The 110,445-nt window shown below is 66.6% G+C and carries 111 protein-coding genes and 4 tRNA genes (2 of these 115 cut by a window edge); 41 read left to right on the top strand and 74 right to left on the bottom strand.

The annotated features are described in order from the left end of the window. Positions 1–414: the beginning of an adenylosuccinate synthase gene (locus ACSLGO_RS04030; protein WP_091600721.1), read on the bottom strand. 876 nt of this gene lie to the left of the window's left edge; the window shows 414 of its 1,290 coding nt (coding positions 1–414); its start codon is at positions 412–414; the stop codon falls past the left edge of the window. A gap of 196 nt (positions 415–610) precedes the next feature. Here ACSLGO_RS04030 and ACSLGO_RS04025 point away from each other — a divergent pair, with 196 nt between their 5' ends. Further along, a complete protein-coding gene (locus tag ACSLGO_RS04025; RefSeq protein ID WP_325786122.1) occupies positions 611–1,336 on the top strand; it encodes a hypothetical protein in 726 nt (241 codons plus the stop codon). After that, positions 1,228–1,713: a DUF427 domain-containing protein gene (locus ACSLGO_RS04020; RefSeq protein WP_091600722.1), complete on the top strand. Its 486-nt coding sequence runs from the start codon at positions 1,228–1,230 to the stop codon at positions 1,711–1,713. The genes ACSLGO_RS04025 and ACSLGO_RS04020 overlap by 109 nt, the downstream gene beginning before the upstream one ends. Before the next feature lie 68 nt (positions 1,714–1,781). Here ACSLGO_RS04020 and ACSLGO_RS04015 read toward each other — a convergent pair whose 3' ends face one another. From ACSLGO_RS04015 to ACSLGO_RS04005, 3 genes are all read right to left on the bottom strand, one after another. Then, positions 1,782–2,201, bottom strand: a complete 420-nt coding sequence (locus tag ACSLGO_RS04015; protein ID WP_091600723.1) for a DUF3151 domain-containing protein — start codon at positions 2,199–2,201, stop codon at positions 1,782–1,784. After that, a complete protein-coding gene (gene fbaA, locus ACSLGO_RS04010) occupies positions 2,201–3,220 on the bottom strand; it encodes a class II fructose-bisphosphate aldolase (protein WP_091600724.1) in 1,020 nt (339 codons plus the stop codon). Before fbaA ends, ACSLGO_RS04015 begins: the two co-directional genes overlap by 1 nt. Before the next feature lie 137 nt (positions 3,221–3,357). Next, the gene (locus ACSLGO_RS04005) at positions 3,358–3,972 is read right to left on the bottom strand and encodes a TrmH family RNA methyltransferase (RefSeq protein ID WP_152274255.1); all 615 of its coding nucleotides are present in this window, start codon (positions 3,970–3,972) and stop codon (positions 3,358–3,360) included. A 207-nt stretch (positions 3,973–4,179) separates the two neighbouring features. Between ACSLGO_RS04005 and ACSLGO_RS04000 the strand changes: the two genes are divergently transcribed. Further along, positions 4,180–4,932: an HAD-IIA family hydrolase gene (locus tag ACSLGO_RS04000; protein WP_091600734.1), complete on the top strand. Its 753-nt coding sequence runs from the start codon at positions 4,180–4,182 to the stop codon at positions 4,930–4,932. A 9-nt stretch (positions 4,933–4,941) separates the two neighbouring features. Here ACSLGO_RS04000 and ACSLGO_RS03995 read toward each other — a convergent pair whose 3' ends face one another. Beyond that, positions 4,942–5,949 carry an alpha/beta fold hydrolase gene (locus tag ACSLGO_RS03995; RefSeq protein ID WP_263127993.1) on the bottom strand — a complete coding sequence of 336 codons (1,008 nt, stop codon included), beginning with the start codon at positions 5,947–5,949 and terminating at the stop codon, positions 4,942–4,944. 24 nt (positions 5,950–5,973) lie between these two features. Then, entirely contained in the window at positions 5,974–6,543 is a 570-nt protein-coding gene (gene pyrE, locus ACSLGO_RS03990) for an orotate phosphoribosyltransferase (RefSeq protein WP_091600726.1), read from the bottom strand. A 112-nt stretch (positions 6,544–6,655) separates the two neighbouring features. On the opposite strand from pyrE, the gene nadE reads away from it, so the two are divergent. Continuing rightward, a complete protein-coding gene (gene nadE / locus ACSLGO_RS03985) occupies positions 6,656–7,477 on the top strand; it encodes an ammonia-dependent NAD(+) synthetase (protein ID WP_436399983.1) in 822 nt (273 codons plus the stop codon). Between the two features lie 554 nt (positions 7,478–8,031). Here the strand turns inward: nadE and ACSLGO_RS03980 are convergent. Next, positions 8,032–8,682: a CoA transferase subunit B gene (locus ACSLGO_RS03980; RefSeq protein ID WP_152274164.1), complete on the bottom strand. Its 651-nt coding sequence runs from the start codon at positions 8,680–8,682 to the stop codon at positions 8,032–8,034. A gap of 4 nt (positions 8,683–8,686) precedes the next feature. Continuing rightward, complete coding sequence (locus ACSLGO_RS03975) at positions 8,687–9,394, bottom strand: CoA transferase subunit A (protein ID WP_436399981.1); 708 nt, start codon at positions 9,392–9,394, stop codon at positions 8,687–8,689. Between the two features lie 140 nt (positions 9,395–9,534). On the opposite strand from ACSLGO_RS03975, the gene ACSLGO_RS03970 reads away from it, so the two are divergent. From ACSLGO_RS03970 to ACSLGO_RS03960, 3 genes are all read left to right on the top strand, one after another. Then, positions 9,535–10,314, top strand: coding sequence for an IclR family transcriptional regulator (locus tag ACSLGO_RS03970; protein ID WP_436399979.1), 780 nt, complete (start codon positions 9,535–9,537; stop codon positions 10,312–10,314). Positions 10,315–11,052: 738 nt separating this feature from the next. Beyond that, the gene (locus ACSLGO_RS03965) at positions 11,053–11,856 is read left to right on the top strand and encodes an exodeoxyribonuclease III (RefSeq protein ID WP_152274161.1); all 804 of its coding nucleotides are present in this window, start codon (positions 11,053–11,055) and stop codon (positions 11,854–11,856) included. Between the two features lie 2 nt (positions 11,857–11,858). Beyond that, entirely contained in the window at positions 11,859–12,713 is an 855-nt protein-coding gene (locus ACSLGO_RS03960; RefSeq protein WP_091600736.1) for a hypothetical protein, read from the top strand. A 28-nt stretch (positions 12,714–12,741) separates the two neighbouring features. On the opposite strand, the gene ACSLGO_RS03955 is transcribed toward ACSLGO_RS03960, so the two are convergent. The 10 genes from ACSLGO_RS03955 to ACSLGO_RS03910 form a co-directional block, all read right to left on the bottom strand. Beyond that, positions 12,742–13,353 carry a hypothetical protein gene (locus tag ACSLGO_RS03955; RefSeq protein ID WP_152274159.1) on the bottom strand — a complete coding sequence of 204 codons (612 nt, stop codon included), beginning with the start codon at positions 13,351–13,353 and terminating at the stop codon, positions 12,742–12,744. Next, entirely contained in the window at positions 13,350–13,952 is a 603-nt protein-coding gene (locus ACSLGO_RS03950; protein ID WP_325786130.1) for a DUF6286 domain-containing protein, read from the bottom strand. The genes ACSLGO_RS03955 and ACSLGO_RS03950 overlap by 4 nt, the downstream gene beginning before the upstream one ends. Further along, positions 13,949–14,344 carry a hypothetical protein gene (locus ACSLGO_RS03945; RefSeq protein WP_091600739.1) on the bottom strand — a complete coding sequence of 132 codons (396 nt, stop codon included), beginning with the start codon at positions 14,342–14,344 and terminating at the stop codon, positions 13,949–13,951. Before ACSLGO_RS03945 ends, ACSLGO_RS03950 begins: the two co-directional genes overlap by 4 nt. Beyond that, a complete protein-coding gene (locus tag ACSLGO_RS03940) occupies positions 14,341–14,532 on the bottom strand; it encodes a DUF2273 domain-containing protein (protein WP_055242076.1) in 192 nt (63 codons plus the stop codon). Before ACSLGO_RS03940 ends, ACSLGO_RS03945 begins: the two co-directional genes overlap by 4 nt. Before the next feature lie 80 nt (positions 14,533–14,612). Beyond that, positions 14,613–15,077: an Asp23/Gls24 family envelope stress response protein gene (locus ACSLGO_RS03935; protein WP_091600740.1), complete on the bottom strand. Its 465-nt coding sequence runs from the start codon at positions 15,075–15,077 to the stop codon at positions 14,613–14,615. Positions 15,078–15,259: 182 nt separating this feature from the next. Continuing rightward, positions 15,260–15,703, bottom strand: coding sequence for a pyridoxamine 5'-phosphate oxidase family protein (locus tag ACSLGO_RS03930; RefSeq protein WP_091600741.1), 444 nt, complete (start codon positions 15,701–15,703; stop codon positions 15,260–15,262). Positions 15,704–15,794: 91 nt separating this feature from the next. After that, positions 15,795–17,387: an MFS transporter gene (locus ACSLGO_RS03925; RefSeq protein WP_433122649.1), complete on the bottom strand. Its 1,593-nt coding sequence runs from the start codon at positions 17,385–17,387 to the stop codon at positions 15,795–15,797. A gap of 201 nt (positions 17,388–17,588) precedes the next feature. Beyond that, positions 17,589–17,664 (bottom strand) — tRNA-Phe (locus ACSLGO_RS03920). Between the two features lie 57 nt (positions 17,665–17,721). After that, positions 17,722–17,795: transfer RNA gene (locus ACSLGO_RS03915), tRNA-Asp, on the bottom strand. A 61-nt stretch (positions 17,796–17,856) separates the two neighbouring features. Beyond that, positions 17,857–17,929, bottom strand: a tRNA-Glu gene (locus ACSLGO_RS03910). Between the two features lie 157 nt (positions 17,930–18,086). Here ACSLGO_RS03910 and ACSLGO_RS03905 point away from each other — a divergent pair. Both ACSLGO_RS03905 and ACSLGO_RS03900 read left to right on the top strand, forming a co-directional pair. Next, entirely contained in the window at positions 18,087–18,446 is a 360-nt protein-coding gene (locus ACSLGO_RS03905; RefSeq protein ID WP_325786341.1) for a metallopeptidase family protein, read from the top strand. A 13-nt stretch (positions 18,447–18,459) separates the two neighbouring features. Further along, positions 18,460–19,389, top strand: coding sequence for a cation diffusion facilitator family transporter (locus tag ACSLGO_RS03900; protein WP_436399975.1), 930 nt, complete (start codon positions 18,460–18,462; stop codon positions 19,387–19,389). A 9-nt stretch (positions 19,390–19,398) separates the two neighbouring features. Here ACSLGO_RS03900 and ACSLGO_RS03895 read toward each other — a convergent pair whose 3' ends face one another. Next, a complete protein-coding gene (locus ACSLGO_RS03895) occupies positions 19,399–20,394 on the bottom strand; it encodes a universal stress protein (protein WP_436399974.1) in 996 nt (331 codons plus the stop codon). 193 nt (positions 20,395–20,587) lie between these two features. Between ACSLGO_RS03895 and ACSLGO_RS03890 the strand changes: the two genes are divergently transcribed. After that, entirely contained in the window at positions 20,588–22,021 is a 1,434-nt protein-coding gene (locus ACSLGO_RS03890; protein WP_436399972.1) for an NCS2 family permease, read from the top strand. A gap of 89 nt (positions 22,022–22,110) precedes the next feature. Here ACSLGO_RS03890 and ACSLGO_RS03885 read toward each other — a convergent pair whose 3' ends face one another. The 3 genes from ACSLGO_RS03885 to ACSLGO_RS03875 form a co-directional block, all read right to left on the bottom strand. Then, the gene (locus tag ACSLGO_RS03885) at positions 22,111–23,004 is read right to left on the bottom strand and encodes a spermidine synthase (RefSeq protein WP_091600747.1); all 894 of its coding nucleotides are present in this window, start codon (positions 23,002–23,004) and stop codon (positions 22,111–22,113) included. A 121-nt stretch (positions 23,005–23,125) separates the two neighbouring features. Further along, positions 23,126–23,476 (bottom strand): thiamine-binding protein, encoded by a 351-nt coding sequence (locus ACSLGO_RS03880; protein WP_091600748.1) that lies wholly within the window; start codon positions 23,474–23,476, stop codon positions 23,126–23,128. A gap of 61 nt (positions 23,477–23,537) precedes the next feature. After that, the gene (locus ACSLGO_RS03875) at positions 23,538–25,070 is read right to left on the bottom strand and encodes an amino acid permease (protein ID WP_091600749.1); all 1,533 of its coding nucleotides are present in this window, start codon (positions 25,068–25,070) and stop codon (positions 23,538–23,540) included. Between the two features lie 154 nt (positions 25,071–25,224). Between ACSLGO_RS03875 and pta the strand changes: the two genes are divergently transcribed. The 4 genes from pta (at position 25,225) to ACSLGO_RS03855 (ending at position 30,295) form a co-directional block, all read left to right on the top strand. After that, positions 25,225–27,297, top strand: coding sequence for a phosphate acetyltransferase (pta, locus tag ACSLGO_RS03870; RefSeq protein WP_436399970.1), 2,073 nt, complete (start codon positions 25,225–25,227; stop codon positions 27,295–27,297). Next, complete coding sequence (locus ACSLGO_RS03865) at positions 27,298–28,431, top strand: acetate/propionate family kinase (RefSeq protein ID WP_263127983.1); 1,134 nt, start codon at positions 27,298–27,300, stop codon at positions 28,429–28,431. A gap of 157 nt (positions 28,432–28,588) precedes the next feature. Beyond that, positions 28,589–28,978, top strand: coding sequence for a hypothetical protein (locus ACSLGO_RS03860; RefSeq protein WP_263127982.1), 390 nt, complete (start codon positions 28,589–28,591; stop codon positions 28,976–28,978). Positions 28,979–29,110: 132 nt separating this feature from the next. Then, a complete protein-coding gene (locus tag ACSLGO_RS03855; protein WP_263127981.1) occupies positions 29,111–30,295 on the top strand; it encodes a zinc-dependent alcohol dehydrogenase in 1,185 nt (394 codons plus the stop codon). 70 nt (positions 30,296–30,365) lie between these two features. Here ACSLGO_RS03855 and ACSLGO_RS03850 read toward each other — a convergent pair whose 3' ends face one another. Genes ACSLGO_RS03850 through ACSLGO_RS03840 form a run of 3 tightly spaced genes read right to left on the bottom strand, consistent with a single transcriptional unit; the run spans position 30,366 to position 33,507 of the window. Then, the gene (locus ACSLGO_RS03850; RefSeq protein WP_091600754.1) at positions 30,366–30,761 is read right to left on the bottom strand and encodes a hypothetical protein; all 396 of its coding nucleotides are present in this window, start codon (positions 30,759–30,761) and stop codon (positions 30,366–30,368) included. Continuing rightward, the gene (locus ACSLGO_RS03845) at positions 30,758–32,611 is read right to left on the bottom strand and encodes a glycoside hydrolase family 15 protein (protein WP_325786343.1); all 1,854 of its coding nucleotides are present in this window, start codon (positions 32,609–32,611) and stop codon (positions 30,758–30,760) included. Before ACSLGO_RS03845 ends, ACSLGO_RS03850 begins: the two co-directional genes overlap by 4 nt. Positions 32,612–32,625: 14 nt before the next feature. Then, complete coding sequence (locus ACSLGO_RS03840; RefSeq protein WP_436399968.1) at positions 32,626–33,507, bottom strand: glycerophosphodiester phosphodiesterase; 882 nt, start codon at positions 33,505–33,507, stop codon at positions 32,626–32,628. A 241-nt stretch (positions 33,508–33,748) separates the two neighbouring features. Between ACSLGO_RS03840 and ACSLGO_RS03835 the strand changes: the two genes are divergently transcribed. Then, a complete protein-coding gene (locus ACSLGO_RS03835) occupies positions 33,749–34,954 on the top strand; it encodes a DUF445 domain-containing protein (protein WP_436400019.1) in 1,206 nt (401 codons plus the stop codon). Between the two features lie 12 nt (positions 34,955–34,966). On the opposite strand, the gene ACSLGO_RS03830 is transcribed toward ACSLGO_RS03835, so the two are convergent. The 3 genes from ACSLGO_RS03830 to ACSLGO_RS03820 form a co-directional block, all read right to left on the bottom strand. Then, on the bottom strand, positions 34,967–35,722 hold the full coding sequence (locus ACSLGO_RS03830; RefSeq protein WP_436399966.1) for a hypothetical protein: 756 nt from the start codon (positions 35,720–35,722) through the stop codon (positions 34,967–34,969). Between the two features lie 141 nt (positions 35,723–35,863). Next, positions 35,864–36,130, bottom strand: coding sequence for a GlsB/YeaQ/YmgE family stress response membrane protein (locus ACSLGO_RS03825; RefSeq protein WP_091600759.1), 267 nt, complete (start codon positions 36,128–36,130; stop codon positions 35,864–35,866). Positions 36,131–36,279: 149 nt separating this feature from the next. After that, on the bottom strand, positions 36,280–36,927 hold the full coding sequence (locus tag ACSLGO_RS03820) for an alpha/beta hydrolase (protein ID WP_436399964.1): 648 nt from the start codon (positions 36,925–36,927) through the stop codon (positions 36,280–36,282). Positions 36,928–37,076: 149 nt separating this feature from the next. Here ACSLGO_RS03820 and ACSLGO_RS03815 point away from each other — a divergent pair, with 149 nt between their 5' ends. The 4 genes from ACSLGO_RS03815 to ACSLGO_RS03800 are packed head-to-tail and all read left to right on the top strand — an operon-like array spanning position 37,077 to position 42,425. Then, complete coding sequence (locus ACSLGO_RS03815; RefSeq protein ID WP_436399962.1) at positions 37,077–38,138, top strand: 1-phosphofructokinase family hexose kinase; 1,062 nt, start codon at positions 37,077–37,079, stop codon at positions 38,136–38,138. After that, positions 38,138–40,381 (top strand): PTS fructose transporter subunit IIABC, encoded by a 2,244-nt coding sequence (locus ACSLGO_RS03810; RefSeq protein WP_436399960.1) that lies wholly within the window; start codon positions 38,138–38,140, stop codon positions 40,379–40,381. Before ACSLGO_RS03815 ends, ACSLGO_RS03810 begins: the two co-directional genes overlap by 1 nt. Positions 40,382–40,414: 33 nt before the next feature. Next, positions 40,415–42,109, top strand: a complete 1,695-nt coding sequence (gene ptsP / locus ACSLGO_RS03805; RefSeq protein ID WP_263127976.1) for a phosphoenolpyruvate--protein phosphotransferase — start codon at positions 40,415–40,417, stop codon at positions 42,107–42,109. 37 nt (positions 42,110–42,146) lie between these two features. After that, the gene (locus ACSLGO_RS03800; RefSeq protein ID WP_091600764.1) at positions 42,147–42,425 is read left to right on the top strand and encodes an HPr family phosphocarrier protein; all 279 of its coding nucleotides are present in this window, start codon (positions 42,147–42,149) and stop codon (positions 42,423–42,425) included. 176 nt (positions 42,426–42,601) lie between these two features. Here ACSLGO_RS03800 and ACSLGO_RS03795 read toward each other — a convergent pair whose 3' ends face one another. The 3 genes from ACSLGO_RS03795 to ACSLGO_RS03785 form a co-directional block, all read right to left on the bottom strand. Beyond that, positions 42,602–43,339 carry a hypothetical protein gene (locus ACSLGO_RS03795; protein WP_436399959.1) on the bottom strand — a complete coding sequence of 246 codons (738 nt, stop codon included), beginning with the start codon at positions 43,337–43,339 and terminating at the stop codon, positions 42,602–42,604. Further along, complete coding sequence (locus ACSLGO_RS03790) at positions 43,336–44,064, bottom strand: hypothetical protein (RefSeq protein WP_263127974.1); 729 nt, start codon at positions 44,062–44,064, stop codon at positions 43,336–43,338. Before ACSLGO_RS03790 ends, ACSLGO_RS03795 begins: the two co-directional genes overlap by 4 nt. A 155-nt stretch (positions 44,065–44,219) precedes the next feature. Next, on the bottom strand, positions 44,220–44,801 hold the full coding sequence (locus ACSLGO_RS03785) for a hypothetical protein (RefSeq protein ID WP_152274143.1): 582 nt from the start codon (positions 44,799–44,801) through the stop codon (positions 44,220–44,222). A gap of 143 nt (positions 44,802–44,944) precedes the next feature. Between ACSLGO_RS03785 and ACSLGO_RS03780 the strand changes: the two genes are divergently transcribed. Both ACSLGO_RS03780 and ACSLGO_RS03775 read left to right on the top strand, forming a co-directional pair. Next, positions 44,945–46,030, top strand: a complete 1,086-nt coding sequence (locus tag ACSLGO_RS03780) for an iron-containing redox enzyme family protein (RefSeq protein ID WP_436399957.1) — start codon at positions 44,945–44,947, stop codon at positions 46,028–46,030. After that, positions 46,027–46,308, top strand: a complete 282-nt coding sequence (locus ACSLGO_RS03775) for a CDGSH iron-sulfur domain-containing protein (protein ID WP_091600769.1) — start codon at positions 46,027–46,029, stop codon at positions 46,306–46,308. Before ACSLGO_RS03780 ends, ACSLGO_RS03775 begins: the two co-directional genes overlap by 4 nt. Before the next feature lie 80 nt (positions 46,309–46,388). Here the strand turns inward: ACSLGO_RS03775 and ACSLGO_RS03770 are convergent. After that, positions 46,389–46,461 (bottom strand) — tRNA-Lys (locus ACSLGO_RS03770). A 171-nt stretch (positions 46,462–46,632) separates the two neighbouring features. On the opposite strand from ACSLGO_RS03770, the gene ACSLGO_RS03765 reads away from it, so the two are divergent. The 3 genes from ACSLGO_RS03765 (at position 46,633) to ACSLGO_RS03755 (ending at position 49,127) form a co-directional block, all read left to right on the top strand. Further along, positions 46,633–47,277 (top strand): hypothetical protein, encoded by a 645-nt coding sequence (locus ACSLGO_RS03765; protein WP_091600770.1) that lies wholly within the window; start codon positions 46,633–46,635, stop codon positions 47,275–47,277. Positions 47,278–47,498: 221 nt separating this feature from the next. Next, a complete protein-coding gene (locus ACSLGO_RS03760; RefSeq protein ID WP_091600771.1) occupies positions 47,499–48,116 on the top strand; it encodes a DUF47 domain-containing protein in 618 nt (205 codons plus the stop codon). Further along, complete coding sequence (locus tag ACSLGO_RS03755) at positions 48,117–49,127, top strand: inorganic phosphate transporter (RefSeq protein ID WP_091600772.1); 1,011 nt, start codon at positions 48,117–48,119, stop codon at positions 49,125–49,127. Between the two features lie 140 nt (positions 49,128–49,267). Here ACSLGO_RS03755 and pstB read toward each other — a convergent pair whose 3' ends face one another. The 4 genes from pstB to pstS all read right to left on the bottom strand — a co-directional run bounded on the left by pstB (position 49,268) and on the right by pstS (position 53,440). Next, complete coding sequence (gene pstB / locus ACSLGO_RS03750; protein WP_091600773.1) at positions 49,268–50,047, bottom strand: phosphate ABC transporter ATP-binding protein PstB; 780 nt, start codon at positions 50,045–50,047, stop codon at positions 49,268–49,270. Between the two features lie 77 nt (positions 50,048–50,124). Beyond that, positions 50,125–51,225: a phosphate ABC transporter permease PstA gene (gene pstA, locus ACSLGO_RS03745; protein WP_176697487.1), complete on the bottom strand. Its 1,101-nt coding sequence runs from the start codon at positions 51,223–51,225 to the stop codon at positions 50,125–50,127. Next, positions 51,225–52,157, bottom strand: coding sequence for a phosphate ABC transporter permease subunit PstC (gene pstC, locus ACSLGO_RS03740; RefSeq protein WP_091600774.1), 933 nt, complete (start codon positions 52,155–52,157; stop codon positions 51,225–51,227). Before pstC ends, pstA begins: the two co-directional genes overlap by 1 nt. Before the next feature lie 167 nt (positions 52,158–52,324). Then, entirely contained in the window at positions 52,325–53,440 is a 1,116-nt protein-coding gene (gene pstS / locus ACSLGO_RS03735) for a phosphate ABC transporter substrate-binding protein PstS (protein WP_152274140.1), read from the bottom strand. Positions 53,441–53,648: 208 nt separating this feature from the next. Between pstS and ACSLGO_RS03730 the strand changes: the two genes are divergently transcribed. From ACSLGO_RS03730 to disA, 3 genes are all read left to right on the top strand, one after another. After that, on the top strand, positions 53,649–54,779 hold the full coding sequence (locus ACSLGO_RS03730; RefSeq protein WP_152274139.1) for an FUSC family protein: 1,131 nt from the start codon (positions 53,649–53,651) through the stop codon (positions 54,777–54,779). Positions 54,780–54,833: 54 nt separating this feature from the next. Beyond that, positions 54,834–56,201 carry a DNA repair protein RadA gene (radA, locus tag ACSLGO_RS03725; RefSeq protein ID WP_091600777.1) on the top strand — a complete coding sequence of 456 codons (1,368 nt, stop codon included), beginning with the start codon at positions 54,834–54,836 and terminating at the stop codon, positions 56,199–56,201. Positions 56,202–56,354: 153 nt separating this feature from the next. After that, entirely contained in the window at positions 56,355–57,431 is a 1,077-nt protein-coding gene (gene disA, locus ACSLGO_RS03720) for a DNA integrity scanning diadenylate cyclase DisA (RefSeq protein WP_091600778.1), read from the top strand. 11 nt (positions 57,432–57,442) lie between these two features. Here disA and ACSLGO_RS03715 read toward each other — a convergent pair whose 3' ends face one another. Further along, on the bottom strand, positions 57,443–58,153 hold the full coding sequence (locus tag ACSLGO_RS03715; protein WP_436399954.1) for a hypothetical protein: 711 nt from the start codon (positions 58,151–58,153) through the stop codon (positions 57,443–57,445). A gap of 86 nt (positions 58,154–58,239) precedes the next feature. Here ACSLGO_RS03715 and ACSLGO_RS03710 point away from each other — a divergent pair, with 86 nt between their 5' ends. After that, positions 58,240–59,184, top strand: coding sequence for an A/G-specific adenine glycosylase (locus tag ACSLGO_RS03710; protein WP_436399952.1), 945 nt, complete (start codon positions 58,240–58,242; stop codon positions 59,182–59,184). 18 nt (positions 59,185–59,202) lie between these two features. Here the strand turns inward: ACSLGO_RS03710 and dhaM are convergent, their stop codons facing one another. From dhaM to dacB, 23 genes are all read right to left on the bottom strand, one after another. Continuing rightward, positions 59,203–59,934 (bottom strand): dihydroxyacetone kinase phosphoryl donor subunit DhaM, encoded by a 732-nt coding sequence (dhaM, locus tag ACSLGO_RS03705; protein ID WP_325786143.1) that lies wholly within the window; start codon positions 59,932–59,934, stop codon positions 59,203–59,205. Beyond that, positions 59,931–60,572 carry a dihydroxyacetone kinase subunit DhaL gene (gene dhaL, locus ACSLGO_RS03700; protein WP_091600782.1) on the bottom strand — a complete coding sequence of 214 codons (642 nt, stop codon included), beginning with the start codon at positions 60,570–60,572 and terminating at the stop codon, positions 59,931–59,933. Before dhaL ends, dhaM begins: the two co-directional genes overlap by 4 nt. 2 nt (positions 60,573–60,574) lie before the next feature. Further along, the gene (gene dhaK, locus ACSLGO_RS03695) at positions 60,575–61,576 is read right to left on the bottom strand and encodes a dihydroxyacetone kinase subunit DhaK (RefSeq protein ID WP_436399950.1); all 1,002 of its coding nucleotides are present in this window, start codon (positions 61,574–61,576) and stop codon (positions 60,575–60,577) included. Between the two features lie 236 nt (positions 61,577–61,812). Continuing rightward, positions 61,813–61,989 (bottom strand): CsbD family protein, encoded by a 177-nt coding sequence (locus ACSLGO_RS03690; RefSeq protein ID WP_091600784.1) that lies wholly within the window; start codon positions 61,987–61,989, stop codon positions 61,813–61,815. Between the two features lie 144 nt (positions 61,990–62,133). After that, positions 62,134–62,664: an amino-acid N-acetyltransferase gene (locus ACSLGO_RS03685; RefSeq protein ID WP_091600785.1), complete on the bottom strand. Its 531-nt coding sequence runs from the start codon at positions 62,662–62,664 to the stop codon at positions 62,134–62,136. Between the two features lie 135 nt (positions 62,665–62,799). After that, positions 62,800–65,313 carry an ATP-dependent Clp protease ATP-binding subunit gene (locus ACSLGO_RS03680; RefSeq protein WP_091600786.1) on the bottom strand — a complete coding sequence of 838 codons (2,514 nt, stop codon included), beginning with the start codon at positions 65,311–65,313 and terminating at the stop codon, positions 62,800–62,802. A 94-nt stretch (positions 65,314–65,407) separates the two neighbouring features. Further along, the gene (locus ACSLGO_RS03675; protein WP_091600787.1) at positions 65,408–65,734 is read right to left on the bottom strand and encodes a histone-like nucleoid-structuring protein Lsr2; all 327 of its coding nucleotides are present in this window, start codon (positions 65,732–65,734) and stop codon (positions 65,408–65,410) included. 107 nt (positions 65,735–65,841) lie between these two features. Then, positions 65,842–66,033 (bottom strand): hypothetical protein, encoded by a 192-nt coding sequence (locus ACSLGO_RS03670; protein ID WP_091600788.1) that lies wholly within the window; start codon positions 66,031–66,033, stop codon positions 65,842–65,844. A gap of 3 nt (positions 66,034–66,036) precedes the next feature. After that, the gene (gene lysS, locus ACSLGO_RS03665; protein WP_091601485.1) at positions 66,037–67,491 is read right to left on the bottom strand and encodes a lysine--tRNA ligase; all 1,455 of its coding nucleotides are present in this window, start codon (positions 67,489–67,491) and stop codon (positions 66,037–66,039) included. A 121-nt stretch (positions 67,492–67,612) separates the two neighbouring features. After that, a complete protein-coding gene (gene panC / locus ACSLGO_RS03660; RefSeq protein WP_436399948.1) occupies positions 67,613–68,488 on the bottom strand; it encodes a pantoate--beta-alanine ligase in 876 nt (291 codons plus the stop codon). Between the two features lie 11 nt (positions 68,489–68,499). Further along, the gene (locus ACSLGO_RS03655) at positions 68,500–69,408 is read right to left on the bottom strand and encodes a Rossmann-like and DUF2520 domain-containing protein (RefSeq protein WP_263127967.1); all 909 of its coding nucleotides are present in this window, start codon (positions 69,406–69,408) and stop codon (positions 68,500–68,502) included. Then, positions 69,395–70,999, bottom strand: coding sequence for a PH domain-containing protein (locus tag ACSLGO_RS03650; RefSeq protein WP_263127966.1), 1,605 nt, complete (start codon positions 70,997–70,999; stop codon positions 69,395–69,397). The genes ACSLGO_RS03655 and ACSLGO_RS03650 overlap by 14 nt, the downstream gene beginning before the upstream one ends. Continuing rightward, entirely contained in the window at positions 70,996–71,508 is a 513-nt protein-coding gene (locus ACSLGO_RS03645; RefSeq protein ID WP_091600791.1) for a PH domain-containing protein, read from the bottom strand. Before ACSLGO_RS03645 ends, ACSLGO_RS03650 begins: the two co-directional genes overlap by 4 nt. Beyond that, positions 71,501–71,986 (bottom strand): DUF3180 domain-containing protein, encoded by a 486-nt coding sequence (locus tag ACSLGO_RS03640; protein WP_263127965.1) that lies wholly within the window; start codon positions 71,984–71,986, stop codon positions 71,501–71,503. The genes ACSLGO_RS03645 and ACSLGO_RS03640 overlap by 8 nt, the downstream gene beginning before the upstream one ends. Before the next feature lie 7 nt (positions 71,987–71,993). Further along, positions 71,994–72,488: a 2-amino-4-hydroxy-6-hydroxymethyldihydropteridine diphosphokinase gene (gene folK / locus ACSLGO_RS03635; RefSeq protein WP_325786147.1), complete on the bottom strand. Its 495-nt coding sequence runs from the start codon at positions 72,486–72,488 to the stop codon at positions 71,994–71,996. Then, positions 72,485–72,877 (bottom strand): dihydroneopterin aldolase, encoded by a 393-nt coding sequence (gene folB, locus ACSLGO_RS03630; protein ID WP_263127964.1) that lies wholly within the window; start codon positions 72,875–72,877, stop codon positions 72,485–72,487. The genes folK and folB overlap by 4 nt, the downstream gene beginning before the upstream one ends. A 1-nt stretch (position 72,878) precedes the next feature. After that, positions 72,879–73,784, bottom strand: a complete 906-nt coding sequence (gene folP, locus ACSLGO_RS03625) for a dihydropteroate synthase (RefSeq protein WP_091600794.1) — start codon at positions 73,782–73,784, stop codon at positions 72,879–72,881. Positions 73,785–73,793: 9 nt separating this feature from the next. Next, complete coding sequence (folE, locus tag ACSLGO_RS03620) at positions 73,794–74,411, bottom strand: GTP cyclohydrolase I FolE (RefSeq protein ID WP_091600795.1); 618 nt, start codon at positions 74,409–74,411, stop codon at positions 73,794–73,796. A 73-nt stretch (positions 74,412–74,484) separates the two neighbouring features. Beyond that, a complete protein-coding gene (ftsH, locus tag ACSLGO_RS03615; RefSeq protein WP_091600796.1) occupies positions 74,485–76,551 on the bottom strand; it encodes an ATP-dependent zinc metalloprotease FtsH in 2,067 nt (688 codons plus the stop codon). Positions 76,552–76,815: 264 nt separating this feature from the next. Then, entirely contained in the window at positions 76,816–77,367 is a 552-nt protein-coding gene (gene hpt / locus ACSLGO_RS03610) for a hypoxanthine phosphoribosyltransferase (protein ID WP_091600797.1), read from the bottom strand. Between the two features lie 35 nt (positions 77,368–77,402). After that, the gene (tilS, locus tag ACSLGO_RS03605; protein ID WP_436400017.1) at positions 77,403–78,431 is read right to left on the bottom strand and encodes a tRNA lysidine(34) synthetase TilS; all 1,029 of its coding nucleotides are present in this window, start codon (positions 78,429–78,431) and stop codon (positions 77,403–77,405) included. Between the two features lie 91 nt (positions 78,432–78,522). Continuing rightward, a complete protein-coding gene (locus ACSLGO_RS03600; RefSeq protein WP_091600798.1) occupies positions 78,523–79,665 on the bottom strand; it encodes a zinc-dependent metalloprotease in 1,143 nt (380 codons plus the stop codon). A gap of 154 nt (positions 79,666–79,819) precedes the next feature. After that, a complete protein-coding gene (gene dacB / locus ACSLGO_RS03595; protein WP_436400015.1) occupies positions 79,820–81,229 on the bottom strand; it encodes a D-alanyl-D-alanine carboxypeptidase/D-alanyl-D-alanine endopeptidase in 1,410 nt (469 codons plus the stop codon). 278 nt (positions 81,230–81,507) lie between these two features. On the opposite strand from dacB, the gene ACSLGO_RS03590 reads away from it, so the two are divergent. Together ACSLGO_RS03590 and ACSLGO_RS03585 are read left to right on the top strand one after the other, a co-directional pair. Continuing rightward, the gene (locus ACSLGO_RS03590) at positions 81,508–82,053 is read left to right on the top strand and encodes an inorganic diphosphatase (protein WP_091600800.1); all 546 of its coding nucleotides are present in this window, start codon (positions 81,508–81,510) and stop codon (positions 82,051–82,053) included. A 140-nt stretch (positions 82,054–82,193) separates the two neighbouring features. Then, on the top strand, positions 82,194–82,832 hold the full coding sequence (locus tag ACSLGO_RS03585) for a hypothetical protein (protein WP_152274129.1): 639 nt from the start codon (positions 82,194–82,196) through the stop codon (positions 82,830–82,832). A gap of 3 nt (positions 82,833–82,835) precedes the next feature. Here ACSLGO_RS03585 and ACSLGO_RS03580 read toward each other — a convergent pair whose 3' ends face one another. Beyond that, positions 82,836–83,681: an HAD family hydrolase gene (locus tag ACSLGO_RS03580; protein ID WP_277665212.1), complete on the bottom strand. Its 846-nt coding sequence runs from the start codon at positions 83,679–83,681 to the stop codon at positions 82,836–82,838. A 128-nt stretch (positions 83,682–83,809) separates the two neighbouring features. Further along, positions 83,810–85,078, bottom strand: coding sequence for a serine--tRNA ligase (serS, locus tag ACSLGO_RS03575; RefSeq protein ID WP_152274127.1), 1,269 nt, complete (start codon positions 85,076–85,078; stop codon positions 83,810–83,812). 66 nt (positions 85,079–85,144) lie between these two features. Between serS and ACSLGO_RS03570 the strand changes: the two genes are divergently transcribed. Then, a complete protein-coding gene (locus tag ACSLGO_RS03570) occupies positions 85,145–86,260 on the top strand; it encodes a diacylglycerol/lipid kinase family protein (RefSeq protein ID WP_091600804.1) in 1,116 nt (371 codons plus the stop codon). Positions 86,261–86,264: 4 nt separating this feature from the next. Here ACSLGO_RS03570 and ACSLGO_RS03565 read toward each other — a convergent pair whose 3' ends face one another. The 4 genes from ACSLGO_RS03565 to ACSLGO_RS03550 all read right to left on the bottom strand — a co-directional run bounded on the left by ACSLGO_RS03565 (position 86,265) and on the right by ACSLGO_RS03550 (position 88,893). After that, positions 86,265–86,546: a hypothetical protein gene (locus ACSLGO_RS03565; protein ID WP_091600805.1), complete on the bottom strand. Its 282-nt coding sequence runs from the start codon at positions 86,544–86,546 to the stop codon at positions 86,265–86,267. A 94-nt stretch (positions 86,547–86,640) separates the two neighbouring features. Then, positions 86,641–87,615 (bottom strand): DNA topoisomerase IB, encoded by a 975-nt coding sequence (locus tag ACSLGO_RS03560; protein ID WP_263127958.1) that lies wholly within the window; start codon positions 87,613–87,615, stop codon positions 86,641–86,643. A gap of 1 nt (position 87,616) precedes the next feature. Next, positions 87,617–88,579, bottom strand: coding sequence for a prephenate dehydratase (gene pheA / locus ACSLGO_RS03555; protein WP_436399941.1), 963 nt, complete (start codon positions 88,577–88,579; stop codon positions 87,617–87,619). Next, the gene (locus ACSLGO_RS03550; RefSeq protein ID WP_377955361.1) at positions 88,576–88,893 is read right to left on the bottom strand and encodes a rhodanese-like domain-containing protein; all 318 of its coding nucleotides are present in this window, start codon (positions 88,891–88,893) and stop codon (positions 88,576–88,578) included. Before ACSLGO_RS03550 ends, pheA begins: the two co-directional genes overlap by 4 nt. Positions 88,894–89,037: 144 nt before the next feature. On the opposite strand from ACSLGO_RS03550, the gene ACSLGO_RS03545 reads away from it, so the two are divergent. The 6 genes from ACSLGO_RS03545 (at position 89,038) to pgm (ending at position 97,003) form a co-directional block, all read left to right on the top strand. After that, positions 89,038–90,465 carry an amidase gene (locus tag ACSLGO_RS03545; protein WP_436399939.1) on the top strand — a complete coding sequence of 476 codons (1,428 nt, stop codon included), beginning with the start codon at positions 89,038–89,040 and terminating at the stop codon, positions 90,463–90,465. A 163-nt stretch (positions 90,466–90,628) separates the two neighbouring features. Next, positions 90,629–92,101, top strand: a complete 1,473-nt coding sequence (locus ACSLGO_RS03540) for a peptide MFS transporter (protein ID WP_377955015.1) — start codon at positions 90,629–90,631, stop codon at positions 92,099–92,101. A gap of 367 nt (positions 92,102–92,468) precedes the next feature. Then, complete coding sequence (locus tag ACSLGO_RS03535; protein WP_152274125.1) at positions 92,469–93,458, top strand: ABC transporter substrate-binding protein; 990 nt, start codon at positions 92,469–92,471, stop codon at positions 93,456–93,458. Between the two features lie 45 nt (positions 93,459–93,503). After that, positions 93,504–94,403 (top strand): ABC transporter permease, encoded by a 900-nt coding sequence (locus ACSLGO_RS03530; protein WP_091600811.1) that lies wholly within the window; start codon positions 93,504–93,506, stop codon positions 94,401–94,403. Positions 94,404–94,419: 16 nt separating this feature from the next. Then, positions 94,420–95,208, top strand: a complete 789-nt coding sequence (locus tag ACSLGO_RS03525) for an ABC transporter ATP-binding protein (protein ID WP_091600812.1) — start codon at positions 94,420–94,422, stop codon at positions 95,206–95,208. A gap of 163 nt (positions 95,209–95,371) precedes the next feature. Beyond that, positions 95,372–97,003 (top strand): phosphoglucomutase (alpha-D-glucose-1,6-bisphosphate-dependent), encoded by a 1,632-nt coding sequence (gene pgm, locus ACSLGO_RS03520; protein ID WP_176697488.1) that lies wholly within the window; start codon positions 95,372–95,374, stop codon positions 97,001–97,003. A 71-nt stretch (positions 97,004–97,074) separates the two neighbouring features. Here the strand turns inward: pgm and ACSLGO_RS03515 are convergent, their stop codons facing one another. Both ACSLGO_RS03515 and ACSLGO_RS03510 read right to left on the bottom strand, forming a co-directional pair. After that, entirely contained in the window at positions 97,075–98,475 is a 1,401-nt protein-coding gene (locus ACSLGO_RS03515) for an aldehyde dehydrogenase family protein (RefSeq protein WP_436399937.1), read from the bottom strand. Further along, entirely contained in the window at positions 98,472–99,350 is an 879-nt protein-coding gene (locus ACSLGO_RS03510; RefSeq protein WP_436399935.1) for an SDR family NAD(P)-dependent oxidoreductase, read from the bottom strand. Before ACSLGO_RS03510 ends, ACSLGO_RS03515 begins: the two co-directional genes overlap by 4 nt. Before the next feature lie 146 nt (positions 99,351–99,496). Between ACSLGO_RS03510 and ACSLGO_RS03505 the strand changes: the two genes are divergently transcribed. Beyond that, the gene (locus tag ACSLGO_RS03505; RefSeq protein WP_091600816.1) at positions 99,497–100,810 is read left to right on the top strand and encodes a uracil-xanthine permease family protein; all 1,314 of its coding nucleotides are present in this window, start codon (positions 99,497–99,499) and stop codon (positions 100,808–100,810) included. Positions 100,811–100,816: 6 nt separating this feature from the next. Here ACSLGO_RS03505 and ACSLGO_RS03500 read toward each other — a convergent pair whose 3' ends face one another. Together ACSLGO_RS03500 and ACSLGO_RS03495 are read right to left on the bottom strand one after the other, a co-directional pair. Next, a complete protein-coding gene (locus ACSLGO_RS03500) occupies positions 100,817–101,926 on the bottom strand; it encodes a glycerate kinase (RefSeq protein ID WP_436399933.1) in 1,110 nt (369 codons plus the stop codon). Positions 101,927–101,978: 52 nt separating this feature from the next. Further along, the gene (locus ACSLGO_RS03495; protein ID WP_436399932.1) at positions 101,979–102,785 is read right to left on the bottom strand and encodes a glycerophosphodiester phosphodiesterase family protein; all 807 of its coding nucleotides are present in this window, start codon (positions 102,783–102,785) and stop codon (positions 101,979–101,981) included. A 136-nt stretch (positions 102,786–102,921) separates the two neighbouring features. Here ACSLGO_RS03495 and ACSLGO_RS03490 point away from each other — a divergent pair, with 136 nt between their 5' ends. The 3 genes from ACSLGO_RS03490 to ACSLGO_RS03480 are packed head-to-tail and all read left to right on the top strand — an operon-like array spanning position 102,922 to position 107,533. Next, positions 102,922–105,507, top strand: coding sequence for a bifunctional lysylphosphatidylglycerol flippase/synthetase MprF (locus tag ACSLGO_RS03490; protein ID WP_325786156.1), 2,586 nt, complete (start codon positions 102,922–102,924; stop codon positions 105,505–105,507). Further along, positions 105,504–106,802: an alpha/beta hydrolase gene (locus ACSLGO_RS03485; protein ID WP_152274118.1), complete on the top strand. Its 1,299-nt coding sequence runs from the start codon at positions 105,504–105,506 to the stop codon at positions 106,800–106,802. Before ACSLGO_RS03490 ends, ACSLGO_RS03485 begins: the two co-directional genes overlap by 4 nt. Beyond that, positions 106,799–107,533, top strand: coding sequence for a phosphatase PAP2 family protein (locus ACSLGO_RS03480; protein WP_091600821.1), 735 nt, complete (start codon positions 106,799–106,801; stop codon positions 107,531–107,533). Before ACSLGO_RS03485 ends, ACSLGO_RS03480 begins: the two co-directional genes overlap by 4 nt. Here ACSLGO_RS03480 and ACSLGO_RS03475 read toward each other — a convergent pair. The 4 genes in view from ACSLGO_RS03475 to ACSLGO_RS03460 are tightly spaced (at most 59 nt apart) and all read right to left on the bottom strand, a layout consistent with a single transcriptional unit that may run on beyond the window. After that, positions 107,530–108,339 carry an HAD family hydrolase gene (locus tag ACSLGO_RS03475; protein WP_091600822.1) on the bottom strand — a complete coding sequence of 270 codons (810 nt, stop codon included), beginning with the start codon at positions 108,337–108,339 and terminating at the stop codon, positions 107,530–107,532. The genes ACSLGO_RS03480 and ACSLGO_RS03475 overlap by 4 nt on opposite strands. A 59-nt stretch (positions 108,340–108,398) precedes the next feature. Next, a complete protein-coding gene (locus ACSLGO_RS03470) occupies positions 108,399–108,929 on the bottom strand; it encodes a YbhB/YbcL family Raf kinase inhibitor-like protein (RefSeq protein WP_387003342.1) in 531 nt (176 codons plus the stop codon). Positions 108,930–108,977: 48 nt separating this feature from the next. After that, positions 108,978–109,892 (bottom strand): carbohydrate kinase family protein, encoded by a 915-nt coding sequence (locus ACSLGO_RS03465; protein WP_152274114.1) that lies wholly within the window; start codon positions 109,890–109,892, stop codon positions 108,978–108,980. Between the two features lie 33 nt (positions 109,893–109,925). Further along, positions 109,926–110,445: the 3' portion of an alpha/beta hydrolase family protein gene (locus ACSLGO_RS03460; RefSeq protein WP_436399928.1), read on the bottom strand. Its footprint extends 227 nt past the window's final position; only the last 520 of its 747 coding nucleotides appear in the window; the start codon falls outside the window, past its right edge — the gene reads right to left on this strand; the stop codon is at positions 109,926–109,928.

Here is a 110,445-nt window from a genome sequence, read left to right as displayed (position 1 = left end):
GTCCATGTAGGCCGGACCAATGCCGCGGCCGGTGGTGCCGATGGCACGCTTGCCCAGGAACCGCTCGGTGACCTTGTCCATGACCTGGTGGAACGGCGCCACCAGGTGGGCGTTGGCGGAGATCCGCAGCTTGGAGGTGTCCGCTCCGCGTGCTTCCAGCCCGTCGATTTCGGCGAACAGGGCCTCCAGGTTCACCACGCAGCCGTTGCCGATCACGGGAATGGCGTTGGGGCTCAGGATGCCCGCGGGAAGCAGCTTCAGTTCGTACTTTTCACCACCGACGACGACGGTGTGGCCGGCGTTGTTTCCGCCGTTGGGCTTGACGACGTAGTCGACGCGGCCGCCAAGCAGGTCGGTGGCCTTACCTTTACCTTCGTCGCCCCACTGGGCGCCGACGATGACAATTGCGGGCATGGGATCCTCCCCCATTAGTTACGCTAGGGAGCCGCGCCAGGCGCTGAACCGCTACCGTGCATGAGAACGCCCCTGCACCCTGAGACTGGGGACACAGCGGTCCGTGATCCGGGATGCGGGGCTCTTACCTGTCAAGTTTAGCCGATCTGCGGCTTTGCCGGTTTGGAAGGCGGGCACGGAGGCGTACGGTTTAGCCATGGAGCGCTTCCGCGGCTATATCGCCGGGCTGGGTACCGCCTCGGGAACCCGCCTGGTTGTTGGGCACTGGCCGGACTCACCGTTCGGTCCGTTCACCGACGTCATGGTGGAGAACCGGTTCGGTTCCCGGTTGCTGCTGGCGCCCAGCGAAGCGGTTGCCCGCTACGTCTCATCCACCTACACCTTTGACGCGATCGATGTGGTTCCAGTGAGCGCGTTCCTGGCCGAGGACAGGCTGCGGGTCGACGGCGGTCCGCTGCAGCTCAGCGCCCGGCTGGGCCCGGTGACCCCGCTGGGACGGGTCCTTGAAGCCGTACCGGCGCCGCTCGCCGTCCACCCGCTGTGGCTGCAGGCCATCAACCCGCTCGCCAGCCTGATTGTCCGCGGGGTGCGGACCGCGGGAACTACCGGGGACCGGCTGGAGTTCTACGGAGTACGCTCCATCCGCCGCCTCGCGTCGGCGCAATGTTCCTGGAACGGTGAGGACATGGGCGCCCTGCGGCCGGTCAGCCCGCCTGTCCGGTTCGGGTTCTCCTCCGTGCCGGCACGGCCGCAGATCCTGGCGGTGACCACCACCATCACCGCCAGGCCGGCGCAGAAAGAAGGAATCCACGCATGGAAAACCGCTTTCACCCGCATGCCGAGTCCGTCTGGTCCTATCCCCGTCCGCCCCGAGTCGAACCGAGCGATGAACACGTCAAGGTCTGGCTGGGCGGAAACCTGATCGCAGACACCAGGGAAGCGCTGCGCGTCCTCGAGACCAGCCATCCGCCGGTCTACTACCTGCCCCTGGAGGTCTTCGCCCCCGGGGTGCTGCAGCCGGTCAGCGGAGTGACGCACTGTGAGTTCAAGGGCGCTGCCTCCTATTTCGACGTCGTCTCCGGCGGCCAGCGGGCCGTGCGCGCCGCCTGGACCTACGCGCATCCGTTTCCCGGCTACGAGGCGCTGGCCCACACCGCTGCCTTGTACCCGGGGCTGATGAACTCCGTGACAGTGGACGGGGAAGAAGTCCAGCCGCAGGAAGGGGACTTCTACGGCGGCTGGATTACCAGCCGGGTGACCGGGCCTTTCAAGGGCGCTCCGGGCACCTGGGGCTGGTAGCCCCTGTAGCCGGACACGGTAAAGGCGCCTCCCAACCGGAAGGCGCCTTTACGCAGGTACTGGTTGCCCTAAGCCTCGATCGCTGCTTTGGCGGTGGGGTCTGAAGCGTCCAGGAACTTATCGATCCGGTCCACTTCCTCGCTCTCGCCGATCGCCGCAGCCGCACGTCCCAGGGCGTACAGTGCGCGGAGGAAGCCCCGGTTGGGCTCGTGCTCCCACGGAATGGGGCCGGTGCCGCGCCAGCCTGCGCGCCGCAGCGCGTCCAGGCCGCGGTGGTAGCCCACCCGGGCGTAGGCGTAGGACTCCACGGGACGTCCGTCAGCGAAGGCCTCGTCGGCCAGCGTTGCCCAGACCTGCGAGGAGGTGGGGAACCTGGCAGCGAGGTCCACGGCCTCGTCACCGGCCTCAAGGCGCGCGACGACGTCGGTCTCCTCGGGCAGGTACGTGGGCTCGGGTCCGAGCAGGTTCTTGCGGAATTCGTCTGACATTAGAGGTGCTTTCCTGCCGATCCGAGGGACTGTGCTGCTTCGACCACGCGGGCGGACATGCCCTTTTCGGCGGAGGCACCCCAGACGCGCGGATCGTACTGCTTCTTGTTGCCGACCTCGCCGTCCACCTTCAGCACGCCGTCGTAGTAGCGGAACATGTGGTCCGCTACCGGGCGGGTGTAGGCGTACTGGGTGTCGGTGTCGATGTTCATCTTCACCACGCCGTAGGACACGGCGTCTGCGATCTCCTGGGCGGAGGACCCCGAACCGCCGTGGAAGACCAGGTCGAACGGGCGTTCCTTGCCAATCGAACCGCCAACGGCGGCCTGGATCTCGTCGAGGATCTCCGGGCGCAGCTTCACGCCGCCGGGCTTGTAGACGCCGTGGACGTTACCGAAGGTCAGGGCAGTGAGGTAACGGCCCTTGCTGCCGTCGCCAAGCGCCTCAATCGTTGCCATGCCGTCGGCGACGGTGGTGTAGAGCTTCTCGTTGATCTCGTTCTCGACGCCGTCTTCCTCGCCGCCGACGGTCCCGATCTCAACTTCCAGGATCATCTTCGCTGCGGCGGTGCGGGCCAGCAGGTCCTGGGCGATCTTCAGGTTCTCTTCGAGGGTCTCCGCGGAGCCGTCCCACATGTGGGAGTTGAAAAGGGGGTCCTCGCCGCGCTTCACGCGCTCCTCGGAGGCGGCCAGCAGCGGCAGGACGAAGTCGTCCAGCTTGTCCTTGGGGCAGTGGTCCGTGTGCAGGGCGATGTTCACGTCATAGCTCTTGGCCACTTCGCGGGCGTAGGCGGCGAAGGCCAGCGATCCGGTGACCATATTCTTGACCGAGGAGCCGGACCAGTACGCGGCACCGCCGGTGGACACCTGGACAATACCGTCCGAGCCGGCCTCGGCGAAGCCTGCGAGCGCTGCGTTGAGGGTCTGGGAGGACGTGACGTTGACAGCCGGGTATGCGAATCCCCCCGCCTTGGCCCGGTCGATCATCTCTGCGTAGATCTCGGGGGTTGCAATAGGCATGCTGACTCCTTAGCGAAGGTTCGAAAGTGCGGCAGGGCCGGGCCCTCTTTGGCTCCTCCCATCCTAGCCACAAGAGTCCTCTGCGCATCAGATAACGCGGATTCGAGGGTTCACACCTGGCACTCCGGCGCGGCGCGTCAGCTTACTTCCTGCCCGAAGACGTGCCGGCGGACCCAGCCGTGCATGGCAATGGCCGCAGCGGCCGAGGCGTTCATGGACCGGGTGGAGCCGAACTGGGCGATTGAAAGCGTGGCTTCGGCAGCCTGGTGCACCTCGGGCGTGAGGCCGGGGCCTTCCTGGCCGAAGACAAGGACGCAGTTGCGCGGCAGGTCATAGGTTTCCAGCGGCACCGAGTCGGGGAAGTTGTCGATGCCGATGATCGCCAGCCCTTCGGAACGCGCCCACTCGGTGAACTCTTCCACGCTGGGGTGGTGGCGCACGTGCTGGTAGCGGTCGGTGACCATTGCCCCGCGCCGGTTCCAGCGGCGTCGTCCAATGATGTGCACTTCCTTGGCCAGGAACGCGTTGGCGGTGCGCACCACGGAGCCGATGTTCAGGTCATGCTGCCAGTTCTCGATGGCCACATGGAACTCGTGGCGCTTGGAGTCCAGGTCCGCGACGATCGCCTCGTGCTTCCAGTACCGGTATTCGTCCACCACGTTGCGCCGGTCTCCGGCGGCAAGCAGCTCGGGATCCCACTGCTCGCCCTCGGGCCACGGACCCTCCCATGGCCCAACGCCAACCTGCGGCATTTCGGCGTCTGCCGGCTCTGCGGCGGGGATTGTTTCAGGGCTCTCTATCACCCTTCCAGCGTAAGGTGAAAGACTGGACCATCCCGCATCCGCACCGTAAGGACCAGGCCTGCGCCCGGACTCCCGAATGGCTGCGGGCACGAGGCAGAACACGCACTGGAGGAAACTGTGGGCGAGAACGAGAACATCGAGTGCTGGCTGACGGACATGGACGGAGTGCTGGTCCATGAGAACCAGGCGATTCCCGGCGCCGCGGAGCTGATCAACCGCTGGGTGGACACCTCCAAGCGTTTCCTGGTGCTGACGAACAACTCGATCTACACCCCGCGGGACCTTGCGGCCCGGCTCCATGCCTCCGGCCTGGACGTTCCGGAGGAAAACCTGTGGACCTCCGCGCTGGCCACGGCCGAGTTCCTGAAGGACCAGCTCAAGGGCTCCTCCACCCCCGGGCGCGCGTTCGTGATCGGCGAGGCAGGGCTCACGACGGCGCTGCATGAGGCCGGGCTGATCCTTACGGACACCAACCCGGACTATGTGGTCCTGGGGGAAACCCGCACCTATTCCTTTGGCACCATCACCAAGGCGATCCGGCTCATCCTCGACGGGGCCCGGTTCATCGCCACCAACCCGGACGTCACCGGACCTTCCCCGGAGGGCCCGCTTCCGGCCACCGGCGCCATCGCCGCGCTGATCACGGCCGCCACGGACCGGGAACCCTACATTGTGGGCAAGCCGAACCCGATGATGTTCCGCTCCGCCATGAACAAGATCGACGCGCATTCGGAGACCACCGGCATGATCGGGGACCGGATGGACACGGACATCATCGCCGGCATCGAAGCGGGACTGACCACGGTCCTCGTGCTCACCGGCATCACGCAGCGCGAGGACATTGCCCGCTACTCCTTCCGGCCGTCCCAGATCATCGACTCCGTCGCGGACCTGATCAGGACCGTCTAGCCGGGAGGGCTAGAAGGGCACCTTGCCTCCGCCGCCTCCCACGGCGGGCAGCGGGACATAGGTGTCCAGCACCTCGTCCACCACTCGCTGGTAAATCCCCGGGTTCCACTGCGGGCTGGCATGTGCCGGACGCGCGCCGTCGGTAATGAGCGAGTTGGAGACCATGTTGCCGGGAAAGACCTCGGTCCAGCGGGCCCGGGCGGTGTAGTAGTTCACCGTCTCATCGCCGGGGTTTCCAATAAAGGCCACCTCGGCGTCCCCTATGGCACCCGCGAAGGCAGCGGCGTCGTAATGGTAGATGTAGGAGGACTCTGACTGGATCAGCGTGCTCGACGGGGCCAGCGGGGAAAGCTGTTCCAGCGTCTGGTCCACCACCGTGCTCCAGCTGCGTTCGTCCTTGTGCAGGATCCGCTCCCCCAGTTCGTAACCGCCGCGCAGCGCGCTGGGAATCCGGTAGCCGGCTTCGTAGAGCAGCACCACGCCGCGGATCATGTTCTGGTCCAGGACGTCGAACCGTCCCGCCGGACTTGAATCCAGGATCACCAGCTCCACCTGGACGCCGCGGGCCAGCAGCCGGGCCGCGAGTTCAACGGCCACCATCCCGCCGAAGCTGTGGCCGTAGAAATACACCCGGTTGAGGCGCCGGGTACGGATGTGCCGGAAAACCTCGGCTTCGATCGTGTCCAGGTCCAGGCCCTTGTTCGAGTACCCCACTGCCGCCATTTGCCCGCGCCGGGCCAGTGCCGGGCGCAGCGAGTTCACGATCCAGACCGCCTCTTCCCAGCTGGTCTTGTAGCCGGGAAAAAGGAACCACATGGCGCGCGGGAACTCGGCGGCAGCGGCGTCGTCACGGACCGTGAGGATTTCAAGCTCTTCACGCTGTTCCTGGATCAGGCGCGTGACGAAGAGGTCCGCGGCCAGCGTCAGCCCGGCTGCGGCACCCACCAGGAACCGGCGCCGGGAATAGCGGCCCAGGCTCTCCGCATAGCGGAGGACCTTCGCTGGGTCATCGCTCATGGGCTCCCGCAACCGGTGTGGGCGTTAGTCGAGCCCGAGCTCGTCCTTGCCGAACGCGAACAGGTACGGCACGCCGGCTTCGGCTTCAATGCGTTCCTTCGCTCCGGTGTCCCGGTCCACGATCACTGCCACGGCGACGACGTTGCCTCCCGCGTTCCGTACGCCTTCCACGGCGGTTAGCGCCGACCCTCCGGTAGTGGACGTGTCCTCCAGAACAACGACGTCGCGGCCCGCGACGTCGGGCCCCTCCACCTGCCGGCCCATGCCGTAGGACTTCTGCGCCTTGCGCACCACGAACGCGTCAACGGTGCCGCCGCTGCGGGCGGAGGCGTTCATGACGGCGGTTGCCACCGGGTCCGCGCCCATGGTCAGGCCGCCTGCACTGGCGAACTCGATGCCGGCTGCGTTGATCATGTCCAGCATGACCTCACCCACCAGCTGCGAGGCCTCGTGGTGCAGGGTGACGCGGCGCAGGTCGATGTAGTAGTCGGCTTCCTTGCCGGAGGAAAGAATCACCTTTCCGCGGACCACGGCCAGTTCCTTGATCAGTTCCAGGAGGCGGGCACGGGACGCGGCGGTCTGCGGGGAAGTCATGCCCCAATCCTATCCGAGCGGGCCCTTTGGGCTCTTCGCGGCAGCGGCGCTCCCCGTCACAGAACGTCCGCCCCCTGCCCGGGCAAACAGCGCGTTGTATAGGCTGAACGCCATGCGCGAACTTCAAGCCGAAATCATTGCCGAAATGGGAGTGCACCCTGCCATTGATCCGGAAGCGGAGATCCGGCGCCGGGTGGACTTCCTCAAGGACTACCTGCACGCATCCCGGACCAAGGGGTTTGTGCTAGGCATCAGCGGCGGCGTGGACTCCACGCTGGCGGGCCGCCTGGCCCAGCTCGCCGTCGAGGAGCTGAACGCGGAGGGCACCGAGGCGAACTTCATCGCCATGCGGCTTCCCTACCGGGTCCAGCATGACGAGGATGACGCCCAGGCAGCCCTTGAGTTCATCCAGCCCAAGACCTCCTGGACGTACAACATTGGGGACGCGGTGGACGGCTTCGAGAAGGCCTATGCGGCCATGGAAACCGGGAAGCTGAGCGACTTCAACAAGGGCAACATCAAGGCCCGGGTGCGGATGACCGCCCAGTACGCCGTGGGCGGGGAACACAATCTGCTGGTCATCGGCACGGACCACGGAGCTGAATCCGTCACCGGTTTCTTCACCAAGTACGGCGACGGCGGCGCGGACATCCTGCCCCTGTTCGGACTCAACAAGCGACAGGTCCGCTCCCTGCTCAGCGCCCTTGGCGCGTCCGACCAGCTCGTTGGCAAAGCGCCTACGGCAGACCTGCTCGACGGCGTTCCCGGCCAGACGGACGAAACCGAGCTGGGCATCACGTACGACCAGATTGATGACTACCTCGAAGGCCGCGACGTCTCCGACGAGGCCGCCGGGAAGATCGAGAAGCGCTACCTGATGACGCGGCACAAGCGGACGACGCCGGTTTCGATTCTTGATTCGTGGTGGAAGTAGGTTTCTTCGGCTCGCGGGCCCGGGAGGCCGGGCAGGCGAGTAGACCCGGGGGGCCGGGGCCGGGCGGGCCCGGGAGGCCGGGCGGGCCGGGGCCGCCGGGCGACCGGAAGCGGCGCGGGTAGGCCGGACGAGCCGGCCGGGCCGGTGGACCCGGGCGGGCCGGTGGACCCGGGCGGGCCGGTGGACCCGGGCGGGCCGGTCCCGTTGCGACGTGCGCTCGGGTGGGCAGGTGACGGGCGAGCCGTTTAGCCCGCCCCTGTCCGTGCGGGGTTTCCCGCGGGTCGTTGCTCCTGTGCCAGATGGGACCCACCCGGAGCGGGGATTCCCACGCATTGTTGCTCCTGTGCGCTGATGTGACTCGCCGCAGCGGGGATTCCCACGCGTCGTTACTCCTGTGCCAGATGGGACCCAGCCGGAGCGGGGATTCCCACCCGTTGTTGCTCCTGTGCGCTGGTGTGACTCGCCGCAGCGGGGATTCCCACTCGTTGTTGCTCCTGCGAGAGGTGGGACCTCAGGAGTGAACATCAGTCACGGAGCGTGGGAAGGCGGGCGGGTCAGGCAGCCGGAATGGAATCCAAAGCCACGGTGAAAGGGGCGCCGGTGGTGGATTGGAGGGACTCGATGTCCTGGTCCGGAGCCATGCGGCGGAGAACCAGGGTGCCATCGTCGACGTCGAACACTGCGCGGTCGGTGATGATGCGGTCCACAACGCCGACGCCGGTCAGCGGCAGGTCGCACTCCTGGACGATCTTCGGACTCCCGTCCTTCGCGAGATGGTCCGTGACCACGATGACCCGCGGGGTGCCGGCTACCAGGTCCATGGCGCCGCCCATGCCCTTGACCAGTTTGCCCGGGATGGTCCAGTTCGCCAGGTCGCCGGACGCGGAAACCTGCAGCGCACCAAGGATCGCCGTCTGCACGTGACCGCCGCGGATCATCCCGAAGGACGTGGCCGAGTCGAAGAAGCTGCCCCCGGGAAGCACCGTCACCGTCTGCTTGCCTGCGTTGATGAGGTCGGCGTCTTCCTCGCCCTCGTAGGGAAACGGTCCCATGCCCAGCAGCCCGTTCTCACTCTGCAGGAAGACATTCACTCCGGGCGGCAGGTGGTTCGCCACCAGCGTGGGAATCCCGATTCCCAGGTTGACGTACTGCCCGTCCTCCAGCTCTTCAGCCGCGAGCGCCGCCATTTCATCCCGTGTCCACATGGTCTTAGGCCTCCACCCGGACCCGAACGGTCCGCTGCTCGATGTGCTTTATCGTGTTCTCCGCGGGTACAACGCGCTGGACAAAAATGCCCGGCGTATGAATCCGGTCCGGGTCCAGGAAGTCCGGGGAAACGTGCTCGGCTTCCGCGATGGTCGTCCGCCCTGCGGCCGCGACCAGCGGGTTGAAGTTCTGCGCCGTCATTCGGTATCGAAGGTTTCCCTCGGCATCGGCCAGGTGTGCCCGCACCAAGGCAATATCGGCCACGATTCCGCGTTCCAGGATGGCCCGGCGCCCGTCGAAGACCGCTTCGGGCTTACCTTCGGCGACTGGAGTCCCTACCCCCGTAGGGGTGTAGAAAGCAGGAATGCCGGCGCCACCCGCACGCAGCCGCTCCGCCAGGGTGCCCTGCGGAACGAACTCAACCTCAAGGTCCCCGGACAGATACTGTTCGGCGAACAGCTTGTTCTCCCCCACATAGGAACCCAGCACCTTGGAGACCTGCCTGTTCTCCAACAGGACGCCAAGGCCCTTGCCGTCCACGCCCATGTTGTTGGAGACGATCGTCAGCCCGCGGGCTCCGCTCTCGCGCAAAGCGTTGATCAGGTTGACCGGGATTCCGCTCAGTCCAAAGCCGCCGACGGCGATGGTCATGCCATCCCGCACCATTCCGGCCAGCGCTTCCCCTGCACTGCCTAGAACCTTTCCCGCCACGTGCACGCTCCTCAGCTCATAATGTGGACATACGCCATGTCTGGTTTCCGAGGCTAAATAGCCATCCCGGAAGGGTCAACGGACGGAGTCAAAGTGATCAGATGATGGCTATGACGCTCGGTTGCGTTCATAATGTGGGCATGGGTGAGGGAGTGCAGGGTGCGCAGGTTGTACATCGGCTCGCGGGAGTGCTCCGGATTGTCAGCGCAGCGATGCCGGAGGGAATAACCACGAGCGACGTCGCCCGTGCTGCTTCCCTGCCCCGCCCCACCGCGCACCGCCTGCTCGCATCGCTGGCCGCCGAAGGGTTCCTGGACCACGACCGCCGCTCCGGCCGCTGGCTGCTTGGCCCGGAGCTGTACCTGATGGGATCCGTAGCCGCCGAACGGTACGACATTTCCTCCCTGGCGCGGGAACATGTCCGGGCCCTCGCTGAAGCGACGGGTGAGAGCGCCTTCTTCTCGGTCCGCCGCGGAAATGAGACGGTCTGCCTGCTGCGTGAGGACGGCGCGTTCCCGATCCGCTCCTTTGTTCTGCACGAAGGCAAGAGGTTTCCGCTCGGGGTGGCCTCCGCCGGGCTGGCCATCCTGGCGTTCCTGCCGGAACAGACGGTCGAAAACTACCTGGGGGACACCGACCTGGCTGCCGAACATGGGGACGGTCACGGCCCGGACGAGATCAGGGCCAGGATCCACGAGACGCGCGCCCTGGGTTATGCGGTCAACCCGGGGCTCATCGTCAACGGCAGCTGGGGTATGGGCGCGGCAGTCTTTGATCCCTCCGGGCAGCCGGCGTGGGCGTTGAGCCTCACGGGCATAGCGCCCCGTTTCGCTGACGAACGCCGCCCGGAACTTGGCCGCCTGCTTCTGCATCACGCCCATGAACTCTCCCGAAAACTCCGCCCCTCCCCATCCCGGTAGATGCATCCCCATAAATGCCAGGAGATACGGCCGTGGCTTTCCTGCCCGGCGAGCCGGCCTTCCCGTCGGGGCACGCCCGGGGGCAAGCCTGGAGCCCTTTTTCGCTCCACTTTGGGACATTCCGGCCAGTTCGGGAGATCGCTCCGCTTCGCCGCGGCCGAAAAGTTCCACACCGCACGAATTCCCCCAAACGGGAGCGATTCGATTCCCAGTTCACCCACACCGCCACCCAGCGGGGGCGACCGAAGCGCGCCGGGCCCACCCGCGCGCACAAAGCCAGTGAGGTTCGCAGGAGAGCACCACCGGGCCCACCCGCGCGCAACCAGCCGGCGAAGTGCGTCGGAGCCCGCCACCGGAGCCCGCTAACGCACAGGACCAGCCGGCTAGGGTCATCGGAGAGCATCACCGGAGCCCACTAACGCACAGGACCAGCCGGCGAAGTTCGTCGGAGCCCGCCACCGGAGCCCGCTAACGCACAGAACCAGCCGGGCGGGCCGGGTTAGGCGGCTTTAATACTCCACAGTGAGCTCTGCGAACGCAGGAGTTTCGTTGCCGCCGTTCCGGCCCGCCCGGCGGCCCCGGCGGCCCCAGCCCCGGCCCCGCCTGCGCCCGCCTGCACCCACCCGGCGGCCCCGGCGGCACCAGCCGGCCCCGGCACACCGCTGCGCACAGAACCTCCGCGAACACCGGCACCGGGATCGTAGGCCCCGCGTGCGCGGATTGGGTAACGTAGCAAGGGTGAAGATTGCTACCTGGAATGTGAACTCCATCCGTGCCCGAGCCGACCGCGTTGAGGCCTGGCTGCAGCGCTCCGACGTCGACGTCCTGGCGATCCAGGAGACCAAGGCCAAGGATGACAACTTCCCCTGGGACATGTTCGAGAGCAACGGCTACGAGGTGGCGCACTTCGGTCTGAGCCAGTGGAACGGCGTCGCCATCGCGTCCCGTGTGGGGCTCGACGACGTTGAGCGCACCTTCCCGGGCCAGCCGCACTTCGGCAAGACCGAGGAAACCACTGCCGCCGAGGCCCGCGCCATCGGTGCTACCTGCGGCGGTGTGCGGATCTGGAGCCTCTACGTTCCCAACGGCCGTGCCGTAGATGATCCCCACATGCCGTACAAGCTTGAGTGGCTGAAGGTCCTGCGTGACCAGGCCGCGTCCTGGGTTGAGGCTGATCCGAAGCTGAACCTGGCGCTGATGGGGGACTGGAACATTGCCCCGCGGGACGAGGACGTGTGGGACATCGACTGGTTCCGCGCCCAGAACGCCACCCACATCACCGAGCCTGAGCGTGCCGCCTTCCAGGCGTTCCTGGACTCCGGTTTCCAGGACCTGACCCGCCAGTACACTGAGGGACCCGGTGTCTACACTTACTGGGATTACACGCAGCTGCGCTTCCCGAAGAAGCAGGGAATGCGGATCGACTTCGCGCTGGGCTCCCCCGCCCTGGCAGCCCGGGTCACCGGCGCCAGCATTGACCGGGAGGAACGCAAGGGCAAGGGCGCGTCAGACCATGCGCCCGTGATCGTGGAACTGGACTAGGAATGGCCGGGACACCGGAAGCGACCGTGTGGCGTACCTTCCCGTACGTGTCCTACCTTCGCGCCTATGAACCGCTGGACGCCTTCGACGACTCCCAGCAGATGCGCATCCTGAGCCAGCGTTCCCGTGCCCGCCACGAGACGGAAGTGCTGGAGCGCAGCGACGCTGTCCGCCGGCTGGTGCGTGCCGTCTCCGACCCGTTCCCGCACAATTCGACGGACCTGGTCCGCGTGCTTCACCACCCGGGTCCGGACGGCATCACCACACGGCTGTACTGCCCCAACCAGCTTGCCGTCCGGACATCCCTGGCGGCAGAGTCTTTGGGCGAAACGGTCCAGGGGCCGCTGGTGGACGTGCTGCTGCCGGAGGTTGCCCGGGAGGCGCATGCCGCCCGCATCGACCCGGACTCGTTCGCGGATTCGCTGGCCAAGCTGCACACCCGCTCGGCCACGTGGGGCGTGCCGTTCGGCTGGTTCGTGCTGATGCATGAGGATGACCAGACCGAGGTCATCGAGGAGGACGGCCGGGTTCTCACCGTCCGGCTGTCCGCTCCCGTGCAGCAGTGCATTGAGCGCGCCCGGCACGCCGCGGCTGCCCTGGCCCTGGCTGCGCCGGAACTGGACCTGCTGGACGAACTCACAGACCTCGTGGCGTGGATGGAGGTCTTCTCCCCCTCCGCGGTCCTGGAGCTGGACTACGGCCCCGTGGCGGACCTCGTCTACCCGGACGATTCCCCATCCGACGTGCGGCTGGGCATCGAGTCACTGGCCGACGGCGATATGACGGGTGCTGCCGCAGCGTACCGGCGGCTGGCCGGACGCTGGATTCCCATCCGGCAGCTCGCCCGCGCTTCCTGATCCACGAAGGCTCCCCTTCAGTAGAGGGTCAGCGGACCCGTTCTTCCCGGCCGAGCCGGTACCGGCGCCCGGCTTCCAGGCTGATCAGCACTGTTGAGCTGCGGCCCAGCGCCGCGTCGAGGGCATCCACCAGGTTGGTGGCGTCCGCCGCCACGAGATGCGGTGCGGCGCCCTGCCGCGGCACGATCCGCACCCGCAGCCCGTTGCCGTCCACCAGCGCCCAGGTGCTGACTCCCACTGATGTGACATCCGGATCCTTCAGCAGGGCTTCGCGCAGTGCCTGCTCAGGCACCGAGCCGCTGATGGAAATGCGGCCGGGCGCGCCGTCGTCGTCATATTCGGCAACCAGCGTGTCTGCCCGTCCGCGGCCCTGCGCGGCAATCCACAGCACCAGCAGGACGGCGCAGACCACCATGGCCAGGGCAAGAGCGGGCCAGAGCCAGCTTTGGCGCTGCCCGGGAATAGCTGTGTCGCTGAGCAGGCGTCCGCCGTCGGCCAGGATGCCCGGCGCGGTGTCCTGCCACCAGCGTGCGGCGGCGGGGTCCACGCTCAGCAGCACGAGCCCGCCTCCGAGGACAAGCAGCAGCACTCCGCCGATGCCCAGGAGGATCCGGTTGAGGGAACGTGGTGTCCGGTTCACTGTCCGATCGCCCCCACGGTTGAGACGAGCACGCTGACTGCCGGCTGCGGCTGGAGTCCGGTGAGCGCCAGCTCATCCTCCACGGCTGCCCGCACAGCCTCCGAATCGACCGGGATTCCGGACGTGGGGCGGACCCGCACCTCAACACGCGTCCGGCCGACGGTCACCAGGACCTGCTCGGAGGTGACTCCCGCGGTTAGGCGGGCACGGCGGGCCAGCGAGGAAGCGAGGACTTCGGCATCCACGACGACGGCGGCGCGCGGGTTGGGCAGCGAATAGCGCGCCCGGCGTCCGGGCAGCACTGCCATCAGGAAGAACCAGAGCCCGGCAAGGAAGATCAGGGCCCCGGCTAGACCGAGCATCAGGGGGTCGGCGTCGCGCGGCAGGCCTGCGAGCCAGTGCGCAAACGTCGGCGGATCGATCAGCCATTCATCCTGCCCCAGGGACTGCAGCACCGATTCGAGCAGGACGTACAGGCAGAACAGGATGCCCAGGACGGCTGCAATCACTACGGGAACGGTTCGCGCCGCGTGGGTTTCCCGGCGGACGATCCGGGCGGTCGACCCCTCGGTTGGCGGGGCGGCAGTGGTCTCGCTCATTTCACCCGGCTCCCTTCCTGGACCCGGATTCCGGTGACCCGGATATCCACGAGGGAGAGGATTGAACCGGTGAGGTAGGTGATGCGTTCCAGCAGCACGGGTTTGGCCGCATGGGCACGGTCCCACACCGAACCGCCGGTCCGGGCCACCAGCCCGGGATCCTTTACGACGGCTTCCAGCGGGGGCATGGTGACCGGCAGCGCCAGCGACAGCGCCAGCAGCCCCTGGTCATCGCTCCAGGTGACACGCACCGCCGAGGCGGCCACCCCGAAGTGTTCAGCCGCCACGGCCTGCGCGGTGCTGGTCAGCGCCTGGGTGCTAATCCGGTTATGCCCGGCCAGCGGCGGAGCGGTGAGGGGTTTGGCCTCCCCCGGAACAACGGCAGTGCTCATGAGGACGAACGGCGCCCGGTGAGCGCGTCCCGGACGCTGCGGAAGTCGACCTTGCCCTCGGCTGCGCGGCCAAGGAAGGCACCGACGGCAATAAAGAGTGCCATCAGCAGGAAACCCCAAAAATCGAAGAGTAGAGCGGTGAAAGCCAGTACGGCACCTACGGCCATGCCCACGACTGTCGGTTTCATTGTTCCTGCCTTACCCGTCGTCCCCCGCGGGGAGGAATCCGCATTAGTTGGTCTGTCGAAGCCCGGAAGGTTCCGCATGCTCAGTCCTGGCCCCCGGCCGGGCGTTTGGCAGCCCGGGGATCCAGTGCCTCCGGAACATGCACGTCCGCGACGGACACGTTGACCTCCACGACATTCAGGCCCACCAGGTCCTCCACGGCGGCGTAGACGGCTGAGCGCACGGAGTCGGCCAGCCCGGTCAGCGGGATTCCGTAGTCGGCCACCAGGGTGATGTCCACGGCGGCCTCGGTCTCGCCCACCTCAACATTCACCCCGGCAGTAGCGCTGCTGTCGGAGCCCGCGACGGCGTCCCGCACCGCGCCCAGCGTACGTCCGGCGCCGGTACCCAGGGTGTGGACGCCCGGAACTGCGCGTGCTGCAATGGCCGCCACCTTGGCCACGGCCTGCTCGGCGATGGACGTCCGGCCGCCGGGCTCTTCAGCGGAAGCGGATCCTGACGGGTTTGCAGCGGCTCCTCCCGGGACCGGCGGAACATGCGGCTGCATAGGGGCCGATGCGGGCTTTGGGCCGGGACCGGGCGGCGGGGAGACTGCACCCGAACCGGCCGGCGCGGGGCTCAATGGCTGGTTTTCGGCAGCGGCAGGACCGTTTCCCGGTGTGATCTGGGCATCTTCCATAAAAGCCAAGCCTATCCCCTCACCTGCGGAATTGGGCAGGGAGGCCGACCTCAGCCCATGCGGACGCGGCGGCCGGTCACCTGGGTCGGATCGATTCCCACGAACAGGTTCCGCTGCCCGCCTCCGTAGGGTGCGGCGCTGCGCATACCCCAGAGCCTGGTCAGCAGCGAATCGTCCCGGACGGCGTTGGCGGGCCCGCTGACCAGGACGGACCAGCCCGCCATGGCATCGCCATCGTGCGAATCGACCTGGAAGGAAGTGTTCAGGTCTCCGGGCAGGAGCGCCAGCCCGCTGCTTTCGCTGGTGCGGAAATACACGTTCTTCTCATGTACCAGGTAGTTCACCGGGAAGACCAGGAGCCTCCCGTCCTGCAGGAACGCTATCCTGCCGGTCTCCTGGCCGCCCAGCAGGGACCAGCACTGGGCCTCGCTCAGCTCTTCGTTCTCATGCGGGCTGACTGAGTCCCACTGGAACGCTTCACTGCTTGGAATCATCGTTGACCTCCACGTAGTTGGGGTCCCAGTGAATCCGGGAACGGCAGGGATGGGAAGGGTTCCTTGCCCAGCCGTGGACGGCGCGGCTGGATCAGGCCAGGACAGTTCCGCCGCCGGAGGAGGGTTCCGTTTCCGAAAGCTTCCGCATCCTGAAGGACACCAGCAGTCCCAGGCCACCGGCGAGGATCGGGATGCCAAGCGCAATCTGCAGGGCGGCCGGCCGCGCCTCCGTATTGATGCGGAGGATCTCGGCCTGGCTCTCTTCCGGCTGGCCCTGCAGCAGTTCCTGGAGCTGGATATCGCTCAGGAGCTGCGCGTCGTCCTCCAGTACCCGGGCAACCTGCTGCTTTTCGTCGTCCGGCAGCACCGTGCTGGACTCTGACAGACCTGTGAAGATCAGGGACAGCGCCGCCAGCATGATCCCGCCGGCAAAGGCCAGCCCGAAGGACAGTCCAAAGGAGCCGGCAGCGGAGTTCACGCTCGCGGCCTCGCTGACCCGTTCGTCGGAGATCGGAGACAGCGTGTAGTTGTTCAGCTGGGAGACCAGCAGGCCCAGCCCGGATCCGGCGACGAGGAGCGGGAGCAGAAGCCACCATCCGGAGTCAGCGCGGGGTATCACTGGAAGGAGCAGCACCAGGCCCGCGACAAGGAGCATGAATCCCCACCGGATGCGGCTGGCCGGACGCCGCCTTCCGGCGCGCTTTCCAGCGAGCAGAGCGACGGCGAACATGGTCAGCGAGAGCGGGGCAATGGACAGCCCCGATTCCATGGCGTTGTAACCGAGCACCATCTGCAGGTAGATGGGCAGCACGATCATGGTGCCGCCCAGGGCGATCTGCTGCTGCATCTGCCCGGCGGCGCCAAAGCGGAACGGCTTGGACCGGAACAGGTCCGGGTCCAGCAGAGTAGGCTTCCCCCGGCGTTTGCGCCTCAGCAGCCACAGCACCAGCGAGCCCAGCCCGACGGCGCCGGTGGCCAGCAGCGCTCCCACAGCCTCGCCGCCCTCCTGCCACACCAGAACGCCCAGCACGATTCCGCCCATCCCGAGGATGGACAGCAGCGATCCAACGAGATCAAGCGTCCGCGGGCCTTCGTAGGGAACGTCGTGTACGAGTTTAATGCCGGCCAGCACAACGGTGATGACAAGGGCTTCGAGCAGGAACGCTACCCGCCAGGACAGGAAGGTTGTGATGAACCCGCCCAGCAATGGGCCGACCGCCGCGGCGATTGCGGCCGAGGCTCCAACCAGCGCGTAGACCCGCTGCTGCGCCGGACCCTCGAAGTTGCCATGGATGAGGGACTGGATTGCCGGCAGCAGCAGAGAGGCGCCGAGGCCGCCAATCACGGCCCAGAAGAGAATTATCGGCAGCAGGCTCTGCGCCAGGGTCATGGCCACGGCTCCGGCGGCGTAGCAGACCAACCCGGTGACATAGGCCCGCTTGCGCCCGAAAAGGTCGCCGATCTTGCCCCCGATCAGGATGAACGCCGCCGAGACCAGTGCCTCCAGGGCAATCGTGGACTGGAGGCCACTGACCGTCGCACCGACGTCGTGCACCACTGCGGAGATTGAGACATTCATGATCGAGGTATCAACCACCAGCACGAACATGGCCATGGCCAGCAGCAGTGCCAGCCGTCTGTTGAACGGCTCTTCCCGGGGTCCGCCGCCGCGCGCCGGACTCATGGGTGCTTTCCTTCCGGACCGGGTGCGCCCGGGCAGGCCTTCAAACCGGGCATCCGTGCTCCTCTGACGGCCCGGGTTCGGGCCGGCCGGCGGCTTGATCCCCCACCAGCATGCAACCACAGCCGATCCCGGGAGGGAAGAAGGAACCGGAACGCTTTCGAACAAAGAAAAACCCCGCACTCACGAGTGCGGGGTTTTAGCTGGTGGCTCCGACCGGCGTCGATCCGGTGACCTTTCGATTTTCAGTCGAACGCTCTACCAACTGAGCTACAGAGCCGGGCATCATCGAAGAGATGATCACCGAGATCTTCCAAATCGCTTCAGAAAATCTGAGCGACCCTGACGGGACTTGAACCCGCGACCTCCGCCGTGACAGGGCGGCGCGCTAACCAACTGCGCTACAGGGCCTTGCTTTTCACGAGTGTAAACTCTACCAGCTTTTCAGCGGTGGAATTACCACTCTCGTGAGTACCCCCAACGGGATTCGAACCCGTGCCGCCGCCGTGAAAGGGCGGTGTCCTAGGCCGCTAGACGATGGGGGCTTAGAACACGCAGCTTTCAACTTGGCTGACACCGAAAACTTCCCGGTTTCAGTCGTGTTTCCCGGCTGCGGACTTATAAAACTATAGGGCCTACTCGCGCGATCTTCAAAATCGGGTTCCGGGCACCCCCGGCTAGAGTGGAAATGTGCCGATCGAGATGAGCCCCGATGACTTCGAAGCCGCCGTCGACGATGCCCTGAACTCCATCCCGGAGGACCTGGCCAAGGCGATGAACAACGTAGCCGTCTTCATCGAGGACGAGTACAGTCCCGGCCCGCACGAAGACCCGGAAACCGAATTGCTGGGCCTGTATGACGGCACGCCGCTGACCGAGCGCGACTCCTGGTGGGGTGCCGGCTCGCTCCCGGACCGGATCGTCATCTTCAGCGGTCCGCTGACCCGGATGTGTGAAACCAGGGAAGAGCTGGTGGACGAAATCCGTATCACCGTGATCCACGAGGTAGCCCACCACTTCGGCATCGACGACGCCCGGCTGCACGAACTGGGCTGGGGCTAGCTAGCCTGTAAGCATGGGCGATCATTCCGGCCACAGCCATGGCCTGCCGTCAGGCACAGCCACGGGCAGGCACCGCCGCAAATTGCTGGCCGTTTTCCTTATCACCATTACCGTCGTGGTCATCCAGACGGCCGGGGCACTCGTCTCCGGTTCCCTGGCCCTGCTTGCCGACGCCGGACACATGCTTTCCGACGCCGCAGGCGTTTCGATTGCGCTGCTCGCAGCCTGGATAGCTGCCCGCCCGCCCACCGCGAAACGCACCTACGGCTATCAGCGGGCAGAGGTCCTGGCGGCGCTGGCCAACGCGGTGCTGCTGATCGTGATCGCCGTCGTCATCTTCACCGAGGCAGTGCGCAGGATTGGGGACGCTCCGGAGGTGCACACCGGGATCATGCTCTCCGCTGCGATCCTGGGCGGACTGGCCAACCTGGTTTCGCTGCTGATCCTGCACTCCGGGCGAAAGGAGAGCCTGAACGTGCGCGGCGCGTACCTGGAGGTCCTGGGGGACCTGCTGGGCTCGGCGGCCGTGGTGGTGTCCGCCGTCGTGATCATGCTCACCGGCTACCAGCAGGCGGACGTCTGGGCGTCGTTCCTGATCGCAGCCATGATCCTGCCGCGCGCGTGGTCACTGCTGCGCGAAGTGATCGACGTGCTGCTCGAGGCCACCCCGCAGGGGGTGGACGTGGAGATGATCCGCGAACACATCGTCCGGGTGGACGGCGTGCAGGACGCCCATGACATCCACATCTGGATCATCACCTCCGGAGTGCCGGTGTTCTCCGCGCACGTGGTGGTGGATGAGGAATACCTCACGCCGCACGGGATGGACACCATCCTGGACCGGCTCTCGGGCTGTCTTTCCAGCCACTTCGACACCGAGCACTGCACGTTCCAGCTGGAACCTGAGCGGCATGCCGTCCACGAGGGTGAACGGCACGCCTAAACCCGGTTCCTAGTCCTCGGCCATCGGGCCGAAGGCCGCCCGGTCCGCCAGGCGGGGGTCGTCATAATCGGGAACCACCATGACGGGGCCCTTCGCGTGGTGCAGCACGCTTTGACTGGTTGAACCCAGCAGCATGCCCGCGAATCCGCCGCGTCCCCGGGTGCCCAGCACCACGAGTTCAACGTTCGCCGTGCGGCCCACCATCACCTCGGCCGGCGGGCCGTCCACGAGCTCCACGGTCATTTCCACGTCAGGGAAGTGGCTCTGCAGCCAGTTCCGGCCGGCGTTCAGCTGTTCCATCAGCTCAGCGTGCAGCGCGTCGACGTCCAGCGGGGCCGGAACCCAGGCGAGCGAACCGCTGAAGGACGGCAGGGCACAGACGATGCGCAGCGGGAGGCCCGTGCTGCGTGCCTGCTCGGCGGCGACCAGGGAAGCTGCCCGCCCCTGCTCGGAACCGTCAACGCCGACGACGACGGCCTGGTGTACGTCATCCGCCACCGGAGAGCCCGCCGGGGCGGAGATGCCGGATTCCGGCAGCCGTCCGGCCGTTCGAAGCGGAACAATCACCGTGGGGCATTTGGCATGGGCAGGCACGGCACTGGATACCGAGCCGAGCAGCCGGCCAACGAATCCGCCGCGTCCGCGGGATCCAACCACCATGAGTTCGGCGTCTTCGGACAGTTCCAGCAGCACCGCCGCGGCGTCGCCGCTCTCCACCCGGGAGATGACTTCGAGTCCCGGCTGGGCTATCCGGGCGAGGGCTTTTTCCTGGACGGAACGGGCGCCGTCGCGAATCACCGCGTCGTCGACGGCCGTGTACCCGGCGTCCATGGACGACGCCGCGAAGATAGGAACGGTATAGGCCGTTACCACGTGCAGCGGAACGCCGCGGCGCCGCGCTTCCCGGGCCGCCCAGGTAAGGGCGCAGATGCTCTGGTCCGAGCCATCCACTCCCACCACGATTCCGGAGCGGACCGGGTCCGCCTCAAACTCAGCATCGAACACAATCGGCTCCCTTCGGGGTGCACACAACCACCCTTGGCTGCGCTCCTAAAGCCAGCCTACCCGCCGCCCCGTCTGCGGAGCATGCATGTTTCGACGCCGGCCACAGCATTAAAAGCTGCGGGCGGTGCGGGTCTAATATCGAAGCTGGGGCATTCGCCCGCTCCCGCACAACACTCACTCAGAGGAAACAGTCATGCTCAAGCAAGGTTCAAGACTGGACCGGTATTTCGAAATCTCCAAGCGGGGCTCCACGGTTGGTACGGAGATCCGGGGAGGCCTGGCCACATTCTTCGCCATGAGCTACATCGTGGTCCTGAACCCGCTGATCCTCGGAGGGGAAGACGGTGCGGGCAACGTCCTGGGCGGACCGGCCATCGCTGCCGCGACGGCGCTGGTCGCCGGCGTGCTGACCATCATTATGGGCGCCTGGGCCAAGCACCCCTTCGCGATGGCAACCGGCCTGGGTGTCAACGCGTTCGTCGCGGTGACCGTTGCCACCAATGAGAACCTCACCTGGCCGGACGTCATGGGCCTGGTGGTCCTGGCAGGTATCACCATGTTCATCCTGGTGCTCACCGGCTTCCGGACTGCCGTCTTCAGGGCAGTTCCCGCCAGCCTGAAAACCGCCATTGTGGTGGGCATCGGCTTCTTCATCGCACTGCTTGGCTTCGTGAACGCCGGCTTTGTGCGCCGCGTGCCCGACGCCGCCGGCACCACCGTCCCCGTAGAGCTTGGCTCCGGCGGCGCGCTGCTCGGCTGGCCCACCCGGGTGTTCGCCTTTGGCCTGATCCTCACCATTGCCCTGATGGCCCGGAAGGTCCGCGGCGCGATCCTGATCGGCATCCTGTCCTCCACCGTGCTGGCCGTCATCATTGAGAACGTCGCCTCCCCCGGTAACCAGGGTGCCGGCGTTGCCACCGGCTGGTCCCTGGTCACCCCGAGCATGCCCCAGTGGGGTGCGCCGGATCTGTCCCTGATCGGCAACTTCAGCCTGTTCGGCTCGTTCGAAAAGCTGGGGATCATCGGCGCATCCCTGCTGGCCTTCGTGATCCTGCTCAGCATCTTCTTCGACGCCATGGGAACCATGGTGGGCCTTTCCACCGAAGCCGGAAGCATCGACAAGGACGGCAACATCCCCAACGTCGAGCGCGTACTGCTCGTGGACGCGGCCGGTGCCATTGCCGGCGGCGGTGCCAGCGTCTCCTCGAACCAGCTCTTCGTCGAATCCGGCGCAGGCATCGGTGAAGGGGCCCGCACCGGCTTCGCGTCGATCGTCACCGGCCTGCTGTTCATTGCAGCCATGTTCCTGACGCCGCTGATCTACCTGGTGCCGTTCGAGGCCGTGGCCCCGGCGCTGGTTGTGGTGGGTTACCTGATGGTCACCCAGGTGGCGAAGATCGACTGGTCGGACATCGGCCTGGCGCTCCCGTCCTTCCTCACCATCGCACTGATGCCGTTCACCTACTCGATCGCCAACGGCCTGGGCGCAGGCTTCATCGCCTACGTGATCATCCGCACGTTCCAGGGACGGGCCCGGGAAATCCACCCCGTCATGTGGATCGTCGCTGCGGCGTTCGCCGTCTTCTTCTGCGTCGGTCCGATCGAGGCAGCACTCGGCCTGGCCTAGGCTCCCGCCGGCTGACAGCTGGCGCAACCACGAAAGGTGCCCCTGCCGGTTCGGCGGGGGCACCTTTTTGTGGACCTGCGCCAGGCACCTCAGGTGGGCTGCTGCGCTCCGCTGCTGCCGGCGTCGCCCATTCCCGGATCATGGATAACGGCTGAGCCGCGGCCGAAGGACCGCACTTTCGGGTCGTCCCAGAGGTGGGCCGGCATCGCCCCGCCCAGCAGCGTACGCGGCAGCGAGGCGTCCCCGGCGAAGGGAACGTCCGAACCGGCGATGATGATGTTGCCGTAGCGCCTGCCCTTGAGCATCGCCGGATCCGCGACGATGGCGGTGTGCCGGAAGGCGGAGGCAATCGTCGCCGCTTCCCGCCGGGCAGTCAACAGGTCCGGTGAGTCTCCGCAGTTGACCACGTACAGGCCGTCCGCCGCCAGGACGCGCTTGGCGTGGACCAGGAACTCGGCCGAAGTGAGAGGGACCGGGGTCTGGTCCCCGGCGAAGACGTCGCGGATGATCAGGTCCCGGCTGTCGGTGCTGAGGGATTCGGTGACTTCCCGGGCTTCACCCACGCGCAAGCGCATCAGCGGGGCGCGCGGAAGATCGAACCAGCCGCGCACCAGTTCGGCCAGTTTTCCGTCCAGTTCGACGACGACCTGCCGGGCAGCGGGGTAGGCGTCCGCGAAGTAGCGCGCCATGGAGCATGCGCCCCCGCCCAGATGCAGCGCCCGGAGTTTGGTGTCCGCGGGGAACCGGGATTCGACCAGGGCCGCGATCCAGCGCATGTACTCGAAATCCAGCTCACGGGGATCGGCCAGGTCGATGTGAGAGGAATGCACACCGTTGATCTTCAGCAGCCAGCCAGTGGAGGAGAACTGGTCCGGGAGCAGTTCGCAGGTTCCGGTGTCGATCTCATAGCGTCCTGCCACCGGACCGTTTCCGGTGGCAGAAGCTTCACTGGGGGTACCTTTGCCGGGACGCTGGCGGCCCATCAGGAAACAGCCGGGGGAAGGTGGGTGGGGCTCATGCTTCAAGCTTAGGCTTCGGGCGGCTGGTCTCAGATCCGGACAACCAGGACGCCCCCGGGACACCGACGGTCCCGGGGGCGGGGGGCTAGGAGTGGCCCCGGTATTCGTCCTCGGCCGCGAGCACCTGTTCCAGCCGCTCAACCTTGCCGGTGAGTTCTCCGGTGTGCCCCGGGCGGATGTCCGCCTTGAGCACCAGGGAAACCCGGCTTCCGTACCGGCCCACGGCTTCGGTGGCACGGCGGATCACATCCATGACCTCATCCCATTCACCTTCGATCGTGGTGAACATGGCGTCCGTGCGGTTCGGCAGGCCGGACTGGCGGACGATTTTGACGGCGGCGGCAACGGCGTCGTGCACCGAGGCATCCGCGGACGGACCTCCGGGACCTGTTTCGGGGCCGACACCGGACGGGGCAACTGAGAAGGCTACTAGCATGCGCCCAGTCTGCCACCGGAGGCAGCGAACCTGAACTGTTCCGCCGCGCGGCGGACCAGGACTACTGCTCCGAGGGTGCCTGCGGTGCGGCCGCGGTGGCACCTCCGGCCGGCAGCGCTTCGGCGTTCTTCGGATTCAGCCGGGAACGGCGCCGTCCGTAAACGAAGTACAGCAGGAAGCCGAACGCCAGCCAGAACAGGAAGTAAATCCAGGTTTCAACGGACAGGTTGGTCATCAGGTACACGCACAGGATGGTGGACAGCACCGGAAGCACCGGGCCGAACGGCACCCGGAAGGCGGGCTTGAGGTCCGGGCGCTTGCGGCGCAGCACCAGCACGCCGGCGCTGACCACCACGAACGCGGAGAGCGTGCCGATGTTGATCATTTCCTCCAGCACATCCACCTGCGTAAAGCCGGCCACCAGGGCCACCAGGACGCCGCAGAGGATCTGCAGGCGGGCCGGCGTGGAGTGCTTGGAACTGGTCCGGGACAGTGTGCGGGGCAGCAGCCCGTCGCGGGACATGGCCAGCACCACGCGGGCCAGGCCCATCAGCAGCACCATGATCACCGTGGTCAGGCCGATCAGCGAGCCGATGGCGATCACCTGCGCAGCGCCGGTGTTGCCCACCAGGCTGAAGGCCGTAGCCAGGTTGGGTGCTTCAACCGAGGCGAGCTCGGTGTAGGAGACCATGCCGGTCAGTGCCAGGGAGACGCCGATGTACAGGGCGGTGACAACGGCCAGGCCGGCGAAGATGCCGCGGGGCAGGGTGCGTCCGGGATTCTTGACCTCTTCCGCGGACGTGGCAACGACGTCGAACCCAATGAAGGCGAAGAACACCACTGCCGCACCCGCAAAGACACCCAGCACGCCGTACTGGGCCGGGGCTGCGCCGGTCATGAAGGAGAAGAGCGACTGCGCCATCACACCCTCGGTACCGGCAGATTCGGTGGAAACCGCATCCGGAATGAACGGGGTGTAGTTCTCGAAGTCGATGTAAAAGAACCCGACCACGATCACGAACAGCACGACGCCGATCTTGACCAGCGTGAAGATGTTGCCAACGCGGGCGGAGAGCTTGGTGCCCATCACGAGCAGCACGGTGAAGAGAGCCACGATCAGGAACGGGCCCCAGGTCATGTCCACCGGGCCGAGGGAAATGGTGGGCGGAATGTCCCAGCCGATCAGCCCAAAGACCTCACTGAGGTAGATCCCCCAGTACTTGGCGATCACGGCCGCAGCCGTGAAGAGTTCAAGGATGAGGTTCCAGCCGATGATCCAGGCGATCAGCTCGCCCATGGTGGCGTACGTGAAGACGTACGCGGAACCGGCAACCGGGATGGCCGTGGCGAACTCCGCGTAGCACATGATCGCCAGGGCGCAGGTGACGGCGGCAAGGATGAAGGACAGCGTGACTGCCGGACCGGAGAACTGGGCGGCGGCTTTGGCTCCGACGGAGAAGATGCCGGCGCCCACGGCCACGGCCACGCCCATGATCATCAGGTCCCACGTGGTCAGGGACCGTTTGAGGCGTCTGCCCTCCTCATCGGCGTCTGCGAGTGATTGCTCAATTGGCTTGGTGCGGAACAGGCTCACTTGCTTTGGTCCTTGCTGTGGGGGATGCCAGGAACGGTCATTAGAAGGCCGCGGGTACAAGTGTAAACGCACGCTGCTGGCTAAGTGCAGTTGGCTTTGCAAGTATGGATTAAGCCTGTCTGTGCGGGCACCTTCCTACAGAACGGACATCGCCATGGCCCGAGGAATCTACGTGAGCGCCATGACTCCGGGATCCGGCAAGTCCCTGATCAGCCTTGGCCTCGCGGACATGCTCCAGCGGCACGCGGACCGGATCGGCTTCTTCCGCCCGATCGTGGAGGGCACCGACCGCGACAATGATCCGATGGTGCGGCTGATGCAGCGCCGCTTCGACCTGAGCACCTCAAACTGCCGCGGCGGGCTGACCCGCCAGGAGCTGCGCGCGCTGCTGGTTGCCGGAGAACGCGGCGAGGTGGATGCCCGCTGCCTGGCTGTCTACAGCGAAATCGCGGCGAACTGTGACGTGGTGATCGTGGAGGGTACGGACCTTTCAGGGCACGACGTCGCCCTGGAATTCGATCTCAACGCACGCCTTGCGAACAACCTCGGTGCCATGGTCATGGCGGTGGTGAACGCCCAGGACCTGGGCGTGGAAGAGGTAGCGGACGCCGTTGACGTGGCCCGCCGCGAACTCGCCGCCGCCAAGTGCGATCTGCTGGCCGTCATGGTGAACCGTGCCGGCGAAGACGCCGTCGATGACCTGCGTGCCCATGTCCGGCCTGGGGCCTCCCACCGTCCGGTCTACGTCCTGCCGGAACTGCCCGAGATCTCCCAGCCCTCAGTCTCCGAGGTGGCCAGGGCGCTCACCGCCCGGCAGATTGCCGGCAGCCGTTCGCTGGAACGCGACGTCACCGGGGTGAAGGTGGCTGCGATGACGGTGGGGAACTTCATCGGACAGCTGGCAGACGGCTCGCTGGTGATCGCACCCGGTGACCGGGCGGATGTGATGGTGGCAGCGCTGGCATCCTCCTTCTCCTCCGAGTTCCCGGTCCCCAGCGGCATGATCCTCACCGGCGGCCTTCCCCTGGAGGCCGGGATCCTGGCCCTTCTGGCCCAGGCGCCGTTCCCGGTCTTCGCCGTTGACTCGGACACGTATGCCGCAGCACGGGACGTGAGCAACGTCCGCGGCGAAATCGCTACGGGCCAGCCGCGCAAGGTGGCAGCGGCGCTGGGCGTCTGGTCCCGCTACGTGGACGAAGCCGAACTGCTCGAACGCCTGGAGCTTCCCCGCCCGGAGAAGACGACGCCGCTGCGGTTCCTGAACGAGCTGATTGTCCGGGCCCGCACCAAGCGGCAGCACATTGTCCTGCCCGAAGGCCTGGACGTACGGATCCTTCGCGCGGCCGAGATCCTGCGGCGCCGCGACGTATGTGCCCTGACCCTGCTGGGGCCTGCTGACGAAGTGCGGGAGCTGGCCGCCAGCGAAGGCATTGACCTCAGCGGAATCACCGTGATCAACCCGGCAACCAGCGGGATGCGGGACGATTTCGCGCGGGAGTACCAGCAGCTGCGGGCCAGGAAGGGCGTGACCTTCGAGGACGCCGCTGAACGTATGCTCCAGGGCGCATACTTTGGCACCATGATGGTGAAGCTGGGCAGGGTAGACGGAATGGTGTCCGGCGCGGCCCACACCACGGCCAACACCATCCGGCCGGCGCTGGAATTCATCCGCACCCGCGAGAACGTGCAGATTGTCTCCTCCGTGTTCCTGATGCTGCTCCAGGACCGCGTGCTGGTTTACGGCGACTGTGCGGTAAATCCGGAACCGGACACCGCGCAGCTCGCGGACATTGCCCTGGCCTCCGCGGCCACGGCTGAGCAGTTCGGTATTACGCCGCGGGTCGCCATGCTCTCCTACTCCACGGGCGCTTCCGGCAAGGGGGACTCGGTGGAGAAGGTACGCGAGGCCACTGAACTGGTCCGCAAGGCCCGGCCGGAGCTGCCGGTGGAGGGTCCCATCCAGTACGACGCCGCGGTTGACGCTTCGGTAGCGGCGTCCAAGGCCCCCGGATCCACTGTGGCCGGCCAGGCCACGGTGTTCATCTTCCCGGACCTGAATACCGGCAACAACACGTACAAGGCAGTCCAGCAGTCCGCGGGCGCGGTGGCAGTCGGCCCGATCCTGCAGGGACTGCGCAAACCGGTCAACGACCTTTCCCGCGGCTGCACTGTCGACGACATCGTCAACACAGTGGCCATCACCGCCGTCCAGGCGCAGGAGGACTAAATGCTGGTTCTAGTGGTCAACTCCGGATCCTCGTCCCTGAAGTACCAGGTGCGGGACACGGATACCCGCGAGGTTGTGGCCAAGGGCCTCATTGACCGTATTGGCGGCCAGGAGGTCCCGGACCATCACGAGGCACTGGTTCGGCTGCACCGGGATGTCGCGGAAGCCCTGGACGGAAAGTCCATTGACGCCGTCGGGCACCGCGTGGTCCACGGCGGCGAGCGCTTCAGCCAGCCGGTCCTGGTGGACAACGAGATCACCCGCACCATCGAGCGCCTCAGCCCGCTGGCTCCGCTGCACAATCCGGCCAGTGCCATGGGCATCCGCGCGGTAGCCGACCTGTATCCGGATATCCCGCAGGTGGCAGTCTTTGACACGGCGTTCCACCGCACCCTTCCCCAGCGCGCGTGGCGCTACGCCATTCCGCAGTCCCTGTACCGGCGCTACGGAATCCGCCGCTACGGCTTCCACGGGACCAGCTGTGACTATGTGAGCGGGCTCGCCGCGGATTTCCTGGGTGTGCCGGTGGAAAATTTCGACGCCGTGATCGCCCACCTGGGCAACGGCGCTTCCGTCACGGCCCTCAAGGACGGCCGGAGCATCGACACATCCATGGGCTTCACACCCATGGCCGGGCTGGTCATGGGAACCCGGTCCGGGGACATCGACCCGTCCATCCTGGTGTTCCTGGGCCGGGAGGGCTACGGTCCGGATGACATCGACAACCTGCTGAACCGGGAATCCGGGCTCCTGGCACTGGGCGGCGCGGCAGATATGCGTGAGGTGGAACAGGAGGCCGCCGCCGGCAATGAGCAGGCACGGCTGGCCCTCGAAATAGCCGCCTACCGGCTGGCGAAGTACATCGGCGCCTACCACGTGGCCGTGGGAGGAGCGAAGGCCATCGTCTTCACTGCCGGGATCGGTGAGAACGCCGATGAATTCAGGGCACAGGTGGTGGACCTGCTCGGAGCCCTGAATGTGCGCCTTGACCCGGAGGCCAACGCAGTGCGCTCGAAAGAGGTCCGCAGGATCAGTTCCGCGGATTCAGCCATCGACGTGCTGGTGGTCCCAACGGATGAAGAGGAAGCGATCGCGGAGGCAACCGTGGACACGGTGCTGGCCGCGGGACGCTGATAACCACTCCGGACACCGGAGCACCGCAACCCTGCCGGCGGATACCGGTCCATTCCCGCTGAGGAGCCCCTCCGAAGGCGACACGGCCCGCCGTCCGTTGCTATATTTCAGGTCAGGTTAAGCAGAGGCCGCGGATTCTCTTGTACGTGGAGCTGGCATGGAGCACACCCTGCGGGTACTGGTACGAATCGACACGAAGACCTCATCCGCCTGCATCGAAGTACGTGGATGCCTGGTGCCGGAAAACTGCGGCGACCTGATCGGCATCCTTCGGCATACCGCCGCGCTGGGCGCCCATCTGGTAGTGAACCTCTCCCGCGCCTCCCATTTGGACGTGCTGGCCCTGGACGAGCTGCTCGCCCGGGCAGACGAAGTACCCTCACAGCCGATTGCCGGCGGACACACCACGGTGTCGGTGCAGATTCCGGAACGGCTGCCCGCATGCCTTCCGCCGGTGCCGGCGCACGCGAACCCCCTGGACAATGAACTGGCCTTCGAGCTGGCATTCCTGCAGCGCAGCACTGCGGTTTTCCGCCGTCCGGGATAGCGCCCGTCCGCACCGCCGGGGCACCTTTCCAACCCGCCGGCCGAAATCCGCCGCGCCGAAAAAATTGTCAGCAGGCTTACGAATTTGGCACGATAGGAGAACCCATCCCTCAGCAACCAGCAGGAGGTCAGCATGAAAGCAGTTACGTGGCAGGGCAAGCGGAAGGTCAGCGTCGAAGAAGTTCCGGATCCGGTGATCCAGGAACCCACCGATGCGATCATTCGGATCACCTCCACCGCACTGTGCGGCTCGGACCTTCACCTCTATGAGGTCCTTGGCCCCTACATGAATGCGGGGGACATCGTGGGCCATGAACCGATGGGCATCGTGGAAGAGGTCGGCAGCGCCGTCACCAACCTCAAGCGCGGCGACCGTGTGGTGATCCCCTTCCAGATCGCCTGCGGCAAATGCTTCATGTGCCGCCAGGGGCTGCAGACGCAGTGCGAGGTCACCCAGGTACGCGAAAAGGGTTCCGGAGCGGCACTGTTCGGTTACTCCGAGCTCTACGGCTCGGTTCCGGGCGGCCAGGCTGAGTTCCTGCGCGTTCCGCACGCTGACTACGGTCCCATCAAGGTCAGCTCCGAGGGCCCGGATGACAAGTACCTCTTCCTCTCCGACATCCTTCCCACCGCCTGGCAGGGCGTGCAGTACGCCAACGTGCCCGACGGCGGCACCCTCGCCGTCTACGGGCTGGGCCCTGTGGGCCAGTTCGCCGCGCGGATCGGCACCCACCTGGGCTACCGGGTCATCGGCATCGAGCCGGAAGCTGAGCGCCGTGAAATGGCGGCCCGCCATGGCGCCGAGGTGGTGGACTTCTCCAAGGACCTTGGCGACCAGCTCCGCGACATGACCGATGGACGCGGGCCGGACTCGGTAGTGGACGCCGTGGGCATGGAGGCACACGGTTCCCATGCCGGTGCCTTCGCCCAGGCAGCGGTGGGACTGCTGCCTGACGCCCTGGCGCAGAAGGCAATGGAAACGGCGGGCACCGACCGCCTCGCCGTCCTGCACAGTGCAATCGACACGGTGCGGCGCGGCGGCACTATTTCGCTGAGCGGCGTCTACGGCGGCACAGCAAGCCCCATGCCGCTGATGACCATGTTCGACAAGCAGCTGAACTTCCGCATGGGCCAGGCCAACGTGAAGCGCTGGATCGATGACCTGCTGCCGCTGGTCGAGGACTCCGCGGATCCGCTGGGCGTCACGGACCTGGTCACGCACCGGGCCGGCCTGGAGGCCGCTCCGGAACTCTACGAGAAGTTCCAGAAGAAGGAAGACGGCTGCATCAAGGTGGTCTTCCAGCCCGGCCTGAACTAGGTCGGAGCTTAAAAGGCTGTTCCCGTCCGGAATTCCGGACGGGAACAGCCTTTTCTGCGCTGTGGAGGCCCTAGCTTCGCAGGCTCCACGCCCAGCGGATGAGGGGAAGCTGCAGGGGCAGGCGCAGGGTGTGGACCAGCTTCTCCCGGTCCGAACCCCGTTCTCCGTAGGCGCGTTCAAGGGCACTGAGGTGCCCGGCGATGAACGCCACGTACATCAGGGCCGTCCCGGTGGCGGCCGCACGCCGGGTAGCGGGCAGCAGCAACGCACCGGCGGCGGCTGCCTCGATGGCTCCGCTGGCCTGGATCCACTGGCTGCGCGTGAGCACCCCGAAGCGGCCTCCCTTGTCCCGGCAGATGCTCCGGGGCACCACCGAAGCGTAGAACCCGGGGTTGCGGAAATGGTTGACGGCGCTGGCGGTGAGGAGGGCAGCCATGGCGGCGGCGGAGAGTTTCTGGTTGGTCATGGGCTGCTTTCCATCTCTTTGGCGGGCTGGGCACTACGGACGCGCTGTTCTGCTTCCGCCGCATGGATGGCATCCGCCGCGCGGACCAGGGCCAGATGCGAGAAGGCCTGCGGATAGTTGCCCGCCATGCGCCCGTTCACTGTGTCATATTCCTCACTCAGCAGCCCAACTTCATTGGCGTAGCCCACCAGCTGGTCCATCAGCCGGATCGCCTCGTCCAGCCGCCCGGTGTAGGCGTATTGCTCCACCAGCCAGAAACTGCACGCCAGGAAGGGGTTCTCCCCTGGTTCCAGCCCGTCAACACCTGTCCCGGTGCGGTAGCGCAGCAGCAGCCCCTGCTCGTTGAGCAGCTCCCGCTCCAGGAATGCCACGGTCCCGAGCATCCGCGGATCGTTGTAGTCCAGGAAACCGACGTGGGTGAGCTGCAGCAGGGACGCGTCCGCCTCGCAGGACCCGTAGCTCTGGACGAAGGTGTTCCGGGCAGTGTCGAAGCCGCGGTCCATAATTTCCTTGCGCAGCCCGTCGCGGAGGGCCTCCCACAGCTCCACCGGCCCGTCCATGGCTTTTCCCCGGGCAGCCTGCGCGGCGCGGTCGAATGCCGCCCACATCATGACCCGTGAATGGGTGAAGAAGCCGGGCTCTCCCCGCACCTCCCAGATTCCATGGTCCGGTTCCTCCATGTGCCGCTCCAGGAAACCCAGCAGGGCACGCTGCAGCGGCCACGAGAAGCTGTCCTCGGCCACCCCCCTGTCCCGCATCCGGGCCAGGGCCACCATCACCGTGCCAACGACGTCGGCCTGGTACTGCTCCACGGCGCCGTTGCCGAGCCGAACCGGGAGCGAACCCGCGTAGCCGGGGAACTGGGGAAGGATCCGCTCAGGCAGCTCGCGCCCTCCATCCACGGCGTACATGATCTGAAGGTCGTCCGGGTCTCCTGCAACCGCCCGCAGGAGCCAGTTCCGCCAGTGCTCGGCTTCGGCGTCGTACCCGTGGGTCATCATCGCTTCGAGGGTCAGGGCGGCGTCCCGCAGCCAGCAGTACCGGTAATCCCAGTTCCGGGAGCCGCCGTATTCCTCCGGCAGGGACATGGTGGGTGCTGCGACGATTCCGCCGGTGTCCTCATGGGTCAGTGCCCGCAGGACCAGCAGCGAGCGCCGGACCGGCAGCTGGTAGCGCTCCCGGTCAACGCAGAGCCCCGCCCAGCCCTGCCAGTATGCGGCGGTGCGGGCCAGCCCTGCGTCGATGTCCACTTCCCCGGGAGTCTCCCGGTGCGAGGGATACCAGAGCAGCTCCAGGTCCACGGTCTCACCTGCCCGGACCAGGAACTCGCCGGTGTGCCGGTGGTCGCTGCCGTGCGGGATATTGCCGCCGTACAGCACCATGGCGCTGGGCCCGGCGATGCAGAGCAGCCGTTCGACGCCGTCCACCTTCTCCCGGCGCATCCAGGGCACCGTGGTTCCGTAGTTGAACCGGACTTCCAGCTCCTGCCGCATCAGCACGGCACCGCTCAGTCCTTCCACCCGCCGGACTACGGAGGCACGCCGGTCCTTCACGGGCATGAAGTCCGTCACGAGTACCTCACCGCCGTCAGTGCGCCAGCGGGTCTGCAGGATGAAGGTGGACTCCAGGTATTCCCGGCGCAGCACCCTGGCCCCGGTCTCCTCCGGGGCTACCAGCCACCGCCCGTGGTCCTGGGTGCCAAGCAGCGCGCCGAAGACCGACGGCGAATCGAACCGCGGAAGGCACAGCCAGTCGATACTTCCGGACCGGGACACCAGGGCGCCGGTGTGGAGGTCCGAAATCAGGGCGTAGTCCTCGATTGGAGTGGCCATTGCACCACTCAACCACAGGCCTGCCGTGAGGCCTACGGCTTCGGCGCTGCGGTTTGGTTGAGTCCGGCGAGGATGCCGCGCATCCGGGCGGGATAGTTCGTGGTGAATTCCCGGACTCCCAGAGCGTAGGCGAACTCCGCATCCGCGGGCTCGTCCACCGTCCAGGCCCGTACCGTGCGGCCGGCCTTCACCCACTCCGAAACGAGCCCCGGATTCGCGTGGAGGAATTCAACGCCCGGACCTGCGATTCCCGCTGTCCCGGAAGCGAGCAGTGCCTTGCCTTCGGCCAGCCCTGATTCAAGCACCGTCCGGGCGTCGCTGCCTTCCGGCAGCACCGCTGACGCTTCCGCTATGGCCGCGGCATCGACGTCGGACACCAGCTGGCACACAAACCGTGCCTCCACGCTGCGGCGCAGGTGGGCAACGGACTCCGGGCTGAAGCTCATGAAGCTGACGTGGATATTGGCCAGGCGGGACGTGCCCGCATCCCAGCCCCTGGCAGCCAGGAGCGAAAGGACGGTGTCCTCCAGCTTCAGGCCGAACGGCCCCGGCTGCTTGAATTCAACGGCCAGTCCCACATCCCGTCCTGCCCCCAGGAGCAGGTCCAGCAGTTCGTCCAGGGTGAGGAACTGCTCCGCTGCGCCGCCCCTGTCCGCCGGAATGTCCACGCCCTTCCACGTGCTGAAGTCCAGGCCCCGGAGCTGCTCGAGGGTGTAGCCGGAAACCGGCCCGGTGCCGTTGGAGGTGCGGTCCAGCACCGAGTCGTGGAGCAGGACCGGCTGAAGGTCCGAGCTGAGGTGGACATCGCACTCGACGCCGTCCGCGCCTTCCTGGAGCGCCTGCAGGTACGCGGCCCGCGTATGCTCGGCATACTGTCCGCTGGCTCCGCGGTGGGCGTAGATCTGGGGCTGCACGTGTGGCCTTTCGCTCGGGTACGGCCTCCACGCTACGTGAGCACCCCTGAACCGTACTGCAGGCGCCGCCCATGCAGCGTGGCGCCGAGGCCGGGCTGCTGATTAGATGGCAGTGCGGAGACACACGCGGACTTCCCGCGCACCGGGAGACCGGCACCGCAACCGAGCTGGGACTGGAGGAGCGCCGGTGAGCACACCGCTGCTGGAAAAGGATGCCGTTAAAGCCGCGGCACTGCGCCGCATGAAGCTGGTGGCCACCGGGCTGCTGGTGCTTCTGGGCATCATCTTCGTGATTGCGTTCGCGCTCCAGGACCGTTATCCGTGGCTGCAGTACGTCCGGGCTGCCGCAGAAGGCGGAATGGTGGGCGCCCTGGCCGACTGGTTCGCGGTGACGGCCCTCTTCAAGCACCCGCTGGGCCTGAAGATCCCGCACACTGCGATCATTCCGCGCAACAAGGACCAGATTGGCGCCACCCTCGGCGACTTCGTGGAGGACAATTTCCTCTCCGACGAGGTGGTCAAGACCAAGCTCGATTCGATCGGCATAGCCCAGCGCGCCGGTGCCTGGCTGTCCCGGTCCGAGGGCGCCGAGCGGGTTGCCACCGAGGGCGCAGCTGCGATCCGCGGCATTCTCAGGGTCCTGGATGATGAGGCCGTGCGGGACGTCCTGGAGTCCATGTTCCGGCGCCACGTGGTGGATGTTCCCTGGGGTCCGCCCGTGGGACGCATGGCCGAGCGAATCTTCGAAGAGGGCCACCACCATCAGCTCGTGGACCTGCTGGTGGACAGCCTCAATGACTGGGTGCACCAGAACCCGGAGGTGGTGGCCCGGCTGGTAGCCGAGCGGTCGCCGTCGTGGGTTCCCAGCTTCCTCGATGACCTGGTGGGAGACCGGGTACAGGTGGAGCTCGGCCGGTTCCTGGACGCCGTACAGGACGACCCAAACCACCAGGTCCGCCGCTCACTGGATGAGTATCTCCGCGGCCTCGCCTCTGACCTGCAGCACGATCCCGGGGCCATGGCCAAGGCGGAGCGGATCAAGGAACAGGTGCTCGATGATCCCCGCGTGAAGGAACTCATGGCACAGACCTGGGCCACCATCAAGGGCGCGCTGGCCAACGCCGTGGATGACCCGGACAGCGAGCTCACCGCCAACTTCAAGTCTGCTGTCCAGGACTTCGGGACCCGGCTGGTGGCTGAACCCGAACTCGCCGCGAAGGTCAACGCCTACGTGGGCGACGCCGCCGGCTACCTGGTGCGGACGTACCGCAAGGATATTGCCGGCGTCATCACCGAAACCGTTGAACGCTGGGACGCCCAGGAGACGTCGGAGAAGATTGAGCTGCAGGTGGGCAAGGACCTGCAGTTCATCCGCATCAACGGAACGGTAGTGGGTTCGCTGGCAGGACTGGCCATCTTCTCGGTGGCCCACGCCATCTTCGGCTAGCGCACAGCCGGGTTAGCTGCGTTCGCTGCTGCGGCTGTCCGGCAGATCCATGATTTCAGCGGCGAGTTCTCCGGGAATGCTATCGGGTGCTTCGCCGAAGGCCCGGTGCGCAGCCTTGATCACCGAGCGGCCCATGGTGTAGTTGCCGGCACCGCCAATCACGGCACCGACGCCCAGGGGCAGCGCACGTCCCACGATCACGGATCCCTGCCGGGCGAGCATCTTCTTGAGGAACTGCTTGCGGATAGTGGAGCCGATGCTGCCGAGCATGCCCGAGGACGCCCCGCCCAGCGCGCTCCCCCAGGGCTGGCCCTTGCTGAGCTGCTGCATCATGGCCGTTCCCTCTTCGCCGAGCATGATCGCCATGACTACGGTGCGGGACCGGTCCGGGTCCTGCAGGCGCACGCCGTGCAGCTCAGCCACGGACTGGGCGTACAGCGCCGTCGCTTCCAGGAAGCCAACGGTGGCTGCCACTGAAAGCCCCAGGGCCGCTGCGGTGCCAACTGCCGGAACAATCGCAGTGGCGCCAACCGCTGCTCCCCCGCCGGAGACTGCGGCGAGGTAGTGGTGCTCCAGGATCTTCACCAGCTCTGCGGCCGACGCATTCGGGTGCTTGCGCTGCAGCCGCCGAATGTTGGCCAGGACCAGGGGCCGCTGGACCTCAACGGCCCGCTCGATGCCCCTGGCAATGTGGGTCTTGGGACGGCCGTCGCGGTCAAAGACGGCACCGCCGGCAAGCCGGAGTGCGCTGTTGGTCTTGAAGCCCATGGATGCTCCTTAGGTAGTGCCGGACACAGGGTCCGGGCGGCCGCTCGTCCAGCCTACGTGACTGGGCTTAACCGGAACGGGCCCACGGAATAGCTTCCGTGGGCCCGTTCGTGGCTGCGGGCGCTGCCCGCATGCTGCTTACTAAGCGCGGGCGCCGCGCTTGGTGATCATGCCGTAAACCAGCAGCACGATGATCGAGCCGACAATGGCTACGAGCCAGGTCTGGATCGAGAAGAATTCTTCGAGGCCGACGCCGAAGATCGCGTTGCCAATGAAACCGCCCAGCAGGGCGCCTACGACGCCGAGGACCATAGTGATGATGATGCCGCCGCCCTGGCGGCCCGGGAGCAGTGCCTTAGCAATGGCGCCTGCAATGAGTCCCAGAATAAGGAAACCGATGATACCCATGAGAATGCTCCTTGCTGTGTGAGTGACTGGTGAAAGTCTGCGTGGCCTGTGGGCCGCGCTTTCCATAAGCGTACTTCATAAGCATGCTTACGCGCAGCCGTTTTCACATATTCAAGAAGTGCCGGAAAACATCATGCCTAGTCAGAGCGCTAATAAGGGGCCTTATTTTTTTCTGTCGAGAGGGCAAAAGCGCGCAGGAAGATGCCCACGTCCCGCATTTCGTCAGGGCCGATCCGGTGGCCCATGTCAGGGTAGGTGCGCGCGGTGAGGAGCGTGTTTGCTTCCAGCCACCGCTCTGCCTCGGCAACGGCGTCCGCATGGATCACCCAGTCCGCACGGTCCCGCCCCCAGAAGAAGGGCACCGGCCGGGCCAGCGGTTCTGCCATCGCCAGCAGCTCGCTGCGCACAACAAACCCGGACAGCCCAACCACACACGTGAACTCCTCCGGGCGCAGCCGCAGGGCGGTCACCGCCATCGCCATTCCCTGGGAGAATCCCAGCAGGGAGACACCGCTGAAATTTCCCTGCTGCTTGAGTTCGGAAACCGTGCTGAGGAGGCTGCTTCCCGCCGCCAGGACGTCCGCTTCGTCCGATTCCAGCATCGGGTCCAGGAGGAACCATCCACTGCGTCCGCCGACGTCGAATGGACCCCTGAGCGCGGCGCCGGTAATACCCTCCGGCAGATGCGGGAAGAGGGGCGTCAGGGCGGACTCGTCAGATCCGTAGCCGTGCAGCATGACAAGCAGGTGGGTTCCGCCGCGGGCGTCTTCCGGGGCGGACCAGGTAACCGGATGCATGCCCCCAGCCTAGGTGCCGCAGGGCACCTCCGGCGTTTGTGCCGCGCAGCCGCCGGCGGGCCGCTGCCCCATTGCATTTGGCCTGACCGGGAACCTACCGTTGCAGACAGCGCATAGCCGTGCGTCGGGGCCACTGAATGCGGGGGCACATGTACGCAGGAACGAACCGGGGCGCCATCGTGACGCTCACAGCCAATCCGAGCCTTGACCGGACCATCGAGCTGTCAGGGGTACTTCTCCGCGGTGCCGTGCAGCGGGCCGCGGGGGTCCACGAAGAGCCCGGCGGAAAGGGCGTCAACGTTTGCCGGGCCCTTGCAGCGTCCGGCGTTCCTGCCGTGGCCGTGCTGCCGGGGGACAATGCCGATCCGGTGATACAGGCGCTTCGAACCACGGGCATCGCCCACCGCAACCTGCCCATCGGTTCCCCGCTCCGGGCCAATCTCACGCTCACCGAACCGGACGGCACCACCACGAAGGTCAACCTCCCCGGGCCGGAACTCGGCGCTGCTGTGCAGGAGTCCCTGCTGGCCCTTGCTATTGACGCCTGCGGCGGGCCGGAGGGAACCAACCCCGCAGGATGGCTGGTCCTGGCGGGCTCGCTTCCGCCGGGTGTTCCGGCGGACTACTACGCGGTGGTAGCCCATGCCCTGCGTGCACGGTTCAACGCCGCAGCGCCGCTGCTGGCCATCGATTCCTCCGGCCCTCCCCTGCTGGGTGCCCTGCTGCACGACGCCGCGCCTGACCTGCTCAAGCCCAACGGGGAAGAACTCTCCGAAGTCACCGGCGTCGCCACTGGCGATGCGCTGGAAGCGGATCCGTCCCTGGCCGCCGGCGCCGCCATGACTTTGGTTGAACGCGGAGTTGGGGCGGTCCTGGCCACCCTGGGTGCCCGGGGCGCGCTCCTGGTAACGGCCGACGGCGCGTGGCTGGCAACACGCCCGCCAGTTACCCCAAAGTCCACGGTTGGCGCCGGGGATTCATCGCTGGCCGGCTACCTGCTGGCCCACACTGAGGGACGGACACCGCCCGAGTGCCTCCGCCAGGCGGTAGCGCACGGCGCGGCCGCGGCTTCCCTGCCGGGAACCACCGTGCCTTCCCTCGACCAAACGGATCCCGGAGCCGTAACCGTGACCCCCCTTGAACTGCATCCGGTGCCTGCTTCAAGCACCGGACGCGGACCGGTTACACCCACGCCGAAGGAGCATTCCTGATGTCAGAGCTAATCGCCCCGGAGCTGGTCACCCTTGACCAGGACCTCGGCGGCACCCGCGAAACGGTCATCCGCCATCTGGCTGAAAAGGTGGTTGCCGCAGGCCGGGCCACCACACTGGAAGAGCTGTTCGCCGATGCCATGGCCAGGGAAAACAAAACGGCTACCGGAGTCCCGGGCGGAATCGCCATTCCGCACTGCCGTTCAGCAGCCGTGACCCAGGCATCCCTGGTGATGGCCCGGTTGAAGCCCCCGGTGGACTGGGGCGCGAAGGACGGTCCGGCGGACATCGTCTTCTTCATCGCAGCGCCGGAGGGCGCAGACCAGGAGCACCTCCAGCTGCTGGCAAAGCTGGCACGGTCCCTGATCAAGAAGGACTTCACGGCGTCCCTGCGCAGTGTGGAAACACCACAGGCAATCGTCGAGCTCGTGGACGGCGCACTGGGGCTTGGCCCGGTGCCGGAAACGGGCCAGTCCGGCACCGCGGCGGCTTCGGCGTCAGACTCCGCCCCGGCAGGAGCAGGTTCCGGCACCTCCGGCGCCACCGCAGCCGGTGCCGCGGCAGGTGCAGCCGGTGCCGCGGCCGCGGGGGCCGGAGGAGCACACCGGGGTGCCCACGCCGAAAGCGCAGGCAGCGAGGGACCCGCCGGTCAGCGCAGTGGCGGCGAGCGCGCCGGCGAGGTGCACGACGGCGGCGGGACGGCGACGTCGGGAGAGGCCCCCGCGTCGGCAACGGGCACTGCACCCGGACGCCTGGTGGCCGTAACGGCCTGCCCCACCGGAATTGCGCACACCTACATGGCCGCAGACTCCCTCGCTGCCGCAGCGGCGGAGCGCGGGATCGACCTGCAGGTTGAGACGCAGGGTTCGGCGGGCTCCACCCCGCTTGATCCCGAGGTCATTAGGAACGCGGATGCGGTGATCTTCGCCGTGGACGTCGATGTCCGGGACAAGGGCCGCTTCGCCGGAAAACCGGTGGTCAGCGGCCCGGTAAAGCGCGGCATCGATGAACCCGGAGTGATGATCGACGAGGCGCTGGCGGCGGCCAAGGACCCAAATGCCCGAAAGGTTACCGGCGGCGGAGGGACGGGCGGAGAAGAACGCGGTTCCGCCGGCGGTGAGAGCTTCGGCGGCCAGCTGAAGCGGGCCCTGCTCACCGGCGTCAGCTACATGATTCCGTTCGTTGCCGGCGGCGGCCTGCTGATCGCACTCGGCTTCCTGCTGGGCGGCTACGAGCTGTCCCTTTCCAATGACGAAGGCGTTGCCAACGGTGACATCCTGCTGGACGGGACGAGCATCTTCTCGCTTCCCCCGGACGGGCTGCTGGCTTATCTGGGCGCGGTGTTCTGGAAGATCGGCAACATTTCGCTCGGATTCCTGGTCCCGGCCCTGGCCGGGTACATCGCCTACGCCCTGGCTGACCGTCCGGGCATCGCGCCCGGCTTCACCGCCGGCGCCGTCGCGCTCTACATGGACGCCGGGTTCCTCGGCGGCATTGCGGGAGGCCTGCTGGCCGGGTACGTGGCAATGTGGGTGGGCGGCTGGAAGGTGCCAAGCTGGCTGCGCGGACTGATGCCCGTGGTCATCATCCCGCTCATCGCCTCACTCATAGCCTCCGGCCTGCTGCTGCTGGTGCTCGGCGGACCCATCGCCGCCCTCACGCTGGCCCTGAACGACTGGCTTTCCGGACTCACGGGCGTCGCAGCCATTGGCCTGGGCGTGATCCTCGGCCTGATGATGGGTGCGGACCTCGGCGGCCCCATCAACAAGGTGGCCTACGCCTTCGCAGTCGCCGGGCTCGGTGAGGGCGCCTTCGACAACCAGGCACCCTGGCAGATCATGGCCGCCGTCATGGCAGCCGGCATGGTTCCCCCGCTGGGCATGGCCCTTGCCACCGTTCTGGACAAGACCCAGTTCAGCATGGCGCTGCGGGAGAACGGCAAGGCCGCATGGGTCCTGGGCGCCGCCTTCATTTCCGAAGGCGCCATTCCGTTCGCCGCGTCGGATCCGCTGCGGGTGATCCCGTCCACCATGATCGGCGGCGCTGTTGCAGGCGGAATCTGCATGGCCGCGGGAGTGACCTCGCAGGCACCGCACGGCGGAATCTTCGTCTTCTTCGCCATCGGGAACTTCTTTATGTTCGTCGTGGCTATTCTTGCCGGTATGGTCGCCAGCGCACTGGTCCTGGTGGGGCTCAAACGCCTCACCGGATCGAAGAAGGCGGAGGAACCCGTTGTTGCCTAGGAATCCGGTTTTGGTTTACAGGAAGGTTCAGTGATGCGCACCATCAAGGGAATCGGAGTCAGTCCCGGCCGGGTCCTGGGGCCGTCACTGCGGATGCCTCCGCCCGTGCCGGAGCCCGACGCCGGCTCCAAGTACGCGCCGGACAGTTCCGTTGACCAGGAAAAGGCGCGCCTGAAGGACGCCGCAGAGGCGGTGCGGGAGGACCTCAAGCACCGCTCCTCCGTTGCGTCGGGTGATGCCAAGGCGGTCCTGGATGCGACGGCCATGATGGCCACGGATCCCATGCTGCTCAAGGCTGCCGGCAAGCACATCAACCAGGGCATGGCAGCGGACCGCGCGGTGTGGGAAGCGGGGCTGGAGGTCGCGGCAATGCTGCAGGGCCTGGGCGGCTACATGGCCGAGCGCACGCAGGACGTGCTGGACGTCCGTTCGCGCATTGTTGCGCAGCTGGACGGCCTGCCCGCTCCCGGCATTCCGGCGTCGGACGTCCCGTTTATCCTCACGGCGGAGGAACTGGCACCGGCGGATACTGCAACGCTGGATCCGTCACTCGTGATCGGCCTGGTGACCAGCGGCGGGGGCCCGCAGTCACACACCGCCATCCTGGCCCGCTCCCTGGGCCTTCCAGCCGTGGTGGGTGCCGCCAGCGCGGACTCGATTGCCGACGGCGCGGAGATCTACCTCGACGGCGGAACCGGAACGGTGGTGGTGAACCCCGGCGTGGCTGAGCGCGAAGCCGCACAGAAATACGCCGCCCGTTCCTCCCTACCGGCATTCAACGGCGTTGGCAGCACCTCTGACGGCCACCGGGTGCCGCTGCTGGCCAACGTGGGCTCCGGCAGGGACGCCGAGGCAGCCGCTGCGGCCGGCGCGGAAGGCGTAGGACTGCTGCGCACCGAGTTCTGCTTCCTGGGCAGGGACTCCGAGCCCAGCCTCGAAGAGCAGGTCGCGGCGTACGGTGCGGTCTTCGATGCCTTCCCCGGCCGGAAGGTGGTGGTACGGACACTCGACGCCGGAGCGGACAAGCCGCTGCCTTTCCTCACTGACAAAAGCGAACCCAATCCGGCGCTGGGCGTGCGCGGCTTCCGCACCGACCGTTCCGCTCCCGGCGTCCTGGCCCGCCAGCTGGAAGCGATCGCGGACGCCGCCGGTTCACACGACTGCGACGTCTGGGTCATGGCCCCGATGATCTCCACCGCGGACGAGGCCTCGGACTTCGCCGTCATGTGTGCGGCCGCCGGCCTGGCGACGCCGGGGGTGATGATCGAGGTTCCCGCCGCAGCCATCAAGGCCGAGGCCGTGCTGTCGAAGGTGAAGTTCGCTTCGCTGGGCACCAATGACCTCACGCAGTACACCATGGCCGCTGACCGGCAGCTCGGAACGCTGGCGTCCCTGAATGACCCGTGGCAGCCGGCAGTGCTGCAGCTGATCGCCATGACGGTCCAGGGCGGGGCACTGGCCGGGGCAGCTGACAGCGTGCCTCGCAATGTTGGCGTGTGCGGGGAGGCTGCCTCGGACCCGGCCCTCGCCGTCGTGCTGACCGGGCTTGGCGTGAATACCCTGTCCATGACTCCGCGGGCGCTGTCCACGGTGGGTGCGGTGCTCTCCTCCGTGACCCTCGCAGAGGCCCAGGCACTGGCCGGAACCGCCCTGGTGGCCAGGACCGCTGCCGAAGCCCGGACCCAGGTTCGGAGCCAGCTCCCCATCCTTGAACAGCTTGGCCTGTAGCGCAGGCCGGACGAACACCAACCCGGAAGGAACCCCAATGCCAGAACGCGAAGCCACCATAGCCAGCAGGGTAGGGCTGCACGCCCGTCCTGCCTCGCTCTTTGCCGAAGCGGCTGCTGCCCAGCCGGTGGAAGTCACCATAGCGATGCAGGGTGAACCGGCTGAGGAAGCACTGGATGCCTCGAGCATGCTCTCGCTCATGAGCCTGGGCGCCTCCCACGGAGATGTGGTGGTCCTGCGTGCCGAGGGCGACGGCGCGGACGCCGCCCTGGACGAGCTGGTGAAAATCCTCGAGACCGACCTCGACGCAACCTAGGGAACCTGCTCCCGGGCTGCCGCCGTAAACGGATCCGCAACAAAGCGAAGCCAGCGGCCACTGGCCGCTGGCTTCGATAGCAACTTCACGCTGACCCCCCACAGGCAGCGGACGTTACATATTCATTAGTCTGGCACAGGGTCATGAATTTGTGAACGCATCCCATGATTTTCGACTCACATTTTCGTAACGTTCCTCAGGCGTGCGGCACCCGCCGGCCGGCGCATCTGGAGGCGGTTCGAGACCCACATGACGGCGAGGCCGAGCGTCACCAGAATGACAGCGGAGAACGGGAGCAGCAGCATGAAGACTCCGATGTCCGCTACCAGGGTGAGGGCGGTGAAAAGCACCACCACGGCCAGCCCTACGCCGAAGAGGCCGGACCCTATCCGGTGCGGCAGCCGGTAGCGGGAGTTCCGCGCAGCAGCGAACGCCGGCGCGCAAACGCAGGCCGCGACGTAGGCGGGATACAGCCTTCCGAGCATCCCGTAGACCTCCACGCTCACCTGGTCGTTGTAGTCCAGCAACCCCGTCGAGGTGACGGGGATGTCGCTGGCCAGGAAGAAGGCGGCAGTCAGCACCACCGTGAGCCCCAGGACAACCAGCCCAACCGGCCCCACGATGAGCCGCCGGGCCCATTCGGCACCGAAGGCGGCGGCACCGCGCAGGCCCAGGATCACGAAGACCCCGTACAGCGAATAGCGCAGCAGCAGGTTGGCCAGGTTGAATCCACCCAGGAGCGGGTCAACGAACTCGTAGATCAGCGGCAGGCTGAGACCGGTGGAGACGGCTATGAGCACCATGCAGAAGAAGATGCTGCGGTTGCGGCCGCGGATGGCGTCCGGCAGGCGGAACAGGGCAAAAAGGAAACTCAGCGCGAACGCCGATACCTGGACGGCAAATCCTGCGGTCATCCCAGATTCTCCAAGAGTGCGTGGTCATACTTGTCATCTTGTTCACGTTTGCGCAGCACCTTGGCCAGCGCGTCCAGCCTGTCCCGGGCAAGGGAGACAAGTTCAGCGTCGGTCAGGGCAGCCAGTGCCTCTTCACGGCCCGTGGGCGGCCAGCCGCCCTCCTCGGGCTGCAGCACCCCGGTTACCACCAGGCCGCTGGTCAGGGACACACCTGCCTGGCGGGCAGCCTCGACGGCGAGCCTCGTAGCCAACCGTCCAGCGGTCAGCTGGGCGGAGATGTTCTGGGGAGCGATTCCCGTGGCTGCCGAAAGTTTGGGGCGAAGGTCTCCGGGATCCACGGCGTCGAACCACGGCCGCACCGCTATCGAATCCGCATAGCCTGCCACCTTGGGTACGGCTGGGTGTTCCTGGTCCGCACCTGCCCTGGCCAGAACATACTCCAGGATGCACTGGTAGGGGACCTGGCTGATCAGCTCGGCAGCGGACGGGGCGCGGCGGCCCTCGGCTAATCCACGGAACCCGTCGAACTCGGAGAGTACTGCCACCGGGTCCTGGCCGTAGGCCCGCGCAACGCGGACCACCGTTGCCACAGCCACGTTTCCCCGCACCAGCTGCTGGGCAAGGGTTGAGCGTTTGATGCCCGTCCTGCGGCACAGATCCGCGGTGGATTCGTTGGGAGCAACACGGTTCCGCCAGTTCTGGAAGGCCTTAGCGGACACCCCCATTTGACCCCCATAACTGCTCGATTGGATTCCCTGCGACCGGATCAGTATACTTCTAGCACTGGCTCCCCCCTCTGCGTTCCCCCCATATGCAGAGGCGGGAGCCAGCTCCAATTAAGCGTCAATTGTGCGTGCTGGCCAGCGCGTCCCGCAGCCGGCTACCCTGCCCGCCGCTTCGCAGCATCGCGGGCGCGCTCCCACGCTGTTTCAAGCTCAGCCACTGCATTGCCGTAACGCTCCAGAGCTGAATCCCCGGCATCGCCGGCCCCGGCCGCTTCATGCGCCGCCGCGGCCTCCCGCGCAGCACGGGCCAGCTGGCTGGTTTCCTTCTCACGCACGTCCGTCAGTCCCGGGTATTCCACGCCCTTCCAGGGATCGAGTTCATATGAGCCCCATTCCAACAGGACGGCTTCACGCCGGCTGGCAAGGGTCTCAAGGCGGCGGCGCCGAAGTTTCTCTACCCGCGCACGCTTCCGGGCCCGGTGCCGGCGGTCCACCCAGTACCACGCGCCGGCGGACCCGCCCAGGGCCAGGAGGCCGACTACTGCCCCGGCCCCCGGGGCCGCGAGCCCGGCCCAGGCAATCGCCGCGACAACGGCCAGTCCGCCCGTCAGGCTCACCCAAAAGAGCCGTTCTCCATCCTCGCGGCGAAGGGCCGAGTCGATGGCCGGGGCCGTAAGCCCGATCGCGGCAGCAGCCAGCAGCAGTGCAGGCAGGCCTGCCAGAAAGCCTGAGTCCATGCGCTGCTCCCCTTTCCGCGCGTCCCGTCCATGCGTCCGGCTACACTCACCAAAAACTTACCAAGTATGCTGATAAAAAGTGTCTGCGCCGAGGTATTCGGAAGACTCAAGCATCGCATGACGTCTCACAGCTAAGGAATGACATGTTGGTACCAGCCCCGCGCGGTGAACTCACCTCCGCGCTCCTGACCGTGCTGCAGGACGGCCCCCAAGCGACTGCCGAACAGTACGGGAAGCTCGACGGCGCAGCCGGACGGGTGCTCGCCGGCTCGGCAGATGTCCTGCGGGACGATGACCTGCAGCTGGCCCTCTTCCTCCTGTACGAACTCCACTACAGCGGACTGGACGGAGTCGACGCGGACATGGAATGGCAGCCGGAGCTCATCCGGGTGCGCAGGAAGCTGGAGGCTGCCTTCGAGGCCGCCCTGCGGCAGGCCGTTCTCGTTCCCGCGGCCCCCTCCCCCGAAGCCGAAGAAGTAGCTCAGACCCTGTTCAAGCTGGCCGCGGACGACGACGGCCCAAGCGTGTCCCGGTTTGTTGCCCGGCACGCGACCGAAGACCAGCTGCGGGAATTCCTGGTGCTGCGTTCGGTCTACCAGCTCCGCGAAGCTGACCCGCACAGCTGGGCAATCCCCCGGCTGGCCGTGGGACGCGCCAAGGCGGCCCTGGTGGAAATCCAGGCTGACGAGTACGGCGGCGGACGTCCGGAACGAATGCATTCCGCACTGTTCGCGCGCACCATGGAAGGGCTCGGCCTGGATACCACCTACGGGCGCTACCTGGACCGCATACCGGCCCTGGTGCTCGCTTCCTCCAACGCGATGTCACTCTTTGGCCTGAACCGCCGGCTCAGGGGCTGCATCGCCGGGCACCTCGCAGCATTTGAAATGACCTCCTCCATTCCGAACTCCTTCTACGCCCGCGGCTTCAAGCGGGCCGGCTACGGCCCGGACGTCACCTTCTACTTCGACGAGCATGTCGAAGCGGATGCTGTACACGAGCAGATTGCCGCGCGGGACCTCGCCGGCGGGCTGGCCGAGGCTGAGCCCGAGCTCCTGGAAGACATCCTCTTTGGTGCCGCCACCGTCCTGACACTTGATGCCCTGCAGGGCGCTGAACAGCTGGAAGCGTGGAAGGAAGGCCGGAGCGCACTCCTGGAGAATTCCCCGTTCCGCGTGGATGCCCAGGCCCTGGACGCCGCAGCCGCGGGCGCCGGAGTGATGGCATGAGCGGGCAGCCGGCCAGCGGCCCCGATGCGGTGACAGTCCCCGGCTCCGAGGTCACCGTCGTCCCGTCCCCCGGTGCGCGAGCCGATGAACCGTTCGCCGTCACCGAGTGTCAGGGCGGACCGCTGCTGGTGCGGGGCGACTTCGAAATCCTGGACAGCAGCGGCAACGAGGTGCCCAAAAACCGGGAGACGGTGGCCCTGTGCCGCTGCGCCGGGTCCCGGATCAAACCCTGGTGCGACGGTACGCACAAACTGCTTCGGCGGGCCAGCGAAAACTGATCTACCGCCACCGGGCACTCCGGACAGCAGAACACCCCGGTTCCAGACGGAACCGGGGTGTTCTTGTATTTCTTGGCGGGTGGGCCCTGTGGGGCTCGAACCCACGACCCACGGATTAAAAGTCCGATGCTCTACCAACTGAGCTAAAGGCCCCCCATCGACACGGCTGCACAAGAGCCGCCACGTCGACTTTTCCACTTTATCGCACCCCTTGGTAATCGTGGAAACCCTTCCCGGGGCGCGAATCAACCCCTCTGCGGCAAGTGGTTCCCATCTCCCGAAAGCGGCTTAGATTCCAAACCCCGGCGGGAGTATTCTCAAAACATGACTGAGTCGAATGCATCGGTTCCCCGTCACCACAAACCCAAGCTGTACGCACCCATGGACTTCGCCAACCACCCCGGCGGCGCCGATCCTGCACGGGTCTCGGAAGCGGCCCACCTGGCAGCGCAGGCGCTGGTGCACCATGGCAGGGAAAGCGATGACCCCGAGGTCACCCGGCGGCTGGTAGAGCTGGCCGACCAGCAGGGACTCGAGGCCGTCGCGGAGATCTGGGCCACGAGTCCGGCCAGGTCCCTGCCCGGCGCCCTCTGGCGCCTGTACGCCCTGCGGGCAGCGGTCCAGCAGAACCCGGACAAGGTGGCAGCGTTCTACGCCGCCGGCATGGAGGCTGCGCAGGTTTCAAGGGTGGTCTCCGGTGTTGCCGAGCCCATGGGCGCCGAAGAAGTGCGTGCCATGGCGGACACGATCCTCTCCGGCGCTTTTGAAGGAGAGTTCGACGTCGCACTGGAGCGTTTCGCCGCTTTCTGCCGCGTGGTTGCCCTCGGCGAAACCCATCACGCGGACTCGGCGGAAGCGGCCAGCAGCGCCCGCGCAACCGAGTTGACCCGGAACGCCCGGCAGCTGGTGCTCACGGCGGAAGACCTTGAACACTCGGCCGAGGCGTGGCGCCGGGGGGAGCTGGACTGACCCCGCGGCACCGTGCCAGGGCTGTGGATACTCCGGTTGACATCAGGGACCCCGAGTAGAAAACTGAAAGTGGTGTCGGACCGCGGAACCCCCGGGCTTCAACTTAGAGCCGCTTCGAGCGGCCTTCCGCCGAGAGGCGCTCCCGGTCCGGCACCGTTACTCTTTTCCGCATCGGATATTCTTACCGATGTGATGAGCCCCCAGCACAGCAGGTCAGCCCGGTGAAGCTCCAGCTGTTTCCCCAGGAGAACGCCGGCCTCGACCTTTTGTCCCGCATGGCCGCTCAGGGCGTCCGCGGGACGGCCACGCTCTCCGAGGCACTGGGGGCGGAGCCGGAAGAGTTTCCCAGGCTGGCCGAGGAACTGCACGCCCTTGAAGCGGAGACCACCGAACTTCACTTTGCGCTCATGACGCAGATGCGCACCAGCTTCATCAACCCGCTGCCGCGTGAAGACCTGTACGACCTCTCCCTGATCCTGCTCTCACTCATGGAGCGCCTGGACAGTGCCGCGGAGATCGTCTCGCTCTACAAGCTGACCAATGTTTCCCGGCGGGCCGCCGAGCAGCTGGAGGTCCTGGGCAGGCAGGCCGAGCTCTCCGTGGCGGCCATGCGGACCCTGGCCTCGCTGGATGACCTGGAAGATTACTGGATCGAAATGCTCCGGCTGAGCAAGCGGGTGGAACGCACGCACCGCATGTGGCTCGCCGAGCTGATTCATGACCATAAGGCGCTGTCCTACATCCGCCACCGTGACCTGGCCGACCAGCTGGCCGCCGCTTCGAAGGAGCTTCGCCGGCTGGGCACCTACGTGGGCAACATCCTGGTCCGGGAATCGTAGTTGACCACCGTACTGCTGGTGGCAGTGTTCGTCTTCGCGGGCGCATACGCCTTCATCAACGGCTTCCACGACGTCTCCAACTCGGTGGCCGCCGCCATCCGGACCCGGGCACTTACCCCGGGCGTCGCCGTCGTGCTGGCCAGCGTCTTCAACCTGCTGGGCGCCCTGATGAGTACTGCGCTGGCCCTGGTGCTGGCGGACCTGTTCGTGAAGCTGCCCGAAGGAAGCAACGGACTGGGCATCCTGATTGCCGCGCTGGCCGCGGCGTGCGCCTGGGGCCTGTGGACCTGGTGGCGGCGCATGCCTTCGTCCTCCACGCACGCCCTGGTGGGCGGAATCGTGGGCTCCTCCGCCGCCTCCCCCCTGGTGGGCGGGCCGAGCGTCTCAGAGTCCTTCCGGATGCTCTGGGACCAGATTGCCCTGCCGCTGCTGCTATCCCCGGTCATCGCGTTCGTGCTGGCGTACCTGCTGGTGTTCCCGGTCATGTGGCTGATGCGGTACAGCTCGCTGCGGCGCGGAGATGCCGGCAACCGGATTGCCCAGTCAGTCCTTTCGGCTGCGTTCTCGCTCGGCCACGGCATGCAGGACGGACAGCGGACCATGGCTGTCCTGGTGCTGGGACTGGCCGCGGCCGGTTACTCCAGCGGCGGCGGGATCCCGTGGGGGGTGCAGGTTTTTGCCGGCGTAGCACTGGCTGTGGGGGCGCTCTTCGGCGGCTGGCGGATCACCCACACGCTCGGCTACCGGCTGGTGCGCATCGACCCGCTGCGCGGCATGAGCGCCCAAGCCGTGGCCACCGGAATGCTTTTCCTGGGAGGACTCTGGCTGCACATCCCGCTCTCCAGCACGCAGACCATGACCAGCGCCGTCGTGGGCGCGGGTGCGAACCGGCGGTTTGCCGCCGTCCGGTTCATTCCGCTGCGTGAGATTCTCTTCACCTGGCTGGTCACGGCTCCGGCTGCAGCGCTGCTGGGCGGCATCTTCCTGCTGGCCCTCAGCCCGCTGCTCTAGGACCGCGCCTCCCGCGTCCGCCTCCCCCCCTTCTCTACCCTCCCCAGACCCGAACACGCCGAGAGGCCAGTTACGGCTCTTCTCAGGGCTGAAAAGAGCCGCAACTGGCCTCCCGATGGGTTGGGGGCGAGGGCGCCGGGTTACCCGAAGCGGCCGGAAACGTAGTCCTCGGTGGCCTTCACGGTCGGGTTGTTGAAAATGACCGTTGTGTCGTCGTACTCGATGAGCTTTCCGGGTTTGCCCGTGCCGGCGATGTTGAAGAACGCGGTCTTGTCCGAGACCCGGGCGGCCTGCTGCATGTTGTGCGTAACGATCACCACCGTGTAGTCACTCTTGAGCTCCTCGATCAGGTCTTCGATGGCCAGCGTGGAGATCGGATCCAGGGCGGAGCAGGGCTCATCCATGAGGATCACTTCGGGAGACACCGCGATGGCGCGGGCAATGCACAGGCGCTGCTGCTGGCCGCCGGAAAGGCCGGAACCGGGCTTATCCAGCCGGTCCTTGACCTCGCGCCACAGGTTGGCACCGGTCAGGGACTTCTCCACCAGGTCATCAGCGTCAGAGCGGGAAATCCGCTTGTTGTTCAGCTTCACGCCGGCCAGCACGTTGTCCCGGATGGACATGGTGGGGAACGGGTTGGGGCGCTGGAAGACCATGCCGATGTGGCTGCGGACCGTCACCGGGTCCACGCCGGGGCCGTACAGGTTCTCGCCGTCCAGCAGCACTTCGCCCTCCACCCGTGCGCCCGGGAGCACCTCATGCATGCGGTTCAGGGTGCGCAGGAAGGTGGACTTGCCGCAGCCGGAGGGGCCAATGAACGCGGTGACGGAACGGGCATCGATCTTGATGCTGACGTCTTCGACCGCCAGGAAGTCGCCGTAGTAGACGTTGAGGTCCTTGACGTCGATTCGCTTGGACATGTAGTTCCTTCTGTTCTGTTCCTGGGGAGTTCCCGTCCGGGTCCTCCCGTGCCGCCGGAGCGGTGAGGGGTCTGGGGTCAGCGGCCGGTCTTGGGCGCGAAGATGCGGGCAACCAGGCGGGCGCCGAGGTTCAGCAGCATCACCATGAGGATCAGCAGCAGCGCCGCGGCCCAGGCGCGCTGGGTACTCGGGTCAGTGTTGGTGGGCGAGGTGGGGCTCATCAGCTGCCGGTAAATGAAGGTGGGCAGGGACGCCATCCAGCCGGCAAAGACGTTCAGGTTGATGGTGTTCACGAATCCTGCGGTCACCAGCAGCGGCGCGGTTTCGCCGATCACGCGCGCAATGGCGAGCGTGACGCCGGAGGCGATGCCGGAGATGGCCGTGGGCACCACGACCTTCAGGATGGTCCGCCATTTCCGGACGCCCAGGGCGTAGGAGGCTTCGCGCAGCTCATTGGGAACGATCTTGAGCATCTCCTCGGTGGAACGCACCACCACGGGGATCATCAGGACGGAGAGCGCGACGGCGGCGACGAACCCGGTGCGCGTGCCCGGCCCGAAGACCAGGCCGAAGAACGCGGCGGCGAAGAGGCCGGCAACGATGGAGGGGATGCCGGTCATGACGTCCACGAAGAACGTGATGGCCCGGGCCAGGGGCCCGCCCTTGCTGTATTCCACCAGGTAGACGGCGGTGAGCAGGCCGATGGGCACGGAGATGATCGTGGCCCAGAGGGTGATCAGCAGGGTGCCCATAATGGCGTGGTAGGCGCCGCCGAGGACCGGCCCGCCGCTGGCTACTGTCTCGTTGTCCACGGTGCCGGTCATGCCGCCCATGGAGGTGAACAGGAAGTCCATGCTCAGGCCCGGGATGCCGCGCACCAGGACGGTGAAGATCACCGAGATGAGGGGAACCAGCGCCAGGATGAACGCCCCGTAGATGAGGTTGGTGGCGAAGCGGTCCGCGGCCCGCCGGCTGCCTTCGACGACGCGGGTGGCGATGGTGCTGCCGGCCACGAAGAGCACGGCGGCGAAGATGGCGAACGTGGCGATGCTGAATCCCAGCAGCGCAGAGAATGCGGCACCGAGGACGATCGACGCGGCGAACGTGGCCCACAGGGCCCAGCCCGGGAGCTGGTTCTTGGTCAGGGACGCGGAGCGGGTCAGCGTGGTGTCAATCATCAGTTGGCTCCCGAGAATTCTTTGTGGCGGCTGATGATCCAGCGGGCAATGACGTTCACGATCAGGGTGATCACGAACAGCACCAGGCCGGCGGCAATCAGCTCAGAGAGGCGCAGGCCGTAGGCCTCGGGGAAGTTCAGGGCGATCTCCGCGGCAATGGTCTGGTTGCCGGGGCGGATGAGGCTGGCGATCAGGCCGCCGGAGGAGAGCACCAGGGCAACGGCCATGGTCTCGCCGAGGGCGCGGCCCAGGCCCAGCATGACGGCGCTGATGATGCCGGGCCGGGCGAACGGGAAGACCGCCATGCGGATCATTTCCCAGCGGGTAGCGCCCATGGCCAGGGCGGCCTCCTCATGCAGCTTCGGCGTCTGGAGGAAGATTTCGCGGCTCAGCGAGGTGATGATGGGCAGCACCATCACGGAAAGCACGATTCCGGCTGTGAGCATGGTCTTGCCGGTCTGGCTGGCCGGCCCGGCGAAGAGCGGGAACCAGCCGGCGTTATCGGCCAGCCAGTTGTACGGGCCCACCAGGGCCGGCGCCAGGACGGTCATGCCCCAGGCGCCGTAGACGACGGAGGGGATGGCAGCCAGCAGGTCCACGACGTAGCCCAGGCCCTGGGCAAGCCGCCGGGGCGCGTAGTGGGAGATGAAGAGTGCGACGGCGATGCCAACCGGAGTGGCGATCAGCAGTGCGATGGCAGCGGCGATAACCGTGCCGATAACCAGCGGGAAGATGTAGGCGAGGAAGCCCGAGCCGCCGGAAATGTCATCCGAAGAAGCGGTGAAGGTGGGAAGTGCCTGCCAGAGCAGGAACGCGGCTACCGCAAAGAGGACGGTAAGGATCAGACAGCCCGCCAGCAGTGTGATGCCGGAGAAGACTTTGTCCCCCGCGCGCCCGGCACCGCCGGTGCCCTGTATTGACTTGCTTGACACTGCACAACCCTTCGAACTTTGTTGGCAACTTGCTGAATGTGGACAAGACACCGCACTCGCCAGTTTTCACTGATCCCGGGCCAGATTCAAGCTGGCCCCCGGCCCGGCAAATGCCCCCGCACCGCGCTTGTGGCGCCGTGCGGGGGCATCTGCCGGCTTGCCTCCAGCTAGGAAGCGGCCTTGATGGATTCGATCGCCTTGGCTGCCTGCTCCTGCAGCGCGGCGGACATCGGCGCATTACCTGCAGCTTCGCTGGCGGCGGCCTGGCCCTCTTCGCTGACCACGTAGGAACCGAAGGCCTTGATCAGGTCAACGGTCTCCTGGCTGTCGTAGGTGGTGCAGTAGAGGTGGTAGGAGACCAACACCACAGGGTAGGCCCCGGATTCGGTGGTATCGCGGGCCAGTTCCATGGCCATGTCCAGTTCCGGACGTCCCTCGCCCTTGACCGGGGTGGACGCCTCGACTGCCTTGGCAGCGGCGTCGGCGGTGTAGGCCACGTACTCGTCCCCCACCTTCACTGCCACGGTGCCCATGGAGCCGACGGCAGACGCGTCTGCGTAGGTGATCGCACCGTCGGTCGAGCTGGCTGCGGAGACGACGCCGGAGGTTCCCTGCGCGTTCTCCTGGCCGTCGAGTTCGGCCGGCCATTCACCGCTGGCCTCGGTGGTCCAGACATCCGGTGCCGCGGCGGCGAGGTATTCGGTGAAGTTCTCGGTGGTGCCGGACTCGTCCGAACGGTGGACCACGGTGATGGCCGTGGCCGGCAGCTCGGTGCCCTCGTTCTGGGAGGCAATAGCCGGGTCGTTCCAGGTGCTGATCTCGCCGCGGAAGATGCCGGCGATCGTGTCGGCGTCGAGGTTCAGCTCGTCCACCCCGTCGAGATTGAAGGCGATGGCGATCGGCGAGATGTACGCGGGGACATGCAGTGCACCGTCCGGACCGCAGGTCCCAAGGGAAGCTTCGACTTCCTCATCCTTCAGGTAGGCGTCGGACCCGGCGAACTGGACGCCGCCTGCGAGCAGTGCCTCGCGTCCGGCACCGGAACCGTCCGGGGAGTACTGGATGGATGCGTTCGGGTTGGCCTTGGCGAACCCTGCAATCCAGGCGTCCATTGCGGAGGCCTGCGAGCTTGCTCCTGCACCGGAAAGCGTTCCGGTCAGGGCGGAGTCCGAAGACTCGGTATCGGCTGCTGCGTTCGTGGCGTTGTCACTGCCGCAGGCTGCCAGGGCAAGCGCTGCAACCGAGAGGACGGCCGCCGTGCGGCCAATGCGGAATACCTTCACAGTCGTGGTCCCTTTCAAGGGTGGTATACCGGCGCGTCAACGCCGGGAGACTTTTCGCTGGAACGTTTTTCTGCGTCCCGAAAAACACAGTGGCCTGCCAAGGTGAACAAAAAGTGAACTGCTGCCAAGCAGAACTGGAATAGTTCCGGGACACGTCACAGACTCCGTGCCTTCTCTTCCCAGACGCCCGCCGTCCTAGACTGTTCCCATGCCAGCCCGCGACCGTCTCAGCGCCTCGAGCAGGTTCCTGCGCAACAGGTTCCGGATCGGGCTCAAGCGCAGCGGCGCGTCTGTGTACCCCGCCCTGCAAATGACCATCTGTGCCGTGGGCGCCTACGCCTTCGCGGAATACGTGCTGGGACACCAGGGTCCGCTCTTCGCCGCCACGGCAGCGCTCATCTCCCTTGGCTTCTCCCGCGAACCGCGCACCCGCCGTGTCCTTGAAGTGGGAATCGGCTGCACGCTGGGCATCACCATCGGTGAACTGCTGCTGCATGTCCTGGGCAACGGCCTGTGGCAGGCCGCCGTCGTGCTCTTCGCCTCGCTGATGCTGGCCCGCTTCCTGGACCGGGGCGTTATCTTCACCACGCAGCTTGGCCTCCAGTCCCTGCTGGTGGTGCTGCTCCCGGCCCCCGACGGCGGAGTCTTCACCCGCAGCGTGGACGCGATTGTGGGCGGTGTCTTCGCCCTGGTGGTGACCATGCTGGCTCCGCGGGATCCGCGCCGCGAGCCGAAGTCCAACATCCGGGAGCTGCTCAGCGAGCTCTCCGCCGTGCTGCGCCAGGTCGCCGATTCACTGGCCCGCAGCGATTCGACCCTGGCCTGGCACGCGCTGGTTCGGGCCCGCAACACCCAGCCGCAGCTGGACATGCTCGCCCGCAGCATCCGGGATGCGCGGGAGATCGCCCGCATCTCGCCGGCCTACCGCAGGCACCTGGCCGAGCTCGGAGACCTGCGCGGCTCCGTGGGCTACCTGGACCTGGCGGTTCGCAACAGCCGCGTGTTTGCCCGCCGGACCACCTCGGTCATCAACCACGCCTCACTCTCCGACACCGCGGTGGACAAGGTCTCCGAAGTCATCAATGACACCGCCGACGCCGTGGACATCCTGGCCCGCGCGCTGGGCGGCGGTGAATCCCAGCCAACCCGCGAGCGCCACCTGCGCCAGGCCCGGAACGAGCTGGCCGCCGTCGCTTCCCGGCTGCATCCGGCGGCACTGGACGTCACGGACCTCTACGGGGATGCCCTCGTGATGCTCTTTAGGCCGCTGGTAGTGGACCTGCTGGAGGCTACCGGGCTCACCCACGAGGAAGCGGTCAGCTACCTTTCCGAGGTCTAGCCACCGGCACCGGAACCGAACGGGGATGTCAGTGCCGGCAGATAGCCTGTTGGCATGGCAACAAAGACTTCCCGGGCGAAAACCGCCAACTACCGCTGCACTGAGTGCGGGTGGACTGCCGTCAAGTGGGTTGGCCGCTGCGGCGAGTGCCAGGCCTGGGGCACCGTCGAGGAGGCCGGAGAGGTCCTGGCCCGCACTACCCCGGCTTCAGTGGTGGCACGTCCTGCGCAGCTGATCGCCGACGTCGATGCCACAACTGCCGCTTACCAGCCCACCGGCGTGGGGGAGCTGGACCGGGTCCTGGGCGGCGGGCTGGTCCCCGGCGCCGTGATCCTGCTGGCCGGCGAACCGGGCGTGGGCAAATCCACCCTCCTGCTCGACGTCGCCGCCCGCGTTGCCGGGCAGGGCCGGGACGTGCTGTACGTGACGGGCGAGGAATCCACCGCCCAGGTCAAGCTGCGTGCGGAACGCATCGGCGCCGTCTCCTCCAGCCTCTACCTCAGTGCCGAAACCGATCTGGGCCAGGCGCTCGGCCAGGTGGAACAGGTGAAGCCCGCCCTGCTGATCGTGGACTCGGTGCAGACCCTCAGCAGCACCGCTGTGGACGGGAGCGCCGGCGGCGTCAGCCAGGTTCGGGAAGTCGCGGCGTCGCTCATCAACGCCGCCAAGACACGTAACATGACAACCCTGCTTGTGGGGCATGTGACCAAGGACGGTTCAATCGCCGGCCCGCGGCTGCTGGAACACCTGGTGGACGTTGTCTGCCAGTTCGACGGGGACAGGCACTCCAGGCTGCGGCTGGTCCGCGCGGTGAAGAACCGCTACGGACCCACTGACGAGGTTGGCTGCTTCGACCTCACCGAGGACGGCATCGAAGGCCTGGCTGATCCGTCCGGCCTGTTTGTCTCCCGGACCAAGGAACCGGTCTCCGGCACCTGCATTACCGTGACGCTGGAAGGGCGGCGCCCCCTGGTGGCGGAGGTCCAGGCCCTGCTGGCGGAGACCGGCAACGCACAGGCACGGCGCGCCACCAGCGGACTCGATTCGTCCAGGGTGGCAATGCTGCTGGCGGTCCTGCAGCAGCGGGCCTCCATGAACCTCGCCAAGGATGACAGCTATGTGGCAACAGTGGGCGGCGTGAAGCTCACCGAACCCGCCACGGACCTTGCCGTAGCCCTGGCGGTCGCATCCGCCAAAATGAACAAGCCCCTGCCTGCACGCCTGATCGCCTTTGGCGAGGTGGGCCTGGCTGGAGAGGTGCGTCCCATCCCCGGAATTGCCCGCCGGGTCCAGGAAGCTGAGCGCCTGGGATTCAGCCACGCTGTGGTGCCTGCGTCCCCGAACGGTCCCGGCCAGGTGCCGCCCGGGTTCAAGGTCCGGGAAGTCTCCACCCTTTCCGAGGCCCTCGAGCTCCTGTTCTAGGGCGCGTCCCGCTCCGGTTATGTCATTGGGGCTGTCATACTCCGGGAACTGAAGTGGCAGATGGGTATGGATTGCCCACTACTATGGGGAAGTGTCTGCGCAAATCCACGCCCAGAACGCCCCGTGGGCCGGAGTGGCCGGAAGGAAGTGACCATGCCTCGCACCCCCGAGGACGCGCTTAAGGCAACCCTTGCAAGGGTTGCTCCGGGAACTGCGCTGCGCGACGGTTTGGAGCGTATCCTCCGCGGCCGCACGGGCGCACTTATTGTCCTGGGGTTCGACCGCACAGTTGATTCGATCTGCTCCGGCGGGTTCGACATCGGCATTGAGTTCTCCTCCACCCGCCTGCGCGAACTGGCCAAGATGGACGGTGCGATCGTCTGCGACAAGGACGGCGCCAACATTCTCCGCGCTGCCGTCCAGCTGGTCCCTGACCACACCATCGAGACGCACGAATCAGGCACACGCCACCGGACCGCTGAGCGGGTGGCCATCCAGACCGGCTTCCCGGTGATCTCCGTGAGCCAGTCCATGCAAATCATCCAGCTTTACGTCGGTGGCCTCCGCCATGTCCTGGAGGGATCCGAGCCGGTGCTGGCCCGCGCCAACCAGGCTCTCGCCACGCTGGAGCGGTACCGCACCCGGCTGGACCAGGTCACCAATTCGCTCTCCGCCCTGGAAATCGAAGCCATGGTCACCGTCCGCGACGTAGCTGTCACCCTCCAGCGCCAGGAAATGGTGCGCCGCATCTCCGAGGAAATCGCACAGTACGTCCTGGAACTCGGCGTCGACGGCCGGCTTCTGTCCCTCCAGCTGGAGGAGCTGACCACCGGTCTCGGTCCGGGCAGCGAAATGATCGTGCGGGACTACGCGGACATCGGCGGAACCCCGGGCAACGTGGACGAACAGATCGCTACCCTGCAGGGCCTGAGCTCCTCCGACATGGTGGACCTGGGCAAGATCGCCGCCGTGGTTGGCTTCCAGCCCGGGCAGGATTCCCTCGAAGCCGTGGTCCAGCCGCGCGGATACCGCCTGCTGAGCAACATCAAGAGCGTCCCTCCGGCCGTCTCCAACCGCCTTGTGGACCACTTCGGCGGGCTGCAGAACCTCATGGCCGCGAACATCGAAGACCTGATGCAGGTGGACGGAATCGGCGAACAGCGTGCCCGCACCGTTCGTGAAGGCCTCTCCCGGATCGCCGAGACCAGCCTGCTCGACCGGTTTATGTAGCCCGCTGGCGGCTAATCCAGCTGGAAGACAGCCTTTTCGCTGGTAGCCTCGCCCAGCCTCGCCGTATAGACGTACCAGCCTGGGTTGGGGTTGCTGGCCACCGCCGCGCAGCCGGGTGCGGAGCGGAGCCGTTCCCAGGTGAAGTTCGCCTTCTCGGTTGCTCCCGGCTCGAACTCCTTGAGCAGGTCCTCCGCTCCGTCCTGGCAGTCCGCTGAAGAGAAGATCCGATCCGATCCTGAGGTGACGATGAATTCCATCTGCGTGGTGCCAACGTTGATCTTGCACGGCTCGGTGCCGGTGTTGGTCACTGCGAGGGTCAGCAGTGGATTGGATCCTGCGGCGTAGGCTGCGGCATCCGTGGCAGCCTCCACCTTCACAGCCGACGGCGGGCAGATGCCCTCGTCCGCCGGTTTGGCTTCGCCTGTTGCTTTGGGTGAGCTGCCGGGCGTCCCTTCAGCTTCCGCGGACGGACCGGGAGTGCTGTCCGGTGCGGTCTGGAAGGGTTCGGAGGCAGTCGCGTCCTCCTTGCCGCCGGAGAGCGTTGCGGCAACGACCACTCCCGCCCAGGCCAGGGCACCCAGTACTGCCAGTACCAGCAGGGCCAGGACAATCCTGCGGCGGCGGTAGACGGCTTGGCTCGGCTTCCGGGGGCTGCCCGGCCCCCGGCCGGAGACACCGCTGGTTTTTTGCCCCGCACTGCTCCGGGGTCCGTTTGCCGCCATGGGTTAAGGCTATGAACCCTGCCCCGGATTACGGCGCACACCACGCCGGTCAGTAGAGTATTGCTGGTCATTACCGAGGGAGATGCATGGAACCGGAGCACACGCGGACGCTGCACGCACGCATCATTTCCTGGTTCTCGGAGCACGCCCGTGACCTTCCCTGGCGGCATTCGGACTGTTCACCCTGGGGCGTCCTGGTGAGTGAAGTGATGCTGCAGCAGACTCCGGTGGTTCGGGTCCTTCCGGTCTGGCAGGAGTGGATGCAACGCTGGCCGGAGCCCGCCAGCCTGGCCGCCGAGCCGAGCGGTGAAGCAGTCCGGGCCTGGGGCCGCCTGGGCTATCCCCGCCGGGCACTGCGGCTGCACGCTGCGGCAGGAGAGATCGCGGCCAGCCACGGCGGGAAAGTGCCGGACACGCACGCCGCCCTGCTCGAGCTGCCGGGAGTAGGTGACTATACGGCTGCTGCGGTAGCGTCCTTCGCCTTTGGACGCCGCGAGACCGTGGTGGACACCAACATCCGCCGGGTCCATGCCCGGCTGGTGACCGGGGACGCACTGCCCTCCCAGTCGCTGACCGCCGCGGAGAAGAAGCATGCTGTTGCCCTCCTGCCCCGGGACGACGCCGAGTCCGTGGCGTGGAACGCCTCGGTCATGGAACTCGGAGCGCTCGTCTGCACGGCACGTTCCCCCCGCTGCGGCGAATGTCCGGTCCTGGATGACTGCGCGTGGGTCCGGGCCGGCCGTCCTGAGCCGCACTACGTCCCCAAGGGGCAGGCATGGCACGGCACCGACCGGCAGGTCCGCGGAGCCATGATGGCCGTGCTGCGCCAGGCGGACGGGCCGGTGCTGCGTGAACTGCTGCTGACCGGCCCGGTGGACCTGGTGGCACCTGAGGCCGGTGCCGAACTGGCGCCGCTGGCTGCACTGCACGCCCTGTCCGCCTCACAGGAGCAGCTCGAACGCGCGCTTCAGGGACTGCTCCGCGACGGCTTGGCCGAGGCCACAGATTCAGGTGTGCGCCTGCCTGCCTGAGGCTTGCCCGGGCGCCCGCTAGATCTCCCCGAACCCGTTGCGTACTTCCAGACCCAGCATCTCCACGGCCCGTGCCGCGTCCGGCCCATGGGCGGAAACGGTCAGCGTATCGCCGGCTTTCAGGCCCAGCGTCATGAGCATCATGACGGACTTACCGTCCACCCCGTTGATGGTGATGTCCGCGTCCAGGTCCGCCATGGCCTGCGCGACGGCGGCTGCCGGACGGGCGTGCAGGCCCATCGGGTTGACGAGCTCCCAGGAAGCCTCGTGCACGCCGTCGTCATCCTGGTCTATGTCATCAAGGGTGTCCGTAGGCGCAGGCACCGACCCACCCCCTGCCGGGGCGGGTGCCGTCCTGCCGGCACCCAGGGTGGCCGTTACGGCCTCAGCGTCGCGGATCACGGCCGCCAGGTCCTGATCCGTCTGGGCAGCGACGGCTGCGGCAACGGCACCCTCCACCAGCGGTGCGTCTGCGAGCCTCACCTTCTCCCGCTGGCCTGGATCCAGGAATTCAAGCGCCATTTCCGCGGTCATCACCGCTGACCCCAGGTCCGCCAGGATCGCCGCTCCGGCACCGCCGTCGGCCTGGGCGATTCCAGCCTGGACCTTCTCCAAGCTGGTGCCAATCCCGCCGTCGTCAGTGCCTCCGGCAGTGATGATCGCAACGTCGGGAGCCATTTGTCCGGCCAGTTCGGCGAGCCCTTCCGCAAGCTTGGCGCTGTGGGAGACGATGACCAGCCCTACCTTCATGCCTGCTCCGAGGCCGCGCGGGCAGCTGCCTGCAGGATCAAGGTTGTCGACGCCGCCCCCGGATCCAGGTGCCCGGCGCTGCGTTCGCCGAGGTAGCTGGCCCGGCCCTTGCGCGCCACCAGCGGCTCCGTTCCGGCGAGGCCTCCCTCGGCTGCATTGGCTGCCGCAGAGAGCGTCGCAGCGGCGTCGGACCCTGCTCCGGCGGCTGTTTCGGCTGCCTCCACGGCCGGGGTGAAGGCGTCAACCATGGTCTTGTCTCCAGGCTCGGCCTTGCCGCGGCTGACTATGCCGTCCCGTGCCGCAGCCAGGAAGGCAACGATGTCTCCGGCGTCCAGGACCTCCTTGCCGGAGACTGCGGCGGAACCACGCAGGAAGGCGGTGCCGTAAAGCGGGCCTGCGGCTCCTCCGACCTTTGACATCAGGGTCATGGCGGCGAGCTTGAACACGTCCGCCGGTGTGCCCGGAGTTCCGTCGGCGTCCAGCTTTTCAACGATGGCGGTGAATCCCCGGTCCATGTTCTCGCCATGGTCCGCGTCGCCTATGGCCCGGTCCAGGTCAATCAGGCGCTGCCGGTTCTCATCCATCGACGCTGCGGCATCCCGCATCCACTGATCTGCCCACTGTGCGTTCAATTCCATGCCTAGGCTCCCCACCGCAGGGCCGCGGTATGAACCGGCGAATCCCACAAATTGATCATTTCGTCATCGAGTTTGAGCACCGTGATGGAGGCGCCCTGCATTTCCAGGGCGGTGATGTAGTTGCCCACGAGGGAGCGCTCAACGTGCAGCCCCCGGTCAGCCAGCAGCTTGGCTGCATGCCGGTAGACGATGTAGAGCTCGCTGAGGGGCGTGCCGCCCATGCCGTTGACGAACAGGAGCACCCGCTCTCCGCTGCCGGCACCGAGGTCGGAGAGGATGGGTTCAAGGAGCTGGTCCGTAATGGCGTCAGCCGGAGCCATGGGCATGCGGCGCCGGCCGGGTTCGCCGTGAATTCCCACACCCAGCTCAATCTCGTTCTCGGCGAGGTCGAAGCTCGGCTCTCCGGCATGCGGAACCGTGCAGGCGCTCAGGGCTACTCCCATGGACCGAACGCCGGTGTTGACCCGTTCAGCCAGGCTGGTCACGGCGTCGAGAGAATCCCCCCGCTCGGCCGCGGCGCCGGCAATGCGTTCCACCAGCACGGTTCCGCCCACGCCGCGCCGCCCGGCGGTGTACAGCGAGTCTTCCACTGCGACGTCGTCATTCACCACCACCGACTTCACGTCGATCCCCTCGGCCTGGGCAAGCTCCGCCGCCGTTTCGAAGTTCAGGATGTCCCCGGTGTAGTTCTTCACGATCAGCAGGACCCCGGCGCCCGAATCCGTGTTGGTAATGGCCGGGAGGATCTGGTCCGGAGTCGGTGAGGTGAAGACCGCGCCGGGCACGGCAGCGTCCAGCATTCCGCGTCCCACGTACCCGGAGTGCAGCGGCTCGTGTCCGCTTCCGCCGCCGGACACCAGGGACACTTTCCCTGAAACCGGGGCATCCCGGCGGGTCACGTATGCGGGGTCCGCGTGGACCTTGACCAGATCGTGGTGGGCCATGCCGAATCCTTCCAGGGATTCGGCCACCACGGCGCGCGGATCATTGATGAGTTTTTTCATGCCTGACGCTCCTTTGCCCGGAGGCTCCACTGCGCTGGAACGGGCCCCGTCGCCCGCTCTCCTGAGTGAGCCAACCCTACCCCTGCCGGGGTGGGCCTGCACAGGCTTGAAGCGTGCCCTTAACGCACTGAAGGAAGGGCCGGATTGGCCCTTCCTTCAGTGGTTCCCCGGCCAGCAGTGACAACAGCGGCCCGGGAGTCCGGGTGTCCTTCGGGCCTCAGCGGCCCGGCGTGGATTTACTTACCCTTGAAAGCGTCCTTGACGTGCTCGCCGGCCTGCTTCATGTTGGCCTTTGCCTGGTCGCCCTGGCCGTCAGCTTCCATGCTGTGGTCGCCGGTGACCTTGCCGACGCCTTCCTTGATCTTGCCGCCGAGCTCTTCGCCCTTGTTCTGCATCTTGTCGTCTGCACCCATATCCGGCACCCGCTTTCTGATCGGCCGGGGAGCCACCCAAATAAGCGTTCCGCCTGTTGGATAACCCGTCCGGCATTTCTTGATGCTAAGTACCCTTACTGTACCGTTTTCAGGTGCCGTTCTCCAGTAGGGCTGAAAATTCACCTATGCGCGAACATCCCGGATCATGCGGGTATTGCCCAGCGTGTTCGGTTTTACCCGGGCAAGGTCAAGGAATTCGGCAACCCCTTCATCATGTGAACGCAGGAGTTCCGAGTAGACCTCCGGGTCCACTGCGCTCTGGCTTTCCATGACGGTGAATCCGTGGCGCTTAAAGAAATCGACCTCGAAGGTCAGGCAAAAGACGCGGGAGACACCAATTTCGGCGGCATCCGCAAGCAGCTGGTCCAGGAGGGCGTGTCCGACGCCGCGGCCTTTCCAGTCCGGGTGGGCAGCCAGGGTGCGGACCTCCGCGAGGTCTTCCCACATGACGTGGAGGGCCCCGCAGCCAATAACCCTGCCATCGGCGTCCTCGGCAATCCTGAATTCCTGCAGGCCCTCGTAATAGGCGACGGTCTCCTTTGCCACCAGGACACGCTCCTCGGCCAGCGGGGCCACCAGGTCCCGGATGTGGCGGACATCGGAGGTGCGGGCCCGGCGGATGGTGAACGTTGCCTTCTGTGCGGTTGCAGTCATTGGTTCAGTCTAGGACTTTTGGTGGTTCTGCCTGTCTTCGGCGGAACTGAATGAAATGAACCGCAAACGCAAAGGGAGCCCCCGGTTTCCCGGAGGCTCCCTCTATTCAGTGCATTGCTGCACCGCTATTGCTGTCTACTGTCCGTCGCCTACACCGGCTTCGATGGCCGACGGGGCTTCTTCGATGGCACGCGGGGCGCCGTGTCCGGTGAAGGTGAACTTTGCGTCGTCACCCTCGCCTTCTACGTCCACCGAGACCGTTTCCCCGGGCTTGAGGTCCCCGAAGAGGATCTTCTCGGAAAGCTGGTCCTCGATCTCGCGCTGCATGGTGCGGCGCAGCGGCCGGGCGCCCATGGCGGGGTCGTATCCGCGGGTAGCCAGCAGCACCTTGGCAGCGGGGGTGAGCTCGATGCTCATACCCTTCTCCGCAAGGCGCTTGCCGAGGCGCTCCAGGAACAGATCCACAATCTGGACGATCTCTTCCTGGGTCAGCTGCGGGAACACCACGGTGTCATCGACACGGTTGAGGAACTCGGGGCGGAAGTGCTGGCGCAGCTCCTCCGTGACCCGTGCCCGCATCCGGTCGTAGCCGGTCTTGGTGTCCGTACCGGACTGGAAGCCGGTCATGACGCCCTTGGAGATGTCCTTGGTGCCAAGGTTGGTCGTCATGATGATGATGGTGTTCTTGAAGTCCACCACCCGGCCCTGGGAGTCGGTCAGGCGGCCGTCTTCGAGGATCTGCAGCAGGGAGTTGAACAGGTCCGCGTGGGCCTTCTCAACTTCGTCGAACAGAACCACGGAGAACGGGCGGCGGCGGACCTTCTCGGTCAGCTGCCCGCCTTCTTCGTAGCCCACGTATCCGGGAGGGGCACCAAACAGCCGTGAGACCGTGTGCTTCTCGGAGTACTCGGACATGTCCAGGGTGATCAGGGCTTCTTCGTCACCGAAGAGGAACTCTGCCAGTGCCTTGGCCAGCTCAGTCTTACCAACACCGGTGGGACCGGCGAAGATGAAGGAACCGCCCGGACGCTTGGGATCCTTCAGGCCGGCACGCGTACGGCGCATGGCCTGCGAGATCGACTTGATGGCCTCGTCCTGGCCGATGACCCGCTTGTGCAGTTCATCTTCCATCTTGAGCAGCCGCGTGGACTCTTCCTCGTTCAGCTTCACCACGGGGATGCCGGTGGAGTTGGCGAGGACTTCAGCAATCAGTTCCTCGTCCACCTCGGCAATGTCATCCAGGCCGCCGGACTTCCACTGGCGCTCCTTCTCCGCACGCTGGTCCTGGAGCTTCTGCTCCTTGTCCCGCAGGGAGGCAGCACCTTCGAAGTCCTGCGCGTCAATCGCGGATTCCTTCTCCATCTTCAGGGCGGAGATGCGCTCGTCGATTTCCTTCAGCTCCGGCGGAGCTGTCATTCGGCGGATACGCAGGCGGGCACCGGCCTCATCGATCAGGTCGATTGCCTTGTCCGGCAGGAAACGGTCGCTGATGTAGCGCTCGGCGAGGGTTGCTGCCGAAGCCAGCGCGGCGTCCGTGATGGACACGCGGTGGTGTGCTTCGTAGCGGTCCCGCAGGCCCTTGAGGATTTCGATCGCGTGGGCAACGGAAGGTTCGTTGACCTGGATCGGCTGGAAGCGGCGCTCAAGCGCTGCGTCCTTCTCAATGTGCTTGCGGTACTCGTCCAGCGTGGTGGCACCGATGGTCTGCAGTTCACCGCGGGCCAGCATCGGCTTCAGGATGGACGCTGCGTCGATGGCGCCTTCAGCGGCACCGGCGCCCACAAGGGTGTGGATCTCGTCAATGAAGAGGATGATGTCGCCGCGGGTGCGGATTTCCTTCAGGACCTTCTTGAGGCGTTCCTCAAAGTCACCGCGGTAACGCGAACCGGCCACGAGCGAGCCGAGGTCAAGGGTGTAAAGCTGCTTGTCCTTGATGGTCTCAGGGACATCGCCGCGGACAATCGCCTGGGCAAGGCCTTCGACGACGGCGGTCTTGCCGACGCCGGGCTCGCCAATCAGGACGGGGTTGTTCTTGGTGCGGCGGGACAGCACCTGCATGACCCGTTCCATCTCGTGTTCACGGCCGATGACCGGATCAAGCTTGCCTTCACGCGCTGCCTGTGTGAGGTTGCGGCCGAACTGGTCCAGAACGACCGATCCTGCGGGCTGGCCTTCCTGCTGCTGGCCACCGGCGGAGACGGGCTCCTTGCCCTGGTAGCCGGAGAGCAGCTGGATGACCTGCTGGCGGACACGGTTCAGGTCTGCGCCGAGCTTGACGAGGACCTGGGCTGCAACGCCCTCACCTTCACGGATGAGGCCCAGCAGGATGTGCTCGGTTCCGATGTAGTTGTGCCCCAGCTGCAGCGCTTCGCGCAGTGAGAGCTCAAGTACCTTCTTGGCCCGCGGGGTAAAGGGGATGTGGCCGGACGGGGCCTGCTGGCCCTGGCCGATGATCTCCTGCACCTGTTCGCGGACGGCACCCAGGGAAATGCTTAGGGATTCAAGGGCCTTAGCGGCAACGCCTTCACCCTCATGAATGAGCCCAAGCAGGATGTGCTCGGTGCCGATGTAGTTGTGGTTGAGCATGCGTGCCTCTTCTTGGGCAAGCACGACAACGCGACGGGCACGGTCGGTAAATCTTTCAAACATGAGGCACACTCCTAGCTAACGCGTAATTCGATGCTACGGCGGTTACTGCCGCTTAAGGGGCGTGTTCGCCATGGGCGTGACCTCCGGGGGCGTATTAGCCCTGGGCGGCGCGGTAGGCCTCGATGATCTCGCTGTTCACGCGGCCGCGCTCGGAAACGGTGTAGCCGTTGCTGCGTGCCCATTCACGGATCTGTGCTGCTTCATTGCTGCGGGAAGTACCCGTGCCGCGGGGGCGGCCGGTGCGTCCTCCGGTCTTGCGGCCGGCATCAACATACTGCTTAAGCGCCGCACGCAGGTTCTTCGCATTGTCATTGGAGAGGTCGATCTCGTACTGTGACCCATCCAGCCCAAAACGCACGGTTTCATCGGCACTTCCGCCGTCGAGGTCGTCTACCAGAATAATTTTTACCTTTTGCGCCATGACGGGGCTCCTATGCATGAAGTGGCGGAATGCTGTTTATTTCGAGACCACTTCGAGTATGGCGCAATTGGTAATCTCCCGTCAAAGCAGGAGGGCGTTTTCTTTAGTTATTCTTTATCCGCCGGACCGGCAGGGTCTATTTTGGCTCCGGTTTCCGGCTGAACATTCTGATCGGCTTCGCGTTCTGCCTCAGCAAGGGCTTTTCGCTCGGACCGGTCCGCGTTCAACACTGCCTTCATCACGAAATAAAAGAGAGCAGCGACACATATTGAGGGCAGGAGTACTTCCACATATTCCATGTTCTAACCCATTTCAGGCTTTAGGAGGGGGAACAGAATTGTTTCCCTGATTCCGGCGTTCGTGAAAAGCATCACCAGACGGTCGATACCCAGGCCAATGCCGCCCATGGGCGGCGCACCGTACTCCAGGGCCCGGAGGAAGTCTTCATCCAGTGCCATGGCTTCGTCATCACCGGCAGCAGCCTTGCGTGACTGCTCGGTCAGCCGCTCCCGCTGGATAACCGGGTCAATGAGCTCGGAGAATGCCGTGCCGCGCTCCATTCCTCCGATAATCAGGTCCCAGGCCTCAATCAGGCGGGGATCTTTCCGGTGCGGGCGGGCCAGCGGCTGGGCCGACGGCGGGTAGTCGCACACGAACGTGGGCTGCAGCAGCGTCGGTTCGACGATTTCGCCGAAGAGTTCAATGACCAGCTTCTCCGCATCCCACTTGGGATCCACCTTCACGCCGTGCTTCTCCGCTACCGCGCGCAGCGTCTCGGCATCGGTATCCGGAGTGATTTCCTGGCCAACTGCCTCGGACAGGCCGGGGTACACCGAAAGCCAGCGCCATTCGCCGTCGAGGTCAATGGTGCCGGCCGGGGTTTCGATCTGCCGGCTGCCCGCGGCGTCCGCAGCGTTGAGGATAATCTCCTTGATGCGGTCCGCCATGACGTACTGGTCGGCGTACGCCTCGTAGCATTCGAGGGTGGTGAATTCGGGGCTGTGGGTGGAATCAACGCCTTCGTTGCGGAAGATCCGTCCCAGCTCGTAAACACGCTCGATACCGCCGACGACGGCGCGCTTGAGGTAAAGCTCGGTAGCGATGCGCAGGGTCATCGGCTGGTCGAAGGCGTTCAGGTGCGTCTCGAAGGGACGCGCAGCGGCGCCTCCGTGGATCAGCTGGAGCATCGGAGTCTCCACTTCCACGTAGCCGTGGCCGTGCAGGGTGTCACGGACGGCGCGGATGATCGCGGCCCGCTTGTAGACCATGTCCCGGGCCTCGTCGCGGACCATCAGGTCCACGTAGCGCTGGCGGACCCGGGTTTCCTCATTCAGGTCAGCGTGCAGCACCGGCAGCGGGCGCAGTGCCTTCGAAGCCATCGACCAGGAATCGGCCATGACCGAGAGCTCCCCGCGGCGTGAAGAGATGACCTCGCCACGGATGAAGACGTGGTCCCCCAGGTCCACGGAGGCCTTCCAGTCGGCGAGTGCTTCCTCCCCGATGGAGGCCAGGGACAGCATGGCCTGGAGGCGGGTGCCGTTCCCTTCCTGGAGGGTGGCGAAGCAGAGCTTGCCGGTGTTGCGGATGAACACCACGCGGCCGGTGACTCCCACGGTCTCACCGCTGGTCTCGTCAGCCTGCAGGTGGCCGAACTTGTCCCGGACCTGGCGGAGCGAGTGGGTACGCTCGACGCCGACGGGGTAGGCTTCCTGCCCCCGCTCAAGCAGCTTGGCGCGCTTTTCCGCACGGATGCGCATCTGCTCGGAGGAATCTGCTGCTTCGGGAACGACGTTAGAGGAGGTCACGGTTCTTAAGTCTACCCAGCCCCGTCAAAGCCGCGGACGGCGTGCCGTCCCGCAGCGGCCCAGGACATGCAGCTCAGCCGTGCAGTTCAGCGTTGTCGATAAGCCGGATTCCGCCCACCCGGGCGGCCACCAGTGCCAGGGCAGGTCCGGAGAGAACGTCCTGCACTCCTGCCGGGACCGGTTCAAGAGTGAGCGGATCGACAACTTCGAAGTAGTCCAGTTCAACACCGGGGGTTGCCGACACGAGTGCGGCGGCGGACGGCAGGTCCAGCGGACGGCGGCTGGAGGCATTCTCCTGCAGCCGGCCCAGGGCACGGGAAAGCACCAGGGCGCTGCGCCGGTCCGCTTCGCTGAGGAAGACATTCCGGCTGGACTCGGCGAGCCCGTCAGCGGCCCGCACGATGGGAACCGGATAGATCTGGACCGGGAAGTTGAGGTCCGCCGCCATGCGGCGGATCAAAGCCACCTGCTGAGCGTCCTTCTGCCCGAAGTAGGCGCGGAACTCGGCGGGCACGGCCGGCTGGACGCAGTGGAACAGTTTGGCCACCACGGTGAGTACGCCGTCAAAGTGTCCCGGGCGGGAGGCGCCTTCGAAGCGGGTTCCCAGGCCGCCGGAGCTGACCCGGACCAGCGGGAGTCCGCCGGGGTACATGGTTGCCTCGCTCGGCGCGAACACCAGGTCCACTCCGGCCTGTCCCAGCAGGTCAAGGTCCGCGTCCAGGGTCCGCGGGTACCGGGCCAGGTCTGCGGGATCGTCGAACTGCAGCGGGTTCACGAAGATGCTGGCAACCACTACGTCGTTGCCAGCCCGCGCGGCCTGCGCGAGAGCTGCATGCCCTGAGTGGAGGGCTCCCATGGTGGGAACCAGACCGAGGGCCGGACGGTCCTTGCCGGTGGCTTCCAGGAGTTCCGTGACGGCTTTGCTGAGTTCTGCGGGGGTTGTTGCCAACCGGGGGTGGTTCACCGGGGTCCTTCGGGGTTGGAATTAAGTACTTCAATAATTCTCTCCCCCTGCGCAGGTGTCAGCAGACCGCGCTCAACAGCACGGCGGGCGGTGGCCGCTGAGAGCGCCTGGTAGGCCTGCGCCATATCCGGTGCGGCGTCGCGTCCCAGGGCGCGGGTGTGGGCCTGAACGGTGCCTGTGTCTCCGCGGGCCACGGGGCCGGTCAGGGCGTGTTCGCCCGAGGCCAGCGCGTTTTCGAGCGAGGCACGCATCAAAGGGCCCAGCAGCCGGGCCGGCTGGTCAACGCCGAGGCCCTGCAGCAGTTCAGAAGACTGGGCCGCTATGGTCACCAGGTGATTGGAGGCGTGGGCAAGCGCGGCGTGGTAAAGCTCACGGTCGCCTTCATCGATAACCACGGGTTCGGCACCCATTTCAACCACCAGGGCCTGCGCGATCGGCAGCACCGCGGTGGGAGCCGTGACGCCGAAGGAGCAGTCGGCCAGGCGTGTGAGGTCCAGGCTGAGGCCGGTGAAGGTCATGGCCGGGTGCAGTGCCAGCGGAATCGCTCCTGCCTGCCGTGCCGGTTCCAGGACAGCGGTGCCGAAGCGGCCTGAGGTGTGCGCCACGAGCTGCCCGGCCTGCCAGGCTCCCGTTGCCGCCAGTCCGGACACGAGCGGCGGCAGGGCGTCGTCGGGCACTGCCAGCAGCACCAGCTCGGAACGCTCAATGATGTCCGGGATTTCAAGCACCGGAACGCCGGGGAGCAGGTTCTCCGCGCGTTCCCGGCTGGCTTCGGATACGGCCGAAACGCCGACGACGGCGTGTTCGGCCGCGCGGAGGGCCGCACCGAGGACCGCTCCCACCTTGCCTGCGCCGATGACGCCGATTCCCAGCCGGCCGCGCCGGCGCTGATCAGCGGTGTTCATTCCAGTTCTCCTCCATCTGTGGTCCGGCGGCCTGCGGCTTCCGTTCCGGTTCCGCACCCGCAGCCTGTGCTGGCTCCGGCGCTGCCTGGGGCACCGCCGGGCCGGTGGCGGTTTCGCGGTGCAGCCAGCGTTCGGTTCGGTCCCGGCGGCGGGCGTCCGCAGCCCGGACGGATTGTTCGGTGAAGAGTTCCAGCAGCACAGCCTGGTCCAGCTGCCTGATCCGCGGCGCAACCGGACCGGGTGTCGAGTGCAGCCGCAGGTCAGCGATCCGCAGGCGGCGTGCCAGCGGGCCCTGTTCCAGCGCCATGGACTGGATGCGCTCGTGCGGAACCACCGTGAGGCTGCGCCACAGCCGGCCGGTACGGCTAAGCAGCGCCGTTCCGGTGAGCGCATAACCGCTGCGCCGCCACTGCAGAGGTGCAACCCAGCGCGCCCGGCGGGGCGACGTGGTGAACCCGTGTTCCGGGCCGCTGCCCCGGAGCCCGGCGGTGAACAGCCCCACCGGATCTTCGGTGCCGGGGTTGGGCAGGACGAGGGCCAGGATCTGCAGGGTCTCGTCCAGGGTTCCGGCGGGCAGCAGGCGGGTGCGTGCTCCGTCAGAGCCCGGCGATGCCCCGTAGCCTGCCACATTAACGGAAATCCGGTACCAGCCGGTGGGCCGCCAGAGCAGGGGCTGCGTGACGGACACGGCCTGGATCCGGCCCGGGGGCACCGTCTGGGTGCGGGTGTCCAGGAGTCCGTAACGGATGCGGACGCCGTCCCGGGAAACCGCGGCGCGGAAGTTCCAGGCGGTGCTGAGCATGGACCAGTAGCCGCTGGCGACTGCCAGGCCCACCGGAATGAAGACGGCCAGGGAGACACCTTCGCCGGTAATGACCGTCAGGGTCACGACGGCGATGATGCCCAGCAGCAGGACAACGGTGTTTCCGGAGAGCAGCGCCGCACCGATGACCCGTCCTGGGCGGAGGGCGAGGATGGGGTACTCCGGGGCTTCGGCTGCCGTCCGGGCAGGTGCCGCTGCGGCGTCCGGATGGCCGGCGGTGTCCGCCGCCGCGTGCTCCTCGCCGGTGGCGGCCTGGGCTCCGGAGGCGCGTTCCAGGATGGTGGCGCGCAGTTCGCGGGCGTGGTCCATGCGCAGGTAGGCCAGGCGCACTGCCGATTCACCGGCGTCGGCCACCTCAAACCGGAGTTCGCCCAGTCCGAAGAGCCGTGCCAGCAGCGGCTGGTTGATGTCGATTGCCTGCACCCGGTCCAGGCGTGCCTGACGGTGCTGGCGGAACAGGACCCCGGACCGGACCCGGACGTGGTCCCCGCTCACCTGGTACCGGGTGAACCACCAGGACAGGAAGAACACGACGCCGATGGCCAGGATGAGGACTGCCAGCCCGATGACGGCCCAGATCAGCGGGGTGCCGTCGGGCAGCGGCCCGCCGGGCCGCTCACGCAGGAAGAACGCCTCGACCGAGTCCCGGCCCAGGAAGTACGCCACGGCGGCCAGCGCGATCCAGCCCCGCACGAGCGGGGAGACCGGGTGGACCCGCTTCCAGTCTGCTTCCGCGGAACGGGCTGCGTCCGGTTCCTGCCCGCTCACAGTCCCGCCAGCTGCGCCTCGCCGCGCGCAGAGAGATGTTCCCGCAGCCTTGCGCCCTCAGCGGCGGGAAGCCCCGGGATGGTTGCGTTGGTGGTTTGGGAGGCCGTATGTAGTTTGAGGGTGCACAGGCCGAAGAGGCGTTCCATCGGTCCCACGGCGACGTCCACGTACTGCATGCGGCCGTAGGGAACCACGAGGGTGCGCTGGAAGAAGATGCCGGAGCGCAGCAGCAGGTCCTCGTTGCGTTCGGCGTAGCCGATGGCCCGTACCTGCCGGGGTACCAGGATGGCCCGCCAGATGAACCCGGCCAGGAACACGGCCGGCAGCCCCCAGGCGAGCCAGGCCGGGAAGCCGGACCAGATGCCCAGGCTGTGCAGGATGAGCGGAATGCTGGCCAGGGCAAGGGTGATGACGGCTTCAACTGCCAGGGACAGCAGCCGCAGCGTCAGGTAGCGCTCAGAGACCCGCTGCCAGTTCAGGCCCTGCGGATCTATGGCCTGGTTACGCATACTCTCCCCCGCTGTTGTTGTCTTCGCCGCCGTCTTTGTCCTCCGGCGGGAGCTTGCAGAACCGCTCCACCACCAGTCCGGTGGCTATCATGATCATCCCGCCGACGGTCATGGCAAGTGAAGCCCAGGTGGGGGCATGGTTGGGGCGCATTTCCCACAGCCGCACCTGGTCCAGGAAGATCCCGCCGTGCCAGCCGAGCAGCAGCGCACCTGCGTACGCAGTGGCCTGCGCCAGGACCAGCGTCCGGGCGGCGGCAATGGGGTCCAGGGGCTTCTCCCGCTCACCGTTGCGCCAGCGCCGCACGCGCAGGCCGAGGAAGAGGGTGAAGCCCACAATGAAGGCAAGAGTGAGAAGGGCGGTGAAGTTCAGTACCGGCGCCGGAAAACCGTTGCGCGTGGCCCAGGCGTTCACCTGCCAGCCGGCAATGCCAAACGCCACGGCCGTGACCGCAAGCCAGCGGTACCGGATGCTCCTCACGTGATACTCACTCCCCCTCGAAGAGTTCGACACCGGACAGGTCGGCAGCGCGGGCAGCCAGGTTGGCCACCGGAACTCCTTCCAGCCTGGCGTCCGGATCCATCCAGGCCCAGGGCTGGAGCACAAACGCCCGCTCCGCCGCCCGCGGATGGGGCACCGTCAGGACCTCGTCATTGATCCGGCTGGAGCCGTAGGTGATGATGTCGACGTCGAGCGTCCGCGGCCCCCAGCGCACCTCACGCGTGCGGTGGTGCCGGTTTTCAATGTCATGGCAATGGTCCAGCAGGGCATGGGCGTCCAGGGTGGTTTCGAACTCGGCCACCAGGTTGAGGTAGTCCGGCTGGCCTGCCGGTCCGCCTACGGGAGCCGTACGCGCCACGGGTGAAACAGCCACGAGCTTCATACCCGGGTGGTCTGCCAGGGCGGCCACCGCATCAGCCAGCGTGCTGCGGGATTCCCCGAGGTTGCTGCCCAGTGCGAGGATGGTGCGCACGGCATTCATGCGCGTTCCCGGTGGATCTGGATTTCGACGTCGCCGAAGGGCACGGTGATGGGTGCGTGGGGTTTATGCACGGTGACGTCCACGGCCTCCACCACGCCGAAACCGGCCAGCACATGGTCAGCGATCCGCTCGGCGAGGGTTTCGATCAGGTTCACCGGTTCCCCGGCAATCAGGGCGCAGACCTGCTCGGCAAGCTCACCGTAGTGCGCCGTCAGGGTCAGGTCGTCAGCGGCAGCGGCCGGGCGCAGGTCCGTGTACAGGACCAGGTCCACCGTGAATTCCTGGCCGTCCCGCCGCTCATGGTCGAAGACTCCGTGGTAGCCGGTTGCCTTCAGCCCGGACAGGCGGATCCGGTCGCGGACGGGCACCGGGGTCGCCGGGGAAGCCACGCTAACCCTGCCAGGCAGCGGCAACCTTGACCGCGTCCACGTTCGCAGCGACGTCGTGCACGCGGACGGCCCAGACGCCCTGGCTGGCAGCCAGCGCCGTGGTGGCCAGCGTGGCGCTGTCACGTTCGGCCGGCGGCGCGGCCTTGCCGGCAGTGGTCAGCAGGGAGCCGAGGAAGCGCTTGCGGGATGCGCCGATCAGCACCTTGTGCCCCAGGACAGTCAGCCGGTCCACGTTGCGCAGCAGCGCCCAGTCGTGCTCGGAGTTCTTCGCGAAGCCCAGCCCCGGATCCAGGATGATCTGCTCCGGGGTAACACCGGCCTCGTAGAAGCGGTCCCGCAGCGTGGTGAGTTCGGCAATGACGTCTTCGACGACGTCGTCGTAGCTGGCCTTCGGATCCTGGCTGCGGACGCTGCCGCGGCTGTGCATGAGGATGTAGGGAACCTTGGTGCGGGCGATCAGTTCAGGCATCTCCGGGTCCAGTTCGAGCCCGGACACGTCGTTGATCAGGCCTGCCCCCGCCTCGATGGCCTTTTCCGCGGTGGAAGCGTTCATGGTGTCCACGCTGATCAGGGCTCCGGCCTTCGCGAGGGCCTCGACCACGGGCAGGATGCGGCGCTGTTCCTCCTCGGCGCTGATGCGTTCGGCGTCCGGCCGGGTGGATTCCCCGCCAACGTCGATGATGTCGGCGCCGTCGTAGTGCATCTTCAGTCCCGCGCGGATGGCGGCATCCGTGGTGTCATGCTCGCCGCCGTCGCTGAAGGAATCCGGCGTGACATTCAGGATTCCCATCACCAGGGTGCGGCCTTCGGGCAGGTCCTCGAAGCGCCGCTTCCGGGCTCCCGGCCGGATCACCGGCAGCGGATTGGTGGCGGGCCCGGTTCCGGGCGTGGCAGCTAGCGAATCCATCGAGTCGTCCTATCGTCCGAGTATCAGGCTCATTGCTTCTGCACGCGTGGCGGTTTCGCGCAGCTGGCCGCGCACGGCCGAGGTGACCGTCTTGGCACCGGGCTTACGCACGCCGCGCATCGACATGCAGAGATGTTCACATTCAATGACGACGATCGCGCCGACGGGCTGCAGGTTGTCCATCAGGGCGTCCACGATCTGCGTGGTGAGGCGCTCCTGGACCTGCGGCCGGCGGGCGTACACGTCAACCAGGCGGGCAAGCTTGCTCAGCCCGGTGACCTTGCCGTCGTGGGAGGGGATGTACCCGATGTGCGCCGAACCGTGGAACGGAACCAGGTGGTGCTCACAGGTGGAGTAGAAGGGGATGTCCTTGACCAGCACCATTTCCTCATGGTCCAGGTCAAACGTGGTGGCCAGCAGGTCCGAGGGACTCTGGTGCAGTCCGGCGAAGATCTCCGCGTAGGACTTCGCAACCCGGGCAGGGGTTTCCTTCAGTCCGTCGCGGTCAGGATCCTCCCCGATGGCAAGGAGGATTTCGCGCACCGCCCGGGCAATGCGGGGCTGGTCCACCTCGGAGGCCGTCTCTGTCAGCTCGGCCAGGCTCAGTTCATCGTCGAAATCCGTCACTGCACGATCCTACCGTGGACGCTGGAAGCGGCTCGACGGCCGGAGCAGCTGCTCCGGCCGTCCAGTCTTTCGGTTATTCGAGGTTCGAGGTGCCGGTGTGGCTGCCCCGGCCGCTGTTCTCAGGCTCCGGGAGCCCGTTGGCTGAGACGTCGAAGTCCTGCGGGATGTCGGCGTCGGCAATCTGGTCCTGCGGTGCCACGGTATCCGGGCTGGGCTCGCCGGCGGCTGCGGCCTCTTCGCGTTCGCGCGGGGAAACCACCGGAGGAATGTCATGCACCGGGCGGGTGGGCTTGGAGAGCCACACTTCACGGACATCGCGCTTGCGCACGTCCCGGAACACGTCGGCGATCTCGGCCTGGTTCAGGGTCTCGCGCTCAAGCAGCTCCAGGGCCAGGCGGTCCAGCACGTCGCGGTTCTCGGTAAGGATCTGGTACGCCTCGTCGTGGGCGTTGTCCAGCAGGCGCCGGACTTCCTCATCCACCACGTACGCCACCTGGTCCGAGTAGTTCCGCTCCTGTCCCATGTCCCGGCCCAGGAAAGGTTCTCCCCCGCCGGAGCCGAGCTTCACGGAGCCGATCCGCTCGCTCATGCCGTACTGCGTGACCATCTTGCGGGCGGTGGCGGTGGCCTTCTCAATGTCATTCGAGGCGCCGGTGGACGGATCGTGGAAGACGATTTCCTCTGCGACGCGGCCGCCCATGGCGTAGGCCAGCTGGTCCAGCAGTTCGTTGCGGGTGACGGAGTACTTGTCATCCTGCGGAAGGACCATGGTGTAGCCCAGTGCGCGCCCGCGGGGCAGGATGGTCACCTTGGTCACCGGGTCGGTGTTGCGCAGGGCCGCGGCCACCAGGGCGTGGCCGCCTTCGTGGTAGGCGGTGATCTTGCGCTCGAGTTCCTTCATGACGCGGCTGCGCTTCTGCGGTCCGGCGATCACGCGGTCGATCGCTTCGTCCAGCGCGCGGTCATCGATCAGCTGCGCGTTGGAGCGCGCGGTGAGCAGGGCGGCTTCGTTGAGGACGTTCGCCAGGTCCGCACCGGTGAATCCGGGGGTCTTGCGGGCCACGCTCTCCAGGTCGACGCCGGGTGCCATGGGCTTGCCCTTGGCATGGACCTGCAGGATGTGGAGGCGGCCCTGCATGTCCGGAGCCTCGACGCCGATCTGCCGGTCGAAGCGGCCCGGGCGCAGCAGCGCGGGGTCCAGCACGTCCGGGCGGTTGGTGGCGGCGATCAGGATGACGTTGGTGTTGCCGTCGAAGCCGTCCATCTCAACCAGCAGCTGGTTCAGCGTCTGCTCGCGTTCGTCGTTGCCGCCGCCCACACCGGCGCCGCGGTGGCGGCCGACGGCGTCGATCTCATCAACGAAGATGATGGCCGGAGCGTTGTTCTTGGCCTGTTCGAAGAGGTCCCGGACACGGGAAGCGCCCACGCCGACGAACATTTCGACGAAGTCCGAACCGGAGATTGAGTAGAACGGCACGCCGGCTTCACCTGCCACTGCGCGGGCCAGCAGGGTCTTGCCGGTTCCGGGAGGGCCGTAGAGCAGGACACCCTTGGGGATCTTGGCTCCCACGGCCTGGAACTTGGCCGGTTCCTTCAGGAATTCCTTGATTTCGTGGAGTTCCTCCACCGCTTCGTCAGCTCCGGCGACGTCCGCGAAGGTGACCTGCGGCATGTCCTTGTTGGTCAGCTTTGCCTTTGACTTGCCGAACTGCATGACCTTGGATCCGCCGCCCTGCATGCGGGTAAGCAGGAACCAGAAGATGAGGCCCAGGATGATGATGGGCAGGAACAGGCCCAGGAAGCTGGTGAACCAGTTCGTCTGGACAGGCTGGTCCGTAAAGCCGTCGACGTCGGAGTTGTTGACGGCCTCGACAATGTCATCGCCGCGGGCGGAGCCGAAGAAGAACTGGACGTTCTCGCCCTTGTCCTCATACGGTTCCCGCAGGGTGAGGTCCACACGCTGGTCGCCGTCGTAGATCTTTGCCTGTTCAACCTTGTTGTCAGCCAGCAGCTTCAGGCCAACGTTGGTATCAACCTGGGAAGCGCCGGAGGGGGCAAGGTTGGGAAGGATGATCAGCAGCGCGGCAAGAGCCAGCACGATCCAAATGATCGGTCCCTTGAAGAAGTTCTTGGATTTCATTCGTCGTCAGGGCAGATGCCCCGTCCCTCCTGATCAACAACGCTGATACTGCGCGGAATTCGTTGGCTAGCAATGTCTAGCTATACACCGTCTCCAAGAACCACACGGTTCAAGGGGCGCATTAGTTCCCTCAGGGCGTAGCCCGGTTCCGTGATTCCGCTCATGCGGCGGAGTGCGAAAAACCCGCCGGTCCGCGCCGGGCACCGGAGTGCGCCGGTAAGGACCAGCGGGTTCAGCAGGCGGGCTGACTGCCTGCCTGACGCTTTATTCGTAGACGTGGGGCGCCAGGGTGCCGATGAAGTCCAGGTTGCGGTACCTCTCGGCGAAGTCCAGGCCGTAGCCAACAACGAATTCGTTGGGGATCTCGTAGCCGACGTACTTCACGTCGATCTCAACCTTCGCTGCATCCGGCTTGCGCAGCAGCGTGCAGATCTCCACGCTCGCCGGTCCGCGGGACTGCAGGTTGGTGCGCAGCCAGGACAGGGTGAGTCCGGAGTCGATGATGTCTTCGACGATCAGCACGTGCTTGCCCAGCAGGTCAGTCTCAAGATCCTTGAGGATGCGGACAACGCCGGAGGACTGGGTGCCGGAGCCGTAGGAGGACACTGCCATCCAGTCCATGGAAACGTGGCTGTGCAGCGCACGGGACAGATCCGCCATGACCATGACGGCGCCCTTGAGCACGCCAACGAGCAGGATGTCGCGTCCGGCGTAGTCGCGGTCGATTTCCGCCGCCAGTTCCTTGATTCGCTCGGCAATCTGTTCCCTGGTGTAGAGAACGTGTTTGAGGTCTGACTGGACGTCGTGTGAATCCACGAATGGCTCCCGGGTACGAGATGTTGCAGCTGGACTTAGGCGCTGCTCTTTTTCCTAAAAACAAGATTGCCATAGCTTGGGCTGCCTTGGGGAACCGGCTTTGCCCGCACCTGCCTGTACGCGGAGACCTTGCCGGCCAGCTGCACCGGCCCGGCCGACCCCTCGCGGCGCAGCAACGCCTCCACCGCGCGGACCCGCTCCCAGCTGGGACGGGCGGCTCCAAGCTCAGCTGCGGCGAGCGCCAGCACGCGCTGCCGCAGTGCCGGAGCCAGCTCGCGCAGTGCCTGTTCTGAGAGGAGGATCTCTTCCGGGTCGCTGCCGGCGGGAGGATTTCCGGCTTCGGCACGCAGCCGCTCGTAGGTTTCGGCGGCCTGGGCGTCCAGGTAGTCGGCGTCCTTGGCGAGGATCCGGGAACTGCGGAAGAGCGCTTCGGCGATTCCGGGGCCCAGTTCGGCTTCGAGGAACGGCAGTACCGAGGTCCGCACGCGGGAGCGCGCGAAGGACGGGTCAGCGTTGGTGGGGTCGTACCAGGGATCCAGCTCCTGCGCGGCGCAGATCTCTTCGACTTCTTCCCGGCGCAGGCCCAGGAACGGGCGCAGATAGATTCCGCGCCGCGCGGGCATGCCGGCAAGGGAACGCGTTCCGGATCCCCGGGCGAGGCCGAGGAGGACCTGTTCGGCCTGGTCATCGAGTGTGTGGCCGAGCAGCACGGCGTCCGCTCCCGCCGCGGCGGCAGCGGCGTCGAGCGCTTCATAGCGCGCGGTGCGGGCCGCGGCCTCCGGGCCCATGCCGGATTCCGGAACGTCCACCCGGTGGACGGTAACCGGGTCAAGTCCCATGCCGCGCAGCTTCGCGGCCGCGGTTTCGGCGATGACCGCCGATCCGGGCTGCAGGCCGTGATCGACGACGGCGGCGCCCACCGCGTAGTCTCCGCGGCGGTGAAAGAACGACGCCGCTTCCGCCAGGGCAAGCGAGTCCGGGCCGCCGCTGCAGGCCACCAGCAGCACCGGCGGGCTGGCCGGATTGGGCGCCAGGCCGGCGTCGCGCAGGAAATCCTTCAGCATGGCGCGTGCCTTGCCGAGGGTGGGGTTCAGGCGGCGCCGCGCCCGCACTGCCGGAACCAGGGGGTGCATTGGGGTCTCGCTCACGTGCTGCCTAGAGTCCCATCCGCTTGATCCAGAGGTCCGGGTTGTGGATTTCCGCCTCGGTGGGCAGGTTCCCTGCCTCTTCCCAGACCCGGTTGAACCCTTCCATGCCCACCTTGTCCACCACTGCGCGGACAAACTTCGATCCGTCTGCGTACTGCCGCATCTTGGCATCGAGGCCCATGACGCGGCGGAAGAACTTGTCCAGCCAGCCGCGGTTGATGCCGCGGTCGTTGAAGCGGCGGCGAATGGTCTTGACGCTGGGGATGATGCTGGCGTCCACTGCGTCCATGACCACGTTGGCGTGGCCTTCCAGAAGGCTCATCACGGCCGTGACGTGGGACAGGCGTGCCTTGTCCGCCGGGTCCTGCAGCAGGGTCAGGACATCCAGCTGGCGCTCCGGAACGCCGTCGGCCGGGGTCTCGTCCCTGCCGCCGGCGGCAGCGGAGAGCTGCTTGGCCATTGAACTGATCCGTTCCGGCAGGGTCTGCGCCTTGTCCATCAGTCCGGTGCTCAGCAGCCGGATCTGCTCCAGCAGGTGGTCCCGCAGCCACGGGGCCGCGGCGAACTGCACGCGGTGGGTCTGTTCGTGCAGGCAGACCCAGAGCCGGAAGTCGGACGGCTCTACGTTCAGTTCCTGTTCGGTGCTGATGATGTTGGGGGCGACGAGCAGCAGGCGGCCGCCCTTTTTGCCCGGGCTGTCCGGAGCCAGGGCCGCAAACGGGTCATACTGGCCCAGCACCTTGCTGGCCAGGAACGCCAGGACGGCGCCGAGCTCGGCCCCCGTAACGGTACCGGCAACAGCGGTATTGGTGGCCTTGACGGCTTCCGGCCTGGTTTCGGCCAGATGCTCCAGCATCGGGTTCATCAGCGCGGCGAAGCTCTGCGAGTTGGCCTTGGCCCAGGACGCCCGGTCCACGATCAGGACCTGCGAGTCGCGCAGGTCCTCCGCGGCGTCCAGCCCGGTGATGCGGTGGACGTGGGCTACGGACTCATCCGCCAGCCGGCGCAGGTCCGCGACGGCGGCCTGGATTTCGCGGCGGCTCATCTTGGGCCCCGGGGCCACGAGGGTGGCAGCGGTGGCAGCGGCGAAGTCCCAGTTCACCAGTCGCGCGGCGTTTGAGTTGCTCAGGTGCTGCTGGTTGCTCTCCATTGGTCCATTCGATCACAGGGACGCCGCACTGCGCTCCCGCAGCCGTTCCAAGATCCCCCGAGAGGCCAGTTACGGCTCGTTTGAGGGCTCATACGGGCCGTAACTGGCCTGTCGATGGGTTTGGGGCGGCCGGAGAGGGAGTATGCGGCAGGACTCAGCGGCAGCCGCAGGCGGCCAGCACCGCAGCAGCGTTGTCCACGGCAGCGCGGGCCTCGGCGGTATTGCCGTCCAGGCCCCGCGCCACGAGCGTAAAGGACAGCAGCCGCCCGTCAGCGTCCGTCACGTAGCCGCCCAGGGCCGTCACGGCGCGCAGCGTTCCGGTCTTGGCGCGCACCAGGCCGGCTGCGGCCTCGTCGCCGTACCTGCCCTGCAGCGTACCGCTGAGTCCGGCAACGGGCAGCCCCCGTGCAACTGCGCGCAGTCCGTCATCGCCGGTGGTCAGGACGGCGCGGACAGTCTCTTCCAACTGTCGGGCAGTGACAGAGTTCTCCGCCGCCAGCCCGGAGACGTCCGCAAGCGACATTCCGGCGGTATCCACGCCCAGGCGGGCGATCTCGGCTGCCACCGTTTCGACCGCGCCGGCAAAATCCGCCTCCCGGCCGGACGCCTTCGCGGCCGAGCGGCCCAGGGCCTCGGCCAGGTAGTTGTCCGAAACCAGCAGCATCTGCTCCACCTGTTCGGCCACGGTGGCCGACTCGACTACGGCCAGTTCCTGCGAACCGGCCGGTGCAGTTCCCCGGTCCACTCCATCCGCAACCGTGATCCCCTGCGCTTGCGCGGACACGGCCAACGCGTCCCGGAACGCTGTGCCGGCTGCGAGCGCTGCGTCGGCTGTGCGTTCCCCGCCCTGCCGCGTCTCGTCCGCCCAGGCTGAATTGACCGCCAGGGCGTACACCGGGGCAATCTCCCCGGCTGCGACGTCGGCCTCGTTCCAGGCGCCGGACAGTGCCGGCCCGGTAAACAGGGTGTCATCGACCTGCACGCGGACGGTCCCCGCATCCGCGCCCAGCTCCTGCAGCGCCTCCGCTGCCAGCGTGGCCAGGCCTGCATGGCCGACGACGCCGTCCTCACGGGAGTCTCCGCTGCCCAGCAGTACGTCGCCGCCCCCGCGCAGGGTCAGCACGGTTTCCCCATCCTCCCTGGCCGCGTAGACAGCGGTTTCAAAACGGGAATCCGGGTCCAGGGTCCGCACCACGGCGGCAGCGGTAAGGATTTTGAGGGTGGAGGCGGGCATGCCGGATGCCTCCGGGCTGCGTTCATAGAGCACAGTGCCCGTGAGCGCGTCGGAGACCACCGCCGAAACGGTGCCGGGTCCTTCGAAGGCCAGTTCGGCGTCGAGCAGGGAACCCAGCACCGCGGCATCGGGGACCGGCGCGGCCGGGTCCAGGGGCGTGATGAAGGGGTTTGCGGTCAGCTGTGCCGGCGGACGCTGGTGGGTGGGCACTGCGCTTTGGCGTTCAGGGGCGGCGCCGGTAAGGGCTTTGACCACCGGCGGACCGGCGTAGACGGCAACGGGAACCAGCAGGAGGGCAAAGGCAAGCAGCAGGGCAATGCCGGAGAACATCCTCGCCAAAGCCCACCATTTCCTTCTTTTTCAGTGCCTGGTTCCCCAGGTTCCGCCTGCTGCGGCGGGTATTTGGGCAGCTGGAAACGCCGGGAAACCCGCCAGTGCCTCAGGACATATATCTTTAACACTAGACCGGCGCAGTGAACCAAACGGACATTCCCAAAGGGACGGGGGAATTCCGGCTGCGTCCATCCTCGCAAAGTGCATGTGCCATGCACGATCTTCTCTGTCCGTTTGACCGGCCCTTTTACATGGCCGCACCCCTAGGAGCCGTTATGAAACTCGACGTAACGATCGAGATCCCCAAGGGATCCCGCGTCAAGTACGAAATCGACCACGAGACGCACCGCCTGCGCCTGGACCGTGTGCTGTTCACTTCCATGCAGTACCCCACGCACTACGGCTACTTCGAGAACACCCTCGGCGAAGACGGTGATCCGCTGGACGCCATGGTCATGCTGCAGGACTTCGACCTGATCCCGGGCGTGCTGGTTGAATCCCGCCCGATCGGCGTCTTCAACATGGTTGACGACGGCGGCGGAGACGCCAAGGTCCTCTGCGTTCCCGTTGACCCCCGTTTCGACCACATCCAGGACATTTCCGACGTGTCCGATTTCCTGCTGGACGAAATCAAGCACTTCTTCACCAAGTACAAGGACCTGGAGCCCGGCAAGTGGGTAGAGGCCGCTGACTGGGAAGGCCGCGAAGCCGCCGAGGCCGAGGTTGAAGCTTCCCTGGCACGCTTCGAAGCCCAGGGCGAGGAGCGCGAAGAGGACGAGCCGCAGGGCCGCGACGTGGACGCAAACCCGGAGAACAACTAAGGGTTAGCCTCTCCCATCGAGATGACAGAAACTGCACGTACCAGCGCTGGTACGTGCAGTTTCTGTCATCTGGAGGGAAAGGACGGCACGCCGCAACCGATATCGGTTGTCCGGCGCGGTTGCTCTGCCATGCTGATGCCATGCATTTTGTGCTGACCATCAACCAGCGGGACTCCCGCGAAGCAGGGGACCAGGTTCCGGAGCTGGTGCGCTCACTGCGGCACATTCCCGCCGCAGTGGATTTCCAGCGGTCCGTGGGCGATGAGGCGCAGGGCATCCTGGCCCATCCCTCGGCAGCGGTTGATGCGGCACTGATAGCCATCCGGGCCCGCCGCTGGAACGTGGGAATCGGCGTCGGCGAACTCCTCCGCCCCCTACCGGAGGACGTGCTGCAGGCGGAGGGGTTTGGCCTGGTCTACGCGCGCCGGGCAGTGGAACGCGCGCAGCGCTCCGGCGACCGTATTCCGCTGGCCGTGGAGGGGCCCGACGCCGAAGTGGCCTCTGAGGCGGAAGCGGTGCTGCGACTGCTGGGCATGATCGTTGCCAGCCGGACGACGGCGGAGTGGAAGGTCCTGGACCTGATGACTCCCGGAGCCCGGGGACAGCAGAAGTACGTCGCGCAGGAACTTGGCATCACGGCCCAGGCTGTCAGCAAGGCCGTGGTGCGCTCCCACTGGGTGGAGGAATGGGCCACACGGCCCGCGGCTGCCCGCCTGCTGGACCTGGTGGCCGGCCCGGTCTCGCTGCCGCCCGCTCCCCTGCCCTATGCGGCCAGGTAGGCGCTAGCGCGGATCGAGCAGGCTGCGCAGGACCTTGGCGGCGCCGTCCTCATAGACCGAACCGGTCACCTCGGTGGCGGCGGAAAGCACTTCCTCCGGGGACTGGCCCATGGCAACGCCGCGCGCCGCCCAGGACAGCATCTCAATGTCGTTGCGGCCGTCGCCCACGGCAACTGTGTGCAGCGGGTCGATATCCAGACGGCGGCGGACCTGTTCCAGGGCCGAAGCCTTGGTCACTCCGGCTGCGGCGATATCCAGCCAAGCGGTCCAGCCCACCGAATAGGTCACTCCGTGCAGGCCGATCGCGGCCACGGCGTCGCCGAACTCCTCGGCGGTGCTGTCGGTGCTGAAGACCACCACGCGCACGGCCTTGCTCTCGCGCAGGTACTCGAAGTCCACTGCCTGTGCTTCCGCGCCGAAGCTGGCGTCCTGGAAGCGTTCAGTGGAAAGGAAACGTCCCTCGTGGTCTTCCAGGGCGAATTTTGCGGTGGGCAGTGACACGCGCAGGGCGTCCAAGGCAGGACGCGGGTCGAAGACCACCCGGTCCACAACTTCATAGCCGTCCGGCAGGGAAGTGTCGATCGAGAGGGTAACGCCGCCGTTGGAGCAGACGGAGTATCCCTCGGTGAGCCCAATGCGTTCAAGGATGGGAAGTGCGGCACCAAAAGAGCGGCCGGTGGAAATGACCAGGTGGTGTCCGGCGTCGATCGCGTCCCTGGCCGCGGACCGGACGTTGGGGGACATGTGTCCGTCGTGGTCCACCAGGGTTCCGTCGACGTCCAGGGCGATGAGGTGTTTGCTGTCTGTGTTGAACCGGTCTTCGGTGCCGGCTGAAGTGAGAGTTGTCATCGATTCATATAAACAGAAGCGGGTAAATACCGGTAGGACGCGGTTCACACTGAGCGCAAACAGCCGGTGAACTCTTTTCGGGGACCGTCCTGCCCCCCGTTCGCGCAGGGGCAGGACAGCCACGCAGGCTACTGGACGGGCAGGACTTCCAGGCCGCCCAGGTAGGGCTGCAGTGCCTTCGGAACGTTGACCGAGCCGTCCGGGTTCTGGTGGTGCTCCAGGATGGCGACGATCCAGCGCGTGGTGGCCAGGGTGCCGTTCAGCGTTGCTACAGCGCGGGTCTTGCCGTCCTGGCGTTCGCGGATGTTCAGCCGGCGGGCCTGGAACGTGGTGCAGTTCGAGGTGGAGGTCAGCTCGCGGTAGGCGCCCTGTGTGGGCACCCAAGCTTCGCAGTCATACTTGCGGGCTGCGGACATACCCAGGTCTCCGGCGGCCGTTTCGATGACGCGGTAGGGCAGCTCCACCTTGGCGAGCATTTCCTCTTCCCAGGCCAGCAGCCGCTGGTGTTCGGCGGCGGCTTCCTCGACGGAGGTGTAGGTGAACATTTCCACCTTGTTGAACTGGTGCACGCGGATGATTCCGCGGGTGTCCTTACCGTGGGATCCGGCTTCGCGGCGGTAGCAGGAAGACCAGCCAGCGTAGCGGACGGGCCCGGCGCTGAGGTCCATGATCTCGTCGGAGTGGTAGCCGGCCAGCGGAACCTCGGACGTTCCCACCAGGTACAGGTCGTCTTCGGCGAGGCGGTAGATCTCGGCGTCGTGTGCCACGTCGAAGCCCGTGCCCTGCATGGTCTCGGGACGGACCAGTGTGGGGGTAATCATGGGGATGAAGCCGGCCTTGACCGCCTGGTCCATGGCCATCTGCAGCAGGGCCAGCTCCAGGCGCGCTCCCACGCCGCGCAGGAAGTAGAACCGGGATCCGGAAACCTTGGCGCCGCGTTCCATGTCGATCGCACCAAGCATTTCGCCCAGTTCGAGGTGGTCCCGCGGAGTGAAGCCCTCGGCGTCGAAGTCCCGGGGGGTTCCCACGGTCTTCAGGACCGTGAAGTCATCTTCGCCGCCGGCGGGCACGCCGTCCTCGACGACGTTGGCGACGCGGCGGACCAGGGCCTCCTGCTCGGCCTGCACTGCGTCGGCTTCGGTGCCTGCAGCCTTGACGGCGGCAGCCAGTTCCTTCACCTCTGCCAGCAGTGCCTGCTTCTCCTCGCCCTTGGCCTGGGCAACGCGCTTGCCGAAGGCATTCTGCTCGGCGCGCAGGGTCTCATAGCGGGTGCGGGTCTCGCGCCGGCGGGCATCCGCGGAAATGATCGCGTCCACCAGCTCCGGATCGGCCAGCCGTGCGCGCTGGGATGCTCGGAACTTCTCAGGGTTTTCTCGCAGCTCATTTACATCGATCACGTCTCAAGAGTACCGAAAACACCTTCCGGGGCCCGCACGCTGACCGGCGGCTATCCTGAAACCACCATGCCCGCCGAAATCGCCGTACTCCTGCTCATTGCGGCCACTGCCGTCCTCGCCTCGATCGCCACCTGGCAGGTGACCTCGCGGCGGCACCGGCGGCAGGCGGCGGCGGACCGGATTACCCGCCCCGTCGCGTCGGCGAGCCAGCGGGTGGCCGTGGTGATCAACCCGATCAAGGCGCAGGCAGCGGAAGCGGAAGCCGCACTGGCAGCCGCATGCGAAATGGCCGGCTGGGAACCACCGCTGGTTTTCGAGACAACCGTGGATTCCCCCGGCTACCGGCAGGCGCAGGACGCGCTGGCGGCGGGGGCGGACGTCGTACTGGCCGCCGGCGGTGACGGCACCGTCCGGGAGGTGGCACGGGCACTGGCCCACCAGCGTGCGGCGATGGGACTGCTGCCGCTGGGAACCGGCAACCTGCTGGCCCGGAATCTGGGCGTGGCCGTCAATGACCTGTCCGGAAGCATCCAGGCCGCACTGCACGGGTCCGAACGGCGGATAGACATGGGCCGGGTGGAGCTTGAGAATGCACGCACCGGTGCCCGTTCGGCCAGCAATTTCCTGGTCATGGGCGGGATCGGACTGGACGCGGAAGTCATTGCGGCAACCCGGGATGACCTGAAACGCCGGGTGGGCTGGCTGGCCTACAGCGAGGCCGGTATCCGGCTGCTGCCCGGGCCGAGGCGGCGGATGAGGATCCAGCTCGACGGCGCCCCGGGCCAGGTTCGCAAGGTCCGCAGCGTGCTGTTCGCCAACACCGGGAAGCTGCCGGCCGGAATCGACTTCATTCCAACCGCCGCCCTGGATGACGGGATGCTGGACATTGTGGTCCTCACGCCCCGCACGGTCCTGGGCTGGCTGGCAGTGGCGGGCAAGGTCGTGACCCGGAACCGGAGGGAGATCTCACTGATCGAATACACCCGGGCCCGGAAAGTCACCGTGAGCACCGAGGAGCCGATCATTACCCAGCTTGACGGCGACCTGACCGGCGCCGCGACGCGCGTGAGCGTCAGCGTCGATCCGCGTTCCCTGCTCGTGCGGGCCCCGGATACAGAAACCGGCCCGGCCGCCGTGGGTGGCGGACGGACCGGTGCATTCAGGCGCTTCGGCGCTGCGTAGCCGCCTAGTCCTGCGTGCCTTCTGAATCGGTGTAGCTGCCTTCGGTTTCTGCAGCGTTGTGGGAGGTCGACGGCGGCTGCTTGCGGCCGTCGGCGTCGGTGTATTCGCCTTCTTCGTGTTTCACGGATGCCGGGGAGGCCTGTTCGCGGATGAGCTCCTGCTCTTCGGCGAAGCGGAGGTCATTGCCCTGGTCGCCAATGTCTCCGCGGTAGTTGTCATCACCGCTGGCCTGCCCGCTGGGCTTGGGGTTGGTGAGCTGCTCGTCTTCGTTCGTGTACTCGCTCATGGTCCGCCTTTCGCATTGATGGCTTCTCCCGCCGGCAGCCGGTGCCGTCGGTCTATAAGCATACTTACCATAAACCGGGGCGGTTTTTCGCGGGTTATTCGCTCAGCATTTCCCGCACGGCTGTCTCGGAGGCGGAGTAGCCGGCCACTGGAATGACCTCGCCGTCCAGGAACCTGTCAACCAGGCGTGGGTCGACGTAGGACTTCCGCGCGACGGCCGGAGTGTTGCCCAGCCGTTCAGCAACCTCCCGGATGGTCTGAGCCACGGCCTGCTGCTGGGCGCGCTTGGTTGACGCCGTCCGTGCGGCCCGGGCAAAGCCCATGGCGGCCGAGACGGTGGCCTGCCAGGTACGGAAATCCTTGGCGCTGAAATCTCCGGCAGTGACCTCCCGGAGGAAACCGTTCAGCTGGGAGGCGTCAATACTGTGCCACTGCCCGTCTACGCCCACGTAGGCGAGCGCAGTGTCCGGTTCCGGACGCCGGAGCATTGGCACGAGCGCAGCCACCAGGTCCTCGTCCTCGAGTTCAACGTGCCATGCCTGGCCGCTTTTGCCCGGGAAGTCCAGCAGCAGGCGGGAGTCCTCCACCGTAACGTGCTCCACCCGCAGCGTGGTGGTCCCGTAGGAGCCGTTCATTTCCGCGTACCGGGATCCGCCCACCCGCAGGGCCCCGGAATCGACGATCCGCAGGGCTGCGGCCAGTGCACGTTCGGGACCGTTGCCGTCCGAGCGGAGGTACTTGGTGATAATCCGGCGGGCGGATGGCAGGGCCTGGGCGAATTCAAGGGCGCGGTCGAACTTCTCCCGGTCCTTCATCTCTCGCCAGTGCGGATGGTAGATGTACTGCCGCCGGCCGGCACCGTCCTGGCCGGTGGCCTGGATATGGCCGTTGGCGTAAGGGCTGATCCAGACGTCCTGCCAGGCCGGCGGAATGGCGAGGGAGCGGATCCGGCGCAGCTCGGCCGGATCCTTCAACACCTCACCCTTCAACCCGCGGTAGCTGAACCCCTTGCCCCACCGCAGGCGGGTGTAGCCGGGATGTTCGCAGTTACTGCGTCGCAGCCGTGGCACGTCAGCCGTTAATCAGGGATTCGAGCCACTGGTCCGCCGCCTCGAAGGCCGGATCGGAGGTGTGCGGCAGGACGTGGGCGCGGCGGTGGTCCGCGCGCGGATAGGAGCCCAGGAACCTGAGTTCCGGGGACACCCGGTGCAGACCTTTCAGCGCGTCCGCCACCCGGGCGTCAAAAATGTGCCCGTCAACGTCGATGCTGAAAAAGTAGTCCCCAAGGAAGGCTCCGGTGGGCCGGGACTCAATCCGGCTGAGGTTCACGCCCCGGGTGGAGAACTGGTCCAGGATCTCCATCAGTGCGCCCGGGCGGTCCTCAGGCAGGGGAATGACCACGGTGGTCTTGTCCGCGCCCGTGGGTTCCGGCAGCAGCCCGGGCAGGCTGATCAGGATGAACCGGGTAACGGCGTCGGAAACGTCCCCAATGTCCCGGGCAACCACGTTCAGCCCCAGGCGGGAGGCAACCAGAGGGGAGCAAATCGCGGCATCGAAGCCGGAGGAGTCATCCTGAAGTCCGACGGCGGCGGCTGCCGTCGAGGAGGCCGGGAGATATTCCGCCTTCGGAATATTCAGTTCCGCCCAATTGCGGCACTGCGCCCAGGCATGGCTGTGGGTCGAGACCCGGCGGACGTCGTCGAGCTCAATACCCGGGCGGACCGCCAGCACGAAGGTGATGGGCACGAGGATTTCCCGCAGGATCCTCAGCGGCTGGCCAATGGAGATGGCATCCAGCGTGGCGCTGACGCCGCCTTCCACGGAGTTTTCGATCGGCACCACCGCAGCGTTTGCATGCCCGGACCGGACCATCTCCAGTGCAGACGTGACGCTGGTGGAGGGGATCCTCACCGCTTCATCGGCTCCGGGGACCTGCAGGAGGGCCGCTTCGGTGAAGGTTCCCTCCGGCCCAAGGTAGGTGTAGACCATGGTTCCCGGGAGCTTGGGCGGCCCGGGGGTGCCCTCAGGACTCATACGACGGTCGGTTCTTGTCCGTTGTCGGAGACCATTTCCTTGCCGGCTTCGAGCCAGGCACCCATCCCGCCGTTGACGTTGACCGCGGAGTAGCCGTGGGATTCAAGCCACTGGGTTGCCCGTGCGCTGCGCCCGCCGGTCCGGCAGATAACGGCCAGGTCCTGATCCGGATCAAGGTCATCGAGGCGGTCCGGCAGCTGGTCCAGCGGAATGTGCACGGCGTTCGGAATATGCCCTGCTTCCCACTCATAGTCTTCGCGGACATCCAGGATCCGGGCGCCTTCGCCAATCGTGTCCACAGAAACGCTTTCCATCTCGCTCACACTTCCTCACAGTCTCTGCACCGGGTCTGATCAGGCGCGGAACCAACCCGCTGCGGGGGCGTGCGCGCCGTTTATCCCAGCCTATAGTGGGATGCACCGCCAGAGAACAAAGCCGCCCGCGCCCCGGAGGTAACAATGCCCAATGGTCCAGCCGTCCCGCTCCGGCCCGGAACCCTTCCCGGGGAGGGCATCGGCGCCCTGAGCGCACTCGCACTGCGGGATGCCCTGGCCCGCGGGGAGGTTTCGGCGCGGGAGGCCACGGAGTACTTCCTGGGACGCATCGAGGCACTGAATCCGGAACTTGGCTCCTTCATCACCGTCACCGCGGATGCGGCGCTGGCTGAGGCACGGCAGGCCGACGACGCCCTGGCCGCCGGACGCCCGCCGGGAATCCTGCACGGCATGCCGCTGGCGCATAAGGACCTCACCGACGTCGCCGGCGTCCCCACGACCATGGGCAGCGCCGCAGTGCCGCCGGTACCCGCCGGGGCGGACGGACCCCTGCCTGCAGTGCTGCGGGCAGCGGGAGCGATCAGCCTGGGCAAAACCCAAGTGCCGGAATTCGGCCTCAGCAGCTACAGCGAGAACCTCGTTGCACCGCCGGCCCGGAACCCCCTGGACCCGGCGCTCAGCCCGGGCGGCTCTTCCGGCGGCAGCGCGGCCGCCGTCGCCGCGGGCATGCTGCCTTTCGCTCCGGGGACCGACGGCGGCGGTTCAGTGCGCATCCCGGCCGCCGCCACCGGTCTGGTGGGCCTGAAGCCGAACCGCGGCAGGGTGCCCTCCGGCGGCGGCCAGCGTGACCTGGGCCAGTTCGTGGTTGCGGGGCCGCTGGCACAAACAGCCGCGGACGCCGCCCTCCTGCTCGATGCCATGGTGGCGGAACCGAACCATCATGCCACCAGCGCCCCGCCGGCTGCTGGCTCGTTCCTGCAGGCTGCACAGCGGGCCGAGGGAAGGTTCCGGATCGGCGTCAGCACACGTTCTCCCTTCGAATCCCGCCTGGACATTGCACTGGATCCGGCGGCGGTGCTGGCACTGGAGGCCGGCATCGTGGCACTGACCGGGGCGGGGCACGAGGTATCAGAAGCCGACGTCCACTACGACGAGCGGTACCCGGAAGCGTTCGAGCTGGTGTGGACCGCACCGCTGGCCAACATCCCGCTGCCGCCGGAGGGAGAGCAGCACCTCACGCCGCTGACCGCCGGGATGCGCCGTCGTTCCCTGCAGCGCTCCGCTGCGGACCTGGCCGGGGCCATCGACGTGCTGCGCGGGTTCGAAGAGGAAACCATTTCCCAGTTCGCCGCCTGGGACATGATCCTCACCCCGACCGTCGCCATGACACCGCGGCCCATCGGCTGGTACTGGTCCGGGGATGCCGCGGAAGACTACGCACTTCAGTGCCAATACTCTCCGTTCACCTCAATGGTGAACGTCTGCGGACTGCCCGCCGTCACCATCCCCGTCTATGTGACCGCCGAAGGCCTGTCCATGGGTGTGCAGCTGATCGGACAGCCGGGCGCAGAGGCAGACCTGCTGGCGGTGGCAGCCCAGCTGGGTCCATAACAGGCAGAGCCTTCATCGGAAGCCTTTTTGTCCAGCATGCGGACAAATATGCCGTTTTGACGGTGACAATGACCACATACACTTGCATGGAAGCCGGTAAAACACCCCGATTTTCCCCGTGGACGTCGAATCGGTCACAGCGGCCCTTTGGGACTATTGGATGATGAGTCCTAGCCCCACCACTACCAGCCCCGCGCCTCCCGCGCGGAAGGCATTCTTCGGCCATCCCCGGATGCTCGCGAATCTCTTCAGCGTTGAGCTCTGGGAACGCTTCTCCTTCTACGGCATGCAGGGCATCCTGCTCTACTACATGTACTACTCCGTCACTGACGGCGGACTTGGCATGTCAGAGGGAGTGGCAGCAGGCCTTGTTGGCGCCTACGGCGGCGGCGTCTACCTCTCCTCGATCGTCGGCGCCTGGGTAGCGGACCGCATCCTGGGATCCGAACGGACCCTCTTCTACTCCGCCATCCTCGTGATGGTTGGCCACATCTCCTTGTCCCTGGTTCCCGGTTACGCCGGGCTGGCAATCGGCCTGGTACTGATCGCCATCGGCTCCGGCGGCCTGAAGGCCAACGCCACAGCCCTGGTGGGAAGCCTGTACGACGAAAAGGATGAACGCCGCGACGCCGGCTTCTCCATCTTCTACATGGGCATCAACATCGGCGGCCTCACGGGCCCCATCCTCACCGGCCTGCTCTGGAATTCCTTCGGCTTCCACTTCGGGTTCGGCCTCGCAGCGGTCGGCATGGCCATCGGCCTGGCCCAGTACGCCGCGACCCGCAAGTACCTTCCGGAGTCCGCGCACCTGGTAGCCAACCCGCTCCCCCGGAACCACTTCATCCGCGTGGGATCCATCGCCGCAGCCGCAATCGCCGTCGTCCTGGCCGCGGTTGCCTTCGGCCTGATCAACAGCGAAAACCTGGTTGGCCTGATGGCGATCCTCGCTCTGGTTGCAGCAATCGCGTACTTCGTGGTCATCCTGTCCAGCAAGCGCGTCAGCCAGGTTGAACGCCGCCGCGTGTTCTCCTTCATGCCGCTGTTCGTTGCGAGCACCGCCTTCTGGGCACTGTTCCAGCAGCAGTTCACCGTTGTTGCGCTCTACGCAGACACTTCCCTCAACCGGGAAATCTTCGGCTGGGAGATGCCGCCGAGCTTCGTCCAGTCGATCAACCCGATCTTCATCATCATCTTCGCCGCAGTCTTTGCCAGCATGTGGACCAAGCTGGGCTCGCGCCAGCCGGGCACTCCGCTGAAGTTCGGAATCGGCCTCGCCGTGATGGGCCTGGCGTTCCTTGCCTTCATCCCGTTCTCCGGCGGCGGTCCTGCCAGCACGCCGCTGCTGGCCCTGGCCGGCATCCTGCTGCTGTTTACCTTCGCTGAACTGTCCCTGTCCCCGACCGGCCTCTCCGCAGCGACCAAGCTGGCACCGTCCGCGTTCCCCACGCAGATGGTTGCGCTGTTCTACCTGTCGGTGTCCCTGGGCAGCACGATCTCCGGCTGGCTGGCACAGTTCTACAGCCAGGACACCGAAGTCAGCTACTTCTCCTTCCTGGGCATCACCGCCATCGTGCTGGGCGCCGCCCTGGCGCTGTGCGCCCCGGCCATCAAGAAGCTCATGGGCGGAGTGCGGTAACCCGTTCTTTCCTTCGCCTAGCAAAAAGTGCCCATTTGGATTCCAAACGGGCACTTTTTGCGTATCCGTTTCCTACAGAACAATGGCCCCCGCCGTAGACACTCTGAGAAAAATGGGCCCAGGAGGTCCATCATTTGTCCTGCAGCGCCGCACTCTGGCAGGCATCTGTCTCTACGTCGCGCGTCGCATTAGACAATGTGAGCGCCCTCACAGTTAGTATCGTTCAATCAGCCGGTGCTGAATGCACCCGTTTGCCGGGCTCCGATCAACGACGTCGGGGCCGGGGACCGGATGCCAGCGTCCGGCACAACGACACCCTGCCCGGCCGGCGCCGTCCGCCTGCGGGCAGCGCACTGAAAGGGCAACGATGAAGCGTTCAAAGACAGGGGCACTGGGGGCCCTGCTGCTGGGTGCATCCCTCGCGGCGACCGGCTGCGGCTCGGATTCCGCAGCAAGCGGCGATTCGGACATGGTCAGGATCGGCATCACCCAGATCGTGGAGCACGATGCCCTGACCTCCGCCAAGGAAGGATTCAAGCGGGCGCTGGCCGAGAACGGCTACACCGAGGGCGAGAACATCTCCTACGACGAGCAGAACGCCGCCGGCGAGCAGGCCACCGCCACCTCCATCGCCTCCAAGTTCGCCTCCGATGACCTGGACCTGGTGCTGGCCATCGCCACCCCGACCGCACAGGCCGCCGCGCAGGCCATCACCGACATCCCCATCCTCATCACCGCGGTCACCGAGCCGGAAGAAGCCGGCCTGGTTGACTCCTGGGACGCACCGGGCGGAAACCTCACCGGCACCAGCGACCTGAACCCGGTTGAGGACCAGCTGGGACTGATCAAGGAACTGGCTCCCGAGGCCAAGACCGTGGGAATCGTCTACAGCTCCGGCGAAGTGAACTCCGAAGTCCAGATTGAACTCGCGCAGGAAGCCGCCAAGGACCTGGGCCTGGAACTCAAGCTCGCCGCAGTGAGCAACACCGCCGAGGTTCAGCAGGCAGCCGAGTCCCTGGACGTCGACGCCTTCTACATCCCCACGGACAACAACGTCGTGGCAGCCCTGGACTCCGTAGTCCAGATCGCCGAGACCAAGAAGATCCCGCTGGTCACCGGTGACGCAGGCAGCGTTGAAGCAGGCGGCCTGGCCACCTGGGGCATTGACTACGAACTGCTGGGCTACCAGACCGGCATGATGGCCATCAAGATCCTCGAAGAGGACGCCGACCCCGCCACCATGCCGATCGAGACCCTCACAGAAACCAAGCTGGTCATCAACAAGAGCGCAGCAGCCAACATGGGAATCGAAATTCCCGCCTCGATGCTCGACGAAGCCGACCAGGTCATCGAGTAACACCGAAGCTGCCTTTCCCACCCTGCTGTAAGGAACAGAACTTCCATGATCACTGCTGTTGAACTGGGGCTTATTTACGCCGTTATGGCCCTGGGCGTTTACCTCACCTTCCGGATCCTGGATTTTCCGGACCTTACCGTGGATGGCAGCTTCACCACCGGCGCAGCCGTGGCGGCCATTTTGATCACCAACGGGGTTCCACCCCTGGCCGCCACGGCAGCCGCGTTCGGAGCAGGCCTGGTGGCCGGCTGCGTCACGGGCCTGCTCCACACCAAGGGCAAGATCAACGGCCTGCTGGCCGGCATCCTCACCATGATCGCCCTCTACTCCATCAACCTGCGGATCATGGGGACCTCGAACCTCTCCCTGCTCCGCCAGGACACGCTCATCACGCCGCTGCGTGAAAACGGCTACCTGGGCGGCGCCGTCGCCATTGCCCTGTTTGCCCTGCTGGCTCTGGGCGTGAAGCTCTTCCTGGACTGGTTCCTGCACACTGACCTGGGCCTGGCCATGCAGGCCACCGGCGACAACCAGGAAATGGTCAGCAGCTTCGGCGTCAGCACCGACCGGATGAAGATCCTGGGCCTGGCCCTCTCCAACGGTTTCGTGGGCCTCTGCGGCGCGGTTGTGGCCCAGTACCAGGGCTTCGCCGACATCGGCATGGGCATCGGCCTGATCCTGGTTGGCCTCGCCTCGGTGATCATCGGCCAGGCGATCTTCGGTTCCCGCCTGATTGTCGTCTCCACCCTCGCCGTCGTGCTGGGCGCCGTCGTCTACCGCATTGTGATTGCCCTGGCCCTGGACCTCGGCTTCGAACCCAATGACATGAAGCTGATATCCGCGGTGCTTGTGGTCCTGGCACTGATCCTTCCGCAGTGGAAGGTCTTCCGCCGGCTGCCCACCTTCAGCAGCCTGCGCAAGTCCAACGTCACCACCGCCAGCTAGCAACGAAAGCAAACCGATGCTGAAAATCGACAACGTACAGAAGACCTTTTTCGCCGGCACCGTCAACGAACGCGTTGCCCTGGCGAAAATCGACCTGGAGCTGGCGGCCGGGGAATTCATCACCGTGATCGGCTCCAACGGTGCCGGCAAGTCAACACTGCTGAACATGGTCTCCGGCAAGCTGCGCCCGGACACCGGATCGGTGCTCATTGACGGCAAGGACGTCACCAAGCTGGCCGACTACCAGCGGGCGCGTTTCATCGGCCGGGTCTTCCAGGACCCCATGGCCGGTTCCGCCCCGCAGCTGAGCATCGAACAGAACATGTCCATCGCCTATGAGCGCGGCAAGCGCCGGGGCCTAGGCTGGGGTGTGTCCGGCAAGAAGCGGGAGCTGTTCCGCGAGGAACTCAAGTCCCTCGAACTGGGGCTGGAAAACCGCCTCAAGGCCAAGGTCGGCCTGCTCTCCGGCGGCCAGCGCCAGGCGCTCTCCCTCCTGATGGCAACATTCAGCGAGCCGAAAATCCTGCTGCTGGACGAGCACACTGCCGCCCTGGACCCGCAGCGCGCCGCCCTGGTGTCCCGCCTCACCGGTGAAATCGTGGCCCGCCACAACCTCACCACGCTCATGGTCACGCACAACATGCAGCAGGCACTGGACCTGGGCACCCGGCTGATCATGATGCACGAGGGCCGGATCATCCTGGACCTGGACAGCGAGCAGAAGGCGGCCATGACCGTGCCGGACCTGCTTCACGAGTTCGAGAAGATCAAGGGCGGCCTGGACGACCGCACACTGCTCCAGTAACCCCCAGCCCTTCCCCCTCCCCATCGAGATGGCAGAAACTGCCCGTTAGACGCCTCTAACGGGCAGTTTCTGCCATCTCGTTTTGGTGGGCCGAGGCACGGCGAGGGCGGCACGGAAGGTACGTGCCTGCCGGATCACCTGAATCTTTGGCATGCTTGGAGCTATGTCTAACCGAGCCGGCACACCCGCCCAACCATCCGACCTCGTCGATCTCACGGCACTGCTCGACGCGTACTACGACGTCGCGCCGGACCTCGCTGACCCCGGCCAGCGCGTAGCCTTCGGCACCTCCGGGCACCGCGGAAGCTCCCTGAAGGGATCCTTCAACGAACCCCACATCGCCGCCATTACACAGGCGATCGTTGAGTACCGCACCGGCGCAGGCATCACCGGCCCGCTGTTCATGGGCAAGGACACCCACGCACTTTCGGAGCCGGCGCAGAACACCGCCCTGGAAGTCCTGGCCGGCAACGGCGTGAACGTCCTGATCGACGCGCGCACCGGGTTCACTCCCACCCCGGCCCTGAGCCACGCGATCCTGACGCACAACGCCACCCGCACGGACCAGGCGGACGGTATTGTCATCACGCCGTCCCACAACCCTCCGGCCGACGGCGGATTCAAGTACAACCCGCCCAGCGGCGGTCCCGCCGACGCCGAAACCACGGCCTGGATCGCCAACCGGGCCAACGAACTGCTGGAGAACGGGCTGCGCGGCGTGCAGCGGGTTCCGCTGGGCGAAGCACGGCTGGCAGAATCGGTGGGCGCCTACGACTTCCTGCAGCACTACGTGGGGGACCTCGGTTCGGTGCTGAACATGGACGCCATCAAGGGTTCCGGCCTGCACATCGGCGCGGATCCCATGGGCGGGGCCTCCGTCGATTACTGGGGCGCCATCGGCGAGCAGTACGGACTGAACCTGACCGTGGTGAACCCCAGCGTTGATCCGCAGTTTGGTTTCATGACGCTGGACTGGGACGAGAAGATCCGGATGGACTGCTCTTCCCCCGATGCGATGGCATCGCTCATCGCCCAGGCCGGACGCTACGACATCGCCACGGGCAACGACGCCGACGCCGACCGTCACGGCATCATCACCCCGGACGCCGGACTGATGAACCCCAACCACTACCTCGCCGCTGCCGTGGAATACCTGTACGCCAACCGCTCCGGCTGGCGCGGCGACGCGATGGTGGGCAAGACCCTGGTCTCCTCCTCCATGATTGACCGCGTGACCGCCAGCCTGGACCGCCGGCTGATGGAGGTGCCGGTGGGCTTCAAGTGGTTCGTTCCGGGACTGCTGTCCGGCGAAGTGGCATTCGGCGGCGAGGAATCTGCCGGCGCCTCTTTCCTGCGCCTGGACGGCTCGGTCTGGACCACGGACAAGGACGGAATCCTGCTGGCCCTGCTGGCCTCGGAGATCACCGCCACCACATCCAGGACTCCGTCCCAGCATTACCGGGAACTGACGAACCGTTTTGGGGATCCGGTCTACGCGCGGGTTGATGCCCCGGCCACCCGCGAACAGAAGGCAGCGCTGTCCAAGCTGTCGCCGTCGGACGTCACTGCCACCACACTGGCAGGTGAGGAGATCACCGCGCGGCTGACCGAGGCGCCCGGCAACGGCGCGGCTGTCGGCGGGCTGAAGGTCACCACGGAGAACGCCTGGTTCGCGGCACGGCCGTCCGGCACCGAGGACGTGTACAAGATCTACGCCGAGTCCTTCAAGGGCGCAGAGCACCTCAGCGAGGTCCAGGCAGAGGCCAAGGCGATTGTTGACTCAGTGATTTCGTAGCCCGCCGCATCGAGATGACAGAAACTGCCCGTATGAGCGTTCATACGAGCAGTTTCTGTCATCTCGAATAGTTAGAGGAGGCGGCGCAGGATCCGGCCCTTGAAACCGTTGTACGGCGGATAGGCCACGCGCAGGGTATCCAGCAGTGTTCCCTTCGAAAACACCGGGCGGGCCTGGCTAAACGTGTCGAAGGAGTGCTTACCGTGGTACGCGCCCATCCCGCTGGCTCCGGCGCCCCCGAACGGCAGTTCCGGGACCGCCAGCTGCACTATGGCGGCGTTGTGGTTCACTGACCCGGCCCGCACGCCCTGCTCGAACCGGCGCTGCTGCGACGCGGAGCTAGTGAACAGGTAGGACGCCAGCGGAACCGGCCGGGCGTTGATGATCTCCATGGCCTGGTCCAGGTCCCGGACCGTGACCACCGGAAGGATCGGACCGAAGATCTCCTCCTGCATCACGGGGGCGTCCAGCGGCACGTCCGCCAGCACGGTGGGCTCGATGTACAGGTCTTCCCGGCTGCTGCGTCCGCCGGAGACCACTGTTCCGTCCGCCAGGTAGCCCGTGAGCCGGTCGAAGTGGCCTTCATTGACAATTCGGCCATAGTTGGCGCTGCGCGAGGGGTCCTTGCCCACGAACTCACGCATCACCTTGGCCAGGGCCCGGAGCAGCTTGGGGGCCGCTTCTTCGGTGACCAGCACATAGTCCGGTGCAACGCAGGTCTGCCCGGCATTGATGAGCTTGCCGTAGGCCAGCCGGCGGGCGATGGAGGTCAGGTTCCCGTCCAGTACGACGGCGGGAGACTTGCCTCCCAGCTCCAGGGTCACCGGAGTCAGGTGCTCAGCGGCAGCCCGCATAACGATTTTGCCCACGCGTTCCCCGCCGGTGTAGAAGATGTGGTCGAAGCCCTCAGCGAGCAGCGCCTGGGACACCTCCTGAGCACCTTCGATGACCACCACGGCCTCCGGGTCCAGATATTCCGGCAGGATCCGGGCTATCGCCGCGGAAGTGGCCGGCGCAAGCTCGCTGGGCTTCAGCACGGCGGCGTTGCCCGCGGCGAGCGCTCCGATGAGCGGGGCGAGGAGCAGCTGCACGGGATAGTTCCACGGCGCGATGATCAGCACCACCCCCAGCGGCTGCGGCTCAACCTTGGCCGATGCCGGCTGCAGGCCCAGCGGCACCGGCACCCTGGTGGTCCGGGTCCAGTCCGCCAGGTGCTTCAGCGCGTGGGCCGCTTCAGCCCGCGTGATGGAGATTTCGGTGAGGTACGCCTCGAGGGCATTCTTGCCCAGGTCCGCCTGCAGTGCCGCGGCGAACTCCTGCTCCCGCTCGGAGAGCATCCGCATCAGGGCTTTCAGCTGCGCTTTCCGCCAGGCCACAGGCCGGGTACGGCCGCTGGCATAGACCTTGCGTACCGCGGCAACCTGCGCCGGGACGCTTGCTGCCGGGGAAAGTGCCGGGGTGCCCGCGCTCATGCCCGGTTCCCGCTTCCAGCCGCTGCGGAGGTTGGGGCGCCCGGGTCCGGTGCCGGGCGGCCGGTGAAGTGGTCCATCGACTGGTAGACCTTGAAGATCCTGCCGGCCACCACGTCCCAGGCCGGCTGGGGCAGCAGCCCGCGCAGGGCGCTTCCCAGCGGGACGGTCCACGGCAGCTGGACCCGGGCCTTGCCCTCAAGCAGCGCCTTCCAGGCCTTGTCCACCACGTATTCGGGGTCCATCAGCGGCGTCATCAGCGGGCCGCGGGCCCCTTCGAACATGCCGGTCTTGATGTAGCTGGGGATCAGGGTGGTGACCTGGATGTGGCCGTGTCCGGCTTCCTCGAGTTCCAGGCGCAGCGAATCGCTCCAGCCGATCACGGCCCATTTGGAGGCGGTGTAGACGCTCATCTTGGGAACCGACAGGGTGCCGGAGGCCGAAGCGACGTTGAGGATTCGGGCCGGGGTGCGGCGTTCGATCATGCCCGGCAGGAAGGCGCGGGTGATGTGCATGGGGGCCAGCGTGTTCACGTCCATGACCTCGTCGATGTCCGTTCCGGTGTGCTCCCAGAAGTACTTGCCGCGGACTATGCCCGCGTTGTTGATCAGCACGTCCGGGGCGCCTAGTTCAGCCAGCACGGCCTCGGCTTTTTCTGCCACTTCGGCTGCCGATGAGACGTCCAGGGTGTACGGCAGGACTTCCGAGGTACCGAGTCCGCGCAGCCGCTGTGCCGCTCCCTCCAGGGCATCTGCGTTGCGGTCCCACAGCACTACGGCTTTGGCCCCCTCACGCACCGCCCGTTCGGCGTACAGCAGGCCCATTCCCATGGCCGCTCCGGTGATGAGTACTGTCCGTCCAGAAACTGAAATTCCCACGAATGATCCGTCCGTCACAGGCCGGCGTCGGCCCATTTGCTTCCCCGGTAAAATTACCGGTGCGTGCAACATAGCGTGGCACAGAAGCCCCGCCGGTAACATTCTCCACGAGTCAATCCCCCTTTGTCCTTTTGGAAGGCACACGCATGAGCAGGTTCGGCACAGACTGGAAACTCCACGGAAACGGCAAGACAGTTACTCCCGGCTCATTCGTCGCTCCGGATGAAAGACTCAGCTGGCCGCGCACCATCGGTATTGGCGCCCAGCATGTGGTTGCCATGTTCGGCGCAACCTTCCTGGTTCCGCTGCTCACCGGCTTCCCGCCTGCCACCACCCTGTTCTTCTCCGGCGTCGGAACCATCCTGTTCCTGATCATTACCGCCGGGAAGGTCCCCAGCTACCTCGGTTCATCCTTCGCTTTCATCGCCCCGATCGCGGCCGCAGTCAACCAGCACGGTCCCGGCGGAGCGCTGGGCGGCATCATCATGGCCGGCGCTACCCTGTTCCTGATCGGCCTTGTTGCCCAGCTGGCGGGCACCCGCTGGATCCAGGTCCTGATGCCGCCTACCGTCACCGGTGCGATCGTGGCACTGATCGGCCTGAACCTGGCCCCCACCACCCGCACCAACTACGAAGCCGGTCCCATCACCGCCACCGTCACGGTTGTGGTGATCCTGCTGACCACGGTGCTCTTCAAGGGGCTGATCGGCCGCCTCTCCATCCTGGTTGGCGTCCTGGCAGGTTACGCCGCCGCGGTGATTCAGGGCGAGGTGGACTTCTCCGCCATCAATGACGCAGCCTGGTTCGGCCTGCCCGAGTTCACGGCTCCCACGTTCCACTTCAACGTCATTGGCCTGTTCGTTCCCGTAGTGCTGGTACTCGTCGCGGAGAACATCGGACACGTGAAGTCTGTTGCCGCGATGACCGGACGGGACCTGGACCCGTACACCGGCCGGGCGCTGATGGCCGACGGCGTTGCCACCATGCTCGCCGGTGCCGGCGGCGGTTCCGGAACCACCACCTATGCGGAGAACATCGGCGTGATGGCCGCCTCCCGGGTGTACTCCACGGCCGCCTACTGGGTTGCCGGCATCACCGCGGTGCTGCTGAGCCTGTTCCCCAAGTTCGGTGCCCTCATCGCCACCATTCCCCAGGGCGTGCTGGGCGGTGCCGGCGTGGTGCTTTACGGCATGATCGGCATCCTGGGTGTCCGGATCTGGGTGGACAACCGCGTGAACTTCTCCAACCCGATCAACCTCTCAGTGGCCGGTGTTGCCCTGGTGGTCGGCATCGCGAACTACACCTGGAACGTTGGCGGCCTGACTTTCGAGGGCATTGCCCTGGGCACCGCCGCCACCCTGGTGATCTACCACGGCATGATGGCGATCGCGCGCTGGCGGGGCACCATGCCGGAGGAGCCGCAGGAAGACGTCGGCGCCACGCCGTCGAGCCTGGGCTAGAAGGATCTAGGCCCCCTCCAGGGCCGCCTGCGTGGCGCGGGCAACGTAGAACTCTGCCCGCGCCATGGCATCCTCCGGGCCCTGCGCCAGGTCGAGCAGGCTGACCGCCGCCTCAACGCCGTACTCGGCCAGGACCTTCGGACCCAGCGTGATGGCTCCGGCCACCAGCACCACCGGGATTCCCTTTTCCGCGGCCATCCGGGCCACCTCCAGCGGAGCCTTTCCGTACCGTGACTGCTCATCAATGGAGCCTTCCCCGGAGAGCACCAGGTCCGCCCGCTCCAGCGCCGGTGCCAGGCCCACCAGATCGGCAATGAGCTCGAAGCCCGGTTCAATCCGTGCATCCGTGAAGGCGAGGAAGGCGGACGGGAAGCCGCCGGCCGCTCCGGCACCGGGAACGTCGACGTCGACGCCGGTAGCTTCCTTCAGCAGCCGCGCCCAGTTTCCTAGTGCTTCATCAAGCAGCAGCCGGGCGGAGGAATCGGCACCCTTCTGCCCGCCGAAGACGTGGGCGGCACCGTTGTGGCCGGTCAGCGGGTTGGTCACGTCCGCGGCAATCCGGATGCGGGTGTCCTTCACGCGCGGGTCCAGGCCCGAAGCGTCGACGGCGGCGGCCACGGCAAGACCGGCGCCTCCCGGCGGCACGGGCTCGCCGACGGCGTCGAGGATCCGCAGGCCCAGGGCGGTGAGCGCACCTGAACCGCCGTCGGTCATCGCCGATCCACCGATGCCGAGAATGATCTCCTGTGCCCCCGCGTCCAGCGCCGCCGTGATGAGCTGCCCGCTGCCAAAGCTCGACGCCGCCAGGGACGTCTGCACGGACGGTTCAACCAGCATCAGGCCGGAAGAGCGGGCGGTTTCCAGGACCGCCGTCGTGCCGTCCAGCGCCCAGACGGCCGTGACTTCGCGGCCCAGCGGCCCTCGGACCCGCGCTGTGCGTTCCTGCGCTCCGGCGGCGAGCGCCGCTTCGAGCGTGCCCTCACCGCCGTCGGCGACCGGAACCCGGGTAACATCAGCGTCCGGATAGACGGAGAGCACCCCCTGCGCCATCGCGGCCGCGGCTTCCTCAGCGGTGAGGCTGCCTTTGAACTTGTCCGGGGCTATGAGCACGCGCATGGATTACATCCTGCCAGCGAATCGCCGCCGCGGCACGTGCAGCAGGGCCGGCCTAGCCAGTCCCGGGACCCTGCGGCCAGGCGCCGCGCACGGCCAGCACGGCGGACAGCAGGTCTGCCCGGTCAGAGACCAGACCGTCCACACCCATATCCAGAAGGCCTTCCATCAGCGGCCGGGTGTTGACCGTCCAGACGTGCACCTGGATACCGGCCCGGCGGCAGCGCCGCAGGAAAGCGGGACGCACCACGGGAATTCCGCGGTAGCTGACCGGCACCTGCACACAACCGAAGCGTCCCAGCCGGGCAACCAGGCCGCCGAGGCCCAACGGCGACAGCAGCAGCAGCGCGACCATCGCGGCTGATCCGGCGGAGGTCGCGGCAGGCTTTGAGAGCCGGCGCAGGCAGTCCAGCCGCCGGCGGTCCGAGAAGGAGGTCACCAGCACCCGGTCTTGGGCCTGGTGCTTTTCGATCAGGGCGGCCAGCGCAGCGGCACCGGCGGCATCCTTGATGTCAACGTTCAGCCGCACGTCCGGCCAGCGGAGGAGGACTTCCTCCAGCGTAGGGATCGGCTCGCGCCCGCCCACGCGGACACCGCGCAGTTCGCGCAGGCTGCGGGCACTGATCGGACCGGACGCGTCGGTAACCCGGTCCAGGGTTTCATCGTGGAAGGCCATGAGTACGCCGTCGCTGGTGGTCCGCACGTCGGTCTCAAGATAGCCGAAGCCCAGGTCCACCGCCGCTTGGAAGGCTGCCAGGGTGTTTTCGAGCCCGTCGGGACTGAACCCCCGGTGGGACAACCCCAGCGGCCCACCGCCGGTCAGCGAGGCGGACGGCGGGACGAAGTACGGCAGTGCGGTCACAGGGGTACTTTATCGCCTGCCGACACGCGATCTTGTGCGGCCTCCCGGCCCGCGGACGGACTTCGCGAATTAGACTGGCTGCACCCCGGGGCCGGAACCCTTCCCATCCTCGCCCGCAAGCCATGGAGGTGGCCGCATGCAGCACGGTTCTGCCCGGCAGACAGCGGGACGCTGGCTCCGCTGGCCAGCGGACGGACTGCGCGGCACCGTGGCCCGGTCTCCGGTGACGCTGGTGTTCCTGGCACTGTTCTGGTTCCTGGGTATCCTCACCTCCTCGGTGCTGGATGGGCCGGATGATCCACTGCTGCCCTGGGTGAGCGTGTCCGTGGATACCCTGCCGGACTACTGGCCAGCACTGCTGCTTTCCGCCCTGTGGGCCAACGGACTGGCCGGCTACATCAGCGGTACCCTGCTGACGCTGGCCGTGGGACTGCCGGCAGAACGCCTCCTGGGCAGCCGGCGTTTCCTTGCAGCAGCAGTGGGAACGCAGGTCATTGGGGCACTGGCCGGCATCGGCTTCGCGGCCGGCCTGAACGGTGCCTTCGAGGACTGGGGCAGGGAACTCAGCACGGATTCGTTCGTGGGTCCCGTGGCACTGGTCTGTGGAGTCGCCGCGGCCGCGTCGGCAGGCATGGGCACCCTCTGGCGCCGCCGGGTGCGGCTGGCACTGTTCACGCTCCTGGTGGTCCTCGCCCTGTATTCAGGCGCGCTCCGGGACGTGATGTCCCTGGCTGCGGCGGTCACCGGCGGGATCTGGGGACCGTACCTGTTTGGGCGGCGTCCCCGCTGGCCCCGAAGCCTGGTGTCCAGCCGGCGCGAGGCCCGGGTACTGATAGGACTGGTGGTGGTGGCTACCGCCGTCGGGCCGGTTCTCGCCGCCCTGAACGTGCGCGCCGTCGGGCCCCTGGCCGTCCTCGCGTACCTTTTCACCAACGCGGAAACCCTTGACCCGGTGGCGCTGGCCAACATCTGCGCCGATCCGTCCATGCACGCTGAGTGCCGCACCGCCAGGCTGGAACAAAGCGCGGGACTGGCCGGGTTCTTCCTTGCCGTCCTTCCCCAGGTGCTGCTGATCGTCTTCGCGGACGGCCTGCGGCGCGGACGCCGGTTCGCCTGGATCAGCGCGCTGATCCTGCAGGGCCTGATGACCCTGGCCGCAGCCGTCCGGATTGGGTTCTTCCTCGCCGGACACACGGGCGGCGTGTACGGCGTTGGCGGCAAGGTGCAGCCTCTGGCGCTGGTGCTTCCCATGCTGCTGCCGCTGCTGGTGTTCGTGCTGCTGGCCCTGTCCGGACGGCTCTTCGCCGTCTCCGCGGCGCCGGGCACCTACCGCCGGCTGTTCCTGACCTGCGCCACGGCCGGGGTCATCCTGGCCGCCGTGTGGGTGGGCGGCGGGCTGCTGCTGCGCAACGGTTTCACGCCGCGGGCGGACATGGAGTCCCTGCTGGAAGACCTGCCGCTGAGGTTCCTGCCGGTGTCCGAGATCATTTCCAGGCCTCCGGAGCTGCTGCCGCAGTCGCTTCCCGCCATCATCCTCTACGAAGGTGTGGGCGTAGTTTTCTGGATCCTCACCTGTGTGCTGCTGCTGCGGTCCTTCCTCGAGCCCGCCTACAGCCGCTTCGCGCTTGACGAAGAGCGGGCCCGGACCCTGCTGACCTCCAGCGGCGGCAGCACGATGGCGTGGATGACGCTCTGGAGCGGCAACTCCTACTGGTTCTCCCCCACCGGCAATTCATATGTTGCGTACCGGCTTGGCTCCGGCGTCGCCCTGACTGTCGGCGACCCGGTGGGGCCCCCGGCCGAGTTGCGGCAGTCAGTGGAGGGCTTCGCGGCGTACTGTGCTGAATCCGGTGTGACCGCGTGCTTCTATTCGGTGAATGAGGCCACCAGGGAAGCGGCCGCCGACCTGGGACACACGGACCTGCAGGTGGCGGAGGAAACCCTGCTTCCGCTCGGGACCCTGGCCTTCCGCGGCAAGCGTTTCCAGGACGTGCGGACTGCTTTCAACCGCGCGGGCAAGGCCGGGATCCGTGCCGAGTGGACCACCTACCGCACGGCGCCGCTGTCCGTCCTGGACCAGATCAACGCCATTTCCGAAGAGTGGGTCGCGGAGAAGCGGATGCCGGAAATGGGTTTCACGCTCGGCGGGATCGAAGAGATTGACGACGACGGCGTGCGGCTGCTGCTCGCCGTGGACCAGGACCGCACGGTGCATGGGGTGACCTCCTGGCTGCCGATCTACCGGGATGGCGAAATTATTGGCTGGACGCTCGATTTCATGCGACGGCGTGCCCGCGGCTTCCCTGCCGCCATGGACTTCCTCATCGCCTCCGCCGCGCTGTCGCTGCAGGATGAAGGGTTCCAGGTGCTCAGCCTCTCCGGTGCTCCCCTGGCCCGCAACGAGGCGTCGTCGACTGCTGCGTCCGAAGCCGGAAACGCTGCCGGCGGAGCAGCAGCTCCGCGGCGGGTAACCGAAACGCCCCCCGCCCTGGAGTGGCTGATGGACCGGCTCGGTGCCACGCTGGAACCGGTCTACGGCTTCCGCTCCCTGCTGGCGTACAAGGCCAAGTTCCAGCCGGAGTACGTTCCGCTGTACATGACATACGTGGATGCGGCGTCCCTGCCCGCGATCGCAAACGCCCTGGCGCGCGCCTACGTGCCGCACGTATCCGTGGGCCAGACGTTCACCCTTGCCCGGAGGATCGTAGGCAACCAGCGATGAACCTGTCGCTGACATCGGGGCCGGTGCCCGTGCTGGCATTGAGCCTTGGTGCGGCCGGGCTCTGCTGGCTGTGCTGGGGCCCGCGCAGGTATCTCACCCGGGTTGTTCCATTCGCAGTGATGGGAGCCCTGGCCGGGACCGTGCTCCTGTTCGTGGCAGCTGAGCTGCTGCTCTCCTGGTGGGATGCCTCCTTTCCGCGGTACCTCTACTTATATTCCGCAGGAGGAATACTGGCTCTGCTGCTGACGGTTCCCCGCTGGCGTCTGGCGCGGGGCATACTCGCGCGGATCCTGACGGTCCTCTCCGTAACAGCCGTGCTGCTGGGTGCAGTATCGGCCGCCAACGTGGCGTACGGGCAGTACCCCACCCTGCAGTCCCTGGTGGACAGTCCGGGGGATTCAAGCGGCGCAGTTCCGCTGCGCAAGCTGGTTCCGGGACAGGACACCACCCCGAGTACGGAAGCGAACTGGACACCGCCGTCGGACATGCCCGCGGAAGGGGGAGTCTATGAGGTCCAGATTCCCGGTGCCGTCTCCGGCTATGCCGCCGGAACCAGCCTGGTGTATCTCCCACCCGCCTATGTGGCATCTCCCCCGGCGCAGAACCTGCCCGTCCTGATAGCGCTGCACGGACAGCCCGGCACGCCGGCAGACTGGTTCGCCGGCGGACAGCTGCAGCAGGTCATGGATGACTTTGCGGCGCAGCACAACGGGCTGGCGCCCGTCGTCGTTCTTCCGGACCTCTCCGGCGGTTCGAACGCCAACTGGTCCCTCTGCCTCGATTCGAAGCAGGGCCGCGGGGCGACGTACCTCGCCGAGGACGTCCCCGCCTGGATCAAGGACAACCTCTCCGCCGGTCTGGCGGGACCGCAGCAGTGGGCGGTGGCCGGTTACTCCTACGGAGGAACCTGTTCCGTGCAGCTCGCGGTGAACTTCCCGGACACGTTCCCCACCTTCATCGACATCTCCGGGGAGAACCAGCCCACCATCCCGGGCGGCGTCCAGTCCCTCGTGAATACCTACTTCGGCGGCGACGCCTCCGCCTTCGCGGCACAAAATGCCCTGGACATCCTCAAAAAGCAGACCTTCCCCAACACGGCGGGGATCGTCGTGGTCGGCAAGGATGACGGGGTGTACAACGGCCAGGGCCGGCAGGTGTACGACGCCGCCAAGGCCGCGGGCATGGATGTCCAGCTCCAGGAGCTGCCGGGAGGACACTCCTGGCAGGTGTGGAAGGAAGGCCTCTCGGACAACCTGGACTGGCTCGGCCGGAGGCTTGGCATACTTGGACAATGAGCGACGCACCTACCGACCGCCTGACGCGTCACCTCTCCCGGATGGCCCAGGTGCTCGGAACGCACGGACTTCTCCTGGTGACACTCGCTGCGGGGCTGGTTCCCGCCCTGCTCCTGGCCCTGGTGGCCGGCGGCGTCTATGAAGCGGTGGCGGAAGAGGACGGCGTCGCTGCCCTGGACCATCCGGTACTCGCCGCAGCCAAGTCGATGCGTTCCCCCGGGCTGGACACGGCGCTCACCTGGTTCACCAACCTGGGCGGCACGGTTGGCCTTCCCCTGCTGGCGGCCGTTGCGGTGGCCCTGCTCTGCCGGTGGCAGCGCAGCTGGACTCCCCTCATCCTGACGGCATCCGCGGCGGCCGGCTCCCTGCTGATGACGGTTGCCGGCAAGGCCCTGGTGGGACGGTCACGGCCACCGCTTTCCGATGCCGTTCCCCCGTATGAATACTCCGACTCATTTCCCAGCGGACATTCCCTGAATTCGATGGTGGTAGCCGGAACCATCGCGTACCTGCTGGTGGTCTACCTGGGTTCACGGCGTGCCCGGATCATCACGGTGCTCACGGCGGCGGTGTTCGTGGTGGCCATGGGCCTGAGCCGCGTGTACCTGGGGCACCACTGGCTGACGGATGTGCTGGTGGCCTGGAGCCTGGGGCTCGCGTGGCTGGCCATCCTCATTACGGTTCACCGGCTGCTGCGCGTACGCCGGCTGCGGAACCTGCCTGCGGCCTAGAACTCCCGGCCGCGCAGCAGGTCCTCCAGGACCTGGGCCACCCCGTCCTCGGCGAACGGCGGCGCCTGGCGGGACACTGCCGACCGAACGGCAGGATGGCCGGACGCCATGGCATAGCCGCGGCCGGCCCAGCCCAGCATGCCCAGGTCATTGGGCATATCACCGAACGCCACCACGTCTGCGGCGTCGATCTTCAGCGACTCGGCATAATCTGCCAGCGTCACGGCTTTATCCAGGCCGGGGGCGGACATTTCCAGCAGCGGGACCGACGGCGCCGAATGGGTGGTGGAGACCAGGTGCGCAACCTCAGGCTTCACCCTCCGCAGGAAATCATCAGGGTGGACGTCTTCCACCTTGGCGAGGAACTTCACCACGCGGCTACCCGGTCCCAGGGATTCAGTGAGCGGGGCGGGCGCGACGGCGCCGAGCAGGTCCGCCCCGGCATCCTGCAGGAATCCGGGTTCCAGGTGGAATCCCTCTACGGTCTCGGCGGCGAAACGCACCGCCGGATAGAGGCTGCGAATGATGCCCGCCGCCTGGAACATGCCTTCCAGGGCCAGCGGCTTGGACCAGGTCACCTGTGCGGCTTCGAGGTCGTAGAGGATCGCCCCGTTGGAGCAGATCACGGTGCCGGTGTGGCCCAGCTGTTCGCGGACGGGACCCAGCCAGCGCGGCGGCCGGCCGGTGACGAAGACAATCCGGATGCCGGCGTCGGCGCATTTGCGGAACGCGTTGACGGTCCGGTCACTGATCCTGTTGTCCGGGCCGACTATGGTCCCGTCCAGGTCACTCGCTACCAGCCGCATGCCCCGCCCTTCCGTTGGCTACCAGCCTAGCCGGAATGCGGGGTGTGCACGGCCAGGCACTAGGTCTCCGGACGCTCCGCCGTTCCCACGATCACGCCGCGGGCCAGCGTGTGTCCGCGCAGCGTCATGGAAAGCACTCCGGGCCTGGCGTCCTGGGGCACATCCAGCAGCGGCACATCCAGTGCATGGACCACGACGAAGTAGCGGTGCTTTCCGTGCCCCACCGGCGGCGCAGCACCGGTGTAGCCGGGTTCTCCCATTTCGTTGAGGAGCTGAAGGGTGCCCTCCGGCATTCCCGAGCGGGACGCATTTTCGGTGACGGAGGTTTCTTCCGCCGGGATGTTGACTGCAGCCCAGTGCCAGAACACGCCGGGGATCGGGGCGTCAGGGTCCACCATCGTGACGGCGAAGCTGCGTGTTGCTTCCGGCCAGCCGGACCAGCTGAGCTGCGGGGACGCGTCCCGCCCTCCGGGCACCGCGCCGGTGGCATACTGCGACGGCGCCAGCGGACCGCCGTCGTCAAAGCCGGTGCTGGTGACCTCGAAGGAGGGAACCGGGGGCAGGTCTTCGGTGGGGTCGTACGCTTCCATGGGCGCTCTTCCTTTCATCTGCCGGCCCCGGTGGCGGGGTCCTGGTTGCTAGATCAGTTCGTTCCGCCGGGGCGGATCTGCGCCCGGGCGGGACACGGTAACGGCCGCTGCCTTTGCCGCGTAGGTGATAATCGCTTCCAGGTCCCCGACGCCGATCTTCCGCAGCTCCGGGCGGCGGGCAGCGCCGTCGTAATTGCGGTCCATCAGCCCGGCAATCAGTGCGGACATAAACGAATCACCCGCACCCACCGTGTCAGCGACGGCGACCGACGGCGCAGCAGCCTCGCAGCTGCCGGACTCGGCTACTGCCCAGGGACCGCGGGAACCACGCGTAACCACCACGATGGCCGGCCCCATGGACAGCCAGGCGCGGGCGGCATCCTCAATGCTCAGGTCCGGGTAAAGCCAGGCAAGGTCCTCATCGGAGGCCTTCACGACGTCGGCCAGCCGGACGAACTTTTCGGCCTGTTCCCGGGCATAGGAAACATCAGTGATGATGGTGGGCCGGCAGTTAGGGTCAAAGGTGATGGTGGCCTGCGGATGCGCGCGTTCCACGGTGGTGAGCACTTCGCTGGCACCCGGGGAGAGCATGGTGGCAATGGAGCCGGTGTGCAGCAGCGTGGTGCCGTCAAGCAGGCGGGGAAGCTCTTCTTCCAGCCCCGGCAGCGCCCATTCAAGGTCGAAGGTGTAGCGCGCCCCGCCGGCCGGATCCAGCGTCGCCGTGGCAACGCTGGTGGGCCTGTCGTCCGCCGGCAGCGCCGCCAGGACCGAGTTGTGCTTGAGGTGCTGGGCGATCAGCACTCCGTAGGCGTCATTGCCGTAGCGCCCAATGAACTGCACCGGCCTGCCCAGCCTGGCCACCCCCACGGCTACGTTCAGCGGACTGCCGCCGGGATGGGAACGGCGGGGCGCCGTGTCGCTGAGGACTTCGTCGATGAGGGCTTCGCCGATGACTGTGATCACGGACTCAACCTATCGAGCAGTTGCCCGGCGGCGCTACCCGGAGGTCTTCGCGGCCGCGTCGTCGAGGCTCCGCAGCACCTCTGCCCAGGCAGGAGTTCCGGGGGTGATCATGTCAAAATGGTCCCCCGGGATTAGCCGCAGTTCCGCAGTTCCGCCGGCCGCATCCGCCGCCTTGACGTAGTTCTCCGCCAGTTCCAGCGGCACTGTGGTGTCCGTGGCTCCGTGCAGCACGAACACCGGGACGGGAGCCGGAACCGCCCGGACCGGATCAGCTAACCGCCACCGCTCCGGTTCCTGATCCGGGCCTGCTCCCAGGAAATTCTCCGCGGCTCCGTCACTGAGCCCCAGTTCATGGGCGCGCCGCAGGTCCAGCACCCCGGACTGGCTGACGACGGCGTTCAGCGGCACCTGTGGCGCCCTGCGTCCGGCGGCCCAGACCGCCAGGTGGCCGCCGGCCGAGTGCCCCAGGGCGATCACCGGGCCCGGAACCCCCGCGATTTCCGGAAGGCCGGCGAGCGCGTCGATGCCAGCGCTGATGTCCTCGAAGGTCTCC

The sequence above is a fragment of the Arthrobacter sp. IK3 genome (assembly GCF_051337705.1).
Lineage (GTDB): Bacteria > Actinomycetota > Actinomycetes > Actinomycetales > Micrococcaceae > Arthrobacter_B > Arthrobacter_B koreensis.
This window is presented reverse-complemented; position numbering and strand designations above follow the sequence as displayed.

Excerpts from the sequence above, each read along its gene's own strand:
- ACSLGO_RS04025 (WP_325786122.1), top strand. The coding sequence starts at position 611 with ATGGAGCGCTTCCGCGGCTATATCGCCGGGCTGGGTACCGCCTCGGGA.
- ACSLGO_RS04020 (WP_091600722.1), top strand. The coding sequence starts at position 1,228 with ATGGAAAACCGCTTTCACCCGCATGCCGAGTCCGTCTGGTCCTATCCC.
- ACSLGO_RS04015 (WP_091600723.1), bottom strand. The coding sequence starts at position 2,201 with ATGTCAGACGAATTCCGCAAGAACCTGCTCGGACCCGAGCCCACGTAC.
- fbaA (WP_091600724.1), bottom strand. The coding sequence starts at position 3,220 with ATGCCTATTGCAACCCCCGAGATCTACGCAGAGATGATCGACCGGGCC.
- ACSLGO_RS04005 (WP_152274255.1), bottom strand. The coding sequence starts at position 3,972 with ATGCCGCAGGTTGGCGTTGGGCCATGGGAGGGTCCGTGGCCCGAGGGC.
- ACSLGO_RS04000 (WP_091600734.1), top strand. The coding sequence starts at position 4,180 with ATGGACGGAGTGCTGGTCCATGAGAACCAGGCGATTCCCGGCGCCGCG.
- ACSLGO_RS03995 (WP_263127993.1), bottom strand. The coding sequence starts at position 5,949 with ATGAGCGATGACCCAGCGAAGGTCCTCCGCTATGCGGAGAGCCTGGGC.
- pyrE (WP_091600726.1), bottom strand. The coding sequence starts at position 6,543 with ATGACTTCCCCGCAGACCGCCGCGTCCCGTGCCCGCCTCCTGGAACTG.
- nadE (WP_436399983.1), top strand. The coding sequence starts at position 6,656 with ATGCGCGAACTTCAAGCCGAAATCATTGCCGAAATGGGAGTGCACCCT.
- ACSLGO_RS03980 (WP_152274164.1), bottom strand. The coding sequence starts at position 8,682 with ATGTGGACACGGGATGAAATGGCGGCGCTCGCGGCTGAAGAGCTGGAG.
- ACSLGO_RS03970 (WP_436399979.1), top strand. The coding sequence starts at position 9,535 with ATGGGTGAGGGAGTGCAGGGTGCGCAGGTTGTACATCGGCTCGCGGGA.
- ACSLGO_RS03960 (WP_091600736.1), top strand. The coding sequence starts at position 11,859 with ATGGCCGGGACACCGGAAGCGACCGTGTGGCGTACCTTCCCGTACGTG.
- ACSLGO_RS03950 (WP_325786130.1), bottom strand. The coding sequence starts at position 13,952 with ATGAGCGAGACCACTGCCGCCCCGCCAACCGAGGGGTCGACCGCCCGG.
- ACSLGO_RS03945 (WP_091600739.1), bottom strand. The coding sequence starts at position 14,344 with ATGAGCACTGCCGTTGTTCCGGGGGAGGCCAAACCCCTCACCGCTCCG.
- ACSLGO_RS03940 (WP_055242076.1), bottom strand. The coding sequence starts at position 14,532 with ATGAAACCGACAGTCGTGGGCATGGCCGTAGGTGCCGTACTGGCTTTC.
- ACSLGO_RS03935 (WP_091600740.1), bottom strand. The coding sequence starts at position 15,077 with ATGCAGCCGCATGTTCCGCCGGTCCCGGGAGGAGCCGCTGCAAACCCG.
- ACSLGO_RS03930 (WP_091600741.1), bottom strand. The coding sequence starts at position 15,703 with ATGATTCCAAGCAGTGAAGCGTTCCAGTGGGACTCAGTCAGCCCGCAT.
- ACSLGO_RS03925 (WP_433122649.1), bottom strand. The coding sequence starts at position 17,387 with ATGAGTCCGGCGCGCGGCGGCGGACCCCGGGAAGAGCCGTTCAACAGA.
- ACSLGO_RS03905 (WP_325786341.1), top strand. The coding sequence starts at position 18,087 with ATGAGCCCCGATGACTTCGAAGCCGCCGTCGACGATGCCCTGAACTCC.
- ACSLGO_RS03900 (WP_436399975.1), top strand. The coding sequence starts at position 18,460 with ATGGGCGATCATTCCGGCCACAGCCATGGCCTGCCGTCAGGCACAGCC.
- ACSLGO_RS03890 (WP_436399972.1), top strand. The coding sequence starts at position 20,588 with ATGCTCAAGCAAGGTTCAAGACTGGACCGGTATTTCGAAATCTCCAAG.
- ACSLGO_RS03885 (WP_091600747.1), bottom strand. The coding sequence starts at position 23,004 with ATGGGCCGCCAGCGTCCCGGCAAAGGTACCCCCAGTGAAGCTTCTGCC.
- ACSLGO_RS03880 (WP_091600748.1), bottom strand. The coding sequence starts at position 23,476 with ATGCTAGTAGCCTTCTCAGTTGCCCCGTCCGGTGTCGGCCCCGAAACA.
- pta (WP_436399970.1), top strand. The coding sequence starts at position 25,225 with ATGGCCCGAGGAATCTACGTGAGCGCCATGACTCCGGGATCCGGCAAG.
- ACSLGO_RS03865 (WP_263127983.1), top strand. The coding sequence starts at position 27,298 with ATGCTGGTTCTAGTGGTCAACTCCGGATCCTCGTCCCTGAAGTACCAG.
- ACSLGO_RS03860 (WP_263127982.1), top strand. The coding sequence starts at position 28,589 with ATGGAGCACACCCTGCGGGTACTGGTACGAATCGACACGAAGACCTCA.
- ACSLGO_RS03855 (WP_263127981.1), top strand. The coding sequence starts at position 29,111 with ATGAAAGCAGTTACGTGGCAGGGCAAGCGGAAGGTCAGCGTCGAAGAA.
- ACSLGO_RS03850 (WP_091600754.1), bottom strand. The coding sequence starts at position 30,761 with ATGACCAACCAGAAACTCTCCGCCGCCGCCATGGCTGCCCTCCTCACC.
- ACSLGO_RS03835 (WP_436400019.1), top strand. The coding sequence starts at position 33,749 with ATGAAGCTGGTGGCCACCGGGCTGCTGGTGCTTCTGGGCATCATCTTC.
- ACSLGO_RS03830 (WP_436399966.1), bottom strand. The coding sequence starts at position 35,722 with ATGGGCTTCAAGACCAACAGCGCACTCCGGCTTGCCGGCGGTGCCGTC.
- ACSLGO_RS03825 (WP_091600759.1), bottom strand. The coding sequence starts at position 36,130 with ATGGGTATCATCGGTTTCCTTATTCTGGGACTCATTGCAGGCGCCATT.
- ACSLGO_RS03820 (WP_436399964.1), bottom strand. The coding sequence starts at position 36,927 with ATGCATCCGGTTACCTGGTCCGCCCCGGAAGACGCCCGCGGCGGAACC.
- ACSLGO_RS03815 (WP_436399962.1), top strand. The coding sequence starts at position 37,077 with ATGTACGCAGGAACGAACCGGGGCGCCATCGTGACGCTCACAGCCAAT.
- ACSLGO_RS03810 (WP_436399960.1), top strand. The coding sequence starts at position 38,138 with ATGTCAGAGCTAATCGCCCCGGAGCTGGTCACCCTTGACCAGGACCTC.
- ptsP (WP_263127976.1), top strand. The coding sequence starts at position 40,415 with ATGCGCACCATCAAGGGAATCGGAGTCAGTCCCGGCCGGGTCCTGGGG.
- ACSLGO_RS03800 (WP_091600764.1), top strand. The coding sequence starts at position 42,147 with ATGCCAGAACGCGAAGCCACCATAGCCAGCAGGGTAGGGCTGCACGCC.
- ACSLGO_RS03795 (WP_436399959.1), bottom strand. The coding sequence starts at position 43,339 with ATGACCGCAGGATTTGCCGTCCAGGTATCGGCGTTCGCGCTGAGTTTC.
- ACSLGO_RS03790 (WP_263127974.1), bottom strand. The coding sequence starts at position 44,064 with ATGGGGGTGTCCGCTAAGGCCTTCCAGAACTGGCGGAACCGTGTTGCT.
- ACSLGO_RS03785 (WP_152274143.1), bottom strand. The coding sequence starts at position 44,801 with ATGGACTCAGGCTTTCTGGCAGGCCTGCCTGCACTGCTGCTGGCTGCT.
- ACSLGO_RS03780 (WP_436399957.1), top strand. The coding sequence starts at position 44,945 with ATGTTGGTACCAGCCCCGCGCGGTGAACTCACCTCCGCGCTCCTGACC.
- ACSLGO_RS03775 (WP_091600769.1), top strand. The coding sequence starts at position 46,027 with ATGAGCGGGCAGCCGGCCAGCGGCCCCGATGCGGTGACAGTCCCCGGC.
- ACSLGO_RS03765 (WP_091600770.1), top strand. The coding sequence starts at position 46,633 with ATGACTGAGTCGAATGCATCGGTTCCCCGTCACCACAAACCCAAGCTG.
- pstB (WP_091600773.1), bottom strand. The coding sequence starts at position 50,047 with ATGTCCAAGCGAATCGACGTCAAGGACCTCAACGTCTACTACGGCGAC.
- pstA (WP_176697487.1), bottom strand. The coding sequence starts at position 51,225 with ATGATTGACACCACGCTGACCCGCTCCGCGTCCCTGACCAAGAACCAG.
- ACSLGO_RS03730 (WP_152274139.1), top strand. The coding sequence starts at position 53,649 with ATGCCAGCCCGCGACCGTCTCAGCGCCTCGAGCAGGTTCCTGCGCAAC.
- radA (WP_091600777.1), top strand. The coding sequence starts at position 54,834 with ATGGCAACAAAGACTTCCCGGGCGAAAACCGCCAACTACCGCTGCACT.
- disA (WP_091600778.1), top strand. The coding sequence starts at position 56,355 with ATGCCTCGCACCCCCGAGGACGCGCTTAAGGCAACCCTTGCAAGGGTT.
- ACSLGO_RS03715 (WP_436399954.1), bottom strand. The coding sequence starts at position 58,153 with ATGGCGGCAAACGGACCCCGGAGCAGTGCGGGGCAAAAAACCAGCGGT.
- ACSLGO_RS03710 (WP_436399952.1), top strand. The coding sequence starts at position 58,240 with ATGGAACCGGAGCACACGCGGACGCTGCACGCACGCATCATTTCCTGG.
- dhaM (WP_325786143.1), bottom strand. The coding sequence starts at position 59,934 with ATGAAGGTAGGGCTGGTCATCGTCTCCCACAGCGCCAAGCTTGCGGAA.
- dhaL (WP_091600782.1), bottom strand. The coding sequence starts at position 60,572 with ATGGAATTGAACGCACAGTGGGCAGATCAGTGGATGCGGGATGCCGCA.
- dhaK (WP_436399950.1), bottom strand. The coding sequence starts at position 61,576 with ATGAAAAAACTCATCAATGATCCGCGCGCCGTGGTGGCCGAATCCCTG.
- ACSLGO_RS03690 (WP_091600784.1), bottom strand. The coding sequence starts at position 61,989 with ATGGGTGCAGACGACAAGATGCAGAACAAGGGCGAAGAGCTCGGCGGC.
- ACSLGO_RS03685 (WP_091600785.1), bottom strand. The coding sequence starts at position 62,664 with ATGACTGCAACCGCACAGAAGGCAACGTTCACCATCCGCCGGGCCCGC.
- ACSLGO_RS03680 (WP_091600786.1), bottom strand. The coding sequence starts at position 65,313 with ATGTTTGAAAGATTTACCGACCGTGCCCGTCGCGTTGTCGTGCTTGCC.
- ACSLGO_RS03675 (WP_091600787.1), bottom strand. The coding sequence starts at position 65,734 with ATGGCGCAAAAGGTAAAAATTATTCTGGTAGACGACCTCGACGGCGGA.
- ACSLGO_RS03670 (WP_091600788.1), bottom strand. The coding sequence starts at position 66,033 with ATGGAATATGTGGAAGTACTCCTGCCCTCAATATGTGTCGCTGCTCTC.
- lysS (WP_091601485.1), bottom strand. The coding sequence starts at position 67,491 with ATGCGCATCCGTGCGGAAAAGCGCGCCAAGCTGCTTGAGCGGGGGCAG.
- ACSLGO_RS03655 (WP_263127967.1), bottom strand. The coding sequence starts at position 69,408 with ATGAACACCGCTGATCAGCGCCGGCGCGGCCGGCTGGGAATCGGCGTC.
- ACSLGO_RS03645 (WP_091600791.1), bottom strand. The coding sequence starts at position 71,508 with ATGCGTAACCAGGCCATAGATCCGCAGGGCCTGAACTGGCAGCGGGTC.
- folK (WP_325786147.1), bottom strand. The coding sequence starts at position 72,488 with ATGAATGCCGTGCGCACCATCCTCGCACTGGGCAGCAACCTCGGGGAA.
- folP (WP_091600794.1), bottom strand. The coding sequence starts at position 73,784 with ATGGATTCGCTAGCTGCCACGCCCGGAACCGGGCCCGCCACCAATCCG.
- ftsH (WP_091600796.1), bottom strand. The coding sequence starts at position 76,551 with ATGAAATCCAAGAACTTCTTCAAGGGACCGATCATTTGGATCGTGCTG.
- tilS (WP_436400017.1), bottom strand. The coding sequence starts at position 78,431 with ATGCTGAAGGATTTCCTGCGCGACGCCGGCCTGGCGCCCAATCCGGCC.
- ACSLGO_RS03600 (WP_091600798.1), bottom strand. The coding sequence starts at position 79,665 with ATGGAGAGCAACCAGCAGCACCTGAGCAACTCAAACGCCGCGCGACTG.
- dacB (WP_436400015.1), bottom strand. The coding sequence starts at position 81,229 with ATGTTCTCCGGCATTGCCCTGCTGCTTGCCTTTGCCCTCCTGCTGGTT.
- ACSLGO_RS03590 (WP_091600800.1), top strand. The coding sequence starts at position 81,508 with ATGAAACTCGACGTAACGATCGAGATCCCCAAGGGATCCCGCGTCAAG.
- ACSLGO_RS03585 (WP_152274129.1), top strand. The coding sequence starts at position 82,194 with ATGCATTTTGTGCTGACCATCAACCAGCGGGACTCCCGCGAAGCAGGG.
- ACSLGO_RS03580 (WP_277665212.1), bottom strand. The coding sequence starts at position 83,681 with ATGACAACTCTCACTTCAGCCGGCACCGAAGACCGGTTCAACACAGAC.
- ACSLGO_RS03570 (WP_091600804.1), top strand. The coding sequence starts at position 85,145 with ATGCCCGCCGAAATCGCCGTACTCCTGCTCATTGCGGCCACTGCCGTC.
- ACSLGO_RS03565 (WP_091600805.1), bottom strand. The coding sequence starts at position 86,546 with ATGAGCGAGTACACGAACGAAGACGAGCAGCTCACCAACCCCAAGCCC.
- pheA (WP_436399941.1), bottom strand. The coding sequence starts at position 88,579 with ATGAGTCCTGAGGGCACCCCCGGGCCGCCCAAGCTCCCGGGAACCATG.
- ACSLGO_RS03550 (WP_377955361.1), bottom strand. The coding sequence starts at position 88,893 with ATGGAAAGCGTTTCTGTGGACACGATTGGCGAAGGCGCCCGGATCCTG.
- ACSLGO_RS03545 (WP_436399939.1), top strand. The coding sequence starts at position 89,038 with ATGCCCAATGGTCCAGCCGTCCCGCTCCGGCCCGGAACCCTTCCCGGG.
- ACSLGO_RS03540 (WP_377955015.1), top strand. The coding sequence starts at position 90,629 with ATGAGTCCTAGCCCCACCACTACCAGCCCCGCGCCTCCCGCGCGGAAG.
- ACSLGO_RS03535 (WP_152274125.1), top strand. The coding sequence starts at position 92,469 with ATGAAGCGTTCAAAGACAGGGGCACTGGGGGCCCTGCTGCTGGGTGCA.
- ACSLGO_RS03530 (WP_091600811.1), top strand. The coding sequence starts at position 93,504 with ATGATCACTGCTGTTGAACTGGGGCTTATTTACGCCGTTATGGCCCTG.
- ACSLGO_RS03525 (WP_091600812.1), top strand. The coding sequence starts at position 94,420 with ATGCTGAAAATCGACAACGTACAGAAGACCTTTTTCGCCGGCACCGTC.
- pgm (WP_176697488.1), top strand. The coding sequence starts at position 95,372 with ATGTCTAACCGAGCCGGCACACCCGCCCAACCATCCGACCTCGTCGAT.
- ACSLGO_RS03515 (WP_436399937.1), bottom strand. The coding sequence starts at position 98,475 with ATGAGCGCGGGCACCCCGGCACTTTCCCCGGCAGCAAGCGTCCCGGCG.
- ACSLGO_RS03505 (WP_091600816.1), top strand. The coding sequence starts at position 99,497 with ATGAGCAGGTTCGGCACAGACTGGAAACTCCACGGAAACGGCAAGACA.
- ACSLGO_RS03500 (WP_436399933.1), bottom strand. The coding sequence starts at position 101,926 with ATGCGCGTGCTCATAGCCCCGGACAAGTTCAAAGGCAGCCTCACCGCT.
- ACSLGO_RS03490 (WP_325786156.1), top strand. The coding sequence starts at position 102,922 with ATGCAGCACGGTTCTGCCCGGCAGACAGCGGGACGCTGGCTCCGCTGG.
- ACSLGO_RS03485 (WP_152274118.1), top strand. The coding sequence starts at position 105,504 with ATGAACCTGTCGCTGACATCGGGGCCGGTGCCCGTGCTGGCATTGAGC.
- ACSLGO_RS03480 (WP_091600821.1), top strand. The coding sequence starts at position 106,799 with ATGAGCGACGCACCTACCGACCGCCTGACGCGTCACCTCTCCCGGATG.
- ACSLGO_RS03475 (WP_091600822.1), bottom strand. The coding sequence starts at position 108,339 with ATGCGGCTGGTAGCGAGTGACCTGGACGGGACCATAGTCGGCCCGGAC.
- ACSLGO_RS03470 (WP_387003342.1), bottom strand. The coding sequence starts at position 108,929 with ATGGAAGCGTACGACCCCACCGAAGACCTGCCCCCGGTTCCCTCCTTC.